The sequence below is a fragment of the Methylocystis rosea SV97 genome (genome assembly GCF_000372845.1).
In the GTDB taxonomy this organism is placed as follows: Bacteria; Pseudomonadota; Alphaproteobacteria; order Rhizobiales; family Beijerinckiaceae; genus Methylocystis; species Methylocystis rosea.
This window is the reverse complement of the sequence record NZ_KB889963.1, coordinates 1401198-1512977: the sequence shown is the minus strand read 5'-3', so window position 1 is coordinate 1512977 and position 111780 is coordinate 1401198. Positions and strand designations below refer to the sequence as shown.

Annotated in this window: 109 protein-coding genes and 1 tRNA gene (1 of these 110 cut by a window edge); 44 read left to right on the top strand and 66 right to left on the bottom strand. The window is 63.3% G+C overall.

Going from position 1 to position 111780, the window contains the following annotated elements:
• A protein-coding gene (locus A3OO_RS0107970) for an indolepyruvate ferredoxin oxidoreductase family protein (RefSeq protein WP_018407308.1) crosses the window boundary here: on the bottom strand, positions 1-2199 show its 5' portion. It extends 1317 nt beyond the left edge of the window; the window shows 2199 of its 3516 coding nt (coding positions 1-2199); its start codon is at positions 2197-2199; its stop codon lies beyond the left edge, outside the window.
• A 204-nt stretch (positions 2200-2403) separates the two neighbouring features.
• Here A3OO_RS0107970 and A3OO_RS0107965 point away from each other — a divergent pair, with 204 nt between their 5' ends.
• The 3 genes from A3OO_RS0107965 to A3OO_RS0107955 all read left to right on the top strand — a co-directional run bounded on the left by A3OO_RS0107965 (position 2404) and on the right by A3OO_RS0107955 (position 6024).
• Positions 2404-3117 carry a DUF1007 family protein gene (locus A3OO_RS0107965; RefSeq protein WP_018407307.1) on the top strand — a complete coding sequence of 238 codons (714 nt, stop codon included), beginning with the start codon at positions 2404-2406 and terminating at the stop codon, positions 3115-3117.
• On the top strand, positions 3114-4118 hold the full coding sequence (locus tag A3OO_RS0107960) for a nickel/cobalt transporter (protein WP_018407306.1): 1005 nt from the start codon (positions 3114-3116) through the stop codon (positions 4116-4118). Before A3OO_RS0107965 ends, A3OO_RS0107960 begins: the two co-directional genes overlap by 4 nt.
• Before the next feature lie 145 nt (positions 4119-4263).
• Entirely contained in the window at positions 4264-6024 is a 1761-nt protein-coding gene (locus A3OO_RS0107955; protein WP_040573728.1) for an AMP-binding protein, read from the top strand.
• Positions 6025-6032: 8 nt separating this feature from the next.
• Here A3OO_RS0107955 and A3OO_RS0107950 read toward each other — a convergent pair whose 3' ends face one another.
• From A3OO_RS0107950 to A3OO_RS0107935, 4 genes are read right to left on the bottom strand one after another with little or no spacing between them, the layout of a single operon-like run.
• A complete protein-coding gene (locus A3OO_RS0107950; protein WP_018407304.1) occupies positions 6033-7304 on the bottom strand; it encodes an adenosylmethionine--8-amino-7-oxononanoate transaminase in 1272 nt (423 codons plus the stop codon).
• Positions 7301-7936 carry a dethiobiotin synthase gene (gene bioD / locus A3OO_RS0107945; protein WP_018407303.1) on the bottom strand — a complete coding sequence of 212 codons (636 nt, stop codon included), beginning with the start codon at positions 7934-7936 and terminating at the stop codon, positions 7301-7303. The genes A3OO_RS0107950 and bioD overlap by 4 nt, the downstream gene beginning before the upstream one ends.
• A complete protein-coding gene (locus tag A3OO_RS0107940) occupies positions 7933-9066 on the bottom strand; it encodes an 8-amino-7-oxononanoate synthase (protein WP_018407302.1) in 1134 nt (377 codons plus the stop codon). The genes bioD and A3OO_RS0107940 overlap by 4 nt, the downstream gene beginning before the upstream one ends.
• Before the next feature lie 17 nt (positions 9067-9083).
• The gene (locus tag A3OO_RS0107935) at positions 9084-9428 is read right to left on the bottom strand and encodes a ClpX C4-type zinc finger protein (protein ID WP_018407301.1); all 345 of its coding nucleotides are present in this window, start codon (positions 9426-9428) and stop codon (positions 9084-9086) included.
• Between the two features lie 151 nt (positions 9429-9579).
• Between A3OO_RS0107935 and A3OO_RS0107930 the strand changes: the two genes are divergently transcribed.
• From A3OO_RS0107930 to A3OO_RS0107920, 3 genes are read left to right on the top strand one after another with little or no spacing between them, the layout of a single operon-like run.
• Positions 9580-10065 (top strand): methyltransferase family protein, encoded by a 486-nt coding sequence (locus A3OO_RS0107930; RefSeq protein WP_026222793.1) that lies wholly within the window; start codon positions 9580-9582, stop codon positions 10063-10065.
• Between the two features lie 37 nt (positions 10066-10102).
• Positions 10103-12856 (top strand): heavy metal translocating P-type ATPase, encoded by a 2754-nt coding sequence (locus A3OO_RS0107925; RefSeq protein WP_026222792.1) that lies wholly within the window; start codon positions 10103-10105, stop codon positions 12854-12856.
• Between the two features lie 43 nt (positions 12857-12899).
• Complete coding sequence (locus A3OO_RS0107920; RefSeq protein ID WP_018407298.1) at positions 12900-13787, top strand: SDR family oxidoreductase; 888 nt, start codon at positions 12900-12902, stop codon at positions 13785-13787.
• 2 nt (positions 13788-13789) lie between these two features.
• Here the strand turns inward: A3OO_RS0107920 and A3OO_RS0107915 are convergent, their stop codons facing one another.
• The 7 genes from A3OO_RS0107915 to A3OO_RS0107885 all read right to left on the bottom strand — a co-directional run bounded on the left by A3OO_RS0107915 (position 13790) and on the right by A3OO_RS0107885 (position 20609).
• The gene (locus A3OO_RS0107915; RefSeq protein WP_018407297.1) at positions 13790-14716 is read right to left on the bottom strand and encodes a nickel/cobalt efflux transporter; all 927 of its coding nucleotides are present in this window, start codon (positions 14714-14716) and stop codon (positions 13790-13792) included.
• A 371-nt stretch (positions 14717-15087) separates the two neighbouring features.
• Positions 15088-16350 (bottom strand): bacterial ammonia monooxygenase, subunit AmoB, encoded by a 1263-nt coding sequence (gene amoB, locus A3OO_RS0107910; RefSeq protein WP_018408664.1) that lies wholly within the window; start codon positions 16348-16350, stop codon positions 15088-15090.
• Between the two features lie 161 nt (positions 16351-16511).
• Entirely contained in the window at positions 16512-17270 is a 759-nt protein-coding gene (amoA, locus tag A3OO_RS0107905; RefSeq protein WP_014892304.1) for a bacterial ammonia monooxygenase, subunit AmoA, read from the bottom strand.
• A gap of 278 nt (positions 17271-17548) precedes the next feature.
• Positions 17549-18319, bottom strand: coding sequence for a bacterial ammonia monooxygenase, subunit AmoC (amoC, locus tag A3OO_RS0107900; RefSeq protein ID WP_026222791.1), 771 nt, complete (start codon positions 18317-18319; stop codon positions 17549-17551).
• Between the two features lie 570 nt (positions 18320-18889).
• Positions 18890-19369: a 2-amino-4-hydroxy-6-hydroxymethyldihydropteridine diphosphokinase gene (gene folK / locus A3OO_RS0107895; protein WP_018407294.1), complete on the bottom strand. Its 480-nt coding sequence runs from the start codon at positions 19367-19369 to the stop codon at positions 18890-18892.
• Between the two features lie 4 nt (positions 19370-19373).
• Positions 19374-20219 (bottom strand): dihydropteroate synthase, encoded by an 846-nt coding sequence (folP, locus tag A3OO_RS0107890; RefSeq protein ID WP_018407293.1) that lies wholly within the window; start codon positions 20217-20219, stop codon positions 19374-19376.
• Between the two features lie 12 nt (positions 20220-20231).
• Complete coding sequence (locus A3OO_RS0107885; RefSeq protein ID WP_018407292.1) at positions 20232-20609, bottom strand: 4a-hydroxytetrahydrobiopterin dehydratase; 378 nt, start codon at positions 20607-20609, stop codon at positions 20232-20234.
• 100 nt (positions 20610-20709) lie between these two features.
• Between A3OO_RS0107885 and A3OO_RS0107880 the strand changes: the two genes are divergently transcribed.
• Together A3OO_RS0107880 and A3OO_RS0107875 are read left to right on the top strand one after the other, a co-directional pair.
• Positions 20710-21678, top strand: coding sequence for a beta-ribofuranosylaminobenzene 5'-phosphate synthase family protein (locus A3OO_RS0107880; protein WP_018407291.1), 969 nt, complete (start codon positions 20710-20712; stop codon positions 21676-21678).
• A gap of 57 nt (positions 21679-21735) precedes the next feature.
• The gene (locus tag A3OO_RS0107875; RefSeq protein ID WP_018407290.1) at positions 21736-22092 is read left to right on the top strand and encodes a hypothetical protein; all 357 of its coding nucleotides are present in this window, start codon (positions 21736-21738) and stop codon (positions 22090-22092) included.
• An 18-nt stretch (positions 22093-22110) separates the two neighbouring features.
• Here A3OO_RS0107875 and A3OO_RS0107870 read toward each other — a convergent pair whose 3' ends face one another.
• Both A3OO_RS0107870 and A3OO_RS0107865 read right to left on the bottom strand, forming a co-directional pair.
• On the bottom strand, positions 22111-22482 hold the full coding sequence (locus A3OO_RS0107870; protein ID WP_018407289.1) for a cupin domain-containing protein: 372 nt from the start codon (positions 22480-22482) through the stop codon (positions 22111-22113).
• Positions 22467-23177: an ABC transporter substrate-binding protein gene (locus A3OO_RS0107865; RefSeq protein ID WP_018407288.1), complete on the bottom strand. Its 711-nt coding sequence runs from the start codon at positions 23175-23177 to the stop codon at positions 22467-22469. Before A3OO_RS0107865 ends, A3OO_RS0107870 begins: the two co-directional genes overlap by 16 nt.
• Positions 23178-23357: 180 nt before the next feature.
• Here A3OO_RS0107865 and A3OO_RS0107860 point away from each other — a divergent pair, with 180 nt between their 5' ends.
• A complete protein-coding gene (locus A3OO_RS0107860) occupies positions 23358-24218 on the top strand; it encodes a tRNA nucleotidyltransferase (protein ID WP_245257131.1) in 861 nt (286 codons plus the stop codon).
• A 194-nt stretch (positions 24219-24412) separates the two neighbouring features.
• Here A3OO_RS0107860 and petA read toward each other — a convergent pair whose 3' ends face one another.
• From petA to A3OO_RS22550, 3 genes are all read right to left on the bottom strand, one after another.
• Positions 24413-25066, bottom strand: a complete 654-nt coding sequence (gene petA / locus A3OO_RS0107855; RefSeq protein ID WP_026222790.1) for a ubiquinol-cytochrome c reductase iron-sulfur subunit — start codon at positions 25064-25066, stop codon at positions 24413-24415.
• A 189-nt stretch (positions 25067-25255) separates the two neighbouring features.
• Positions 25256-25396 carry a hypothetical protein gene (locus tag A3OO_RS23980; protein ID WP_198008774.1) on the bottom strand — a complete coding sequence of 47 codons (141 nt, stop codon included), beginning with the start codon at positions 25394-25396 and terminating at the stop codon, positions 25256-25258.
• Between the two features lie 131 nt (positions 25397-25527).
• Positions 25528-25989, bottom strand: coding sequence for a hypothetical protein (locus tag A3OO_RS22550; protein WP_156824778.1), 462 nt, complete (start codon positions 25987-25989; stop codon positions 25528-25530).
• Positions 25990-26216: 227 nt separating this feature from the next.
• Between A3OO_RS22550 and A3OO_RS0107840 the strand changes: the two genes are divergently transcribed.
• The 3 genes from A3OO_RS0107840 to A3OO_RS0107830 all read left to right on the top strand — a co-directional run bounded on the left by A3OO_RS0107840 (position 26217) and on the right by A3OO_RS0107830 (position 29136).
• Positions 26217-27212, top strand: coding sequence for a L,D-transpeptidase (locus A3OO_RS0107840; RefSeq protein WP_018407283.1), 996 nt, complete (start codon positions 26217-26219; stop codon positions 27210-27212).
• A 204-nt stretch (positions 27213-27416) separates the two neighbouring features.
• A complete protein-coding gene (locus A3OO_RS0107835; RefSeq protein ID WP_018407282.1) occupies positions 27417-28634 on the top strand; it encodes an LL-diaminopimelate aminotransferase in 1218 nt (405 codons plus the stop codon).
• A gap of 46 nt (positions 28635-28680) precedes the next feature.
• The gene (locus A3OO_RS0107830; RefSeq protein WP_245257130.1) at positions 28681-29136 is read left to right on the top strand and encodes a protein tyrosine phosphatase family protein; all 456 of its coding nucleotides are present in this window, start codon (positions 28681-28683) and stop codon (positions 29134-29136) included.
• On the opposite strand, the gene dapE is transcribed toward A3OO_RS0107830, so the two are convergent.
• The 3 genes from dapE to dapD all read right to left on the bottom strand — a co-directional run bounded on the left by dapE (position 29099) and on the right by dapD (position 31791).
• Positions 29099-30280: a succinyl-diaminopimelate desuccinylase gene (dapE, locus tag A3OO_RS0107825; protein ID WP_018407280.1), complete on the bottom strand. Its 1182-nt coding sequence runs from the start codon at positions 30278-30280 to the stop codon at positions 29099-29101. The genes A3OO_RS0107830 and dapE overlap by 38 nt on opposite strands.
• 180 nt (positions 30281-30460) lie before the next feature.
• Entirely contained in the window at positions 30461-30934 is a 474-nt protein-coding gene (locus A3OO_RS0107815; protein WP_018407278.1) for a hypothetical protein, read from the bottom strand.
• A complete protein-coding gene (gene dapD / locus A3OO_RS0107810) occupies positions 30934-31791 on the bottom strand; it encodes a 2,3,4,5-tetrahydropyridine-2,6-dicarboxylate N-succinyltransferase (protein WP_018407277.1) in 858 nt (285 codons plus the stop codon). Before dapD ends, A3OO_RS0107815 begins: the two co-directional genes overlap by 1 nt.
• Positions 31792-32247: 456 nt before the next feature.
• On the opposite strand from dapD, the gene A3OO_RS0107800 reads away from it, so the two are divergent.
• The 3 genes from A3OO_RS0107800 to A3OO_RS0107790 all read left to right on the top strand — a co-directional run bounded on the left by A3OO_RS0107800 (position 32248) and on the right by A3OO_RS0107790 (position 33497).
• Complete coding sequence (locus A3OO_RS0107800) at positions 32248-32490, top strand: AbrB/MazE/SpoVT family DNA-binding domain-containing protein (protein WP_018407275.1); 243 nt, start codon at positions 32248-32250, stop codon at positions 32488-32490.
• A gap of 153 nt (positions 32491-32643) precedes the next feature.
• Complete coding sequence (gene mazF / locus A3OO_RS0107795) at positions 32644-32970, top strand: endoribonuclease MazF (RefSeq protein ID WP_040573725.1); 327 nt, start codon at positions 32644-32646, stop codon at positions 32968-32970.
• Positions 32971-32987: 17 nt separating this feature from the next.
• Positions 32988-33497 carry a DinB family protein gene (locus A3OO_RS0107790; protein ID WP_040573378.1) on the top strand — a complete coding sequence of 170 codons (510 nt, stop codon included), beginning with the start codon at positions 32988-32990 and terminating at the stop codon, positions 33495-33497.
• Here A3OO_RS0107790 and A3OO_RS0107785 read toward each other — a convergent pair.
• The 12 genes from A3OO_RS0107785 to A3OO_RS0107730 all read right to left on the bottom strand — a co-directional run bounded on the left by A3OO_RS0107785 (position 33494) and on the right by A3OO_RS0107730 (position 43559).
• Complete coding sequence (locus A3OO_RS0107785) at positions 33494-34198, bottom strand: pyrimidine 5'-nucleotidase (protein WP_018407272.1); 705 nt, start codon at positions 34196-34198, stop codon at positions 33494-33496. The genes A3OO_RS0107790 and A3OO_RS0107785 overlap by 4 nt on opposite strands.
• Positions 34199-34313: 115 nt before the next feature.
• Positions 34314-35009 carry an NAD-dependent deacylase gene (locus tag A3OO_RS0107780; protein WP_018407271.1) on the bottom strand — a complete coding sequence of 232 codons (696 nt, stop codon included), beginning with the start codon at positions 35007-35009 and terminating at the stop codon, positions 34314-34316.
• A 178-nt stretch (positions 35010-35187) separates the two neighbouring features.
• Complete coding sequence (gene argB, locus A3OO_RS0107775; protein WP_018407270.1) at positions 35188-36054, bottom strand: acetylglutamate kinase; 867 nt, start codon at positions 36052-36054, stop codon at positions 35188-35190.
• A gap of 60 nt (positions 36055-36114) precedes the next feature.
• Positions 36115-36768 (bottom strand): ribosome biogenesis GTP-binding protein YihA/YsxC, encoded by a 654-nt coding sequence (gene yihA / locus A3OO_RS0107770; protein WP_018407269.1) that lies wholly within the window; start codon positions 36766-36768, stop codon positions 36115-36117.
• Complete coding sequence (yidC, locus tag A3OO_RS0107765; protein WP_018407268.1) at positions 36765-38546, bottom strand: membrane protein insertase YidC; 1782 nt, start codon at positions 38544-38546, stop codon at positions 36765-36767. The genes yihA and yidC overlap by 4 nt, the downstream gene beginning before the upstream one ends.
• On the bottom strand, positions 38543-38968 hold the full coding sequence (gene rnpA, locus A3OO_RS0107760) for a ribonuclease P protein component (RefSeq protein WP_018407267.1): 426 nt from the start codon (positions 38966-38968) through the stop codon (positions 38543-38545). Before rnpA ends, yidC begins: the two co-directional genes overlap by 4 nt.
• Before the next feature lie 32 nt (positions 38969-39000).
• On the bottom strand, positions 39001-39135 hold the full coding sequence (rpmH, locus tag A3OO_RS22920) for a 50S ribosomal protein L34 (protein WP_026222788.1): 135 nt from the start codon (positions 39133-39135) through the stop codon (positions 39001-39003).
• 291 nt (positions 39136-39426) lie between these two features.
• On the bottom strand, positions 39427-40362 hold the full coding sequence (locus A3OO_RS0107750) for a cytochrome-c peroxidase (protein WP_245257129.1): 936 nt from the start codon (positions 40360-40362) through the stop codon (positions 39427-39429).
• Between the two features lie 221 nt (positions 40363-40583).
• Positions 40584-41321 (bottom strand): SCO family protein, encoded by a 738-nt coding sequence (locus tag A3OO_RS21330; RefSeq protein WP_051080344.1) that lies wholly within the window; start codon positions 41319-41321, stop codon positions 40584-40586.
• Positions 41318-42601 carry a methanethiol oxidase gene (gene mtoX, locus A3OO_RS0107740; RefSeq protein WP_018407265.1) on the bottom strand — a complete coding sequence of 428 codons (1284 nt, stop codon included), beginning with the start codon at positions 42599-42601 and terminating at the stop codon, positions 41318-41320. The genes A3OO_RS21330 and mtoX overlap by 4 nt, the downstream gene beginning before the upstream one ends.
• Before the next feature lie 33 nt (positions 42602-42634).
• Positions 42635-42904 (bottom strand): DUF4242 domain-containing protein, encoded by a 270-nt coding sequence (locus A3OO_RS0107735; protein WP_018407264.1) that lies wholly within the window; start codon positions 42902-42904, stop codon positions 42635-42637.
• A gap of 61 nt (positions 42905-42965) precedes the next feature.
• Positions 42966-43559 carry a TetR/AcrR family transcriptional regulator gene (locus tag A3OO_RS0107730; RefSeq protein WP_018407263.1) on the bottom strand — a complete coding sequence of 198 codons (594 nt, stop codon included), beginning with the start codon at positions 43557-43559 and terminating at the stop codon, positions 42966-42968.
• A gap of 578 nt (positions 43560-44137) precedes the next feature.
• Between A3OO_RS0107730 and ctrA the strand changes: the two genes are divergently transcribed.
• Both ctrA and A3OO_RS0107710 read left to right on the top strand, forming a co-directional pair.
• Complete coding sequence (ctrA, locus tag A3OO_RS0107720; RefSeq protein WP_018407261.1) at positions 44138-44839, top strand: response regulator transcription factor CtrA; 702 nt, start codon at positions 44138-44140, stop codon at positions 44837-44839.
• Between the two features lie 164 nt (positions 44840-45003).
• Complete coding sequence (locus tag A3OO_RS0107710; RefSeq protein ID WP_083909799.1) at positions 45004-45573, top strand: DUF4142 domain-containing protein; 570 nt, start codon at positions 45004-45006, stop codon at positions 45571-45573.
• A 93-nt stretch (positions 45574-45666) separates the two neighbouring features.
• Here A3OO_RS0107710 and chpT read toward each other — a convergent pair whose 3' ends face one another.
• Positions 45667-46353, bottom strand: a complete 687-nt coding sequence (chpT, locus tag A3OO_RS0107705; protein ID WP_018407258.1) for a histidine phosphotransferase ChpT — start codon at positions 46351-46353, stop codon at positions 45667-45669.
• Positions 46354-46542: 189 nt separating this feature from the next.
• Between chpT and cysQ the strand changes: the two genes are divergently transcribed.
• Together cysQ and A3OO_RS0107690 are read left to right on the top strand one after the other, a co-directional pair.
• Positions 46543-47400: a 3'(2'),5'-bisphosphate nucleotidase CysQ gene (gene cysQ, locus A3OO_RS0107695; protein ID WP_018407256.1), complete on the top strand. Its 858-nt coding sequence runs from the start codon at positions 46543-46545 to the stop codon at positions 47398-47400.
• A 126-nt stretch (positions 47401-47526) separates the two neighbouring features.
• Positions 47527-48123 (top strand): DUF1134 domain-containing protein, encoded by a 597-nt coding sequence (locus tag A3OO_RS0107690; RefSeq protein WP_026222785.1) that lies wholly within the window; start codon positions 47527-47529, stop codon positions 48121-48123.
• 39 nt (positions 48124-48162) lie between these two features.
• On the opposite strand, the gene A3OO_RS0107685 is transcribed toward A3OO_RS0107690, so the two are convergent.
• Entirely contained in the window at positions 48163-48588 is a 426-nt protein-coding gene (locus A3OO_RS0107685; RefSeq protein ID WP_026222784.1) for a hypothetical protein, read from the bottom strand.
• 294 nt (positions 48589-48882) lie between these two features.
• On the opposite strand from A3OO_RS0107685, the gene A3OO_RS0107675 reads away from it, so the two are divergent.
• From A3OO_RS0107675 to A3OO_RS0107665, 3 genes are all read left to right on the top strand, one after another.
• Positions 48883-49926 (top strand): coiled-coil domain-containing protein, encoded by a 1044-nt coding sequence (locus tag A3OO_RS0107675; protein WP_245257128.1) that lies wholly within the window; start codon positions 48883-48885, stop codon positions 49924-49926.
• 152 nt (positions 49927-50078) lie between these two features.
• Positions 50079-50360 carry a YciI family protein gene (locus A3OO_RS0107670; RefSeq protein WP_026222783.1) on the top strand — a complete coding sequence of 94 codons (282 nt, stop codon included), beginning with the start codon at positions 50079-50081 and terminating at the stop codon, positions 50358-50360.
• Complete coding sequence (locus tag A3OO_RS0107665; RefSeq protein WP_018407250.1) at positions 50360-50779, top strand: EVE domain-containing protein; 420 nt, start codon at positions 50360-50362, stop codon at positions 50777-50779. The genes A3OO_RS0107670 and A3OO_RS0107665 overlap by 1 nt, the downstream gene beginning before the upstream one ends.
• Here A3OO_RS0107665 and A3OO_RS0107660 read toward each other — a convergent pair whose 3' ends face one another.
• Both A3OO_RS0107660 and sucC read right to left on the bottom strand, forming a co-directional pair.
• On the bottom strand, positions 50780-52492 hold the full coding sequence (locus A3OO_RS0107660) for a tetratricopeptide repeat protein (RefSeq protein WP_018407249.1): 1713 nt from the start codon (positions 52490-52492) through the stop codon (positions 50780-50782).
• Between the two features lie 242 nt (positions 52493-52734).
• Positions 52735-53931: an ADP-forming succinate--CoA ligase subunit beta gene (gene sucC, locus A3OO_RS0107655; protein WP_018407248.1), complete on the bottom strand. Its 1197-nt coding sequence runs from the start codon at positions 53929-53931 to the stop codon at positions 52735-52737.
• 322 nt (positions 53932-54253) lie between these two features.
• On the opposite strand from sucC, the gene A3OO_RS0107645 reads away from it, so the two are divergent.
• Positions 54254-54874 carry a methyltransferase domain-containing protein gene (locus A3OO_RS0107645; protein WP_018407246.1) on the top strand — a complete coding sequence of 207 codons (621 nt, stop codon included), beginning with the start codon at positions 54254-54256 and terminating at the stop codon, positions 54872-54874.
• Between the two features lie 72 nt (positions 54875-54946).
• On the opposite strand, the gene A3OO_RS0107640 is transcribed toward A3OO_RS0107645, so the two are convergent.
• The 6 genes from A3OO_RS0107640 to ftsY all read right to left on the bottom strand — a co-directional run bounded on the left by A3OO_RS0107640 (position 54947) and on the right by ftsY (position 58713).
• A tRNA-Glu gene (locus tag A3OO_RS0107640) sits at positions 54947-55022 on the bottom strand.
• 62 nt (positions 55023-55084) lie between these two features.
• Positions 55085-55648 (bottom strand): bactofilin family protein, encoded by a 564-nt coding sequence (locus tag A3OO_RS0107635; protein ID WP_018407245.1) that lies wholly within the window; start codon positions 55646-55648, stop codon positions 55085-55087.
• A 96-nt stretch (positions 55649-55744) separates the two neighbouring features.
• A complete protein-coding gene (locus A3OO_RS0107630) occupies positions 55745-56698 on the bottom strand; it encodes a tyrosine recombinase (protein WP_018407244.1) in 954 nt (317 codons plus the stop codon).
• A 50-nt stretch (positions 56699-56748) separates the two neighbouring features.
• Entirely contained in the window at positions 56749-56892 is a 144-nt protein-coding gene (locus tag A3OO_RS0107625; protein WP_018407243.1) for a hypothetical protein, read from the bottom strand.
• Positions 56893-57040: 148 nt separating this feature from the next.
• Positions 57041-57643: a septation protein A gene (locus tag A3OO_RS0107615; RefSeq protein ID WP_018407241.1), complete on the bottom strand. Its 603-nt coding sequence runs from the start codon at positions 57641-57643 to the stop codon at positions 57041-57043.
• A gap of 5 nt (positions 57644-57648) precedes the next feature.
• Positions 57649-58713, bottom strand: a complete 1065-nt coding sequence (gene ftsY, locus A3OO_RS0107610) for a signal recognition particle-docking protein FtsY (protein WP_018407240.1) — start codon at positions 58711-58713, stop codon at positions 57649-57651.
• A 176-nt stretch (positions 58714-58889) separates the two neighbouring features.
• Here ftsY and A3OO_RS0107600 point away from each other — a divergent pair, with 176 nt between their 5' ends.
• Positions 58890-59144 (top strand): hypothetical protein, encoded by a 255-nt coding sequence (locus A3OO_RS0107600; RefSeq protein WP_018407238.1) that lies wholly within the window; start codon positions 58890-58892, stop codon positions 59142-59144.
• A gap of 24 nt (positions 59145-59168) precedes the next feature.
• Here A3OO_RS0107600 and A3OO_RS0107595 read toward each other — a convergent pair whose 3' ends face one another.
• Together A3OO_RS0107595 and A3OO_RS0107590 are read right to left on the bottom strand one after the other, a co-directional pair.
• Positions 59169-61349 carry a family 2A encapsulin nanocompartment cargo protein cysteine desulfurase gene (locus tag A3OO_RS0107595; RefSeq protein ID WP_018407237.1) on the bottom strand — a complete coding sequence of 727 codons (2181 nt, stop codon included), beginning with the start codon at positions 61347-61349 and terminating at the stop codon, positions 59169-59171.
• Positions 61350-61404: 55 nt separating this feature from the next.
• The gene (locus A3OO_RS0107590) at positions 61405-62352 is read right to left on the bottom strand and encodes a family 2A encapsulin nanocompartment shell protein (protein WP_026222781.1); all 948 of its coding nucleotides are present in this window, start codon (positions 62350-62352) and stop codon (positions 61405-61407) included.
• A 140-nt stretch (positions 62353-62492) separates the two neighbouring features.
• Between A3OO_RS0107590 and epsC the strand changes: the two genes are divergently transcribed.
• Entirely contained in the window at positions 62493-63425 is a 933-nt protein-coding gene (epsC, locus tag A3OO_RS0107585; RefSeq protein WP_018407235.1) for a serine O-acetyltransferase EpsC, read from the top strand.
• A 127-nt stretch (positions 63426-63552) separates the two neighbouring features.
• On the opposite strand, the gene A3OO_RS0107580 is transcribed toward epsC, so the two are convergent.
• Positions 63553-64041, bottom strand: coding sequence for a VOC family protein (locus A3OO_RS0107580; protein ID WP_018407234.1), 489 nt, complete (start codon positions 64039-64041; stop codon positions 63553-63555).
• Positions 64038-64514 (bottom strand): MarR family winged helix-turn-helix transcriptional regulator, encoded by a 477-nt coding sequence (locus A3OO_RS0107575; RefSeq protein ID WP_018407233.1) that lies wholly within the window; start codon positions 64512-64514, stop codon positions 64038-64040. The genes A3OO_RS0107580 and A3OO_RS0107575 overlap by 4 nt, the downstream gene beginning before the upstream one ends.
• Positions 64515-64849: 335 nt before the next feature.
• Between A3OO_RS0107575 and A3OO_RS0107570 the strand changes: the two genes are divergently transcribed.
• Positions 64850-65314 (top strand): VOC family protein, encoded by a 465-nt coding sequence (locus A3OO_RS0107570; protein WP_026222779.1) that lies wholly within the window; start codon positions 64850-64852, stop codon positions 65312-65314.
• A gap of 1 nt (position 65315) precedes the next feature.
• On the opposite strand, the gene A3OO_RS0107565 is transcribed toward A3OO_RS0107570, so the two are convergent.
• A complete protein-coding gene (locus A3OO_RS0107565; RefSeq protein WP_018407231.1) occupies positions 65316-65624 on the bottom strand; it encodes a hypothetical protein in 309 nt (102 codons plus the stop codon).
• 110 nt (positions 65625-65734) lie between these two features.
• On the bottom strand, positions 65735-65863 hold the full coding sequence (locus tag A3OO_RS24550) for a hypothetical protein (protein ID WP_018407230.1): 129 nt from the start codon (positions 65861-65863) through the stop codon (positions 65735-65737).
• A gap of 1149 nt (positions 65864-67012) precedes the next feature.
• Here A3OO_RS24550 and A3OO_RS23515 point away from each other — a divergent pair.
• Positions 67013-67894: a hypothetical protein gene (locus A3OO_RS23515; RefSeq protein WP_198008773.1), complete on the top strand. Its 882-nt coding sequence runs from the start codon at positions 67013-67015 to the stop codon at positions 67892-67894.
• A 456-nt stretch (positions 67895-68350) separates the two neighbouring features.
• Here A3OO_RS23515 and A3OO_RS0107550 read toward each other — a convergent pair whose 3' ends face one another.
• Positions 68351-69442 (bottom strand): IS5/IS1182 family transposase, encoded by a 1092-nt coding sequence (locus A3OO_RS0107550; protein ID WP_018407228.1) that lies wholly within the window; start codon positions 69440-69442, stop codon positions 68351-68353.
• Positions 69443-70066: 624 nt separating this feature from the next.
• On the opposite strand from A3OO_RS0107550, the gene A3OO_RS0107540 reads away from it, so the two are divergent.
• Together A3OO_RS0107540 and A3OO_RS0107535 are read left to right on the top strand one after the other, a co-directional pair.
• The gene (locus A3OO_RS0107540) at positions 70067-70972 is read left to right on the top strand and encodes a ferritin family protein (RefSeq protein WP_026222778.1); all 906 of its coding nucleotides are present in this window, start codon (positions 70067-70069) and stop codon (positions 70970-70972) included.
• 91 nt (positions 70973-71063) lie between these two features.
• Entirely contained in the window at positions 71064-71543 is a 480-nt protein-coding gene (locus tag A3OO_RS0107535; RefSeq protein WP_018407225.1) for a ferritin-like domain-containing protein, read from the top strand.
• A gap of 15 nt (positions 71544-71558) precedes the next feature.
• On the opposite strand, the gene A3OO_RS0107530 is transcribed toward A3OO_RS0107535, so the two are convergent.
• The 9 genes from A3OO_RS0107530 to amaB all read right to left on the bottom strand — a co-directional run bounded on the left by A3OO_RS0107530 (position 71559) and on the right by amaB (position 85171).
• Complete coding sequence (locus tag A3OO_RS0107530) at positions 71559-74159, bottom strand: PAS domain S-box protein (protein WP_018407224.1); 2601 nt, start codon at positions 74157-74159, stop codon at positions 71559-71561.
• Between the two features lie 3 nt (positions 74160-74162).
• On the bottom strand, positions 74163-77570 hold the full coding sequence (locus A3OO_RS0107525) for an NAD-glutamate dehydrogenase domain-containing protein (RefSeq protein ID WP_018407223.1): 3408 nt from the start codon (positions 77568-77570) through the stop codon (positions 74163-74165).
• Positions 77571-77583: 13 nt separating this feature from the next.
• Complete coding sequence (locus tag A3OO_RS0107520) at positions 77584-78009, bottom strand: ATP-binding protein (protein ID WP_026222777.1); 426 nt, start codon at positions 78007-78009, stop codon at positions 77584-77586.
• Between the two features lie 29 nt (positions 78010-78038).
• The gene (locus A3OO_RS0107515; RefSeq protein ID WP_026222776.1) at positions 78039-78371 is read right to left on the bottom strand and encodes an STAS domain-containing protein; all 333 of its coding nucleotides are present in this window, start codon (positions 78369-78371) and stop codon (positions 78039-78041) included.
• A gap of 122 nt (positions 78372-78493) precedes the next feature.
• A complete protein-coding gene (locus A3OO_RS0107510) occupies positions 78494-79771 on the bottom strand; it encodes a cystathionine gamma-synthase family protein (RefSeq protein ID WP_018407220.1) in 1278 nt (425 codons plus the stop codon).
• A 63-nt stretch (positions 79772-79834) separates the two neighbouring features.
• Positions 79835-81094, bottom strand: coding sequence for an aminotransferase class I/II-fold pyridoxal phosphate-dependent enzyme (locus A3OO_RS0107505; protein ID WP_026222775.1), 1260 nt, complete (start codon positions 81092-81094; stop codon positions 79835-79837).
• Positions 81072-82064: an NAD-dependent epimerase/dehydratase family protein gene (locus tag A3OO_RS0107500; protein ID WP_018407218.1), complete on the bottom strand. Its 993-nt coding sequence runs from the start codon at positions 82062-82064 to the stop codon at positions 81072-81074. Before A3OO_RS0107500 ends, A3OO_RS0107505 begins: the two co-directional genes overlap by 23 nt.
• 51 nt (positions 82065-82115) lie before the next feature.
• Positions 82116-83561, bottom strand: a complete 1446-nt coding sequence (gene hglS, locus A3OO_RS21320; RefSeq protein WP_018407217.1) for a 2-oxoadipate dioxygenase/decarboxylase HglS — start codon at positions 83559-83561, stop codon at positions 82116-82118.
• Between the two features lie 71 nt (positions 83562-83632).
• Positions 83633-85171 carry an L-piperidine-6-carboxylate dehydrogenase gene (gene amaB / locus A3OO_RS0107490; RefSeq protein ID WP_018407216.1) on the bottom strand — a complete coding sequence of 513 codons (1539 nt, stop codon included), beginning with the start codon at positions 85169-85171 and terminating at the stop codon, positions 83633-83635.
• Positions 85172-85246: 75 nt separating this feature from the next.
• On the opposite strand from amaB, the gene rocD reads away from it, so the two are divergent.
• A complete protein-coding gene (gene rocD, locus A3OO_RS0107485; RefSeq protein ID WP_018407215.1) occupies positions 85247-86542 on the top strand; it encodes an ornithine--oxo-acid transaminase in 1296 nt (431 codons plus the stop codon).
• Between the two features lie 9 nt (positions 86543-86551).
• Here the strand turns inward: rocD and A3OO_RS0107480 are convergent, their stop codons facing one another.
• Positions 86552-88999, bottom strand: coding sequence for a GcvT family protein (locus A3OO_RS0107480; protein ID WP_018407214.1), 2448 nt, complete (start codon positions 88997-88999; stop codon positions 86552-86554).
• Positions 88996-89886 carry a choline kinase family protein gene (locus tag A3OO_RS0107475; RefSeq protein WP_018407213.1) on the bottom strand — a complete coding sequence of 297 codons (891 nt, stop codon included), beginning with the start codon at positions 89884-89886 and terminating at the stop codon, positions 88996-88998. Before A3OO_RS0107475 ends, A3OO_RS0107480 begins: the two co-directional genes overlap by 4 nt.
• 165 nt (positions 89887-90051) lie before the next feature.
• Between A3OO_RS0107475 and A3OO_RS0107470 the strand changes: the two genes are divergently transcribed.
• The 5 genes from A3OO_RS0107470 to A3OO_RS21315 all read left to right on the top strand — a co-directional run bounded on the left by A3OO_RS0107470 (position 90052) and on the right by A3OO_RS21315 (position 95639).
• On the top strand, positions 90052-91431 hold the full coding sequence (locus A3OO_RS0107470) for an ethanolamine ammonia-lyase subunit EutB (protein ID WP_026222774.1): 1380 nt from the start codon (positions 90052-90054) through the stop codon (positions 91429-91431).
• Positions 91432-91433: 2 nt separating this feature from the next.
• Positions 91434-92219, top strand: a complete 786-nt coding sequence (gene eutC / locus A3OO_RS0107465; protein ID WP_018407211.1) for an ethanolamine ammonia-lyase subunit EutC — start codon at positions 91434-91436, stop codon at positions 92217-92219.
• A gap of 118 nt (positions 92220-92337) precedes the next feature.
• A complete protein-coding gene (locus A3OO_RS0107460) occupies positions 92338-93345 on the top strand; it encodes a methyltransferase (protein WP_018407210.1) in 1008 nt (335 codons plus the stop codon).
• 3 nt (positions 93346-93348) lie between these two features.
• The gene (locus A3OO_RS0107455; protein ID WP_018407209.1) at positions 93349-94272 is read left to right on the top strand and encodes an iron-containing redox enzyme family protein; all 924 of its coding nucleotides are present in this window, start codon (positions 93349-93351) and stop codon (positions 94270-94272) included.
• Positions 94273-94280: 8 nt separating this feature from the next.
• A complete protein-coding gene (locus tag A3OO_RS21315; RefSeq protein WP_018407208.1) occupies positions 94281-95639 on the top strand; it encodes a phosphoribosylglycinamide synthetase C domain-containing protein in 1359 nt (452 codons plus the stop codon).
• On the opposite strand, the gene pdeM is transcribed toward A3OO_RS21315, so the two are convergent.
• Genes pdeM through A3OO_RS0107430 form a run of 4 tightly spaced genes read right to left on the bottom strand, consistent with a single transcriptional unit; the run spans position 95636 to position 101560 of the window.
• Entirely contained in the window at positions 95636-96334 is a 699-nt protein-coding gene (gene pdeM, locus A3OO_RS0107445; protein WP_018407207.1) for a ligase-associated DNA damage response endonuclease PdeM, read from the bottom strand. The two genes, A3OO_RS21315 and pdeM, sit on opposite strands and share 4 nt — an antisense overlap.
• The gene (locus tag A3OO_RS0107440) at positions 96328-98808 is read right to left on the bottom strand and encodes a ligase-associated DNA damage response DEXH box helicase (protein WP_018407206.1); all 2481 of its coding nucleotides are present in this window, start codon (positions 98806-98808) and stop codon (positions 96328-96330) included. Before A3OO_RS0107440 ends, pdeM begins: the two co-directional genes overlap by 7 nt.
• Complete coding sequence (locus A3OO_RS0107435) at positions 98805-100535, bottom strand: ATP-dependent DNA ligase (RefSeq protein ID WP_018407205.1); 1731 nt, start codon at positions 100533-100535, stop codon at positions 98805-98807. Before A3OO_RS0107435 ends, A3OO_RS0107440 begins: the two co-directional genes overlap by 4 nt.
• Positions 100532-101560: a ligase-associated DNA damage response exonuclease gene (locus tag A3OO_RS0107430; protein WP_018407204.1), complete on the bottom strand. Its 1029-nt coding sequence runs from the start codon at positions 101558-101560 to the stop codon at positions 100532-100534. Before A3OO_RS0107430 ends, A3OO_RS0107435 begins: the two co-directional genes overlap by 4 nt.
• Before the next feature lie 236 nt (positions 101561-101796).
• On the opposite strand from A3OO_RS0107430, the gene A3OO_RS0107420 reads away from it, so the two are divergent.
• From A3OO_RS0107420 to ligD, 8 genes are all read left to right on the top strand, one after another.
• Complete coding sequence (locus A3OO_RS0107420; RefSeq protein WP_026222771.1) at positions 101797-103521, top strand: thiamine pyrophosphate-binding protein; 1725 nt, start codon at positions 101797-101799, stop codon at positions 103519-103521.
• A 14-nt stretch (positions 103522-103535) separates the two neighbouring features.
• Positions 103536-104093: a carboxymuconolactone decarboxylase family protein gene (locus A3OO_RS0107415; protein WP_018407201.1), complete on the top strand. Its 558-nt coding sequence runs from the start codon at positions 103536-103538 to the stop codon at positions 104091-104093.
• A 165-nt stretch (positions 104094-104258) separates the two neighbouring features.
• Positions 104259-104654 (top strand): CsbD family protein, encoded by a 396-nt coding sequence (locus A3OO_RS23975; RefSeq protein ID WP_198008772.1) that lies wholly within the window; start codon positions 104259-104261, stop codon positions 104652-104654.
• A 101-nt stretch (positions 104655-104755) separates the two neighbouring features.
• Positions 104756-105811: an AI-2E family transporter gene (locus A3OO_RS22545; RefSeq protein ID WP_018407199.1), complete on the top strand. Its 1056-nt coding sequence runs from the start codon at positions 104756-104758 to the stop codon at positions 105809-105811.
• Positions 105812-105900: 89 nt separating this feature from the next.
• Positions 105901-106221 (top strand): hypothetical protein, encoded by a 321-nt coding sequence (locus A3OO_RS0107400; protein WP_018407198.1) that lies wholly within the window; start codon positions 105901-105903, stop codon positions 106219-106221.
• Positions 106222-106240: 19 nt separating this feature from the next.
• On the top strand, positions 106241-106738 hold the full coding sequence (locus A3OO_RS0107395; protein WP_018407197.1) for a hypothetical protein: 498 nt from the start codon (positions 106241-106243) through the stop codon (positions 106736-106738).
• A gap of 46 nt (positions 106739-106784) precedes the next feature.
• Entirely contained in the window at positions 106785-107645 is an 861-nt protein-coding gene (ku, locus tag A3OO_RS0107390; protein ID WP_026222769.1) for a non-homologous end joining protein Ku, read from the top strand.
• 6 nt (positions 107646-107651) lie between these two features.
• Positions 107652-110213, top strand: a complete 2562-nt coding sequence (gene ligD / locus A3OO_RS0107385) for a DNA ligase D (RefSeq protein WP_018407195.1) — start codon at positions 107652-107654, stop codon at positions 110211-110213.
• Here ligD and ku (A3OO_RS0107380) read toward each other — a convergent pair.
• Positions 110210-111016: a non-homologous end joining protein Ku gene (ku, locus tag A3OO_RS0107380; RefSeq protein ID WP_018407194.1), complete on the bottom strand. Its 807-nt coding sequence runs from the start codon at positions 111014-111016 to the stop codon at positions 110210-110212. The genes ligD and ku (A3OO_RS0107380) overlap by 4 nt on opposite strands.
• Positions 111017-111156: 140 nt before the next feature.
• On the opposite strand from ku (A3OO_RS0107380), the gene A3OO_RS0107375 reads away from it, so the two are divergent.
• Positions 111157-111444: a NepR family anti-sigma factor gene (locus A3OO_RS0107375; protein ID WP_018407193.1), complete on the top strand. Its 288-nt coding sequence runs from the start codon at positions 111157-111159 to the stop codon at positions 111442-111444.
• A 134-nt stretch (positions 111445-111578) separates the two neighbouring features.
• Here A3OO_RS0107375 and A3OO_RS23970 read toward each other — a convergent pair whose 3' ends face one another.
• The gene (locus A3OO_RS23970; protein ID WP_198008771.1) at positions 111579-111740 is read right to left on the bottom strand and encodes a hypothetical protein; all 162 of its coding nucleotides are present in this window, start codon (positions 111738-111740) and stop codon (positions 111579-111581) included.
• Positions 111741-111780: the final 40 nt, after the last annotated feature.

Sequence of the window (111780 nt, the reverse complement as noted above, 5' to 3'; positions counted from 1 at the left end):
GAGAACGCCGTAGGGGACGGCGCCGATCTCGGCGATCGCAGGCTCCGGCAACGCCGGCAGTCCGCCGTCGTCCTGCGTCGAGGGCAGCGGCGCCTTCTTCATGCGCCCGCCATGTACGGTGACGAAGCTCGGGCAGAACCCCTCGAGACAGGAAAAGTCCTTGTTGCAGGCGGACTGGTCGATGCGCCGCTTGCGGCCGAATTCGGTTTCGACCGGCTGCACCGCGACGCAGTTCGACGCCGTGCCGCAGTCGCCGCAGCCCTCGCAGACGAGTTCGTTGATGATGACGCGCGAATCCGGATCGTTCATCAGCCCGCGCTTGCGCAGGCGACGCTTTTCGGTCGCGCAGGTCTGATCATAGATGAGGACGGTGACGCCGTCCGTTTGCGCCAGATCGCTCTGCACCTCATTGAGGACATTGCGATGATGGATCGTCAGGCCCGGCGGCCAGCCGATCGTCGGCGCATATTTGCCAGGCTCATCGGAGACGAGCGCGATCTTCTGCACGCCTTCGGCTGCGACCTGCCGCGCGATCGTCTCGACGGTCAGCTCGCCTTCATGCTTCTGGCCGCCAGTCATCGCGACGACGCCGTTGAAGAGAATCTTGAAGGTGATGTTGGTGTTGGTCGCGACCGCAAAGCGGATGGCGAGCGACCCCGAATGATTATAGGTGCCGTCGCCGAGATTTTGGAACATATGTTTGCGCGTCGAGAACGGCGCCTCGCCGATCCAGTTCGCGCCTTCGCCGCCCATATGGGTGTAACCTTCCGTGGAGCGGTCCATCCATTGCGCCATGTAATGGCAGCCGATGCCGGTATAGGCGCGCGAGCCCTCGGGCACATGGGTCGACGTCGAATGCGGACAGCCGGCGCAGAAATGCGGCACGCGGACCGTGACGTCGGTCATCGTCCGGCGTCGATCCTGCAGCTTCTCGAGCCGGCGCACGCGCGCCTCTAGCTCGTCGAGCGAATGATATTTCAACAGCCGCCGGCCGATGGCGATGGCGACGTCATTGGAATCGAGCGCGCCCTTGACCGGGAACAGCCATTCGCCGCGCTCGTCCTTCTTGCCGATGCAGAGCGGCTGATGCGGCGCGCCGTACAGTTCCTCGCGCAGCTGCACTTCAATGAGCGAGCGCTTCTCCTCGACGACGATGATGAGGTCGAGGCCGCGGGCGAATTCACGCAGACCCTGCGGCTCCAGCGGCCAGGGCGCGGCGATCTTGTATAGGCGCAGACCGAGATCGTTCGCCTTCACCTCGTCGAGGCCAAGATCGTCCATCGCTTGGCGCACGTCGAGATAGGACTTGCCGACGGTGATGACGCCGATCTTCGGATTGGCGCCGCCGGAGGTAATGATGCGGTTCAATCGATTGGCGCGGATGAAGGCGAGCATCGCGTCGCGCTTGCTCTCCTGCATGCGCGCTTCCTGCGAAAGGACCGGATCGCCAGGACGGATGTTGAGGCCGCCCGGCGGCATGAAGAAAGATGGGGGGACGATCGGGCGAATGCGGTCGAGCGAGCCGTCGATCGAGGCCGTCGACTCGACCGTATCCTTGAGGAGCTTCAGACCGACCCACACGCCCGCGAAGCGCGACAGGGCGAAGCCGTAAAGCCCGTAATCGAGGATTTCCTGAACGCCGGCCGGCGACAGGATCGGGATCATCACATCGACGAAATGGTAATCCGACTGATGCGCAGTGGTTGAGGATTCCGCGGTGTGATCGTCGCCCATGAGCGCCAGCGCGCCGCCGTAGCGCGACGTGCCGGCGAGATTGACGTGGCGGAAGGCGTCGCCGCTGCGGTCGATGCCGGGACCTTTGCCGTACCAGAGCGAGAAGACGCCGTCATATCTGCCTTCGCCGCGCATCTCGGCCTGCTGCGCGCCCCAGATGGCGGTCGCGGCGAGATCCTCGTTGAGCCCGGGCATGTACAAGATATTATTGGCGTCGAAGAGCGCCTTGGCCTTGTGCATCTGCGCGTCGACGCCGCCGAGCGGCGAGCCGCGGTAGCCGGTGACGAAACCCGCAGTGTTCAGTCCAGCGCGGCGGTCCGCCTCCTTCTGCATCAGGAGCATGCGCACGATCGCCTGGGTGCCGGTGATCAGAACGCGCGACCTGTCGAGATCAAATCGATCGGAGAGCGACGCCTCGGCAAAGGCGGAGCCGGTCTTTGCGTCGCCGGCGGCGATGTCCGCCATTACTGCTCTCCTGCGAGAAATCGGGGCGAAGCGCGCTTGGGACTCTTGCGCTCAGACGCTAAAAGCAAGGATCAACCCGCGAACGAATCCGGTTCAAAGACCCAGCCGGGCGGCCTTCCGCCGCAGAGGCGCCCCACTAGCGCCGATTCTATTCCGCCACCTTATGCCACACGGAAGCGCCTTTTCAAGGACGGATCTGCTAGCATGCACAGGCTCGAAGCGGGAGCCTGCGCCGCGTTTTCGCCGCCTTCGCCGCCTAAGCGCGAGACTCGCATGAAGCTGAAAATAAACTCGATTCTCATTCTTTTGACGACGGCGCTGGGGATCGGCGCGGCTTTCGCGCACCCCCATGTCTGGGTGGCGGTGCGCAGCGAGGTCATATTCGCGCCAGACGGAAAAATCTCGGGCGTTCAACACGCTTGGGAGTTCGACGAAATGTATTCGGCCTATGCCGTACAGGGGCTCGGCAAGGACGGCAAGCCGCCCACCCGGGAAGAACTCGCGCCGCTCGCCAGGACGAACGTCGAGTCGCTGGCCGAATTCGAGTTCTTCACCTTCGCCAAGCAGAACAGCGCCAAGCTTGCGTTCAAGGAGCCGGAGAATGTGACGCTCGAAGCCAATGACAAGAAGATCGTCACGCTGCGCTTCTTCCTGCCGCTGCAGACGCCGGTCGCGGCGAAGAAGCCGTTCTCCTTTCAGGTCTATGACCCGACCTATTTCGTCTCCTTCGGACTGGAAAAGAAGGATCCCGTGACGCTCGCGGGAGCGCCGACCGGATGCTCGCTCAGCCTCGTCGAACCTGCGCCGCTCATGGCGAATGAAAACCAGAAACTGAGCGAAGCGTTCTTTCAGAACATGTCGCCGGGAGCCGATTTCGGCATGAAGCTGGCGACGCGCGCGATCGTGGCCTGTCCGTGAAGATTGGGCAGAGGGCGGTTTGGCTCGGCGTCGCCGCCGCGACGCTGGCCGCGATCGCCGCTTCATCGGCCTGGGGCGCGCCGCGCCATCCGTTTGCGGTCGGCGCGCAGGAGTCGACCGCTGCGGCGACGGGCGTCGCAGGGCTGATCCTGGCTTGGCAAAGCAAGTTCCACGCTGAGCTGCACGCCGCCGTCCGCGCGCTGAAGACCGATCCTTCCGCGTTCTTCGCGCTCGCCGCGGCAAGTTTCGCCTATGGCGCCTTTCACGCCGCCGGTCCCGGCCACGGGAAAGCGGTGCTTGCATCCTACATGCTCGCCAATGAAACGGCGCTGCGCCGCGGTCTGCTGCTTGCGGCGCTGGCCGCGCTGCTGCAGGGACTTGTCGCGATCGCCGTCGTCGGCGCGGCGGCGGTGTTTTTTCGCGCGACCGCGAGTCAAATGAACGACGCGACCCGCTTTATCGAGCTTGCGAGCTATGCGGCGGTCGCGGCGCTAGGCGCGCGGCTCGCCTGGGTGAAAGGCCGCGCGCTCGCGGCGGCCGTCCGCATGCCTGCAATCGGCCCAACGTCGCGCGGCTTCATTTGCGAGGCCATCGACGACCCGACGCATGTGCATGACGCGACCTGCCGCCACGCGCCGGACCCTTCGACATTGGGAGGACCAAAGTTTCGCCTCGCCGACGCGGCCGCGACCGTCGTGGCCGCCGGCCTGCGCCCCTGCTCGGGGGCCATTCTGGTGCTGGTCTTCACCCTGTCGCAGGGGCTTTTCGCCGCCGGGGCCGCGGCGGTCATCGCCATGTCGGCGGGAACGGCGATTACAACGAGCGCCCTCGCCGCGACGGCTGTTTACGCCAAGAGCGCCGCGGTGCGGTTTGGCGCGAAGGATTCACGGCGCGCGGTCATCATCGCCCGCGGCGGCGAGTTCATCGCCGCAATCCTCGTTCTGGCGCTCGGCGTTTCGCTGCTCTTCGGCCTCGGGCTGGCGCCACCCGGGACGGCGTGACGCCGCTCGCGGCGACGCAACATAATGATTGCGGCAGGAGTGGCCTCACTCGACGCGAGACGCGCTATCTTGGATAAAAGCACATAGGCGGAGCAGACGATTCGCACTGCGAGATCGACGCCGCCTCGTGGAGGTCCAGGACGACATGACAAGCGCGGAACAACAACGAGAGGACCCCTACGTCAAGCGGCCCTGGCTCTCGTCCTACCCCGCTGGCGTCCCGGCGGACATCGACGAATCTTCCTATTCGACGCTGGTCAATATTTTCAACGCGAGCGTTGCGAAATTCGCCGAGCGGCCGGCGATGGAGAGTTTCGGCGCAACGCTCACCTTCGAGGAACTCGGCCGCGCGGCGGTCGCCGTCGCCGCCTGGCTGCAGACGCGCGGATTAAGAAAAGGCGATCGGGTCGCGATCATGTCGCCCAACGTCCTTGCCTATCCGGCGACGCTCTTTGGCGTCCTCCTCGCTGGCGGCGTCGTTGTGAACGTCAATCCGCTGTACACGCCGCATGAGCTCGAGCACCAGCTGAACGACTCCGGCGCGCGCTTCTTGTTCGTGTTCGAAAACTTCGCGCATACGGCGGCCGCCGCCTGGCCGCACATGAAAGTCGAACGTGCGGTGATCATGAAGCCCGGAGACCTGATGGGTCTGCGCGGACTGATCGTCAATTTCGTCTCGCGCTGGATCAAACGCATGGTCCCCGCCTATCGGCTGCCCGGCTGCGTCGGCTTCGCGCATGTGTTGCAGGCGGGCGGCGAGGAGACGCTTAAGCCGCCGCCAATCGGGCCGGACGACATCGCCTTTCTGCAATACACCGGCGGCACCACCGGCGTCGCCAAGGGCGCCATGCTGCTGCATCGCAATGTCGCCGCCAATGTCGAGCAATCCTGGGCCTGGCTGAAGCCTTATCTCGGAAACAAGCCGCTGATCATGGTGACGGCGCTGCCGCTCTACCATATTTTCGGACTGACCGCCTGCCTGCTGCTTGTGGTGAAGACCGGCGGTTGCTGCCTGCTGATCGCCAATCCGCGCGACATCAAGGGCCTGATCGCGACGCTACGCAAATCGACGTTCACGCTGTTCTCCGGCGTCAACACGCTTTACGCGGCGATCGCCGACCATTCCACCGCCCGCTCGGTCGACTATTCCAAACTTCTTCTGACCATCTCCGGCGGCATGTCGACTCAAGAGGTGGTGGCGAAAAAGTGGAAGGCGTTGACGGGAAAGCCGATCGTCGAAGGCTATGGGCTGACGGAAACATCGCCGATCGTCACGATCAACAAGCCGACAATCGCAGAATTCACCGGCGGGATCGGCTACCCCGTGCCATCGACGGAGATCTCGGTGCGCTCGCCCGATGGCGAGCCCGTTCCCCTTGGCGAGCGCGGCGAACTTTGCATCAAGGGGCCGCAGTTGATGGGCGGCTATTGGCGCCGGCCGGATGAAACCGCGCAAGCCCTGACCGCCGATGGATTTCTCAAAACTGGCGACATTGCGGTGATGGCGCCGGACGGGCTCATCAAGATCGTCGATCGACTGAAGGACATGATCCTCGTCTCGGGCTTCAACGTCTATCCGAACGAAGTCGAATCCGTCCTGGCCGAACACCCCAAGGTGAAGGAAGCGGCTGTCATCGGCGTGCCGAACGAACATTCCGGCGAAGCGCCGATGGCGTTCATCGTGGCGCGCGATCCGAGCCTCACGCGCGAAGAGTTGCGCGCTTTCGCGCATGAGCAACTGACAAGCTACAAGGTTCCGCGCTATTACGAATTTCGCGAGAGCCTGCCCAAGAGCAACGTCGGCAAAATTTTGCGGCGCGCGCTCAAGGACGAATTTCTCGCGCGCAAGAAGACCGTCGCCGATGAGGGGCGCGGCACGAGCGTGCGCACCGAACTCAAAGGCTAACGATCGCTTTACGTAGAGCCGCCGAAGCAATCCACCGCCTCGCTGATCGCGTCATAGACGAGATCGAGTTCGGCCGCCTCGACGCAGTATGGCGGAAACACATAGATCGTCGGCCCGAGCGGACGCATCAGAAGTCCGCGCGCGTTGAAGAAGCGCATCAGATCGAGCGCGATCGTCGCCAGATAGCCGCCCTGCACGATATTGAGATCGAGCGCCGCGATGATTCCGAGCTGGCGGACGTTGGAGAAGCGCGCATCGGACGCAAAGCGCGCAAGCCGCGTCGCCTGCATGTCGCACAGCGCCGCGACGCGGGCGGCGGGTTCGCCCGTCGCCCAGACGTCGAGATTGGCGAGCGCCGCGGCGCAGGCGATCGGATTGGCGGTGTAGGAGCTCGAATGAAAAAAGGCGCGCGCGCGCTCCGGCGATAGATGCGCCTCGAAAATTTCGCGCTTGCACATGGTGACGGCGAGCGGCAGCGCGCCGCCGGTGAGGCCCTTGGCGTAGCAGGCGATGTCCGGAACGACGCCCGCCTGCTCGGAGGCGAAGAGCGTTCCCGTGCGGCCGAAGCCGGTCATCACCTCATCGGCGATGAACAGCACGCTGTGTTGCGCGCAGATGCGCTGCATCTCCGCAAGCGTATCGGCGCCGTAGAAGAGCATGCCGCCCGCGCCAAGAATGAGCGGCTCGACCAGCAGGGCGGCGGGTCGGTCGCGGCAGGCGCGCTCCAGCGCGTCGAGCGTCTCCTGCTCGCGCCCGCGCGAGGGGAAGGGAATGCGCGAGACCTCATAGAGCAGCGGCTCGTAAGGCGCATTGAAGGGCGATCGCGCGCCGACGGACATCGTGCCGATCGTATCGCCGTGATAGCCGTGTTCGAGCGCGACGATGCGCGTGCGCGCTTCGCCGCGATTGCGCCAGAAGCCGAGCGCCATCTTGATCGCCACTTCGACGCAGGTGGAGCCGCTGTCGGAATAGAACACGTAGTCGAGTCCCGGCGGCGTCAGCGCCACAAGGCGCCGCGCCAGCGCTTCCGCAGGCTCATGGGTGAAGCCGGCGAAGATGATCTGATCGAGCCGCTCGGTTTCTTCGCGGATCGCCTGCATGATGGCTGGGTGGCGGTGGCCGTGCGTAATGACCCACCAGGACGAAATGGCGTCGAGAAAGCGCGTGCCGTCTTCGGCTTCGAGCCAGGCGCCTTCGGCGCGCGCGATCTTGAAGGCGCCGGGCTGCAGCGCATGCTGCGTGAACGGCCGCCAGACCGGAGAGTCAGTGACGATGCTCATGCGCAGCTCCCGAAAGCGTCGCGCGCGATCGCGGCGCTAAACGCCGCGCCGAGCGTCTTTTTATTCAGAGGATCGAGCTTCGGCAGACGGCCGAGAATGCGCGCGCCGCCGATCGTCTCGATCGAATGTTGCGCATCGGCGTCGGCGTCGCCGACGAAAATGATTCCGGCGATCGAGATTCCGCGTCTGCGCAAGGCTTCGAGCGTGAGCAGGCTGTGATTGATCGTGCCAAGGCGCGTGCGCGCGACGAGTATGACCGGCAAGCGCCAGCGTTCGAGCACGTCGATGGTCAGCGCGCGGTCGCTGAGCGGCGTCAGCACCCCGCCGGCCGTCTCTATGATCAGAGGACCGTCGCATGGCGGCGGGTTTAGCGCGGCGGCGTCGATTTCGACGCCCTCGTCGCGCGCGGCAAGATGCGGCGAGGCCGGTCGACGCAGCCGCCAGGCTTCTGGGAAAATATGCGCGGCCGGCGCGCCCGAAAGCCGCGCGACGATCTGCGAGTCCGTCTCGCCATCGAGGCCCGACTGCACCGGCTTCCAGTAACAGGCGTTGAGTGCGCCGACGAGCGCGGCGGAGACGACAGTCTTGCCGACGTCCGTATCGGTTCCCACGATCACGAAGCGGCGGTTCATGGTTCGAGCCTCGCGAGTTCTGCGCCAAGATGCGCGACCATGCGCGCGACGTCATCTTTGCTCGTATTGAGCGTCAGCGCGATGCGCAAGCGAGCGGAGCCGTCCGGCACGGTCGGCGGACGAATGGCGCGAATGTCATAGCCATGCGCCTGCATGCGCGACGCCAACGTCGTTGCGCGGATATCGTCCCCGACGACGATCGGTTGAATCTGGGAGCCTGAGGGTTCGATCGCGCAGAGGCGCCGCAGCTCGGCGCCGGCGAAATCGATGCGCGACATCAGCTCGGCGCGCCGATCGTCGGCCGCTTCGATGATCTTGAGCGCCGCGCGCACGCAAGCGGCCATAACAGGCGAAGGCGCAGTCGCGAAAATGAACGGGCGACAGCGGTTGACCATGAAGTCCCGCAAAATGCGCGGCAGACAAAGGAGACCGCCCGCGACTCCCAGCGCCTTGCCACACGTATGCAGCGTGACGACGTTCTCCGCGCCTTCAAAACGCGCGGCGAGTCCACGCCCGCCCGGTCCATAAACCCCCGTCGCATGCGCCTCGTCGATCAGGAGAAAGGCGTCGTTCTTCACGGCGAGCGCATAGAGATCATCGAGCGGCGCCTTGTCGCCGTCCATGCTGTAAAGGCTTTCCACGACGATCCAAATCTGCCCGGTTCCGCCCTTTCCGCGCCAGGCGCGGATCGCGTCCTCGGCGGCGTCGACGTCATTATGAGGGAATTTCGCATTCGGCGCGCGCGACAGTCGCATGCCCTCATGGGCGCTGGCGTGCGCGAGCGCGTCATAGAGAATGAGATCGTCACGCTGCGGCGCCGTGGAGAGCAGCGCTTCATTGGCGGTAAAGCCGCCACTGAAATACAGCGCGCTTTCCGCGCCAAAAAAACGCGCCGCTTCCTCTTCCAGCGCTTCATGCTCCAAATGATTGCCGCGCAACAGCCGCGAACCGCCAGCGCCAACGGGAACGCCGCGCGCGAGCGCCGCCGTCACGGCCGCGGCGAGTTCCGGCGACTCGGCGAAAGCCAGATAGTCATTCGACGCGAAATCCAGTCCGGCGCGCGAAGCGAGCGCGCGCAGCCTGCCGCGCGCGGCGAGGCTCGCAAGATCTTGCGCGTAGCGCTCAAGCATGGAGGATCGATGCTCGATCAGGAGAAACGCTCCCAGGCGGCCTGACGGGAAACGCCCAGGACCTTGCCGATCGCGGTCCAGCTCACCTCGCGTTTGCGAAGCGCCGCGACTTGCGCGTGGATGAGTGAATGCAGCGCCGCCACGCTGGCCTCGCTCGCCTTGATCGAGATCAACAGCTGCTCGTCGGTGAGGTCGTCCCAGCTCTTGAACGGCGAAGGCGCGGCGTCAAGAATCGTGTTGCAGACTCCGACGCAATCTTCGCAAATATAGCCCCCGGCGGCGCCGCCGATGAGCCGCGCGACCTGCGTCTCGGACTTCTTGCAGAATGAGCAACGCAGTTTACGTTTAGGCAAAGCCAGCATGCAGCTCTCGCATGTCCAGGGCGATCGGATGTCAAGCCGATCTTGACAGCCCGCAGGACCGCCGTCAAGCTGCCCTTGACAAGGGCGCACTTGAAACGAGCGCCCGCAACCGCGATCTAAAGAGAAGCGTTTTCCACCGATAGGAGCCGCGATGAATGCGCAGATCGGCGCAAACGCGCCCCCCTCCCGTATGCCATGGCCGCCGATCCTGATGGCGATGACCTTGGCGGCCGGGCTGACGCTCGACGCCGCGACAGGCGCTTCGCTCCTCGATCGCGCCTCCTCCTCTATCACCCAGGTCGCCGGCGCAGCGATCGTCGTCCTCGCGCTGGCCAATGACGTCTGGTGCTTTCGCATCCTCTCGCGCCATCAAACAACGATCATGCCGCATCGCGCCGCGTCCTTTCTCGTCACCGAGGGGCCGTTCCGCTTTTCGCGCAATCCGATCTATATCTCGCATGTCGCCTTGATCTTTGGACTTGGTCTCTTCCTCGGCTCGCCCTTCACGCTGTTATTAACGCCAGTTCTCGCTTTTGGGCTGACGAAGCTGGCGATCGAGCCCGAAGAGCGGCATCTTCTTGGCAAATTTGGCGACGACTATCGGTCCTATATGGCGCGCACGCGGCGGTGGCTTTAAGCTGCTGCGCGTGGGCGTTGTGAACGAGGCGGCAAGTATGAACGCTCAAACTCCGTTACCGGGCGGCGAACGCCTAGACTTCATCGTCCGAGGCATGACCTGCGCCTCCTGCGTGTCGCATGTCGAGAAGGCGCTTGCGCATACGCCGGGCGTTAACGCCGCCAGCGTCAATCTCGCCACTGAACGGGCGGAAGTTTCGCTGGCGCCGGACGCAAATCTGACGCAACTGGTAAAGTCGGTCTCGGATGCGGGCTACGAAGCCGTCGTCGAGACGATTGAGATCGGCGTCGGCGGCATGACCTGCGCCTCCTGCGTCTCGCATGTCGAAAAAGCGCTCAGCGCCGTTCCAGGCGTGATGGAAGCGAAAGTCAATCTCGCGACCGAACGCGCGACCGTGCGCGCGCTCGCCGGGCCCGGCCTGACAGACCACCTGCGCCGCGCGATTTCACAGGCCGGCTATGAGCCTCGCGCGATCGAAACCGATTCCGGCGGCGCCGATCGCGAGAGGCTGCGGCGTGAGGAGGAGATGCGCGCGCTGCGCTTCCGCCTCATCGTCGCCGCGACTCTGACGGCGCCGGTCTTCGTGGTCGAAATGGGCGGGCATCTGATCCCCGCCGTCCATCACTGGACGATGGGCGTGATCGGTGAGGCGAGGATCCGCGAGATTTCCTTCCTGCTCGCCAGCGTCGTGCTGTTTGGACCGGGCCTGGTTTTCTTCCTCAAGGGGATTCCGTCGCTGTTGCGGCGCCAGCCCGACATGAACGCCCTCGTCGCCACGGGCACGCTCAGCGCCTATCTCTATTCCGTCGTCGCGACCTTTGCGCCCCAGGTGCTGCCGGCCGGCTCGGTGCATGTCTATTACGAGGCCGCGGTCGTCATCGTCACGCTGATCCTGTTTGGCCGCTATCTCGAGGCGCGCGCCAAAGGCCGCACGTCGGAGGCGATCCGCGCGCTGGCGCGGCTGCAGCCGAAAACCGCCCGCGTCGAGCGCGACGGCGCGACCGTCGACGTCGATATCGACGACGTGCGCGTCGGCGACATCGTGCTGGTGCGGCCGGGCGAACGCATTCCGACGGACGGCGTGGTCACGCAGGGCTCGTCGCATGTCGATGAGTCGATGGTCACAGGCGAGCCGACGCCGGTGGCAAAGAGGACGGGCGCCGCCGTCACCGGCGCGACCGTAAACGGCTCCGGCGCGTTCTCGTTTCGCGCCACCCGCATCGGCGCCGATACGACGCTCGCCGGCATCATCCGCATGGTCGAGCAGGCGCAGGGGGCCAAGCTGCCGATTCAGGCGATGGTCGACCGCGTCACCGCCGTCTTCGTTCCCGCTGTTTTCGCCGTCGCGGCGCTGACCTTCGTCGTCTGGATGCTGATCGGCCCGGAGCCGCGACTGACCTACGCGCTGGTCAATGCGGTCGCCGTGCTCATCATCGCCTGCCCCTGCGCCATGGGGCTGGCGACGCCGGCGGCGATCATGACCGGCACCGGCCGGGCGGCGGAGCTCGGCGTGCTGTTTCGCAAGGGCGAAGCCCTGCAGACGCTGCGCGACGTGACCCTCATCGCCTTCGACAAGACCGGCACGCTGACGTATGGCAAGCCGCGCCTGACCGATCTCGTCGCGACGCCCGGCAAGAACGAGAACGAGCTTTTGCGGCTTGCCGCGAGCGTCGAAGCGCAGTCCGAACATCCCGTGGGCGCGGCGCTGGTCGTCGCCGCCAAGGCCGCGGATCTGGCGCTTTCCCCCTGCGCCGACTTCAAATCGATCGCCGGCATGGGCGTCACGGGGATCGTCGACCGCAAGACCGTCGCCATTGGCGCCGAGCGCTTCATGGCGTCCCTCGGCCTCGACGCTTCGCCCTTCGCGCAGGACGCCCAGAGGCTCGCCGAGGAAGGCAAGACGCCGCTTTACGTCGCGGTCGACGGGAAGCTTGGCGCCATACTCTCCGTCGCCGACGATCTGAAGCCGACGAGCCGCGCTGCGATTGATGCGATCCATTTGCTCGGCGTTAAGACCGCGATGATCACGGGCGACGACGCGCGCACGGCGAAGGCTATCGCCGCGAGACTCGGAATTGACGAGGTCGTCGCCGGCGTACTTCCTGACGGGAAAGTCGCGGCGCTCGAGCGGCTGCGCGAGACCAACAGCATCGCCTTCGTTGGCGACGGGGTGAACGACGCGCCTGCGCTCGCTGCCGCCGACGCCGGGATCGCCATCGGCACGGGAACCGACATCGCGATCGAAGCCGCCGACGTGGTGCTGATGTCGGGCGATCTCGCCAAGGTGCCCGCGGCGCTCGCGATCTCGCGCGCGACGATGCGCAACATCCAGCAGAATCTGTTCTGGGCGTTCGGCTATAACGTCGTGCTCATACCGGTCGCGGCGGGCGCGCTCTATCCCGTCAACGGCATGCTGCTCTCGCCGATGTTTGGCGCGGCGGCCATGGCGCTGTCGAGCGTTTTCGTGCTGACCAATGCGTTGCGACTGCGTCGCTTCAAGGCTCCGGTCATCGCAAGCGCCGATTCCGGCGCGGAAGCGGCGCCTGTCGAAACGGAAGCGGCGGAAAAAGACAACAAGGAGGAAGCAATGACAACATTCAATGTGCAAGACATGACCTGCAATATGTGCGTGAAACATGTCACCAAGGCAGTGCAAGCCGTGGAGCCGAACGCCGACGTCAAGGTCGATCTCGCCACGGGCAAGGTCGATGTCACGCCCGCGCCCAAGGACGCCCAGGCGCTCGCCAAGGCGATCAGCGAAGCGGGCTATCCGGCGCAGGTCGCCGCGTGAGGCGGCGCGCGCTTTCCATGACGAATGACTGCGGGAGCGCGCGATGACGCCGACAACGACGCGCTCGCTCGCCGGCAAGACGCTCTTCGTCACCGGCGCGAGCCGAGGAATCGGCCTCGCGATCGCCATGCGCGCCGCGCGCGACGGCGCGAATGTCGTGGTCGTGGCGAAGAGCGTGACCGAAAACCCGAGAATTCCCGGCACGATCTACACCGCCGCAGCCGAGATCGAAGCGGCGGGCGGACAAGCGCTCGCCATTCCTTGTGACATTCGCTTCGAGGATCAGGTGGAAGCGGCGGTCGGTCAGGCCGTCTCATGCTTTGGCGGGATCGACATCCTGGTCAACAACGCCAGCGCCATAGATCTGCGCGGGATCGACACGCTCGAGATGAAGCGCTTCGATCTGATGCATCAGATCAATGCGCGTGGGACATATCTTTGCTGCAAGGCGGCGCTGCCGCATCTGCGCAAATCCGCCAATCCGCACATCCTGACGCTGTCGCCGCCGCTGGATCTGAACCCGAAGTGGTTTTCCCCCAACCTCGCCTACACAATGTCGAAATATGGGATGAGCCTCGTGACGCTCGGCCTCGCAAAGGATCTCGCGGCCGATGGCGTCGCCGTGAATTCGCTGTGGCCGGAGACGGCGATCGCGACGGCGGCCGTCGGCAATCTCTTGGGCGGCGACGAACTGCTCCGCCGTTCCCGAAAGCCCGAGATCGTCGCGGACGCCGCGCATGCCATTCTGGTTCGTCCCGCAAAGAGTTGCAGCGGCAATTTCTTCATCGACGTCAGCGTTCTGGCGGAAGAAGGCATGACCGACTTCTCGACCTACGCCGTCGAACCCCGGGTTGACGCCGTGCTCGACTTTTTTCTCGACGCGCCGATCACCGCAAAGGTGACGAAGTCGGCGTTTCACCTGGGGAAATAGCCTTACGCCAGCGCGGCTGCGCCCACGGCGATCGTATAGGCGCCGACGGCGGCGACGATCGCGCCTGAAACATAGGGCGCCCGGGCCGCCAACGCTTCCAATCCTGGCCAGCGCGACGCGGCGTGACGCATGCCGAGCGCCGCCGCCACCCCGACAAGCACGAGCGTCAGCGCGAGACCGACGCTGAAGCAGAGCACGAGCAGCGCGCCGAGTCCGATGCGCCCGACCTGCAGGCAAAGCAGCAGCACGGTGATCGATGCGGGACAGGGGATGAGTCCGCCCGTCAGGCCGAAGAGAATGATCTGTCCCGTCGTCACGCGGCGACTGGCGAAGCGACGCTCGATATCCAACGCATGTTCGCGCTCATGCGCGTCAGCATAGACGGTGGGATCAACGTCCAGGAGTTCGCTCTCGAATTCCTCTTCCTGATGGCTATGCGGAACGCCGCCGTCATGGACGTGAACATGCTCGTGCACATGCCCGTGAACATGCGCGCCGTCGTGCGGGTGGCCATGCGCGGCGCTGGCGCCGGCCGGAAGCAGCCCGCTTTCGCGCGCAGACGCCGTCACGGCGCCTTTGGCGGCGATATCGCGCCAGCTTCGCCACATCATCCAAAGAGCGACGGCGATGATCAACACGCCGGAGACAATCTGCAGATAAGGTTCGTTCGCTTCGACGTTCAGTTGCGCGCCTAGATAAAGCCCGGTCAGCGCCACGGCCCAGACGATCGCCGTATGGGAAATGGTCGCCGCGAGGCCGAGCAGCACCGCTTGCGCCACCGTGCCACGAACCGCGACGATGAAGGCAGCCATCATCGTCTTCGAGTGACCCGGTTCGAGCCCGTGCAACGCGCCCAACGCCACAGCGCTCGGCGCAAAAATCCAGGCGTTCGCCGCGCCGGCGCGGAAGACTTCGGAGAGGTCGGACATCGTGTTCGCCGTGGGCTCCTCAGCGCAATGCCGAGGCGATGGAAGGGGCGCCGCCTCTGAGCGACGCTCGAATGCGCCGCCGGCTAGAGGCAGCCTCAACCCCCGTATTTTATAGTGAGCGTCGCTTGATGAAACAAGCGCCAGTAGAAACAGAGCAATAGAAGCAGCGAGCGCCAACGGCGCGAAGGCGGTCGTTTCGTTTCATTTAGCCGCGAAGGCGCCAACTCTGTGCGCAGCCGTTTGCTACGCATGGCGCTTTGCTGCGCGACCGCCGCGCATCCGGCGAACCGTAAGGCTTGGCGGCGCCGCCACAAAAGAAAACCCCCGGCTTTATGGGCCGGGGGCTTTTTATTTCAATTCGTCAGTATCGCTTAGGGCATATCGCCCGCGACGAACTTCGGAATGACCGGACCGCCGATTTCGGCCGCGAAGCGGCGACCCGTCGGCGAGAAGAACATCAAGAGGCCGCCGATCTGGCTGTCGGTGTCGTAAGCCAGGTCAGACAGACGCTCGATGTCCCAACGCGCGTCCTGCACCTTCACGGCGATTTCCTTCGTCTCGCCCGGCGCGATCGGCGTCGGGTCCGTCGACAGACCGCGGTCGGCCAACAGATAGTCCGGGAAGTCGGGCTTCGTCGTGAACACGTCAGGGTTCAGGAAGCGCAGGCCAGCCGCCGTATATTCGCCAAGGCGAAGCGGCTCGGAGGTCGTGTTCGTGACCTTGACGTTGATCGTCAGCTCACGGCCAGGAACCTTGTAGACGCCGCCGTTCAGATCGGCCGTCACGCGCTCCTTGCCGACGCCCGCCGTGCCGTCCGTAACGAGCGGCGTCAGAGGCTTCTGCAAGCCCGCCTGAAGCGGGATCGTGCGCGGGAAGGTCGAGTTCGTCACAGCGTAGCCGACGATCGTCGCCAGAATGGTCAACGCCAGGACAATCGCGCCAATCCGCTTGTCGTCGTCAGTCACCTGCTCATCAACCTTGCCGGTGGCGACACGGAGATAAGAAGCGATGACGCCCTTACGGACGAACCAGAACAGGATCCACGCCGCGCCAACCGCAAGCCACGGCAGATGCCACGCGTAAACGCGGCTGATGCCGTAGGTCTCGAGGTCGACCGTCGAGCCATCAAGCAACGTCACCGGATCGGTGAAGTCCTTCATGTCGCCCTTGATCTCGATCCACTGGCCGGGGCCGATGATCGGACCGCCGCCCTCGACGTTGACCTGCGCATGAACGTGCCAACGGCCCGCGCGACGACCGCGAAGGTTGATGGAGAAGGCGTAGTCGTTGCCAGGAACAAGCGACACCGAACGCGGCGCAAACTGATCGCCGATGAACTGCGCCGTACGAACCAGAACCGGACCGGGCTCGCCGGCGTTCAGGAACGACACGCGCGGATTGGCGACCGCCTGCGGCCAGGCGGAGAACACATGGATCTTGCCCGACAGCACCATCTCTTCATTGACGTTCACCGTCGTCTTCGACCACTGAACGTCATACCAGTTCAACGTGCGCATCCGAAGAAACGCCTGCTGAGACTTTTCGCCGTGCGCCGACGCAGGAGCAACAGCTCCCAGGGTCGCCGCCACAGCCGCCGCCGCGCCAATCGCGGCGAGCTTGACGAACTTTTTCATCGATAAACCTCCCAGGTTCCTCTTCCCGGCCGCCGCCTCGCGCGCCAACCGGTCTTGTCTCTCGCAGCGGACCTTCGCTCTTAAAAAAGCTTCCAGTCCGCCGCTCTTCTTTCTTGCAGGCCGCCGCGGCGCCCGTTCAGCGCCGCAGCACGCGACGTGGCTTAGATCGTGTCGATGATCTTGGTCGTCGAATACCAACGACCCATGAACCACCACAGGAAGTACACCATCATCGAGACGAAGCCCGAGAAGAACGCCGCAACCGGCACAACGTCCTTACCGAAGGTGCGCAGCGTGCCGCGCTCGACCATGCGGATATATTCCGGCATCGAGGTGCGGACGAAGTGGAAGCCGATCAGATCCGCAAGCGTCATCAGCTGACCATGCTGCTCCGTCGCCTGGTGGAACGCCGCAATCGCCGGCCAGTTGTTCGGGTAGAACAACAGACCCCAGCCGAGCGAACCAACAATCGCCGTGATCACATAGGAGCCCGACAGAAGCAGGATCACGTCAAGCCAGATCGCCGGAACGATCAGAGCAGACGGGAACACAAGGCTGATCGGGAAGTAGGTCCAGCCCCAGAAGTTGACGTAGCGGTTGATCCACTCGCCAATCAGCAGGCCAAGAGCCGCGAACACCGCGCCGAACGGCAGACGGAAGTTCACCCACCAGAACGCCTGCGCCGCGGCGCAGAAGGTCACGCCGAGAATCGGCACGACCGTCGGCCACATACGACGATCCTTCCAGTCAACCCAGAAGTCCCAGTCGCCCGCCGTCAACATGAAGTGGACGTGGTAGCCGCCAAGAACGGCGAAGAACAGAAGAACAAGAAGCATCCAGTCGACCGTCTGAACGCAACCCGCCGCCTCGGCGACGGAGTTGAACGGACCGACCGCCCCCCCGCTTTTCGATTGTGACATCACTCTTCTCCTTGGTGTTTCTCGAACCCGTAAAGCCCGAGTTCTTTCCTTATGGCCTCCGGCAGGCCTTCCCGCCGCCGGCGCCCGGACGGCGGAGATCCCGCCGGCCGCATCGCTTAAAAGCCCTTCGCGCCCGATCGCCCCCAGAGCCCGAAGACCCCTTCTCGACCGCAACAAGCCACCCCATTCGCCAAAGCGACAGGCAAAAGCTCTCTGGTTTTCGCGAAAAGCCCGGAGCCCGTCGCCGCCCGCCTTAGAGCGGGCGGCGAAGTCTCGGATTACTCGGTCAGGAGGGCGACGCCTTCCTTGCCGATCAGGCGCTGAATGTTCATCAGCAGCTGAAGCACGACGCCGAACACGCCGAGCGCCATCCAGCCGAAGAACACGAAGCCCCAATGCAGCGGCGCAACGAACAGTTCTTCCATGAACCAGAACGTGTGGCCCCACTCATTCAGGCCGACGTTCGGGATGATCATGAACGGGCCAATCGCCACGATCAGATAGGCGACCGAATAGCCCTTGGAGAAATACGGAAGACGCGTCTTCGCATAGAAGAAGCCGCCGACCGCGATCACCGAGTAAATCGGGTAGCTCATGTAGAACTCGATGATGTGCGACGGCGTGAAGTCCGTGTCGCGAATCACCGTCATGTGCCAGGTGCCGTCCTGCTCGGTGAAGAACGACGCGCCCCAGTAGATGGCCGCGGCGTAAACAACCAGCCATTGCACTTCGACAACCAGGCGGCGCATCTCTTCGCGCGGCGCCAGGTTCGAGAAGTCGCGCGTGCGCGTCTTCCAAAGAAAGCCCGCAAGGCCAATGCCGGAGATCAGCTCAAGCGGAATCTCGGTCCAAAGGATCGACATCCAATATGTCTGAAACTCCGGAGCGAACGAATCAAGGCCGGCGCGCCAGCCAAAAACCTGCTCGTAAATCCGGACGACCAGATAGAACCCGTTCAGAACGGCCAAGCCGATCCACATGCCCTTCAGGTCTACTACAGCTTCCGTGCCAGCAGCAGCGCGGGCTGCTGTGTCAGTCGTTGAGCTCATACCCTTCTCCTCCAATGTGCTCCCAGGGAATTGCGCGTGACCGGTATCGCTCCGCCTCCCACAACGGAGCCGCTTCGTCCTCGTTTCGTAAAGCAAAGCGAAAGCGCGTCTTCTTCTAAAAACACGCAAAACCGCCCTTGTCTGCCGCAGCCTTCCCGAAAACCCCGGAACCCCCCGCCCAAAGGCGAGCAATCCCCAAAATCCCCAGAACCCGGCTGCTTGTTGTTATCGGACGAAAACCGACGTCGCCGCCTAAGCCAAAATCCTAAATCCGCCCCTTGAAAGAGCAGACCGTAGACCCAGCTCAGCGTGCCGCAACATTCCAATAACCCCCGATAATCACAATACCCGTTAGTATAGAGTAAAACAATCTATCGAATAGCCAATACAACCCTAGTGGATGGTTAAAAACCTACCCTAGCGAGGCTCCAAGCGCAACCATGGCGCGGCGCACAATTCTTCATAAATCATTGTAATATATAATTATTTGCGATTACATCGTTTGCTCTCGACGCCAGAGCAACAGCGAATGCTGCGCCGCGAAGATAGGCAACCATCCGGGGTGGGCCGCTATTCGTCCGACCACGGACGCACGCCGCTCGCGTCAGCGCCGTCCAGCGCCGCGCGCATGGTAACGCCGTCCAGTTCAAGTTCAGGGGCAATTTCGGCAAGCGGCGCGAGAACGAAGCCGCGGCGAAAAAGCTCCTTATGCGGCAAGGTCAGCTCCGGATCGTCGATCGCGTGGTCGCCGAGGAACAGAATATCGACGTCGATCAGTCGCGGCCCCCAGCGCCGTGTCGGCGCGCGGCCCATGTCCGCCTCGATCTTCTTGACCGCGGCGAGCAGTTCATAGGGCGCGAGCGCGGTGTCGCCGATGGCGCAGGCGTTGGCGAAATCCCCCTGGTCGAGATCGCCCCAGGGCGGCGTGCGGTAAAGTCGTGAGATCCGATCGAGCCGCGCCAATCCGCGCGCTTCGATCAACCGCAGCGCCTCACGAATATTGGCCGGCTTGTCGCCGAGATTGCTGCCAAGCCCAAATCCAACCCGCATCGTCTCAACCTCCCGGGCGCGCAGCGAGAATGCGCATCACGTCGAACGCCGCGCGATGCTCCGCAGCGTCATGCACGCGAAACACCTGCGCGCCGTCGCGCGCGGCGAGAAGATTGGCCGCCAGCGTGCCGACGAGCCGTCCCTCGAGAACGCCGTCGCCCAGGCCCTTGAAAATGGATTTTCGGGAGACGCCGATGAGCAGCGGAAAGCCGAGCGCCAACAGCTCCGGCGTCGCGCGCAACGCGTCATAGTTCTGCTCGCGGCTCTTGCCGAAGCCGATCCCCGGATCGAGCAGAATATGCCGCTCCGGCACGCCGGCGCGCCGGGCGATCTCGAGCGAGCGGGCGAAGAACCGCTTCATGTCGGCGACGATGTCGATCTGTGGCTCCGTCGTCTCCCGATTATGCATGATCACGACGGCGGCGCCGGCTTGGGCGATCGTTGGCGCCATCAAAGGATCGCGCTGCAGGCCCCAGATATCATTCACGAGACAGACGCCGAGCGCGAGCGCCCGCCGCGCCGTCTCGGCTTTGTAGGTGTCGATCGACACCGGCGCGCCCGCCTGCGCCACCAGCGCGGCGAGCAGCGGCTCAAGCCGCGCCCACTCCTCCTCCGCGGTGAGCGGCGTGTGGCCAGGACGCGTCGACTCGGCGCCGACGTCGACGATGTCGGCGCCATTGCTGACGAGCGCCTGCGCCTGCGCCAGCGCGGCGTCACGCGTCGCGAACAGCCCCCCGTCCGAGAAGGAATCGGGCGTGACGTTGACGATCCCCATGATGATGGGGCGCGTTCCGATCAGCGAAAGGAAGCGATCGCGCGCCGTCGCGATCGCCTGAACGTCGAAAGCCAAGCGCGCGTTCCGTCAGTCGTCGTATTTCACATAGGCGAAGCGCTGGTCGCTCTCGGGCGTGCCTTCGAGCGCGCCGCCGGCCTTGCCGGGGCGCCAGGAGACGACCTCCTCGATTTTCTTGGCGAGTTCGAAATCCTTGTCGGTGATTCCCTTCGCCGTATGGGTCTGAAGCTTCACTTCGACCCAGGCGTAGGACGCGGCGATGTCGGGGTGGTGCCAGGCGGCTTCGGCAAGATGGCCGACCGTATTGACGACCATCAGCGTGCCCTTCCAGCCATGCGTCTTGAACTTGCGCCGGATCCAGCCGTTTTCGTAGCGCCAATGCGGCAGTTCGCTCTTCAGCCGCGCGGCGATCTCGTCCTCGGAATACGCGCGCTCTTCCTTCGCCATCTCAGGCTCCCCTCTTGCGCTTTGCGCCGCAACATTCTTTCGCTGAGACGCGTTATAGCCTAAACCGACCCAAAGTCTTCAGTTGCACCAAAGAGGCGGCATGCCGGCAAAGGTAAGCGTCGCGGCCAGCGCCCGGCTGCATCTGGGTTTTCTCGACATGAACGGCGGGCTTGGACGCAAGTTCGGCGGCGTCGGCCTTGCGCTCGACGCGCCGGCGACCCGGCTGACCCTGACCCGCGCCGACAAAAATCGCGTCGAGGGCCCCGAAGGCGGGCGCGCCGCCGCGCTGCTGGCGCGCGCGCAGGAGGCGCTTGGCCTGACGCAGCGCCACAGGCTGACGCTGGAAGAAGCGATTCCCGCCCATGCGGGCCTGGGCTCCGGCACCCAGCTGGCGCTCGCGGTCAGCGCGGCGCTGCGCCGTCTCGAGGACCTGCCGAATGACCCGGCCGCCGACGCGGCGCTGATGGCGCGCGGCGCGCGCTCCGGGCTCGGCGCCGGCCTCTTCCAGCTCGGCGGCGTCGTAGTTGACGGCGGACGCGGCCCGCAGACGACGACGCCGCCGGTCGTCGCGCGCGCCGAATTTCCGGATGCGTGGCGCGTGCTGCTGGTCTGCGATCCGGGCGATGTCGGCCTGCATGGCGCGGATGAGCGCGACGCCTTCGCCGAACTGCCGCCATTCGGCGCCGAAACAAGCGGCGAAGTCTGCCGGCTGGTGCTGATGCAGATCCTGCCGGCGCTCGCCGAACGTGAGCTTGCCCCGTTCGGCGCCGCGGTGACCCGCATCCAGGAGATCGTCGGCGATCATTTCGCTCCGGCGCAGGGCGGGCGCCGCTTCACCAGCGGCAAGGTCGAGGCGATCGTCGCGCGGCTGCTCGCCGACGGCGCGACCGGCGGCGGCCAGACGTCCTGGGGCCCGACCGGCTTCGCCTTCGTCGAGAGCGACGCGGCGGCGCGCCGCCTCCTCGGGCGTCACGGCGCGCAGGCGCGCGAAGACGGGCTCGACATTTCGATCCACCGGGGCCTCAACCGGGGCGCGAAAATCGACGCGGTCTACGCGCAGATCGCGTAGAGCGCTTCCCGACTGCTCAGACCTACTCGCGCCGCATTTTTATGGCCTGCTCGAAAGATGATGTTCGCGCGCCTCGCCCTCGTTCTGACATGCGGCCTTCTGACATTTAGCCTCGCCGCCGGCGCCGCTCTCGCGCAGGAGGCGCCGTCGAGCGGCGGCGCCTTCATCGGGCGGATCTTCGACGCGACCGGGCTGCGCACCCCGCCGCCGCCGGCGCAGGATTTCGTGCGCGACTCGCGGTCCGAGCAGTTGCAATATCGCGCCTTCGACCCGACGGTCGCCAAAGACCCCAAGCGCAAGTCGGCGGCCGATCTGCGCGCCATGGGCGCGGGGCTGGAAGCGGCGGCGGCCGAGAACCGGCGCCGGGCGGGCCGCGTCGCCGCGCCCGACGCGCCGGCGAAGCCCGCCCGCTAAGCGGTCTGCAGCAGCGCTCTACGTGCTCGCGCTCCCCGCCGCCGGAGCGGACTCGGCAAGCTCGATGTATACGCGTCGCCACGGCTGATCGTCGATGAGTCGCCAGCGATGTCCCGTTCCGGTCGTATCGGCGGCGAGCAGAATATCCCCTGGGCGCAATATAAAGGTCTCGCCGTCGCGCGTGGTGAACTCCAGCGTGCCGGTGAGCGTAATGACGAATTGCGCGCATGGCGCAGTGTGCCAGTCGAGCGCGGAGCCCGCCGCGGTCTCCTCGAAGCGCGCCAATTTGGCGTGACGCGCGACGCCGAGCTCAATGTCCGTGTGTTCCACATGCGAGCGGCCGTCAGCCCCCGTGAAGAGACGGATGCAGCCGATTACGCTTCGAGCCATTTCTTCACCAATCGCGCAAGCGCGCCGCGCTCCTGCAATTGCGCCTGCGCGCCGTTCACCGCCGCGCGCAGCGCTTCGTCGCCAAGGCGAACGGCGACGCCGAGCGCTTCCTCGGTGATCCGCTCCTGCACCACCCGGAGCCGGGGCCGGTGTCTGATCATCCAGCGCATGACGGGCGCGAGCTTCATCACGCCGCCGATTTTTCCAGCGGCAAGATCGTCCAGCATCACGCCGATGTCGTGATAGGCGTAGGTCCGCACCTCGGCGATCCGCCCCTCATCCTTGAGACGATGCGCCACCGGCTCGGATGTGTTGCCCTGCTGCACCCCGAGGGTCATCCCGCGCAGATCGTCGATCGAGCCCACATGCGGCGTCGCCTCGATATTGCAGACGAGGCTTTGTCCGGAGCGGATGTAGGGCGCGCAGAACGACGCCAGCCGCTCGCGCTCGGGCGTGATAGTCGCGCCCGATGCGACGCAGTCGCAAGTTCCCTTGGTCAGACCCGCAAAGACGCCGTTGAAATCCGCGCCGTCATAGGGAACAAGCCGCCAGGCGAGACCGAGCTCCGCGGCGATCGCCTGCATCAGCTCGACGTCAAAACCGCGCGCTTGATCGCCGTCCATGAATTCAAACGGCGGATCGGGCAAGGCGGAGCCGACGGAGAGGACGCCGGGTAGGATTGTGCTGACGCCCATGGAATGACCTGCCCGATCGGCTCGTGTCACGCGTAACAAACGCCTCCGCGGCGCACAAGCCGTCGCCGGCGGCGCCGCGACGCCCCAAGGGGACGTGACGCCCCGAGGGGACGCGACGCCCAGGGGAGATGCGCGGCAAGAGCTTTGCATATCGTCACAAGACTTGTGATGATGGGCGCCATGGCTTCAAAATCTGCTTCCCCGTCGTTCGACTACGGACAAACCGACCCCGGCCTTTCCGTGCTGCGCATGGCGGCGCTGCTCGCCGAGGCGGAGGACGGCCCGGACGAGGAAACGCTCGATCTGTTGTTTGAACAGGTCGAGGCCGGCCATCTCGTCGACGCCGACCCCGCGCAGATGTGGCCGGAGCTGGTGCGCGGGTTGATGAGCCCGGCGCCGTCGAAAATGATCGGGACGCTGCGCGACTGCGGCGCGCTCTTTGAGATCCTCCCCGAAGTCGCGGCGCTGTTTGGCGTGCCGCAGATTTCCGATGGCGAGGACGAGGTCGATCTCGGCGAACATCTGATGCGATCGCTCGATACGGCGGCAAAACGCGGCGCGTCCTTGCCCACGCGTTTCGCGCTGCTGGTGATGAATGTCGGCAAGTCGGATTCGCCGCGCGAACATCTTCCTGTGCATTACCGACATGTCGAGCGCGGGCGCCCGCGCATCGAAGAGATCTGCGCGCGCTTTCGCGCGCCGGCGGAATGCAAGGCTCTCGCGCTGCTGGCGCTCGCTGAGTGCGAACGCGTGCATCGCGTCTCGAAAATGCGCGCCGGTCCCGTCGCCTTGATGCTTGAACGCTTGGGGGCGTTCGACGCGCCGGAGCGGTTTCAGGAGCTGATGATGGTCTGCGCCAGCGATTTTTGCGCCCATGAAGGCCGCGAGGGAAAGCCTTACCCCAAGGCGGCGCTGCTGGAGATCGCGCTCAAGGCCTGCGCCGACATTGCGGAGAACGACCTGGAGGCGCGCCAAAGCGCCCGCGCCGAGGCGATCGCGCGGGCGTTTCGCTCGGAGCGCTGGGCGAGCGAGGTGGGGTAGGGGTGCCTTAGAGTAAACGTCTGCATTGCGCCAGAAGCGGTCGTTCAAAACAGACGGGGATAATTTATGCGCGGTCGCGAACAACTATTCATTTGCGGGACAGAGGCGCGCATATCCTGGAGTCGACCGTGGCATTTGGCACGGTTGAGAACAGTGTGGCCACCAGCGGCAGGCGCGCCACCGGCTGATCATCTTCACATTTGTCGGATCGTTGAAAAGTCGAAGTCCTCGTTCGGCGGATTTTCCCCGACTCGAATTGTCGTATCGCCCGTGAAGCGATATGGCGGAACCGGTAAATTATAGGGAGCGGGAACGTCACGAAATACGCGCCCCGCAAGATCGTATTTTGAGCCATGGCATGCGCAAAAATATCCGCCCAACCAGTTTGGGGCCGGGTCGGAAGCGTTAGGAAGCGGATCAAATTGCGGGATGCATCCCAAATGCGTGCATATCCCCACAAATACTCCGATTTCCGGCGTCAACGAGCGGTGCCAGTTTTTGGCGTAGGGAGGTTGCTGAAGATATTTCGAATCCGGATCAGCTAGCTCAATCAACAATTGGCGACTTTGAAGAACCTGCAGATTTTCCTGAGTTCGAAACACCACAAAGATCGGTTTTTTTCGCCATAGAATGACAACCTGTCCGCCCGGTTCCACCTGGCCGAGATCGATGTCTACCGGACCGCCGGCTGCGAGAGTTGAAGCATCGGGATTCATCTGGTCGATTAACGGCACTAAGGAGGCCGCTGCCCCCGCAACCCCTGTTACGGCCGTCGCGATATAAAGGAGATCGCGGCGCGTCGGCTTATCTACCCTGACGTTGGAAGGCGGTGGAGACGCATTGACCATTTCAAACCCCTAAGCTTTGAGGCCTCGGCCACCCAATCCTTTGGACAATAGGGCTCAAAGCGACTTGTGGGGAGTTCCTCGCGCCAGTGAACGGAGGTGCAAGGGACTTGCGAAACTCGCCAAAACGCCGCGCTCAAAACATAGCGCGGCGCTTATTGTCTTCATGACAGCGACAGCGTCGCCTCTCGATTACAGAAACGATCCGATAAAGGCGCCGCCAATTCCCGCGAGCACCGCCGTGGCGAGGACCCCCGGCATCCCAAAGAGCGCGCCGCCTAGTCCAGCGCCGATGGCCGCGCCGACGATCGCGCCGACAGCCGCCATTGTCATGTGTTCCTTGGCAGATATCATCGTCTCCTCCATGACCTACGCGCCTCATTGATAGAGGCCTAACATGGAGTTAGAGCCTGCTTTGCAGGGGGCAAGGGCTCTGCCTCTTTTGCCCGCCGGCCATCAAAATCTCACAGCTTTCCTTCATCCGTCAGCGACATCACGTCGGCGACGATTCCGCGCTTGACGAGACAGCGCCAGGGCGCGCGGTTCGGCCCGACGCCGATCGTCACACTGTTGTTCGCCTCCGACGTTTCGACGCTGAGCACGACGACCTTGGGATTATTGGTCTTCCGCTTCACCGCCAGCAGGCAGGCGGTCTTGTCGCCGCGCAATCCGCCGTCGGCGGGCTTCGTCGCGGCGCCGGCCCCGGCCCCTGCCCCTGCCCCTGCCCCCGTCCCGGCGCGCTGATCCTCGGCGGCGCGGCAGCCGTTCTTATAGGATTCGCCATGCTGGTTCTCGTCCCAGCGGCCCGCCTTGCAATCGGCGTAGCCGCGTTTGTATTCGCGCTGCGAGGCGGTCGAGGCCGACGCGCCGACGGCGATCATCGTCAGGGCGATGACGCTGATCACGGCGACAATGTTGTTTTTCATATGCGCGTCTCCGAGCGAAGAGATAATCCCGAAGAATAACGCTGGCGCGCCCGACCGCGCCAAGCGATTCTCATGTTCAAACTGCGACACTTCCCCGCTGTGGACGCGCTTTCCAATCGCCTCGCTCGCATCGGATGTGCCCCGCCGCACTTTGTTAACCTAACTGTTCATGCTACCCGCGGTTCGTTACGCGTGGACCTTGGGGGCCATGTTTCGGGGGGCATGTCATGACCATCATTGCAGCGAACCGCCGTAAATTTTTGGGCGCGATGCTTCTGGCGAGCGCCGTCATCACCGGGCGCCGCGCGTTCGGCGACGAGAAGATGGCGGAGATCGGCCGGCTCAAGCCGGGCGAATACATCTGGCGCCCCGAGCTCGCCTTGAAGGGACCCGTCTCCGTCGTCGTGTCGCTTCCCCAGCAGCGCGTGCATGTCTATCGCAACGGCATCCGCATCGCCGCCTCCACCTGCTCGACCGGCAAGCCCGGACATACGACGCCGACCGGCGTCTTCGTCGTGCTGGAGAAAGACCGGAATCATCACTCGTCGCTTTACGACGACGCGCCGATGCCGAACATGAACCGCCTCACCTGGTCGGGCGTCGCGCTGCATGCCGGCAACCTGCCCGGCTATCCGGCGTCGCATGGCTGCGTGCGGCTGCCGGCGAAATTCTCGGAATTGCTGTTCGGCGTCACCCATATCGGCACGCCGGTCATCATCGCCGGCGCCCATACCGACCCCTGGGAGCTGACCCATCCGGGCATGGTGCTGAGCGGCTATGCCGAACAGGAGTTCGAGCAGGTGCTCTCCGGCCTCGAAGGCAAGAAGCACCCCTCCGACTGGACGGAAGCCGAGAATTTCCCCGTCACCAGCGTCGTCGCCTCGTCGGCCGACCATGTGATCGAGCTGATCGAGAACGACCATGTGGTCGCGCGATCTGTGCTTGGCTTGGAGGGCGCCGACAAGCTCGGCTCGCATGTGTTCGTGCTGAACGGCGCCGACCAGACTTCGCGCGGCATGCATTGGAGCGCGATCACGCATCATCAAGAGGATGCGACGCTCGCGCCGAACCAGGATGTGATCCAGCGGCTTCGCGCCGACCCGTCCTTCAACGCGGCCATGCAGGAGCGCATGCATCCCGGCATGACCATGGTGCTGACCGACGCGCCGCTGTCGCCCGACAGCCGCTCGGGCAAGGATTTCGTCATCGTCACCACCGAGTGATCGGGGCGCCGGACGTCGGCGAAGGACGAGGGTGAGGAAAAATACGCGAACGGGCTTCCTCGCCCTTCGAGCGCGTGCTGCGCATGCTCCTCGGGATGAGGGAGGCCCTTCACCCGATCGCCCTGGAGCCTCGCCCCCCGCCCCTGACGCCCGCGCCAAAATGCGCTAGACTTGCCGCTTCGCGCCTTCCGGAACAAACACAGAATGTCGGATTTCTATCGCATCAAGCGTCTGCCGCCTTACGTCTTCGAGCAGGTGAACCGCCTCAAGGCGCGCGCCCGCGCCGGCGGCGCCGACATCATCGACCTCGGCATGGGCAATCCCGACCTGCCCGCCCCCAAGCACGTCATCGACAAGCTGGTCGAGACCGCCGGCAAGCCGCGCACCGACCGCTATTCGGCCAGCAAGGGCATCGCCGGGCTGCGCCGCGCCCAGGCCGGCTATTACGCGCGCCGCTTCGGCGTCACGCTCGACCCCGAGTCGCAGGTCGTCGCGACGCTCGGCTCCAAGGAGGGCTTCGCCAATATGGCGCAGGCGATCACCGCGCCGGGCGACGTGGTGCTGGTGCCAAACCCCTCCTACCCGATCCACGCCTTCGGCTTTCTGATGGCCGGCGGCGTCATCCGCTCCGTGCCCTCGGCGCCGACGCCGGACTATTTCGTGGCGCTGGAGCGCGCGATCATCCACTCGATCCCCAAACCCATCGCGGTGGTCGTCTGCTATCCGTCCAATCCGACGGCGGAAGTGGCATCCCTCGACTTCTATAAGGATCTCGTCGCCTTCGCGAAGAAGCACGAGATCTTCGTGCTCTCCGACCTCGCCTACGCCGAAGTCTATTTCGATGACAATCCGCCGCCCTCTATGCTGCAGGTGCCGGGCGCGATGGATGTGACGGTGGAATTCACCTCGATGTCGAAGACCTTCTCGATGGCCGGCTGGCGCATCGGCTTCGCCGTCGGCAATGAGCGGCTGCTCTCGGCGCTAGCGCGGGTGAAGAGCTATCTCGATTACGGCGCCTTCACGCCGGTGCAGGTCGCGGCGGTCGCGGCGCTCAACGGCTCCGACGATTGCGTCAGGGAGATGCGCGCGATCTACAAACGGCGGCGCGACGTGATGGTCGAGAGCTTCGCGCAGGCCGGCTGGCCGATCCCGGCGCCGCGCGCCTCGATGTTCGCCTGGGCGCCGGCGCCCGAGCGCTTCCGTAACATCTCGACGCTCGAATTTTCGAAGCTGCTGATCGAGAAGGCCGACGTCGCCGTTGCGCCGGGCGAGGGCTTCGGCGAGCATGGCGAGGGGTTCGTGCGCCTTGCGCTTGTCGAGAACGAGCAGCGGATTCGTCAGGCGGCGCGTAATCTGCGCCGCTTCTTCGAGACGGCGGATGCGCAGCTGCATAATGTCGTGCCGCTCGCCGCGCGCGGGTGACGCGCAGGCGTCTGCTTCGCATGAAACGCAATGCGTGAGAGCGCCAGTGGCCGATCCCGTCGACATCTACAATTGGCTGCGCCTCGATGAGCGGACCACGACGTCCGGCCAGCCGACGCAAGCGCAGTTCGATGAGATCGCCGCGCTTGGCGTGCGCGAGGTGATCAATCTCGCGCCCGCGACGAGTGAGAAGGCGCTCAAGAACGAAGCGGAGATTCTGGCGACGCTGGGCCTGCGCTACACGCATATTCCGGTCGATTTTCAAAATCCCACGCAAGCCGACTTCGATCGCTTCTGTGAGGCTTTTGAAGGCGCCAGCGAAGCTGCGACGCATGTCCACTGCATCGCGAACTACCGGGTCTCGGCCTTTCTCTATCTCTACCGGATCAGCGCAGGCATGGAAGAGGCCCGCGCCCGCGCCGACCTCGATAGAATATGGACGCCCGACCCGGTTTGGGCCGCCTTCATCGAGCGGATGCAGGCTCGAAATAGCGCTCGATGATTCGCGTATAGACCGCGCAGAGCCCGTCGATATCGGCGACGCGGGCGTTCTCGTCGACCGCGTGAATCGTCTCATTGGTGAGGCCGAGCTCCAGCACCGGACAATAATTGACGATGAAGCGCGCGTCCGACGTGCCGCCGGTCGTCGAGAGTTCCGGCGTCAGGCCCGTCACCTGCCGCACGGCGTCAACCACGAGTTCTGTGAAGGCGCCAGGCTTGGTGATGAAGGACCTCGCGTTCGACGGCGGGAATTCGACTTCGACATTCGCGTTCGGCGCCGCTTCCTTGATGACCTGCAGAATGCGCTCTTTCAGCGACTCATGCGTCCAGACGTCGTTGAAGCGGACATTGAACTGCGCGCGCGCTTCGCCGGGGATGACATTGACCGCCGGATTGCCGATGTCGATCGTGGAAAATTCGAGATTGGAGCGCTCGAAATGCGTCGTGCCCTTATCGAGTTCGTGCCCCGAGAGCGCAGAGACGATGCGCGCGATGATCGGCGCCGGATTTTCCGCGCGCTGCGGATAGGCGACATGGCCCTGCTTGCCGATGACGCGAATGCGTCCGCTGAGCGAACCGCGCCGGCCGATCTTGATCATGTCGCCGAGCGTCGACGCATTGCTGGGCTCGCCGACGATGCAATGATCGAAGCGCTCGCCGCGCGCTCGCGCCCATTCGAGCAGCTTCACCGTGCCGTTGATCGACACGCCTTCCTCATCGCCGGTGATGAGCAGCGAGAGCGTTCCCCAAGATTTTACATTCTGCGCCCTATGCCGCTCGACATAGGCGATCGCGGCGGCGGCGAATGCGGCGATGGCGCCCTTCATGTCCGAGGCGCCGCGACCGTAGACGCGGCCATCGGAGACTTCCGCGGCGAAGGGTTCGAAGCGCCAGCGCGCCGGATCGCCGGGCGGCACGACGTCGGTGTGCCCAGCGAAAGCGAGATGCGGCGCGCCCGAGCCGATCTTGGCGAAGAGATTGTCGATGTCGGGCGTGCCCGGCGCGGAGAAGACGATTCGATGCGTCTCGAAGCCGACCGCCTTCAGCGCCTTCTCGACGACGTCGAGCGCGCCGGCGTCGGCCGGCGTCACGGACGGACAGCGGATGAGTTCGCGGGTAAGCGCGACAGCGCGGGATTGGGTCATCGTCAATTCGCTTTGTTACTTCGAGCAGGCAGCATCGTTGACGGTTTCAGAAGCTCACCCTCCCCTCGACGGGGAGGGTCGCCTTGCGCAGCAAGGCGGGGTGGGGTGAATACTGTATCTCACCCCCTCCCGGCAGGCTCCGCCTGCCGACCTCCCCCATCAAGGAGGAGGTAAAGCGCACTACGACAGCGACTCCTCGCGCCAACCCAATTCATAGATGGTCCACAGAGCAGCGGCGACAAAGAGCGCGTCGACGCCCCAGACATACCAGCGCGACATGACTTCGGCGACGCGCGGCTGCAGAAAGTGCGCCGCGCCGGCAAGCAGCGCCAGGAGCGGCGCGAGGCTCGCAAGGCCGAGCGGCGGCGTAAGGCCGCGGTCGCGACAGCGCTTGGCCGAAAGATTGATGAAGCTCACCACGATCAGCATCACGGCGAAGGCGTAAAAGATGACATAGAAGTAGGCGAGAATCGTCATCGGCGCGAAGAAGGGCGTCGTCGCCAGATCGTGGACCGAATAGGGCGCAAGCGCGAACCAGATCAGCGTCAGCGGCAAAAGCACCGCGATGAGCGCGCCCGCGCCGCGCCGCCAGGTCGCGCGATCAATGCGGCCCTGATCGGTTCGGTAGAGAAAACGCAGGCGCTCGGCGTCCATCAATCCCTCAGCAGCTCGTTGATGCCGGTCTTGCTGCGCGTCTGCGCATCGACCGTCTTGACGATCACCGCGCAATAGAGCGACGGGCCGGGCGTTCCGTCCGGCAAGGGCTTGCCCGGCAGACTGCCGGAGACGACCACCGAATAGGGCGGCACATAGCCCATGTGGATCTTGCCGGTGGCGCGGTCGATGACCTTGGTCGAGGCGCCGATGAAGACGCCCATCGACAGCACCGAGCCCTTGCCAACGACGACGCCTTCGACGACCTCGGAACGCGCGCCGATAAAGCAGTCGTCCTCGACGATGGTGGGATTGGCCTGCAAGGGCTCGAGCACGCCGCCGATGCCGACGCCGCCAGACAAGTGAACATTTTTGCCGATCTGCGCGCAGGAGCCGACGGTGACCCAGGTGTCGACCATCGTGCCGCTGTCGACATAAGCGCCGAGATTGACGAAGGAGGGCATCAGGATCGCGCCCGGCGCCACATAGGCCGAATGGCGCACAATCGCGCCCGGCACGGAGCGGAAGCCCGCCGCGCTATGTTCGGACGCGCCCCAGCCGACGAATTTCGAGGGGACCTTGTCCCACCAGGTCGCGCCGCCCGGCCCGCCCGCAATGACGGACATATCATTCAAGCGGAACGACAGCAGCACGGCCTTCTTCAGCCACTGATTGACCGTCCAGCTTTCCGGGCCTTCCTGGCCTTCGATCTTTTCGGCGACGCGCAGCTTGCCGGCGTCGAGCAGACGCAGTGCGCTGTCGACGGCGCGGCGAACGTCGCCCTGCGTCTCGGCGGTGATATTGGCGCGATCCTCGAAAGCGGCGGTGATGAGCGTCTCAAGTCCCGTGTGCGGCATGAATATCCCGAAAATGATGCGGTGAAGCTGGCGCGGTTGTAAGGCTATGGCGAGGGGAGTTCAACAAGCGAGGAAGAGCGCCCTTCTTCCTCACCCTCAGCTGAGGAGCCGCCGCAAGTCGGGTGACGCGACTTGTGAAAAAAATCATGCGGTAACCTCTCCGCGTCATGCCCGGCCTTGTGCCGGGCATCCACGCGTCGACGTGACGCGAGTCCCGCAGCTTGGCGCAACGTCCCGGCGTGGATGGCCGGGACAAGCCCGGCCATGACGCGGAAACCATTGGCAAGCGCTGCGGCGCGAATGTTGACGCGCCGACCGCCGTCGCCTATGTTTCTACCCTGTAGATACACTGCGCTCATCGCGAGGAACGCAAGCGACGAAGCAATCCCGAGAGCGCTGCGTCATGACGGGTCGCTTCGCTGCGCTCGCAGTGAGTGCGGAATCAGGAGGAAGGCCATGCGCGCGACCATAAGAAAATGGGGAAATTCTGCCGCCGTGCGCATGTCGGCCGCGGTGATGGAGGAAGCCCGGCTCGAAATCGACCAGCCGGTCGACGTTCGCGTCGAAGAAGGGCGCGTGGTGATCGAGCCGCTTGTGGCGCCAGAATTCACGCTCGACGCGCTGCTCGCAGGCGTCACACGCGACAATATGCATGAAGAGGAAGACTTCGGCGCGCCCGTCGGCCGCGAGGCGCTTTAATCGATCAATGACGTGTCGACGACGCGTGTCATTCCCGACAGGCCGCAGGCCTGATCGGGAATCCAGAGCAACCGCAAGCATTCTGAATTTGCCCCTGGATTCCCGATCGCGCTCCGCGCGTCGGGAATGACATGCGCGAAATGGATTATTGAAATGCCTTACGTCCCGGAACGCGGCGACATCGTCTGGCTCAGTTTCGATCCGCAGGCGGGACATGAACAGAAGGGCCATCGTCCGGCGCTGGTGCTCAGTCCGAAAGCCTATAACGGTAAAACCGGGTTGATGCTGTGCTGCCCGATGACGACGAAGATCAAAGGCTATCCATTCGAAGTCCCGCTCGCGGACGCGAAACCTTCCGCCGCGCTGGCGGATCAGGTGAAGAGCCTCGATTGGCGCGCGCGTAAGGCGAAGAGGAAAGGCGCCGCGACGAAGGCGGAAGTGGCGCAAGCCTTGGCGAAGGCAAGGGCGTTGCTGCAATAAACAGACAAGAAAATCACATGATATGCTCCACATTTGTACAGACCATGGCGCGCTACAATCGCTGGCAAAACGCCAGCCTTTACGCCGCCGCCGACAGCCTGTCGGACGAAGCGCGGCGCAAGGACCGCGGCGCTTTCTTCAAATCCATTCATGCGAGCCTCAACCATCTTCTCTGGGCGGACCATATGTGGCTGAGCCGCATTTCCGACGCCCCGAGGCCCTCCACGCCGCTGAGCGAATCAGCTTCGTATCGCGACGATTGGGACGGCTTGAAACGGGACCGCCTCGCCTGCGACGACAGGCTGATCGCCTGGGCGGACGCCGTCACCGACGACTGGCTCGCCGGCGATCTCCTCTGGCGTTCAAGCCTAATGCAATCGGATATGATCAAGCCGAAGTGGCTCGTCGTCAGCCACATCTTCAATCACCAGACCCATCACCGGGGCCAGATTCATGCGATGTTGACGGCCGCCGGCGCCAAGCCGAAAGACACCGATCTGATCTTGATGGAACAACGCGCGACTTAATCGCCGATCAATCCCTCCAAAAACGCCACGAGATCGTCCGTCACGAAATCCACATGCGGCTCGTCGCCGGTGGCGATTTCCCAAAGCTCCCGCTCGGGGCCCTCATCATGCGCCGGCAGCACCAGCACCGTCGTCATGCCGCGCGCATGCGGAACGACGAGATTGCGGTCGATGTCCTCGAAGATCACGGAACGTTTGGGCTCGATCTTCAGCTTCTCGAAAAAGCGCATATAGGCGCCTTCCTCGGGCTTGTTGATGAAGTCCGCGGCGATGATGTCGAAGATGTCCTCGAAGCAATGGTCGATGCCAAGTTGCTTCGCTGTCTCGACCGCGTGATGGCGCGAGGCGTTGGTGAGGATGAGCTTGCGGCCGGGCAACGCGGCGATCGCCTCAGCCAGCGAATGATTATGCGCCAGCGACGAGCGATCGATGTCGTGCACAAAGGCCAGATAGGCCTGCGCGTCGATCCCATGTTCGGTCATCAGCCCGCGCAGCGTCGTGCCGTATTGACGATAATAATGTTTCTGCAACGCGCGCAGCGAAATGGCGTCGAGGCCGAACAGCCGCATCATGAACAGCGTGATGCGCGCGTCGATCTTGGGCCAGAGATCGGCGGTCTGCGGATAGAGCGTATTGTCTAGATCGAACACCCAGGTGTCGATCGCGGCGAAGCGCGATCTGTCGGGCAAAAGTTTGGTCATCGCATCGGTCGCCGCATGTCATTCCCGCGAAAGTGGGAATCCAGAGCAACGCCAGCGGTTGTTGTGGTTGCTCTGGATTCCCGATCGCGCTTTGCGCGTCGGGAATGACACTGATTCATCGCGCCAATATCTCCTCGACCCATGACGGCGTGATCTCGCTCGCGCGGCCATAGCGTCTGTCGTCGAATTGCGTTGCGTTTTCCGACGCCTCCAGGTTGATCTCGCAGCAGCGCAGACCACGGGCTCGCGCCTCGCGCACGAAGCCGGCCGCCGGATAGACCGCGCCCGACGTGCCGATGGCGACGAAAAGATCCGCCGCACCGAGCGCCGCATAGATATCTTCCATATAGAGCGGCGTCTCGCCGAACCAAACGACATGCGGCCGCAATGCGCCATCGCATCCGCAACGCGAATCCGTCGAAAGGTCATCGCGGCAATCGCTCACCGCACCGCATGAGGCGCAGCGCGCTTTGAGCAATTCGCCGTGCATATGAATGACGCGCGTCGAACCGGCGCGCTCATGCAGATCGTCGATGTTCTGCGTCACGAGAGTCAATGCGCCGCCGCGCCGCGCGATTCCGGCTTCGAGCCGCGCCAGCGCGGCATGGGCGGCGTTGGGCGACGCGGCGAGCAGATTGCGCCGACGCGCATTATAGAACGCATGCACCAGGGCCGGATCGCGCATGAAGGCCTCGGGCGTCGCGAGTTGCATGGGATCGTAGCGCTTCCACAGCGCCGCGCCCGGTCCGCGAAAGACGCCAAGGCCGCTTTCGGCGGAGACGCCCGCGCCGGTGAGGATAAAGAGGTTCATCGGCGATACTCCGTCATGCCCGCGCTTGTCGCGGGCATCCACGCCGTGACATCGCAGGCGGCGGAAGCATCAAGCTGGATCGTGCAGCATCTCCATAACGGCTGCGCAGCTCTTCGGCGTGGATGGCCGGCACAAGGCCGGCCATGACGCGCCGAAGAGGAACCTCGGCAGCTTCCTTTCACCGCGTGATCAGCGTGCCGGCGCCATGATCTGTGAGCAATTCGATCAGCACGGCGTGCGGCAGTTTCCCGTCGAGAATGACGACGCCCTCGACGCCGCGCTCGATGGCGTACATGCAGGTCTCGACCTTCGGAATCATGCCGCCGGTGATCACGCCCTCGGCGATAAGGCCGGGAATATCCCCGACCTTCAGTTCTTGGATAATCTGCTTGTCCTTGTCGAGCACGCCCGGCACGTCGGTGAGGAAGATCAGGCGCTTGGCGTGAAGCGCGCCGGCGATCGCGCCGGCGAACGTATCGGCGTTGACGTTATAGCTTTCGCCGCGCGGACCTTCGGCGACAGGCGCCAACACCGGAATGAGTTCGCGGCCCAGCACCTGATCGAGCACGGTCGTGTCGACCTTGTCGGGTTCGCCGACAAAGCCGAGGTCGACGCCGTCGGGGCGTTCGATCTTTTTGGCGGTGACCATGCGTCCGTCCTTGCCGGTCAGCCCAATCGCGCGCCCGCCTTCCGAATTGATGTAGCCGACGATCTGCTTATTGATGGAGCCGGCGAGCACCATCTCGACGACGTCCATCGTCTCTTCGTCGGTGATGCGCAGGCCGTCGGCGAAGCGCGACTCGACGCCGAGCCGCTTCAGCATCGCGCCGATCTGCGGCCCGCCGCCATGCACGACGACCGGATTCACCCCAGACTGTTCGAGCAGCACCATGTCGCGGGAAAAATCGCGCGCCACCTGATCATCGCCCATGGCGTGGCCGCCGTATTTCACCACGACGATGGCGTCGTCGTAGCGCAGCATATGCGGCAGCGCCTGCATGAGAATGCGGGCTTGCTGGAGCGCGGTGTCGACGGCGTCGGTCATGGCGGTTCCTTACGACATGCGAAAGAATGCGGCCCAACTAGCCCGCCGCTACTGTCGCTTTCAAGCGTTTCGTTCGGCGAGGAGCTTCGCGATCGCGGCGCGAAGTTCGGGGATTCCCTCGCCGCCGTGCGCCGAGGTGAAAATCACTTCAGGAAAGGCGGCGGGGCGCTTCTCCAGCGCCTTCATCGTCGCGGCGAGGACCTCGTCGCGCTCGGCGATCTTCAATTCGTCATGCTTGGTCAGAATGACCTGATAGGAGACGGCCGACTGATCGAGGAGATCGAACATCTCTTCGTCAAGCGGCTTCACGCCGCGGCGCCCGTCGACGAGCACGAAGACGCGGGCGAGGCTGGCCCTCCCCTTCAGATAGTCGCGCATCAGCTGCGACCAGTTCGCCACCTTCTCCTTGCCGACGGCCGCGTAGCCATAGCCGGGCATGTCGACGAGGCGCAGCCGCTCGGCGCCTGGCGCGCCGCCAAGCGCGAAGAAATTCAGCTGTTGCGTCCGCCCCGGCGTGTTGGAAACGCGCGCGAGCGTCTTACGGTTCGTCAAGGCGTTGAGGAGCGAGGATTTGCCGACATTGGAGCGCCCTGCGAAGGCGATCTCCGGCGGGCCGATGACCGGCAGATCGCTCGCCTTGGCGCTCGCGAAGATGAAGTCGCATGGGCCGGCAAAGAGCAGCCGGCCCGGTTCGCTGAAGTCGGTTTCGGTCACGCTCTCTGGAACGTCTTGCGCAGATTATCCCAGAATTCGAACCTCACGCCGGCGCGCTTCATGATGACCCCCTGCTGGACGATGGACAGGAGATTGTTCCACGTCCAGTAGATCAGCAGGCCGGAGGCGAAGCCACCCATGGTGAATGTGAAGATCACCGGCATCCAGGCGAACATCGTCTTCTGAATCTCGTCGGCGGGCTCCGGATTCATCTTCATCTGCAGCCACATCGAGACGCCCATCAGCAGCGGCCAGACGCCGAGCGCGAGATAGGGGCCGAAGATCGCCACATGGGTGGGATCGAACGGCAGCAGCCCGAACAGGTTGAAGACATTGGTCGGGTCGGGCGCCGAGAGATCCCTGATCCAGCCGAAGAACGGCGCGTGACGCATTTCGATCGTGACGACCAGCACCTTGTAGAGCGAGAAGAACACCGGGATTTGCACGATCACCGGCAGACAGCCGCTCGCGGGGTTAACCTTCTCCCGCTTGAAGAGCTCCATCTGCTCCATGTTGAACTTGTGCTTGTCGTCGCCGTATTTTTCCTTCAGCTCTTTGATTCTTGGCTGAATCGCCTTCATTTTGGCGATCGACTGATAGCTTTTGTTGGCGAGCGGCAGGAAGGCGAGCTTGACGATAACCGTCACCGCCAGAATGGCGAGGCCGAAATTCCCCAGGAGCTTGTAAAGGAAGTCGATCAGCCGGAACATCGGCCGGGTGATGAAGTAGAACCATCCCCAGTCGATCAGAAGATCGAAGCGCTTCAGGCCAGGATTGGCTTTATAGGCGTCGAGCACGTCGACGACCTTGGCGCCGGCGAAGACATAGGTCGTCGCCTCCGCCGACTTGCCGGGCTCGATCGTCTTCTGGTCGCTGACCGTATCGGCCTGATAGGTTTTCACCGCGCCGCCCATCGAGGCGAAGCGCGCCTCCATGGGCAGATTTTGGTCGGGAGCGACCACGGCCGCCCAATATTTGTCCGTCAGCCCAACCCAGCCGCCGACCCCCTTGTAGGTCTTGACCGCGTTGTCCTCTTTCTCAATCTTGTCGTAGGTGACTTCCTCTCCCGTCTCGCCGACGACGCCGACGAAGCCTTCGTGCAACGCCGCATAGCCCGCGGATGGCGGGTGGCCGAAGCGGCTCACGCGCGCGTAGTTAAAAAGCGTGACGGGGGCGCCCGCTTTGTTCTCGACGCTGTCCTTGACGGTGAAGAGATATTCGTCGTCGACCGAGATGACGCGCTTGAAAACGAGGCCGTGGCCATTGTCCCAGGTCAGCGTCACCGGCTTTGCCGTCGTCAGCCCGTCGGCATCCGTGGTCCACAGCGTCTCGGTGGTCGGCAGCACCGGCGCGTTTTCCGTTTCGGCGGTCAGATAGCCGAGTTCAGCGTAATAGGGGCTGGGGCCGTCCTCGGGCGAGAGCAGCGTGATGATCGGGCTCGAGGGATCGACGGTCTCGCGATAATTCTTCAAGGAGACGTCGTCGATACGCCCGCCTTTCAGCGCGATCGAGCCGGAGATTGATCTTGTGTCGATGCCGATCCGGGGGCTGAGCGCCAGCGCTTCAGCGCGTGTCTTGGGCGCGGCCTTTACCGGCGGCTGGCCGGCAGTGACCCGCTCGGGCGCGCCGAGCTGAGGAACCTTGGCAATCTGCTCCTGCTGCGTCTGCGCCCGGCGCTGCTTGTCGATCTCCGGGAAGGCGTAAAAATAGTCCCACAGGCCAATGAAGACCAGCGACAACGCCGCGGCGAGGATCATGTTCTTAACGTTTTCACTCATGGCCGCGTAAGCCTGTCTTCCTGTTTGCGTCTCGGGCGCGCCGCGCCGCGATCGTTCAACCTGGCGAGTCCTTCAGTCATCTGCGCGAGCAGTTCGGCGAATGGCGCGGAAAGGGACACGGGCCGCGCGACGAAGACGTAATCGCGACCAGGCTTCGCGCCAAGGGCGCCGCCGAGCCGCAGCGCCTCGCGGAGCCTGCGGCGAATGCGGTTACGACCCACCGCGCCCGCGACCTTCCGCGTGACGGTGAGGCCGAAACGGGCCGGCGCATGCGAGTCCGTGAGCTCCCGCGGCGCCATCTGCACCGTAAAGGCTGGCAGTGCGACCCGCGCGCCGCGCGCCGCGCGCACGAAATCTCCGCGCCGGCGCAGAGTCTCCGGGCGCGGGGATTTTTCATCTTCGGCGGGGACTTGCGCCTTCATGCAGTCATCCGCCTCGTCCGCATTGAGCCGGATCAGGCCGAGAGGCGCTTGCGTCCGCGGGCGCGCCGCGCGGCGATGACGTTACGTCCGCCGACCGTGGCCATGCGGGCGCGAAAGCCGTGACGGCGCTTGCGCACAATGTTGCTGGGCTGAAATGTCCGTTTCACCGTTCTTCTCCGCTGGCGAAAGGGGCTTGCGCCCGGCTCCCGCGCTCGTCTTGCCTGTCGCCGTCGACGGCCGCGCCGCAGACAGCTCAAAAAAGTTTCGGCGCCCGCGACGACGCACAGCCGTCACAAAACATTCGCCGCCCCTTTTGGAGCGGCGCCGATCGCAGGCATATAGGAGAAAGCGCAGGTTCAAGTCAATGTTCGTCCCGCCGGTTTTGCGCCGGAGCCTCGCGAAAATGGCCGAACGCGACGCGACCGATCGTCGGCGAGTTCCCATCCGCCGGTCTCGGGTCAAAGCGCCCCGAGGAAGACGACGATCGCGGCTTTTTCGTCTGGGGTCAGACCCAGCGGACGGATTTTCGGGTCGAGCGACGGATTGGCTCCCCCGCCGCCATCGTAGAACTCGATGACCTCGGCAAGCGTCCTCAAGCTTCCGTCGTGCATGTAGGGCGAACTCTCGCTGACGCCGCGCAGCATCGGCGTCGTATAGGCCCATCGGTCCGTGGGCGCATTGGTGATCTCGAAACGGCCGACGTCATTCGGCGCGCCGGTCTGAGCAAGGCCGATCGCCGCAATGTCGACATTTTGGAGAACCCCGGGCGCGAGCTGCACCAGCCTTTTGCCGCCCGTCGCCCCCGAGCGAAACGCGACGCCTGTGTTATGCCAGGACTGATCCGTGAAAAGCGCCGTCTCAGGTCCAAGCACATGGCAGGCGGCGCAGCCGGCCTTGCCGATGAAAAGCTCATAGCCCTTCCACTCCTGAGGCGTCAGCGCCGCGCGTTCGCCGCCATAGACCGCGCGATCGAAACGCCCGCCGCCGCGCAGCAGCGCAGCTTCATAGGCGGCGATGGCGCGCCCGAGCGTCATCATCGTCGCGCCCTCGCCCGGAAAAGACGCCTCGAACAACGGCCCATATTCAACGTCGGCGCGAAGCCGGGCGATGAGCGGACCGATCCCGGAATTGCCCATCTCGTCGGCCGCGAGCAACGGCCCCCAGACCTGCGCGGCGAGATCGGTCTCGCGGCCGTCGTGAAACAGGAATTTCTTGAAGGCGACATTATAGAGCGAGGGCGCGTTGCGCCGCAGCGACCGCCCCTCCATGCCGATCGAGAGCGCGCTCTGATTGGAGGCGAAGCCCTGCGCGGGAATGTGGCACATGGCGCAGGACAAGGTGCCGTTCGCCGAAAGGCTGCGGTCGAAGAACAGTTTCTCGCCGAGCCTGCGCATCGCAGGCGTTCCCGCGACCATTGCGGGAACGGGTGGAAGCCCCAGCGGCGATTGGATGTCCTCCGCTGCGGCGTGGCCGACGCAAAACAATAGCGCCAGCGCTTGCAGAACGCGCGCAATGCCTCCCCCTTGCGGGGAGGTCGCGACACGCAGTGTCGCGGGTGGGGGACTCCGGGATGGTTTCGTCGCCGCGCTCCTACGAATGGCGAACGGCAGGACGCTCACCTCGCGGCGCCCGCATTGTTCGCCTCCGGAAACTCCATGGCGAGCGTGCGCGCGTCATTGAGCAGATTTTCGGGCGTGAGGAAGGCGGCGCTATAGATCTCGCGCACCCAGCCATCGGGATCGATCAGAAAGATCTTGAGCATATGATTGATCGCGCCCGAACGCCGCCCAGTTGGGTCGGCTTCGAAAGCGATGTCCTGACCCATTTGCGCGATCAGCGGCGAGAGGTCGCTCAGCGAACGGCTGGTGACAAACGCCCAGGGAACTTTGTCGGCTTCGTTCTCGCTGCTTTGCAGCAGGCGCATGACGTTGGGCGTATCGTGCTCGGGATCGAGACTCGCGAAGACGAGCCGCAATCTCGATTTGAGCAGCGGATCGTCATTGGCGTCCCGCGCGACCGTCTCGAAGGTCGACCACGCGAGAGGACAGCCTGCCGGATCGACGCAATGTGCGTAGAAGAAGGCGAGAGCCGTCACCGCGCCGCGCGTATAGGCGGAGAGCTGCGCCGCCCTGCCCTCGGCGTCGAGCAGTTGCGCCTCGGGGGCGCGCTGAATGCGCTGAAGAACATAAGCGCCGGGTCGCGGAAGATTAGCGGCCTCGGCCTTCGCAGCCTGCGCGCGAGTCTCGGCCGCGCGCAACGGCGCGGCCAACAGCGCTGCAGAAACCAGCGCTAGACCGACGAACGCGGCGAAAGGCGCGCGTGCGCCCTCCGTCTGTCGCGCTTTGCCCGTCACGGCGCCTCGGCCTTCTGGGCGCGCGCGGTGAATTTCATATGATGCGCGCGGCCGAGGCCTTCCTTATGGAAGTCGACGACGAAATCTTCCCTAAGCTCCTTCCCGTCCCATGAGTAGCCCTTGAGGAACTGCTCGTTGTCGGCGTTCTTCTTGTCCCAGTTGGCGAGCAGCGAGGTGGTGAAATAGACGCGCTTCCCGTCCCAGCTTTGCGAGACCATGTTCACTTGCGCGCCGATCTTTTTTGCATAGACCTGTTTGGGCGCTTCGGGATTGGAAAGATCGAAGAGCCGCGCCGTTCCGTCCATGAAGGTGTTGACCCAGAGCGACGATGCGTCGGACGAAATCGAGATGTCCACGGGCAAGGGAATTTTCGATGGATCGCCGACGTCGGCGACGGCCTTCGCCTGCCACTCGTTCTTGTCGTCCTGCTTGATCAGGTAGAGTTTCGAGGTGAGCGCGCCGGCGGTGATCGCCCAATTGGCGCCGGGCTTCAGCGCCCAGCGAATTTCGAGCGGCGCGCCGGGAACGGAAAACACCTTGAGAGGCTTCATCGCCTTCAAGTCCCACATCACCATCGTGTTCCCGAAATTCTTCATCGCGGAATCGTCTTGGATGAGCTGGGAAAGATCCATCATGTAGTTGGTCCAGCCGGTGAAGCTCGACGTCAGCATGCGGTTCTGGGCGGGATTGATGGCGATGTCGTAGCCATAGCCGTCGCCGCCGTCATTGAGCGGCATCGGCGTCGTCGTCACGAGTTCGCCAGCGTTGTTGTAGGTGATCAGCCCGGTGACGCCGCCGTGATCCTTCTTGTTCGAAAGCGCCTGCACCAGCATGCGGCCGGGCAGCGCGTAGAAGGTGTGCGGGCCGACATAGCCCGTGCTCTCGGCAAGATTATCGACGGTTTTGACGAGCTTCGGCGTCGAGGGATCGGAGCCGACGTCGAAGATGAAAATCTTGCTGTCGTCGAGACGGCCCGCCCAGAGATATTTGCGATCGTCGGTGAATCCCATGTGATGCGCTTCGCCGCGCCCGCCGACGGCAATCGTGTGAATCACCTTTCCGTAGGTCGCGGAGCCGGGAACGACATCGATCGTGACGAGCTTGTCGGATCCATCGCCGACGCCCTTCTCGCCGAGCGTCCAGACGTGGAGATACTGTTCCTGTCCCTTGATCAGCCCGCTCATGAAGGGCGAGTTGCAGGTTTCATCCGCGATGGCGGGCGCAAACGCGCCCCCCAAAAGAAGCGCGCAGAGAACTGCGCGTGACGGCAAGCTTTTCATTCGAACCACTCTCCCTTGTTGGTCAGTCCCCGGTCACGCCGTCGCAGGGTCTATGATCGCCCTGATTTCGCTGATCCGGTTGGCCGGAAAGCCTCCTTGCTCCGCATGTTCTTTGATCGCCGCCGCGTTCTCGGCGATGTAGACGCAGTAGACCTTATCGTCGGTGACATAGCTTTCGACCCATTGCGTCTGCGGGCCAAGCGCGCGCAGGACGGCGCAGGAGCGCCGCGAGATCGCCTGGAGATCGGTCTGCGTCATCTTCCCGGCGCCGGGGATGTCCCGTTCGATGATGAATTTCGGCATCGTCTTTCCCTACTTAGAGCCAAACTGATATGACCGGTCGTCTCATTAGGGCGCAAATCGATCACGCCTTGAAGTAGCCGTTGAGCAGCATGTCGCAGAATTGCGTCAGCGGACGCACCGAGCGCTCGATCTTCATGCGCAGCAACGCGCCCTGCCAGAAATTGACGAGAAGGTCCGCCATTTCCTTCGCGTCCATGTCCGTGCGGAAACTGCCTTCCCGCTGAGCTCGGGCGATTCCCTCGCGCAGCTTGTCGCGATAGCGGTGCACGGCCTCGCGCAGCGAAGTCTGGCAGAGATCGCTCGTGTCGCCGATCTCGCCGATGAGATTGCCGAGCAGGCATCCGCCCCGAAAATCCAGGCGTTCCGTCTCTTCGATCAGCCCATCGAAGTAGGCGCGCAGCGCCGTCGCGGCCCCAAGATCCTTTCGCTGAAGCTGTGCGTCGAGCCGTTTGATGAACGGTTCGATGTAATGTGCGACGACCTCGGCGCTGAAGGCCTCTTTGCTCTCGAAATAATTGTAGAAGGAACCCTTCGGCACGCCGACGCTCTGCACTAGCTCCTGCAGACCGGTGCCGTGATAGCCCTGCTCCATCAGCAGGGCGACTCCCCGGTCCAGAAGCTTCTCCTTCAGCTCTTTGGCGTCGCGTCGGCTCATGGCGTCATAATATGACCAGTCGTCTTATTTTGGCAAGAGCGCTCGGACTACGCCGGCGCGAAACGACTGGATCAGAAGCGCGAAGCGTTTTGCGCACGGCATCGGCTGCGCTCTCTTCGCAAGCGTGTCGTCGCAAGCGTGTCGTCGCCCCGCCTCATTGACGCCGCGCATTGGGCGAGGCGATGGCGCTCGTGAGGCCATGAGCGCCCGGTGAGCGCCCGACGAGCGCCCTATGACCGCCCTGCCCGCATGCGCGCCGCGCGCTGCGCAATTCGTTACGCGCCGCGTATTTTGTCTTTGCCCACCGGACTCGCGGCGGCGTATAGATTGGAAATGACGCGTGATTCGCGCGTCGCTGTCCGTGTCCTTCCAGACGTAGCGTGACGCGTCCGCCTTGCTTACCGCCCAAGATTAAGATTTAGGGCAGCGTTTGAGGCGTAAGTGAAGGTTTATTAACCAATTCCGCTTACCTTCGCTGGAAGGTCGGTCAGGTCGCTGAGGCGAGGACTCTCGCCGGCCGCCGGCGCGCGTCCTTCGCGCGATCGGTCGCGGACGATGGAGCTCGGTGGGGAACCAACATGCGCGTTTTATTGATCGAAGACGACAGCGCGACGGCTCAAAGTATTGAGCTCATGCTCAAATCCGAGAACTTCAACGTCTATACGACCGATCTCGGCGAAGAGGGCATCGACCTCGGCAAGCTCTATGACTACGACATTATTCTTCTCGACCTTAACCTGCCCGACATGTCCGGCTACGAGGTGCTGCGCACGTTGCGCGTCGCCAAGGTGAAGACCCCGATCCTCATTCTCTCCGGACTCGCCGGCATCGAAGACAAGGTGAAGGGCCTAGGCTTCGGCGCCGATGACTATCTGACGAAGCCCTTTCACAAGGACGAACTCGTCGCGCGCATTCACGCCATCGTTCGCCGCTCGAAGGGCCACGCCCAATCGATCATCATCACCGGCGACCTCATCGTCAATCTCGACCAGAAGACGGTGGAAGTCAGCGGCGCCAGGGTGCATCTGACCGGCAAGGAATATCAGATGCTGGAGTTGCTCTCGCTGCGCAAGGGCACCACGCTGACGAAGGAGATGTTCCTCAATCATCTCTATGGCGGGATGGACGAGCCCGAATTGAAGATCATCGACGTGTTCATTTGCAAATTGCGCAAGAAGCTCGCCAACGCTAGCGAAGGCCGCAACTACATCGAGACCGTTTGGGGCCGCGGCTATGTGCTGCGAGAGCCCAGCGAAGCGGAAGAACGCATCACCGCCTGATACGGCGCCATCGCCAACGCTGAAGCAAAAGCGCGATCACGAGCGAATCGCAAAACGCCGCGTCCGAGGATGCGGCGTTTTCTTTTGCCAACTGAAGCATCTCGCGGAACAGGCGTGTGCGCGATTGGTTTACGGTGCGGGGGCGGAACGTCGAGGAGACGAAGATGAGGAAACCCCTGCTGGTCGGAGTCATTGCGCTTTCGCTTATGGCGCCCAGTTACGCGCTTGCCGCGTCGTGGTCGAAATCCGGCTCAACGGCCACGATGACCCGATCAAACCGAGTGGACGCCACGACCCAGAACTTCGTGGACAAGGCCTGGAACATCGGCAATTTTGAAATCCAGGCCGGACGCGAAGCTCAGAACAAGGCGAACACTCAGGACTTCCTCGACTATGCCCGTAGGATCGTAAGAGATCACACGAACATGGACGACGAACTGAAGCCGATCCTGCAGCAAGGCGGGATTAACGCTCCGAACGCGCTCGACAAGGAACACCAGAATCTTCTGCAGCAATTGACGTCAGCGACTGGCGCGCGCTTCGAAGAGCGCTTCCGGACACAGCAGATCGACGGACACGAGAAGGCTGTGAAGCTTTTCGAAAGCTACGCCAGGAACGGTCAGAACGCCGATCTGAAGCGATGGGCGCAGAGCGCCATTCCGATGCTGGAGAATCACCTGCGCGACGCCAAGGCGCTGCCGCGCGCGACTCAGCGAAGCACCAGCGCCGAATAACACGGCTCCGCTTAGCTGATACGCTTCATCGAAAACGGCAGGATCCGCGCGGGTCTCGCGCGGGTCCCGCAAGGCTCGCCCCGGAGCTTGGCTTCAGGCGACGGCGCTCTCTGCAGGAGCATCCATCCCCGCCGCCGCTTGGACAGGGATCGCCTCGATCGTCACGAGTTCAGGCTCGCTGGAAACAACAACCTGCATGCCGCAGGAATTGGCCACGAGACCGGCGTAATAGGCCTGAATGGCGCGGGCGTCGATCGCGCCCTCTTCCGATTCGCCTTCGAGCAAGCGAGGAACGTTCGACGCGACGCGCGCATTGACGCCTTTCGCCTCGATTCTGAACGTCACCCGATCGTCTTCACCCGCCGAGCTAACGGAAATCACGCCGCCACGCGGGATCGCCGCGTCGGCCAAGACGCAGAGGTTCAGCAGCAGCTTGACCTTGTTCTTGGACATCAGCACACGCGGAACGCTCCAAAAGAGTTGCGTGCGATCGTCGGCGATCAGCTGGCGCGTCACCAGTTCGGCGTCGCCCGTGTCGATCGACGCGCCCTTCGAACCTGCGGCGCCGAAGGCGAGCCGGCAAAACTGCAACCGCGCCGAAGCCTCATTGGCGCTCGATTTGATCAGCGCCAGCGCATGGCCGCGCATCTCGGCGTCCTTCTCCTCCTCGAGCACTTCAAGACCATTGACGATCGCGCCCACCGGCGAAATGACGTCGTGACAGACCCGCGAGGACAGGAGCGCGGCAAGATCGAGTGGGTCGAGCGAGAATTTGGTCATGATGCCATCCAAAGCGGGTGAAGGCGGCGACGTCTCAAGAAAGCTTGATCCCGTCTTCCTGTATGATGCGCGGCGGACTGACGCGGCGCGCGAATCACTGCGTTCAGGCTAAAACGAAACTAGCGGGCGCCGCGCGGATTGCAAATGACATGCGCCTGAATCGTAAACAGACGTTGGGGGAATCGAACGATGGCGGCGGAGAGATTTGTTCAGTCGGCGAGCGCGTCTGGCGACATCGAAGACCTCGCCCGCCTTTTCGCGAATATGGCGATTGCGGCGGGCGCGCTGGCGATGGAGACGCTGGCCCATGCAAACATCGAGTCACGACTCAAGGGCGATACGTCGCCCGTGACCGAGGCGGACGAGCGGATCGAGGCCTATCTGCTCCGCGAACTCGAAGCGGCGCTGCCCGGCGTGCCCTTTTTGGCCGAGGAGAGCGTCGCGCGCGGCAAGACGCTCGGCGCCGGCGACGCCTTTTTGTTGATCGATCCGATTGACGGCACGCGCGAGTTTCTCGCCCGCAGCTCCGATTTCACCATCAATGTGGCGCTCGCGGAGAAGAACGCGCCGCGCGTTGGCGCGGTTTACGCGCCGGCGCAAGGCCGCGTCTGGTTCGCCGGCGCGCAGGGCTATGAGGCGCAGGCGGTCCCTGGCGGGCCCTTGCCGCCGATGCAGGACTGGCGTCCGCTGCGCGCGCGGCCGCGTCCCCCGGAAGGGTTGGTCGCGTTGATTTCGAAGTCTCATCTCGACGAGGCGACGAAGGCGTTTCTCTCGCGACAGCATATCGCGCGCAGCGCGCCCGTCGGCTCCTCGATTAAATTCTGCCTACTCGCCAATGGCGAGGCGGACGTCTACCCGCGTTTCGGACCGACGATGGAATGGGACACCGCTGCGGGCGACGCCGTGTTGCGCGCGGCCGGCGGCGTCACGCTCGATCCGGATGGCGCGCCGCTGCGCTATGGCAAGAAGGCCGACGATTATCGCAATGGTCCATTCGTCGCCTGGGCCGACGCGGCCGCGCTCGAAGCCGCTGCAACGCTTCCTTAACTACGGCGCGCGACTTTGACGGGCGCAAACCCGCCTGTCGCCTTTGCGACGCAACTGCGCCGCGGGTCGGCCATCGTTGACGCCGACGCATGGCGCTTGAACACGTTCGTCCTGGAGTTCGTCGTCATGAGCAAATCTTCGTTCAACGCCGCCTCGCGCCGCGACCTGTTTCGCCTCGCCGCCGCCTCGGCCTGCGCTTGGGCGGCTCCTGGTTCTTTCGCCCGCGCGGCGCAGCGGCCCGAAACCTATTCCAGCGGAGAGATCGTCGAGAACGGCCACCGCTTTTTCGGCTCTATTTCTCGCGGCCTCGCCGAAGGCGTCGAGCGCGCATCGCGGCAGTGGGGCAGTCCGAACGCTTACATTCTCGGCGAGGAAGCGAGCGGCGCTTTCGTTGGCGGGCTCCGCTACGGCCAGGGCAGGATGTATACGCGCAACGCCGGCCAGCAGCGCGTGTTTTGGCAGGGCCCATCGATTGGCCTCGACGCCGGCGCCGACGGCGATCGGACGATGATGCTCGTTTATAATCTGCCGTCGGTCGACTCGATCTATCGGCGGTTCTCCGGCGCCGCCGGATCAGCCTATCTCGTCGGCGGCCTCGGATTCACCGCGCTCAACAGTGACGAGGTCGTCGTCATGCCGGTGCGCTCGGGACTTGGCGCGCGGCTCGGCCTCAATCTCGGCTATCTGAAATTCACGCCGGAATCGACCTGGAACCCGTTCTGATCCGATCCGATGCGCCGACTTAAGGCGCAAAAGCCCCGTTCAAAGGACCGGGTGGCGGCGCGCGCCCGCGCGCGGCGGAGACGGATCGAGCGGCTCCCTGGCGACGAATCCGCAGAAGCCGCAGGCCTCGTCGCCGCGCTGCCCGCGCCAGCGGCAATCATGACGAATGCTGCAGTCGTAGGCGGGACTCGGCTTCACTGGCGCACCCGCCTCAGCGAGCAGTTGCGCGATGCGGCCGAGCACGGCGCATCCGCCGCCGCTCCAATGCGCGCAGTCGTTTTCAACGCAAATCGGCGCGAATCGGATGCGCGCAGCCGGCGCGGCCTGCGTTTGCGCCGCGGCGAGAACGCTTTCATCCGCCGCGAGCGTGGTGGCGAAACCTCGCTCATTGGCGCCTTGCGGGCTTCTTTCGGCCGGATCGCCGACAAGAAGCGCGGGAGCCCCGGGACAGCGCATGGCGCTCATCGGCGAGCCTGCCCGAATCGCGGCGCGCCGCGCGCGCCGCCACCGCAAAAAACGCCAGCGGATAACGTCATTTGGCTTCTCCTGCTTTCAGCGAGCGACGCCAGCGGCCGTTGCTTCCGCCGTTCTGCAGCCCGCTAGGGGGAAAGTCGTCATCCAAATGGACGACGCGGCGCGCCGCGGTCGTATTGCATCGCGCGCGCCGACGAACCATAGCTCGTGCTTTGCGTTCCGCGTCATTACGTGGCAAAATCCGCAGCGCCGTCCGCCTTGAGACGGATCAAGGATTGCTGCGTCTTGATCGAACAAGCGATGTATTTCGCGCTCGGCTTCCTCGTCGCCGGGCTTTTCGCCTTGATGTTCCTCCCCGCTTTCTGGCGGCGCGCGCTTCGTCTTTCGATGCGACGGCTGCAGATGCTTGCGCCGATGTCGATGGAGGAAGTCGTCGCCGAGCGCGATCTGCTGCGCGCCGAGTTCGCCGTGCGCGAGCGGCGGCTCGAACAAGCGATGGAGGCGACGCAAGCCACGCGGGCGCACGATCTCGCGACGGTCGGCCGCCATGTCGCGCGGATCGCCGAACTTGAAACGCAGCTCAATCGCGCCGAAGCCGACAATCGCGACATGAACATGCGCGCCAATGAGGCGGAGAAGGTTTTGGGCGAGCGCACCGAGCTTCTGAAGGCCACCGAGAGAGCGCTGCATGAAATGACCGACCGCGCCGAAGGCCGCGTCGCGCAGCTGCGCCTGATTCGAACCGAGACGGCGGCGCAGGACGAAGGCGCCGGGGCGCAGCTGGACGGTTTCGTCGCCGCCTATGAGTCGCGCGTCGCGGCGCTGCATCAGCACAATAGCGAGATGCAGCGCGAACTGCAGGTCTTGCGCGACGAGCACGCGCGCGCCGCGCAGTCGGGCGCGCGGGCCACGGAGCTTGAAGATCTGCTGACGCGCATGTCGGGCGAACTTGCCGCGACCCGCACGCTGGGCGAGACGCTCGCCGCTGAACTCGACGCGGCGCGGGCGCAGCTCAAAGCCGCCGAAGAACGCCAAAAGAGCGACGGCGACCAATTGGAAGGGGCGCTGCGCGTGGCGCGCGCCGAAGCGAACGACGCCGCCGGAAAGCTCGAATCGGCGCGCGCCGACAACGCCATGCTGCAAGGCGCCGTCGAGGCGCTGCGCGCGGAGCGGGCCAATCTGCGCCGCGCCGTCAACGGGTCCAAGGGTTTGTCCGTTGTTCCCGTCGCGGCGAGCGACGCCGAAATCGCCGCCCTGCGCGAAGCGATCATCGATTTTGGCGACCGCGTCGTCGCGCAGGAGCTCGAGGCGCCGGCGACGCGCGCCTAAAGCGCGCCTTCCACACCCGATCGCCTGGCGCCTTCCCCTTCCCGAAGGCCTCGGCACGAATACGAAATCGTCATTTCGTCGACGGCGCTGTTGACCCGCGGCGCGCGCTTTGGAACAAGTTGCGCCTTCGTCACGCTTACGCGAGGCCGCTTGTGTTCTTCGTCGCCCTTTGCCTGGATAAGCCCGATCACGTCGAGCTGCGCATGTCGACCCGCGCCGCGCATCTCGCCTTCCTCGACAAGCACGCCGCGCGCGTGAAGCTCGGCGGCCCTTTTCTGGACGGCGAGACGCCGGTCGGCTCCCTGCTCATTCTCGACTGCGAGAATGAGGCGGCGGCGCGCGCGCTGCTCAGCGAAGACCCTTACGCCGCGGCCGGCCTCTTCGCCTCGGTGGAGCTGAAACCCTGGAAACGCGTGGTGGGAGCGCAGCTCTAGTGGCGCATTGGCTGTTAAAAAGCGAGCCGTCGAGCTGGTCCTGGGATCAGCAGGTCGAGGCCGGCGCCAAGGGCACGTTCTGGAACAGCGTGCGCAACCACTCGGCCAAACTCAATCTGATGGCGATGAAGAAGGGCGAAAAGGGCTTCTTCTATCATTCGAACGAGGACAAGGCGGTGGTCGGCATCGTCGAGATCATCAAGACCTATTATCCCGACCACACCGACGAGAGCGGCAAATTCGGCATGGTCGATGTGAAGGCCGTGAAGGCTTTGAAAAAGCCGGTGACGCTTGCCGAGATCAAAGCCGAACCGCGCCTCAAGGACATGGTCCTCGTCAACAATTCGCGCCTCTCCGTGCAGCCGGTGAGCGACGAAGAGTGGCGCGTCGTGCTGGAGATGGCGGGAGAGAAGGCGTAATCACCCGCCGTTCTGCGCCGCCTTGTCATGGGCGAGCGTCGGCGCGTCCGACATGCCGTGGTTGATCTTGTCGAGGATCTTCGGCAGTTCGTCGGCCTCCGGATTGAGGTCGCGCGCATGGTTCCACTGGAAATGCGCTTCGAGCTTACGGCCGACGCGCCAATAGGCGTCGCCGAGATGGTCGTTGATCACTGGGTCTGACGGCTTCAGATCGATCGCCTTCTCCAATTCGCGCACGGCGTCGTCATAGCGCCCGAGGCGGTAATAGGCCCAGCCGAGGCTGTCGACGACATAGCCGTCGCGCTGCCGCAGATCGACGGCGCGGCGCAGCATCTTGAAGGCTTCGTCGAGGTTAGAGCCCTTGTCGACCCACGAATAGCCGAGATAGTTCAACACCAGCGGCTGGTCGGGGTTGAGATCCAGCGCCTTCTTGAGATCGGCTTCCGCCGCCGGCCAATCCTTGCGCCGTTCATTGGCGATGCCGCGATAATAGTAGAGCAGCCACAGACTCTTGTCCGCCTTGGACCGCAGATCGAGCACGCGCGTATAGGTCACGGCGGCGTCGGCGAAGGCCTTGCGCGAGCGCTGAAGATTGCCGAGCGCCGTCAACGCCTCCTGATTCTTGGGGTTAGCGGCGACGATCGCGGAGAGATTTTCGCTGGCCTCTTTGGTTTTGCCGAGCGTCTCCAGCAGAAGCGCCGCCTGCACGTCGGCGTTGACGCGCAGCGGACTGTCTTTCGGCACGCTTTGATAAAGATCGATGGCGGCCTCTTCCTGCTTCATGCGCTCATAGACGTCGCCGAGCGTGACGATGGCGAGAGCGTTCTCCGGCGCAAGATGCAGCGCGAGGCGCAGATAGATGAGCGAGGCGAGTTCGTCGCCCTGGCGGCCGCCGACGGCGCCCAGCCCGTAAAGCACTTCACCCGCGCCTTCGTCGGCGTTGCGCACGAAGGCCGGCAGCGGCTTGCCCTCCTCGAGCGCGGCGAGGCCAGCGACGACAATCGGGTGACTGGGCGCGACCTCGTCGAAGGCGAGGTAGAGTTGCTTCGCCTCGTCGCGCCGTCCGTGCGTCGCGAGAAAGCGCGCATAGGCGTCGACAAGCCGCAGCGTGTTCTTCTCGGCGGTATAGGCGGACTTGAAGCGCTTTTCAGCCTCCGCCTTGTCGCCGCCGAGATCGGCGATCAGGCCCGCATGATAGTCGCGAAACACCACGAAGGCGTCATCGGTGAGCGTATCGAGCGTTGCGAGGGCGCGACGCGTGTCCTTGGCGCCGGCGTAACTCCATGCGGAGAGCAGCGTCGAGGTGATGTCGCGGCGCCGATCCCCGCCGCCCTTTGCGAGTTCGGCGCGCGCGGCGGCGTATTTGCGAGTCTTGATCAGATCGACCCCGCGGGCGAGATGCGCGAGCCCGTTCGTGCGGTCATGCGCGATCACGCGGCCGGTCAGCGAGAGGGCCTCCGACATATTGCCGTTGGCGAGCGCCGCGACGAAGGCGCGGTCGGCGAGATCGGTGTTCTTGGGATCGTCGCGCAAGGCCTCGCGGAAGAAGGTCGAGGCGGCGAGCGTGTCGCGCTGCGCGCCGGCGACGATCGCGGCGAGATAATTGCCCGACAGGCTGGAGCCGACCTCGAAAGGCCGGGCGACGATGATATTTTCCCGCGCCGCGAGGCTGCTGTCGCAGGAGAGCCCGAAGGCGCCGGATCCCGCAAGCAAGATGCACGATAGGCGCGCCAGAGCGCGTCTCGCGCGGCTGGCCGGAGACGCAAACAGAAGAGCTGAATTGGGCACTGGCGCTTCCCTAAAAGGCGACGATCGCGCGCAAAGGCCGCCCCACGCGGAACAGCGGCCTAAAAGTCCAAGGTCGCGCCTAAAGATGGCCCTTTTGGGCCGATGACGCAAGGCGGAAGAAATCCCGGCAGGGCTTCTCCCATTTGCGGAGAAGCCCAAAGGAAAGCTCAAGCCTGTCGGATCGCGGCGACGATTTTTTGCGCCGCGTCGTCGAGATCGTCGGCGGGAATGACGTTCAGGCCCGACTCATTGATGATCTTCTTGCCAAGATCGACATTGGTGCCCTCGAGCCGCACGACCAGCGGCACTTTCAGGCCCACTTCCTTCACGGCCGCGATCACGCCTTCGGCGATGGTGTCGCAGCGCATGATGCCGCCGAAAATATTGACGAGAATGCCCTTCACGTTCGGATCGGCGGTGATGATCTTGAACGCGGCCGTGACCTTCTCGGTCGTGGCGCCGCCGCCGACGTCGAGGAAGTTCGCCGGAAACTCGCCGTAGAGCTTGATGATGTCCATCGTCGCCATGGCGAGGCCGGCGCCATTGACCATGCAGCCGATATTGCCCGGGAGCGAGATGTAGGCGAGGTCGTATTTCGACGCCTCGATCTCCTTCTCGTCCTCCTCGCTCTTGTCGCGCAGCTCGACCATGTCCGGATGGCGGTAGAGCGCATTGTTCTCAAAACTGACCTTGGCGTCGAGGCAGCGCAGCTTGCCGTCCTTGGTGACGATCAGCGGATTGATCTCCAGGAGCTCCATGTCCTTGGCCACAAAGGCGGCGTAGAGCTTTTCGGTAAGCGCGCCCGCCTGCTTGGCGAGATCGCCGGTGAGGCCGAGCGCCGCGGCGACCTGGCGGCCGTGATGCGGCATTAGCCCCGTCGCCGGATCGACCGAGAAGGTCACGATCTTCTCGGGCGTGTCATGCGCCACCTTCTCGATGTCCATGCCGCCTTCGGTCGAGACCACATAGGCGATGCGCGACGTCGCGCGGTCGATCAGCATCGACAGGTAGAATTCCTTGTCAATCGCGGCGCCGTCTTCGATATAGAGGCGATTGACCTGCTTGCCGGCCTCGCCGGTCTGCTGCGTGACGAGCGTCGCGCCCAGCATCTCTTTGGCGAAGGCTTCCGCCTCGTCGATGGACTTGGCGATGCGCACGCCGCCCTTGTCGCCCGCAGATGCTTCCTTGAACTTGCCCTTGCCGCGCCCTCCGGCGTGGATCTGCGCCTTCACCACATAGACCGGACCGGGGAGCTTTTCGGCCGCCGCGCGCGAATCTTCGGCGCGCAGCACGGCGAAGCCTTCAGCGACGGGCGCGCCGAACTCGCGCAGAACGGCCTTGGCCTGATATTCGTGGATGTTCATGGGCTATGTCTCCCTGGCGCAATGGCGCGCCGGCGCGGCGAAAAATCGCGCTCAATGGGCATAGGCGGAGCCGTTTCGTCAAGGCGGCGCCGGGTCGCGGCGACGCGCGCATTCCGACAACGCGCCGCTTGGAACAATTCTGAGCGCCGGCGGTTCAATGACACGGAGCTCCCCTCTCCCCTCTTCGACTGCGCTCGGCCAACCTGGCCGGGCGCTTTTTCTTGAGCCGAGGCGTTTGGCGATTGGCGTGAGGGCTTCCCTCCCTTGCCTGGGATCAATCCCTATGATCGAGTGCGAAAGCTCAGCCTCATGCACTCTCGTGATGACCAGCATCGATAATCCATTCGGCGCACGCGCCCAAAAATACTGGGATCGTCGCTACGATCTGTTTTCGAAATGGGATGAGGGCGTCGAAACCGATGAGGTGGGGCTGTTCTCCGTCAAGCCGGAGCGCTTTGCTCTGGAGATCGGCAATCTCCTGAACGGCGCCGTCGTGTTAGACGCCTTTTGCGGCATCGGCGGCTCGGCGATCGGATTCGCCAGATGCGGCAAGCGCGTCATCGCCGTCGACGTCGATCGCGACAGGCTGTCCATGGCGAAGCATAACGCCGAGATCTATGGCGTCTCAGCGCGCATCGAATTCATTCATGACGACGTGATGGAAGTCTATCCCAAGCTCTCATTCGATGCGCTGAATATCGACCCGCCCTGGGGCGGACCGGACTACTTCACGAAAACGCACTTCGGCTGGCAGGATTTTTTACCGAATCCGCTGCCTCTTATTCGCAAGGCGATCCATTCGGGGATTGCCGTCGCCGTCGGACTGCCGGCGAATTTTTCACCTGACGAACTGCGCGAACTGCCGCCAGAAACCGTTTTACGGGAGTCCCGGGACGCCACGCGCGTTCTGTTCCGGACGGCTTATTATCCGCCGGTGGAGTGAGCGCGGCTTGGCCGAAGCGAAATTTGAAATACGAGCTACCGCACATAGGCGGCTTCGCCAATGCTTATCTGTTGGCGCTCCCTAGGGGACTCGAACCCCTGTTTTCGCCGTGAGAGGGCGACGTCCTAGACCGCTAGACGAAGGGAGCGGGAAGGAGCGTTCTATAGACCGCCGCCGCCCGCCGGGCAAGCTGTCGCGCAACGATCAGCCTCAACCGCCCGCCGAAGTTTTGCGGCCGAGCAGCGTGCGCGTCGCGACGCGCTTCGCCTCGCCCTCGGCGGCGAGATAGAGCGCGCCCTTACCGCCCTTGGCGCCGCGCACCGCCTCATTGATGCGATCGATCGAAGAGGGTTTGGGCGGCGCGCCCGCGATCTCCACGCGTTCGGCGGCGGACTTCGCCGCCTGCGCCGGCTTCGCGGCGCGATAATCATCGATCGCGGTCAGTTCGCCGGCGATGACGGCGCCCTTTTCCAGCTCGATCTCGCCATAGGTGATCTTGCCCTCGACGCGTCCGGTGGCGCGCACGACGAGCAGCTGCTTGATCTCGATATGATCGGAGATCCAGCCGCTGACGTCGGCTTCCGTGGCGCTGACCTTGCCGCGGATGACGCCGCCCTGCCCCACCTGAATGACGCGCGCGGAGACGTCGCCCTCGATCGCGCCGTCGACGATGATGAGATCCGAGGCGGAGATCTCGCCCTTGAGCGTCACGCCGGCGCCGATATAGGCGACATTCTCTTCCTCGGGCCGAAAGTCCATCGCGTTCTTCGCCATCGCCAAGCTCCTCGGTCGTTCAAATGCGCGGAAAAGCTTACGTTGAGCGCGTCTCAACATTCAACGGAAAAAGCGCCAAAGGCGGCTCAAGGCGGCTTAACCCGGCTTGTCCGTCGTCTCCGACAGCGGATGCAGATCGCGCACCATCGCCCGCATGCGCTCGTCGAGCACATGCGTATAGATCTGCGTCGTCGAGATGTCCGCATGGCCGAGCAGTTCCTGCACCACGCGCAGATCGGCGCCGTTCTGCAGCAGATGGCTCGCAAAGGCGTGGCGCAGCGCATGCGGATGCATCGCGGCGGCCGGCAGGCCGGCGGCGCTCGCCAGCGCCTTGAGATCACGCGCGAAGGCCTGGCGGGTCAGGTGACCGCTGTCGCTGTCGGCGGGGAACAGAAAGCTCGAGCCGGCGCGCTCTAGCGCCATCTCCTCAAGCAGCTTGCGGTAGGAAAGAAGCGCGCGGCGCGCCCGATCGGTCAGCGGCGCCAGGCGCTCGCGCCCGCCCTTGCCGCGAATGGCGATGAAAGGATCGCGCGAATGCGCGGCGGTTTTTGGCAGCGAGACAAGTTCGGAGACGCGCAGGCCGGTGGCGTACAGCGTTTCGAGCAGCGCATAGAGCCGCGTCGCCCGCAGCCGCTCGCCGGCAGGCCGCGTTTCGTCATCGAGTCCTTCACTCGCGATCGTGAGCAGCCGATCGATCTCCGCGGTGGAGAATACGCCGGGCGCGCTGCGCCGCATCCGCGGTCCGTCGAGCGCCGAGGCAGGGTCGTCGGCGCGATGGCGGTCGACGTAGAGAAATTTGTGGAACTGGCGAATCGCCGAAATGCGCCGCGCCACCGTCGCCGCCGACATGCCGCGCGGCTCCAATGAGGCGAGATAGGCGCGAATGTCTTCCGTCGTCGCGGCGCCGGGATCGCGGCCATTCGCGGTAAGATGCGCGATGTAATCGGAAAGATCGCGCCGATAGGCGTCCTGCGTGTTGCGCGCCGCGCCACGCTCCGCGGCCAGCATGTCGAGAAAGGCGTCGAGCTGGCGCGCTGCGCCGGCTTTCATGCGCTTAACTCCCCAGCGTCATTCCGCACAGGCGTCACGAATGACAGCCTTCACTTGTTCAACCGCTGCGCCGGGATCGTATAGGTCATCTGGCGCGGTTGCGGCGTCACATAAGCGACGAGGGCGACCATGACGCCATAGGCGATCGCGACGATGGCGCCGACGACGATCAGAAAGCGGATGAGACTCGGCAAGGATTCGACTCAGCCCCCATAAACCCGAAGACTCTCTTCGCCCGAACGCGCGTCGATTGCAACCCGCGCGATGGTCGGCGCGCATGCGCTTGAAATGTTCGGCGCGGGACGCCGCCGATCGCGTTCAAAAGGCGCGCGACGCCAAGCCTTAGAAATGCGTTTCGGGGTCTTCGTCCTCGGGGCGAATTTCGTGGCGCATGATCAGCGGCGCCTGCGACAGCGCGAAGACGAGCGTCAGCGGCAATATGCCGAAGACCTTGAAATTCACCCAGTCGTCGGTCGTCAGAATGCGGCGCAGGACTTCATTGAGCCCGGCAAGCGCGAAAAAGAACAGGCCCCAGCGTATAGTGAGCTTGCGCCAGCCCGCGTCGTCAATGTGGATCGCCATGTCGAAGACGATCGGCAGCAGCAGCTTGCCGAAATAGAGCGCGCCGATGAGGCCGGCGCCAAACAGCGTGTAAAGGATCGTCACCTTCAGCTTGATGAAGGTTTCGTCATGCAGAAAATAGGTGAGCGAGCCGAAAACCAGCACCAGCACGGCGGTGACGACGGGCATCGCCGGCAGATGTCGGGTGATCGCCCATGAGACGGCGAGCGTAACGACAACGCCGGCCATCAGCACGCCGGTCGCGGCGAAAATGCCGTATTTGGAATTGATGACGAAGAACAGCAGCAGCGGTCCCAGTTCCAGTGCGAGCTTCAGCCAGGGATTGAGCTTTCTTTTTGCCGCGATGGCCGTTTCCTGCGTCATCTCTCTTAGCTTTCCGCCTCTGACGTTTCTTCAAGCCCTGCAATCGCCCGTGCGAAGTCGCGCGCCGCAAACGGCTCCAGATCGTCGGCGCTTTCGCCCACGCCGATAAAGTGGATCGGCAAGCCGTAAGTCTCGGCGATTGCGACCAGAATGCCGCCTCGCGCGGTGCCGTCGAGCTTGGTCATCACGAGGCCCGTGACGCCGGCGACCCGCTCGAAAACATCCACCTGCTGCAGCGCGTTCTGTCCGACGGTGGCGTCGAGCACGAGCAGCACCGCATGCGGCGCCTCGGCGTCGGCTTTTTTCATCACGCGAACGATTTTTTCAAGCTCGGCCATCAACTCGGCGCGATTTTGCAGTCGGCCGGCCGTGTCCATGAGCAAAATGTCGGCGCCCTGCTCTTTCGCGCGCTTGATCGCGTCGAAGGCGAGCGCCGCCGCATCGGCGCCTTCCGCGCCCGATACGACTTCGGCGCCAAGCCGCGCGCCCCAGACCTCGAGCTGCTGGACCGCCGCGGCGCGGAAGGTGTCGCCCGCCGCAAGCAAGATCGTTTTGCCCTCGCCGGTCCATTTCGCGGTGAGCTTGGCGATGGTCGTCGTCTTGCCCGAGCCGTTGACGCCGACGACGAGAATGATGAAGGGCTTCTTGGCGTCGTCGACGACGAGTTCCTCGGCGACCGGCGCCAGCACGCGCTCGACTTCGCGCGCAAGGATTTCGCGCACTTCCTCGGGCTCGATGTCGCGCTCGTAGCGCGCCTTGCCGACCGCCTCGGTGATGCGCGTCGCGGCGCCCACGCCAAGATCGGCCCGCAGCAGCACGTCTTCGAGCTCCTCGAGCGTCAGCGCGTCGAGCTTGCGCTTGGTGAAAACGTCGGCGACGCCCTGGGTGATCGCCTGCGAGGTGCGCGAGAGGCCGCCGGACAGGCGCGACCACCAGGAGCGCTTTTCCTCCTCAGGCGCCTCTTGCTCAGGCGCCGGCTGGGGCGCCGCTTCGGGCGCGGGCTCGCTCTGGCCGCCGCCAAACAGGCGGGAGAACATGCCGCGCTTTTTACCTTCGGTGTCCTGGCTCATTCACGGGATGGACTACACGAGTTGCGCCGAAAGGGCCAGCGGTCGAAGTCCCTTGCCGCGCGCGTGGCGCCAATGCAAGAGACGCTCCCAAAAATGGCGGCGCTCGCCATGGCGCCGGAACATCCCATGAAACGCCGGGTTGTTCTCCCGTCTAACGGTTCGACGGGAGGCGCGCAATGCAAGCCAGGACGCGACAGCTCTTCGCCGGCGCATTCGCCTTGACGCTGATCACCGCCACGGCGGGCTCGGCCTTTGCTCAGTCCCCGGGATATCATCCAGGCCAGCCCGGCTGGTATGGAAGGGCCCGGCCGCCCGCCTACGCGGGAGATTGTAAATTCCCCTATCCGCCGGGTTACCGCCACGATCTGAAAGACTGGCGCACCGGCTTCACCGATCGCGATTTTTCCTGCTACAGGCTCGATAATGACTAAGCAGCCACGGCTCGAAATCGCTGGCTAAAAAGCTCTCCCCGTCTGCAGCCGCAGCAGCGCGCTGACAAGCGCGTCGATGTCCGCGCATGTGTTGTAGAAGGCCAGCGACGGGCGCACGGTGGCTTCGAGGCCGAAGCGGCGCAGAATCGGTTGCGCGCAGTGATGACCGGCGCGAACGGCGATCCCCTCGCGATCGAGCGCTTTGCCGACCTCTTGCGAATCGTGTCCATCGAGCGTGAAGGAGAGCACCGAGGCTTTCTCCGGCGCCGTGCCGATGAGGGTCAGACCCGGAACGGTCGTCATCTTTTCGGTCGCATAGACGAGAAGATCGTGCTCGTAACGGGCGATCACCTCCATGCCGATGGCTTCGACATAGTCGAGCGCCGCGCCGAGCCCCACGGCGTCGGCGATATTGCCCGTGCCGGCCTCGAAGCGCTCCGGCGGGCCTTGGTAGATCGTCTTTTCGAACGTGACGTCGGCGATCATATTGCCGCCGCCCTGCCACGGATCGAGATGTTCGAGCACGGCGTCCTTGCCGTAAACGACGCCAATGCCGGTCGGGCCGAACACCTTATGGCCGGAGAAGACGAAGAAGTCGCAGCCGATCGACTGGACGTCGACAGGCATATGCGAAACCGATTGCGCGCCATCGACGAGCACGCAGGCGCCGTAACGATGCGCGATCGCCGTGATCTCCTGGACGGGCGTAACCGTGCCGAGCGCGTTCGAGACCTGCGAGACCGCGACGATCCGCGTCTTCGGGCCCAGGAGCTTCTCATACTCTTGGAGAATGAGCGCGCCGCGGTCGTCGACGGGCGCGACGCGCAGCTTCGCGCCCTTCTCGGAACACAGCATTTGCCACGGCACGATATTGGCGTGATGTTCAAGGTGTGAGACGACGATCTCGTCGCCCTCACGCACATTGCGCCGGCCCCAGCTCTGCGCGACGAGATTGACGCCCTCCGTCGCGCCGCGCACGAAGATAATATCCTTGACGTTGGGCGCCTTCAAAAAGCGGCGGACTTTCTCGCGCGCTTCCTCATAGGCGTCGGTCGCGCGCGCCGCGAGCGTATGCGCGGCGCGATGGATGTTGGAATTTTCATATTCATAGAAATGCGCCAGCCGGTCGATCACCGATTGCGGCTTTTGCGTCGTCGCGGCGTTGTCGAGCCAGATAAGCTGACGTCCGTTGACGCTCTGGTTGAGGATGGGGAAGTCGCGCTTGACGCGATAGGGATCGAAGAGATGCCGCGTGGCGACGGTTTTCTCGGGTTGGCGTCCCTGCCGAGGCGCCGCGTAGACGCCATCGCCGCCATAGGGCGCCGCGCCAGGGGTCGCGCCGGGGGGCGCGCCATGGATCTCGCGACCGCCGGCGCCCGGCGAGTGTGGCGCGCTATGCGCATAATCGGACGCGCCGCCGCCTTGCGCGAATTCGCCGGGATGCAGCGGATAGGCTCCCTGCGTCGCGCCGCCTTGCGAGTGACGCGAGACGATTTCGTCGCCACGCATCGCTCCGCTCGTCTGCTGCGGCGAGAAGGGGTCGGGATGGCCATAGCCCGCGCCGGTTGACGGCGCGCGCGTTTCATAGCGTAAGGGCTCTCCGCGTCCAGGCGTCAGCGCGGTTGTAAGAAAATAATAGTCGCTTGCCGGTCGTGCGACCGCGTCAGTCTCGACGAGCGAGAACTCCTGCGCAAGGCGGCGCGTCGGCTCGCTGTAATCCAATTCGCCGGGGACCGATGATGTCGCGCCGCCGAGCGAAGCGCCGGGCTGCGGAATATCTGCGAGCCCCAACGGCCGCGTCGAGGAATGCAAGGTCTGCGGCGCCGAGGGCGCCGGGACATTCGGAGTCGGGACAACGGAAGGGATCGTCGTCGGCGGAAAGTCCATGGGACCGAAAGGCGCGCGCGCAGGCGCATGCGGCGCGATGCTCGTCACGACCGATGGCGCCGGAATATCGGTCAGACTGGGCGTCACGGCGGGGAAGAACGGCAACGCGCCGGCAAGGGCCGGCGCGCCGGATTGCTGCGTCACGGCGCCGGTCGCCGGTAGCGTCGCATGGGGCAGCGCGCCAAAGAAGGCGTTGGCCATGTGCGCGATGATCTGCGCGTCGGGCGCGGCGGCGTCATGATGCGTGAACGCCTCCTTAGACGGCAGGCCATCGATGGGGAAGTCGATTAATTGCGGCGTCTGCGGCGCAGTCGGCATATGTGCACACCTCAGCAGGGAAGAATCGGCGCGCTCAGCGCCGATCCCATAGGGTTCACGCATATTCGTCGGGATATTTGTGATATTTGCCGACATCGACATCTTCGAGCACGCCCAGCGCGTCATGCGTCAGCACGGCCGCCGAGCAATAGAGCGAGATCAGATACGAGGCGATCGCCTTGCGATTAATTCCCATGAAGCGCACCGACAGGCTCGGCGCGACTTCTCCGGGGACGCCCGGCTGGAACAGGCCGACGACGCCCTGTTTCTTCTCGCCGGTGCGCAGCAGCAGAATATTCGTCTTTCCCGCTTCATCGACGTAGAGCTTGTCGCTTGGGATCAGCGGCAGGCCGCGCCAGGTGACGAAGGGCGAGCCGAACAGCGTCACGGTTGGCGGCGGCACGCCGCGGCGCGTGCATTCGCGCCCGAATGCCGCGATGGCGCGCGGATGAGCGAGGAAGAAGGCGGGCTCCTTCCAGACTTTCGCAATGAGTTCGTCGAGATCGTCGGGCTGCGGCGCGCCGGTGCGCGCGCTGAGCTTCATCGACGGATGCGCATTGGCGAGGAAGCCATATTCGGCATTGTTGATGAGTTCGGCTTCCTGTTTCTCCTTCACCTTTTCGGTGAGGAGCCGCACCTGCTCCTGAATCTGGTCGTAAGGATGATTGTAGAGATCCGAGACGCGCGTCTGCACGTCGAGGATCGTGGTCACCGCGTTCATCGAATATTCGCGCGGCGCATCCTCGTAATCAACGAAGGTCTCCGGCAGGTCGGCGTCGCGGTCGCGCGCCGGACTGCATTGGACGTCGGCGTCGCTGAGCGCCGTCGCCTCCTTGACCCGGTTGAGACGATAGATGCCCGCTTCGACCGGCACCCAGGGCAGGAACGACACCAGCCAGCGCGGCGTGATGCCCGACCATTGCGGACGCGTCTTCGTCGCATTGGCGAGCTGGCGGGCGGCCGATTCGCTTAACGTTCGGCGAACTTCAGGTTCTGCGGTCATCAATCCTTTTCCCTCGACAAGATAGCTCCACGCGGCCCGCGCCATTCGACGCCGCTACTCGCTTACTATAGCTTGTCGATAGACTATACCAGTTATATGGTCAAGCCAGGGGTCGGGCCCCATCGGCGAGCGAAAGCAATATGACGATGCTGCGAGAGTTTTTTTCGAATGACCGCGACATCGACGCGATCGTTTCCGCCTTGAGCGCGCTGCGCCGAGCGTCGCAGGCGCAGCGTTACGGAAACGCCGCGCCGCCGCAGCTCCCGTCGAAATTCGTCATGGCGTCGATCGTCGAGGGGATCACTGCAGCTCTTTATCCCCGGCATTATGGACCGCCCGAACTGCCCTTCGACAGCACCGACGAATTCATCGCGACGACGCTAAAGACGTGCCTTGGGGGTCTGCACGAACAGGTCCGGCGCGAGTTCGCGCTTTTCCCGAGCGATGCGTCGGACGAACAGACGCGGCTGCGCCCAACGGACATCGTCGACGCCTTCGCGCGTGCGATTCCGCGCGTGCGCATGCTGCTCGACGCCGACATCCGTGCGGCTTATGCCGGCGATCCGGCCGCGAAAAGCCTCGATGAGATTATTTTCTGCTATCCCGGCGTCGCCGCCTTGATCAAACACCGGCTGGCGCATGAACTCTATCGACTCGGCGTTCCGATGCTGGCGCGCATCGTCGCGGAAATCGCGCATTCACAGACAGGCATCGACATTCATCCGGGCGCCGAAATCGACCAGGGCTTCTTCATCGATCACGGCACCGGCGTCGTCATCGGCGAAACGGCGCGCATCGGCAAGAATGTGCGGCTCTATCAGGCGGTGACGCTTGGCGCCAAGCGCTTCGATGTCGATGAAAACGGCGCGCTCGAGAAAGGCAAGCCGCGACATCCGATTCTCGAAGACGACGTCGTGATCTATGCCGGCGCGACGGTGCTCGGCCGCATCACCATCGGCCGCGGATCGACGATCGGCGGCAACGTCTGGCTCACGCACTCCATTCCGCCCGGCAGCAACATCACGCAGGCGAAAGCGCGGATCGAGCTCTTCGATCACGGCGCGGGAATTTGATTGTGCTGAAACCAAGCGGGCCGACGCCCCGGCCCGCTTCCCCGTCAGAAGGGCGATCGGGTGAAGGGCTTCCTCGTCCTGAGGAGCGTGCGCAGCACGCGTCTCGAAGGACGAGGACGCCCGTTTCTCAGGCCGTCGCCTCGGCGCAGCCCTGCGCCATCGCCGCGCGTCCCGCCTCGAGCATCTCTTCCGTCGTCATGTCGCGCACATGCGTCGCGATCGACCAGTCATGGCCGAAGGGGTCGACCACCTTCCCATAGCGATCGCCCCAGAACATGTCGGCGACCGGCATTTTCGCCGTTGCGCCGGCCGCGACCGCGCGCGCGTACACCTCGTCGACATTGTCGACCATGAGATGGATGGTGACCGGCGAACCTTTGAGCGCCTTCGGTCCCAGCGCGCCCCATTCCGGCATCTCGTCGACAAGCATCACCACGGAGTCGCCGATCTTCACCGCCGCATGCATCAACCTTCCGTCAGGTCCGGGCATGCGCATCATCTCTTCGGCGCCGAAGGCCTTCTTGTAAAATTCGATCGCGTCGGCCGCGCCGGCGCAAATGAGATGCGGCGTGATCGATCGCATGCAGGAGGGATTTTTCTCGACATTGGCGTTCATGCTTTGACGTCCTTTCCTTCGGTTTGAATTTCAGCCCCTAATGTGCGCAGCGCTTTGCGCAGCCTTTGTCCTTCGCTTTGCGAAAACCCGGCGTCGAGCGCGGCATGTTCGCGACGCCAGATCGGCAGCGCGGCGGCGAGCAGATCGCCGCCGGCGTTGGTCAAAAACAGTCTGCGCGCGCGGCGGTCCTTCTCATCGAGACGCGTTTCGACGAGACCGCGCCGCTCCAGGGATTTCAGCGCGGCGGTGAGCGTCGTGCGATCCATGGCGAGCGCCTGCGCGAGTCGCCCCAGCGTCGGCGCCTGCGGCGCATTGAGCATCATCATCAGCGAGAACTGGCCATTGGTGAGTCCAAGCGGCGCGAAGGCGCGATCGAAGCGCCGCGCGAGCGTGCGCGCTGCGCGCTGCGTCGCAAGGCAGAGACAGGCGTCGCGAACCTCATGAACGACCTCGATCGGCAGCTTCTTTGACATGGCGTCATTATGTTGATATCAACGTTTATTGCGTTTGTCGAGTCGCGCGCTCCAGTAAACCGTTGCCTCATCCTGAGGAGCGGCCGAAGGCCGCGTCTCGAAGGACGAGGAAACGGTTTCCCCTAGGGGGGTGGCGCGCAAGCCGCGTCTCGAAGCACGAGGGCCAGTTCACGAAGGCGACGCATGAACATTTCCTCGTCCTTCGAGACGCGTGCTCCGCACGCTCCTCAGGATGAGGAAATGTTCGAGACGCGTGCGCCGCACGCTCCTTTAGGATGAGGAAACCTTCACACGATCGCGCGTTGGAAATGGCAGACACGAAGCAAGGAGCAGCCATGCAGTCGAAAGTCAGAACCTGTATCGCCTTCAAGGATCAGGCGGAGGAAGCGGCCCGCTTCTATGTCTCGATCATTCCGGACTCGGCGTTCGAAGGCGTGTTCCGCCTCCAGCCGGACGGGCCGGCGCTGCTCGTCTCCTTCACCCTCGCCGGCGCGCCCTATCAGGCGCTGAACATGGGCCGCGAGCCGAGCCACAATGAAGCCTTTTCGATCTCGGTGATGACCAAGGATCAGCGCGAGACCGACGCGCTTTGGGACAAGCTGCTCGCCGGCGGCGGCGCCGAGATCGAATGCAGCTGGCTCAAAGACCGCTACGGCATCCACTGGCAGATTGTGCCGGAAGCCTTGCCGCGCATGTTCACGGATGACGACCGCGCCGCGGCGGGCCGCGCCTTTCAGGCGATGCTTGGCATGCGCAAGATCGACCTCGCCGCGGTCGAAGCGGCGTTTCGCGGCCCGTGATTTAAGCCGAGCGCGCGATCGGCGCGGCGTCGCTTTTGGCGGCGACGGCGTTCCACTCCTGCTCCCAGAAGTCGGCGACGCCGAAGCGCGCGATGACCGCGCCCTTTTCGTCGAGAACGATCACCTCGTCGAAATCGACGACATCGAGCGCTTTGGGACTGGAGAGCTCCATCTCGAAGAATCGGCTCACTTCGGCGATGACGCTCGCCGGATCGGAGGATTCCCGCTCATATTCACGCAGCGGCTTCAGCTTCACATGGCCGCCCTCGGTCTCAATGAATTTGACTTCACGAACACGATAAATCGCCATTGTCTTACCCTCGCCAGCGCGGGCACATGTGTGTGAAATTGGTTGCGCAAGCGGCGCGTCAAGAGGACAGCAAGAGCTACGCTGTCCTTTGGAACGCGCGAGCCCACCTGTCATTCCCGACGCGCGCGCTTGGGCACATGCAGCGAGGTCATTCCCGACGCGCGCTTTTGGTGATAGGCCATGGTGTCATTCTCGACGCGCGCATCGTGCGCGATCGGGAATCCAGAAAAGCCGAACATTCACGAATTTGCTCTGGATTCCCGATCAGGCCTTCGGCCTGTCGGGAATGACACTAGAGAGCGCCATCCTGGTCGCCCTCATGCTGAGGAGGCGCCGAAGGCGCCGTCTCGAAGCATGGGGGCTACCCTTCGGCAGCACGGGACGGACATTGACGCGACCACACACCATAAGCAAACTGCCCGTCGCTTCCTGGACGGGAGGAAAGCGAAATGGTTAGGCGGCGTTACAGGAAAGAGCTCGAAGAGCTAGCTAACATAGGACGGGGTAGGACACCGGCGAGGGCTTTGATCGAACGGATTTAATCCCTGGGGAGTGCTAGATTGCGGTGGTCTTACATTTCCAGACTTGTTCTCGCGCTGATCGCGTACTGGATCACCACCTTAAGTCTAATGGCACAAGACTTTCCTAATCCCACGTATGAATGTGTCGACGCGCCTGGACACGCAAAGTGTGACGGTCAATCCGGCGGCGGCAACGACAACGGCTATTCAACTCCTACCTATCGACGATCGCCCAAAACTCTTCCTCCTGGATCAGTCGTATGCGGCTTCTCTTATGGCGGAACCCCCCATTATTGCGGTCCAGGCAAAGTATGCATGAGGAGCTGGCGTTGCATGCCTCGCGGGTCAGTGGACTGCGGTGCTTATTATTGCGGTCCAGGCAAAGTATGCATGAGGGGCGGGCGTTGCGGGCCTCGCGGGTCAGTGGACTGTGGGGGCTATTTTTGCCTGCATGGCGAAGAATGCGTGAGGGGCGGGCGTTGCATGCCTCGCGGTGCTACTAATTGTGGCGATGGTGGATATTGCCCTCCGGCCCAAGTATGCAAGCGAGGCGGCGGCTGCATGCCTCGGGGTCATGTCGAGTGCGGTGCAATCTCTTGCCGTCCGGGCTACGTATGCGCGCGCGGTGTAGGCTGCATGCCTCGCGGCGCTACTTATTGTGGCGGAACGCAATATTGCCCTCCGGGCCAAGTATGCAAGCGAGGTGGCGGCTGCATGCCCCGAGGCGCTGTCGAATGTGGCGATGACTATTGCCATCCGGGCTGGGTATGCATGCGGGGCGGCGGCTGCATGCCTCGGGGCAATGTCGACTGCGGCGGTGGTCGAAATTGCAGCCCGGGCTACGTATGCAAGCGAGGCGGCGGCTGCATGCCCCGAGGCGCAGTCGAATGTGGCGATAGCTATTGCAGGGCGAGCGAATTCTGCGGTCAGGATCGCGAGTGTCTGCCGCTCACATCCGAAACAACGCCTCAAATCGCCGAGCTGGTGGCTACCACAAATCGTTTAATGGAATGGGTTCCACCACCTATTCCCGAGAAAGATCTTTCCTTAGAGTGGACAACGCTGCTTGGCAAAAAAGACCAAGAACGACTGATCTTGGCGCTTGACCTCCTTGTTTTAAGTTGGGAGTTGAGGGGAACAATCGGCGGAAAAATCCTGCCAAACGCCCAACTGTTTCTTGTAATTCCTGCCAAAAGTTTAATTGCCGGCGCGGATGCTGCTCAGGTGTATGTATCTGAACGCAATACGCTAGCGGACAAGGCCTTACAATATTTAAAGGAACCGGAAACTGCACGCCGATTTGCATATCTCCTACAAAATCTAAAGGAAGGAAATCCAATATCATCGCAAGACGCCGACATGCTCCCAGCCGCTCGCGCGCTCCTCGCTGGGAATACAACTATTTTTTGGGACGCCATGCTGTCCTCGCAAGCAAGAGCAGCTATGGTGCGCGCTGCGGCTATCGAGGCAGGTCTCGCAATGGTGAGCGAGGGAACGGGAGGCATACTAAAGGATTTGACCTGGGGAAGGAACGCCCGGGAGTTATTTGAAGAAGCCCTAAATGAACGGAAAAAAGCGAAGGCGTTATTAAAGGGGGCGAATGCCGCTGACAGCGAGGCTATCCGGGACGTAATCACGAAGAATAATGAGTTTATTTCGAAGCTTTATTGGTACGAGACGCCGGACGTTGCTACATTTTTACAGGAGATTGCTCTACCGGACCTGCTGTTGAAAGAGATCGAACAATGACGCTGCGAAGCAAATTGACAGCCAATTTCTCGACTGCGATGCGCCGCTGTTCCTTTGTTCCAAGTGAAAGCGCACGTCGGCGCGGGCGGCGGGGCGGTAATTTTTACTTCATTGTCCGTTGCCCGCGCACCTCTTGACATTCCTGGAATAAATTCCTATCCTCTGCTCGCCTTCGTCAAGCGAGGGCGCGGCTCAGGGTCGAGCGGCGCCGGCGAAGGACGGATCCGGCGGGACGAACGACCCTCGTTCCCTGATCCGGCGGCGCGTCGCCGGTCTGGGCTTCTCTCCTTTGCGCGGAGACGCATGAGCCCTTCGATAAGCGCAAGCTGGACGCCTCCAATAACCCTGTTTTCTTGGGTCGATAGCGCGGCATGACGCGGATCGACGTCTTCGCGCAGGGTGACATTTGGCCTTGCTGCGTCCCGTGCGTCGTTGAGCGGCGGCCATTCCCGTCGCTCATATTCCTGACGCGGGCGCCCCTCGCTCGTGCAGCCATACGAAGCGGCGCATGTTGTAGGCGAGATTGGCGAGCCCGATCTTGAGCCGCGCCCGCGCCAGGCCGATGGTTCGAACGAACAGGCCCATCAGCCCCTTCTGATGCGCGAACACATGCTCGACGGCGCTACGCACTTTCGACTTCTGCGCATTGGCGAAGCGCGTGCGCTCCGGCATCGCCTTGCCCTTGGGCTTCTTGCGATGAATGCGCGAGACGAAGCCGCGCCGCAACAGCATCGCTTCATTCTTCGCCGAGCGATACGCCGTATCTGCATAGACCTCGCTCGCTGTGTTGGCGCGGTCGAGAACATCCTCGAGCCTTGCGCCGTCATGCGCGGCGGCGTGTGTCGCCGTCCATTTGCGGATCAGCCCATGCGCCCGGTCGATCGACACATGGTTCTTGTATCCGAAGGCGGGGATGGCGAGATCGACCGGCGGAACCGAGCCGTCCTCCCGCACTTTGGCTTTCGTGTATTTGACCGTCCAGCGCGCATCGCGATCTTTCTGCGCGAGCTTCGCCGGCTTGTCCTTCCAGCCCTCTGGAATGCGGCCGTCCTTGATCGCCTGCTTCTCGCCGTTCGTATTGCGCTGCTTGGGCGCGGCGACAATCGTGGCGTCGACGATCTGGCCCGACATCGCGAGAAAGCCGGCCTCGCGCAGCGCTGCGTCAAACTGCTCGAACAAGACGTCGGCCGCATTCGCCTTCTTCAGCGCCTCGCGGAATGTCCAGATCGTATTGGCGTCGGGAACGGCGTCGGCTAAACCCAATCCGAGAAAGCGCATGAACGACAGACGGTCCTTGATCAGATATTCGCAGCGCTCGTCCGACAACGAATGCATGGCTTGCAGGATCAGCACCTTGAACATGAACACATGATCGAACGGCGGACGCCCACCCTTGGAGCGATCGGCGCGCGGCACTGCCGCCTCCAGCGCCGCCCGGAACATCTCAAAATCGACCAGCGCCTTCACGCGCTCAAGATCGTCGCCTTTGGCCGACAGCTCCGCCAGCCGTTCGTCGACGTCGAAAAATCCGGGCGTTCCCTTCGCCATGGCCGCGATCCCCTTGCGACATGACCAAGTGAATCAACTCAACGCCGATTTGGCCAGAGGTTTTTGGAGGCGTCCAGCTTACTGAACCTCATGTGCAGGCTTTGAAAGCCCGGACCACAATATCCGAGGTTGGCGCAGGCGTCGGTTACCCGAACGATGGGGAGCGGCTCCCTCAGCCCGGAGGCGGCGAGACGACGCGATCCGTGTCCGGGAGAAACCGGCCGTCGAAGCAATTTTTTGCGCTGCGGCCAGCGATGGCCGGGGCGTCCCGGACCGCTCGCCCCCTGCGCCTTACGGCGGCGGGAAATCTTCGCGCGCCCGATGCTCGCCCGATTCTTGACGCGCCTTGTCCGCGCACTTTCAGCGCCGCCTTGGCGAGTCGCCATGCGGCGACGATCGGATTCACGTCAGCCTCGTCGCCATCCCATCAGTAATACCGCACGCGTGCGACAATGCGTCCTCCAGCGCGTCGTATTGCGTGGCGAGATTTCTGCTTTGCAAAGTCTCTGGCAAGATAACGGGCCGGGCTGCCGCTTAGAATAACTCCGGTGAGCTTACATTTAGACCCGGATTGCCCCTTAAACGCCAAAACATGTCTGAGTTCAGACAAAAGGAGCAAAAACAGTGGCTAATGTGACATTCTCATCCCCCGTCCTTGCACGCGACGTTACTGTCTATGCGATCGCCGGAGACCGGGGCACGATCCTGGCGGTGGCCAAGGCGCACAAAATTCCCATTCCCTTCGACTGTCAGGACGGCGAATGCGGCTCCTGCCTCGTCGAGGTCACGCATCTCAGCCGCAACCAGAAATACGGCATCGCGCTGACCGAGAAGGAAAAGGAGATGCTGCGCCAGCTCGGCAAGATCAGCAAAGCCGAGATCGAAGCCGCGGAAGTCAACGACATGCCGCCGCGCTATCGCCTGGCGTGCCAATGTTTCGTCCGTAACGAGGACATCCTCGTCAAGTTCGAAGGCGATCAAACGCTGCCGGCGCAAGGCGCCCATATCACCCATGCCGCGAAGCGCTTCACGGGCGGCATCGAGATTTCCACGGTGGATGAGTTCATGGGATACGCCGTCAAGGTCGAAGAAGACGCGGCGATACATTTCGATGAACTCGCCGGCATGATGGAAAGCTGCGGCAACGCGGAAGTCGCCAAACTGTTTCGACAGCTCGCCGGCTTTTCACGCCTGCATCTCGCCGAGGCCAAGAAGCGCGCGGGATCGATCGACCTCGCGGCGGTCATTCCGCCCGATTACGTCTGGCCAAACCATGCGACCCCGGAACGCACGGAAATCTGGGCCGCCGATCCAACGCTGTCGCGGCTCGACGGCCTGAAGGCCGCCCTGCAGGGCGAACGCCGAGGCTATGAGTTCTATCGGGCCGTGGCCGCCAAAACCAAATCGCCGGAGATCGAAGCGATGGCGAAGGAATTCGTCAAGGAAGAGGCCGAGCACGTCAAAATTCTCGAAGCCTGGATCACGCGCGAAGAATGGACCATAAAGAACCCGCCAAGCGCCAATGCTTGAGCGAGGAGCCTGACAATCGGCTTGAGGCGGGGGCGGCCTTTTTTGGCCGCCGCTCGCTGACAAATCTGAGCTCGGCGAGCGAGGGGGAGACATGGAATCGGTCGAGGAATTTCTCGCTTATGCAATCCATCTCGAATTCGAAGCGGCGACCCGCTACGGGCAATTGGCCGACGCCATGGAGTCAGGCGGCAATCGCGAAGTCGGCAAACTGTTTCGTCGATTGGCGGATTATTCCAGACTGCATCTGGCCGAGGCGCAGGCCCGCGGCGGCTTTCGCGAACTGCCAAAAATGAAACCGGACGAGTTCGTGTGGCCCGGATTGGAGAGCCCCGAGACGGCGGCGATCTGGGCCGCCGATCCGTTTATCGGACGCGAACAGGCTCTTGAGATTGCGCTCGACGCCGAGACCGCGGGCCTCAAATATTACCAGCATGTTCTCGACACGACGTCCGACCCCGAGATCAAGATCCTCGCCAAGGAATTTGTCGCGGAAGAGCTTAGTCACGTCACTGAACTGAATAAGTGGATCGCCGCGAACAAGGCGGGGAAAGTTCTGACCGTCGATCCTTGAGATCATCTTTCGACGTCAGCACACTTGCGCCACCACCATGGCGACGTCGTCCGACGCCGGGGCCTCGCCGCGGAAGGTGCGCACGTCGGCGAGCACCGCCTTGATGAGGTCTCGCGGCGAGAGGCTGCGATGCTGCATGAACGCGGCGGACAGGCGCTCGAGCCCAAAGAAGTCGCCCTGGCGGTTTTGCGCCTCGGTGATTCCATCGGTGTAGAACAGCAGCTTGTCGCCCGCGGCGAGTTCGATGCTCCCCTCCTTGAATTCGACCGCGCGCATGACGCCGAGCACCAGGCCGTCGGCGTCGAGCTGCACGCACACGGCGCCCTTCGCGCGCAGCAGCAACGGCGGATTTTGGCCGGCGTTGGCGTATTGCAAGGTGCGCGTGCGCGGCAGGAAGCGGCAATAGAACATGGTGATGAAGAGGTCCGCGGCGGTCAGGTCCTCGTGCAGGAGCTCATTGAGGTCGTGCAACAGCTCCGCCGGCCCGGTTAACGCGTTCGTCGCCTTTCGCGTTTCGGCGCGCAGCGTGCTGCGCACTTCGGTCATGATCAGCGCGGCGCCGACGCTATGGCCGGAAACATCGGCGATGACGATGTCGATCACGCCGGAATTTTCGAAATAGTCGAAATAATCGCCGCCGACATGGGTCGCCGGCACGCAGATTCCGGCGATCTCCATATGCGGGGTGCGCAGCGGCGCATTCGGCAGCAGCGACAGCTGGATCTGCTTGGCGATTTCGAGTTCGTGGCGATTCTCTTCGACGCGCCGCCGGTCGGAAATATCGGCGTGAACGCTGACGAAATGGGTGATGCGCCCCGCCTCATTGGCGACCGGCGAGATGGAGAGTTCGTCCCAGAAGGAGACGCCGTCCTTGCGGTAGAATTTCACCACCACCTGGCAGCTCGTGCGATGCACGATGGCGTTGCGGATTTCCTCGAGCGCCGCAGGGTCCGTCTCCGGCCCGCGCAACAGATGCAGGCTGTGCCCGAGCAGCTCTTCGCGGGTGAAGCCGGTGATCCGGCTCAGCGCCGGATTGACGTAGATGTTCGGAACGCGGGGCGCCTGCGCGTCCCAGACCGCAATGCCGATCGGGACGGATTCGATGGCGCGATTGCGCACGCGCAGCGCGTCTTCGAATTTCTTGCGCGCGGTGATGTCGTGATCAACGCCCCGCCATTTTACCAGTCGGCCGCCTTCGTCGAAGATCGGCGCGCCGGTCGACTCGGTGAAGACGTCGCCGTCGTTCTTGTGCCGGTAGTGGTTGACGACGCGATGGAAGGCCCGGCGCAGCGCGATCGGGCTCGGGGAAGACTTGAGAGCGGCGTCTTCTGCGCTCTCCTTCGCGAAGAGATCGACATAGGTCTTGCCGAGAACCTCTTCGGGCGTCATGCCGAGCACGTCCTCGACGGCGCTGCTGCTATAAGTGTAGCGGCCGTCCTGATCCTGCTCCCACAGCCAATCGCCGGCCATGTCGGCGATCTGCCGAAAGCGCTGTTCGCTCTCGAACAGCGCCTCCTTGTCGCGCTTCTGTTCGGTGATATCCTGCTGCATGGCGAGATAATGGGTGATCTCGCCATTCGCGTCGCGCAGGGGCGTGACGATTTCGGAAGCCCAATAGAGCTCGCCGTCCTTTCTTTTGTCCTGGATCTGTCCGCGCCATTCAACGCCGGCGCGAATGCTCTCCCAAAGCCGCCGATATTGATCGCCCTCGGTCCGCTTCGATTGAAGCATCCGCGGGTTCCGGCCGATGAGCTCATGCGGCGGGTAGCCGGTCAGGCTGGCGAAGCGGCTGTTCACATATTCGATTTCACCGTGCTTATTGGTGATCATCACCGCGATCGGACTTTGCTCGACGGCGGCGGAAAGCGTCAGCAGCCTATCCTCGGCGCGCTTGAGCCGTGTCAGATCATGCGTGACGCCGACGAAGTAGCGCGTTCCTTCGAGCCAGATTTCGCCAATCGACAGATACATCGGGAAGGTGGTGCCGTCCTTGCGTCGCCCGACGACCTCTTGGCCAACGCCAATGATCTTCTTGACGCCGGTTCGCCTGTAGGCGGCAAGATAACTGTCATGCGCCTCGCGATAGGGCGAAGGCATCAACAGCTTGACGTTCCGTCCAAGCGCTTCCTCGGCGCGGTAGCCGAACAGCTTCTCCGCGCCTCTGCTGAAGAGCAATATGTCGCCGGCCTCATTGATCACAACCAGACCATCGACCATGCCGCCGAAGATGGTTTCGAGCTTTTTCGTCGTCTCGTCGAGCGCATCGGGCTCATTCGGCCCGTCGAGCGAACGAAGTTTGAGCAACGATCCGCCATCGCCGTTGCCGGAAAGTGGGTCGATCTCGCAGCGAACGTCAAGCGTTGGTCCATCCTTGCGCCGAATGCGCAGAGACAGCCGCTGGCGCCCGCGCAGCGAGGGCGACGAAGGCTCGAAATCATCGGCGTCTGGCGCGAGAACCTGCGGAAAGAAAGGCTGGCCGCGAAGCTCCCCTTCGCGATAGCCCGTGAGACGTTCGGCGGCTCGGTTCATCGATCGCAGGGCGCCCGACGATTCGACGATGCAAAGAGCTTCATCAAAAGCGTCGAGAATGGCGCGATCGGCCGCGACCGTTTCCATGCGCTACGAAGCTCCTGCTTCCGAGGACGCGCGCCTTCGCTTTCGCGCCCTCTCCGCGCCCTCAGCCGAGCGGCTGCGATAAGCGGCGTCGCACGCGTCGACCAGGGCGTTCAGCTCGGCGACGAACGCTGCGAAGGGCGTCAGCGTCGTTAAGAGAGACGCCTCGAGTTTGAACGCCAGCCGCTCAAGCCCGGCGAGACGAAACTCCAGGCCGACATTTCGAAACAAAGCCCGCGCGTCGGCGATTCCGCTCAGCAATTGCATGGACGCGATGCGCGCGGACGCGTCCCGCATTCGCGCGTCGAGCGCGGCCTGCAACTGCTGCTCCCAGAGGTCTCTTGGCTTCACGTCCGCAAGAAGGGCGGTAAGCTTTTGCAATCCAAACAGATTGGCGGCCTTATCAAAATACGCGCCGGCGACCCGCATGTCCTCTCCCGATTCGCGGGTGAGCGCGACAAGGAAAGGGAAATTCCGCAGGCGATCGAAATAGGGCGCCGCCACAGACTGGTCGCCCTGCGCTTCGCTCACACCCACGCGTTCACGATAGGCGCGCAGATCGGAACGCCAGCGCTCGATGTCTTCGTCGTCGGGGCTCAGCCGATGTCCACGTCGCATCGACCAATGGCACATGTAAGCCAGTGCGTCTTCGAGTTGGAGAAGCAGCGCATACTGGCATGCGGCGTCCAATTCGCGGCTTTCGCGAAAACTGGCGCGCCATCGATCGCCCTCGAAGATTCGATCGAAGGAAAGATAGAGCTTGACGGCATAGCTGAGCAGAGTTGGGACCAGCCCCTCGCCCAGCAGCAGGAAGCAAACTCCCGCCTGATCGACGACCTTGTTGCAGATCACCGTGACGGCGATTTCCCGCGCGAGTGAATGACTCCTGATCCGCTCCGAAAAATGAGACCGCAAATATTCTGGAAAATAGCTCGCCAGAAATTCATACGACCACGAACCCTGCAGAAACGCCTCATCTTCCAGCAGCCTCTGCTTCAGCGCCAGCTTCGAACTGGCCATCAGCAAGGCGAGCTCCGGTCGCGTCAGCTCTTTCGTCTCGCGCGCCGAGACATCCTTTCGTGTCGGGAAGGCTTCGGCCGCAGGATTGATATAGCCGGCGTTTTCAAGTTGCTCCGCGAGGTCCATGAATTGATCGAGATTGATCCGGCACCGCGCGCGGTCCAGTGACAGGCAAAGACTCTGTCGGTCGTTGTCCTGCAATACGGACGCGCAAACCTCTTCGGTGAGGGATTGGAGCAAGCGATCGGGATCTTCGACGTCTGGCGTGTGTTGGTCCGGCCGCGTTTGCAGCAGAGTCTTCAAATTGACTTCGTGATCGGAGAGATCAACGCCCGCCGAATTGTCGACCGCGTCGGTATTAATCCGTCCGCCTCTCAGGGCGTATTCAATGCGCGCCCGCTGCGTAAAGGCGAGGTTGGCGCCCTCGCCAACGACCTTGGCGCGAAGCTGTAGCGCATCGACGCGCGCGCCGTCGTTGACGCGATCGCCAACGCTCTCATTCGTCTCCGAGCTCGCCTTGACATAAGTGCCGACGCCGCCCATCCACAACAGATCCACGGGCGCGATCAAGAGCCAGCGGACCAGCGATTCGCCATCGATCGCGCTATGCCTAACGCCGAGCCACGCGCGCACTTCCGGGCTCAGCGGGATATCCTTGGCGTCGCGCCGATAGACGCCTCCGCCTTGTGAAAGCAGCGCCGGGTTGTAGTCGCGCCACGTCGACCGTGGCAGTTGGAACAGACGGCGTCGCTCGGCGAAGGAAATGAGCGGATCGGGGTCTGGGTCGATGAAGATGTACTGGCCGTCGAACGCGCCAAGCAGCCGAATGTTCGGCGTGTGCAGCATGCCATTGCCGAAGACGTCGCCATCCATGGAGCCGACTCCGACAACTGTAATCGGCTCCGCATCGACGTTGTGACCGAGTTCATGGAAGTGCCGTCTTACACAGACCCAGGCGCCACGCGCAGTAATGCCCAAACGCTTGTGGTGATAGCCATGCGCGCCGCCGCTCGCGAAGGCGTCGCCGAGCCAGAAGCCATAGGAGTGCGAAATTTCATTGGCGACATCGGCCCAGGAGGCGGTGCCCTTGTCGGCCGCGACGACGAGATAAGGATCGGGGCCGTCATAAGCGACAAGCGCCGGCGGCCTGACGATCTGTGAATCCTTCAGATTGTCCGTGAGATCGAGAAGGCCGCGCAGGAACTGCGAGTATGCCTCCCTCCCGAGACGCTGCCGCTGCGATGCGTCGTCAAAGGGAAGCTTCAGAACAAATCCGCCCTTAGCGCCCTGCGGCACGATGAGGGCGTTCTTGATCATCTGAGTCTGCATCAGCGCCAGGACTTCGCCGCGAAAGTCCTCGGGCCGGTCCGACCAGCGGATGCCGCCGCGCGCGACTTTGGCGCCCCGCAAATGCACGCCTTCCATTGAAGGGGAGTGAACGTAGATCTCCGCCATCGGCTTTGGAGACGGCATATTGAACACGCCCAGACTGCTGATCTTTAGCGAAATGAACTTTCGCGCCCAATCGCCGCAAAAATAGAAGTTGGTGCGCACCGTCGCGTCGATGAGATTGAAGAGGTCGCGAAGAATGCGATCGTCGCCACCGTCAGCGACCTTGTCCAATACGTCGACAAGCTGAGCCCTGATCGGCGTGAGCAACTCCAACTCGATCTCAAAGGAGTCGCGTCCGCCGCCATCCGGCTCGAACCGCGCTTGGAAGTAACGATAGAGGAGTTGGGCGACCGCCGGACTGTGCAAAAGCGCGCGATAGATGCGCGTGCGCTCGATCCGCAGACCGAGCTGTTGATAGTAGTTGCTATAGGCGCGAAACAGATCGATCTGCCGCCAGTCAAGTTCCGTGACCAGGACCAGGCCGTTCAAGGCGTCGCTCTCAACCTCGGCTGAAAGCACGGCTTTGAGCGCCGCCAACAATCGACCGTGCGATCGTGCGACGCTCGCGCCGCTGCCCATGGAGGGCTCGACGATGAAACTTCGAATGAACCGCGGCCCGATGCTGAGATTGAGCGCGAACTGAATTTGATCTGCGACGCGCAGTCCGAGGTTCTGCAGCATCGGTAGAAGTTCATCGAGCGCATGGTCTTTGGCGCCGATCAGCCGAACCTCATATCGGGCGTCGCCTACTCCCGGGCCGCGCAGCGGACGCAACTCGACGATCTCGCTCTCGTTTTGGTTGGCCGCAATCAGCGCGAGATCGCGCGCGGCGCGCCGCGCGGGGACGAGATAGCGATAGGCTTTGGGCAGCGCGTCAAGCGCCTCGCCGGAAAGATTCAGCCCAGAACGGCGACCGGCGCGGCGGAGGAAATCCCGCACCACGGAATCCCAGTCCGCGACGCGGGGCGTCTCAAACGTCAATGTGTCCGGAGAGCGAAGCACGTGAAACCATCAGCTAGGCGATCTTCTTGCGCATTTCGAGAACATTGCCTGAATCCGTCTTGTGATATTGAACAGAGTCCATCACAGAGCGAATGAAGAATATGCCGCGGCCGCGTTCGCGAAGTTCATCGAACTCGGGCATCGGCAGGGCAGCAAGGTCGAAGCCCCCTCCATGATCGTAAACGCGGACGGAAAGATAAGCGTCCTCTACCGAAAAACAGATCCGGACGGAGTCGGTCGAATTTGCTGCGGAGCTATATTGAATGGCGTTGGCGACCGCCTCGGTCAGCGCAAGATTGAGGTGAAAAGCCAGGGTGTCGCGTGTGTCCTCCTGAACGTCCAGCTCTTTCGCCAGCTGCTCGGCGATCGCGCCAACGAGACGCAGATATCGCGTTTGATTGGGAACGACGATGTCCAGATTGACGAATGTCTCGCACATCTCGATCACCGCCCACCCCATTCGCGGACTTACGCGCTCAGCGCCAACTGCAAGCTTGGATAGATGTCGAAAACGCGGTGCAGTCGCGTCAGTTCGAACATCGACCTGACACGCGGCTGTAGACCCGCCAAAGCGAACCCGCTGGAGCGCAAAGTCGCATTCTTGTAGCCAGAGAGCAGCGCCCCGAGCCCTGAGCTGTCGATGAACTGAACTCTCGCCAAGTCGATGACGACGTTTTTAGTGCCGCCTTCGAGCGTCTTGAGCACCAAGTCCTTGAGCTCGCCGGAGTTGTGCGCATCGATGCGATCCTCCTGGATGCTCAGAACGGTTCGGTCGTCTCGCACTTCCTTCGCTACTCTCATTGTCTAGTCTCAGCTCGATTATGACCACGAAAGTCTCTTGCAAATAGATATGTCTGCGGCGAGCGATTAACAGGCCCCAGCGCGCAGTCTCCGCTAAGCCGACCGCGACGGTTAACTGCGCGTTAAGCGAAGGCCTGCGCCAAATCGGCGATAAGATCGTCCGGATGTTCGATGCCGATCGAAGCGCGAACGAGCGAAGGCGTAATGCCGATCTCACGGCGGGCTTCTTCGGTGAGTCCCGAGTGCACGGTGGTCGTCGGATGACAAATCAACGATTCGGTGCCGCCGAGGCTGACGGCGAGCTTGAAAATCTGTAGCCGATTGAGGAAGGCGAAGGCTTCGGCTTGTCCGCCCACGACCTCAAAAGAAAAGGTGGAGCCGGCGGAACTCGACTGTCGCGCCATCAACAACCTTTCGGGATGATCGGCCGGCAGCAGCGGCGGGTAGTGAACGCGGGTCACCTTGGGATGACCCGCGAGAAAGTCCGCGACGATCGCCGCGTTCTCCGCCGCCCGGTTCATGCGCAAAGACAAAGTCTCGAGCGAGCGGCCAAGCATCCAGCAGGAATGCGCGTCAAGCTGCGTGCCGATGGCGCTGCGCATCGTGCGAATAGTCTTCAGATGCGCGCAGGACCCGACGACCGCGCCGCCGATGAGATCGCTGTGCCCGCCGACATATTTCGTCAGCGAATAGAGCGACAAATCGGCGCCGTGTCGGAGCGGCGATTGGAAAACGGGGCCGAGCAGCGTGTTGTCGCAGCAAATGACCGGCCTCGAGCCCTGTTTTTCCGCGACGTCTTCGGCGATACGTCGCACCAGCGCGATATCAACGAGGCTGTTCATGGGATTGGACGGCGTCTCGATGAAGATCATCGCGATGCGTCCGACGTCCATCGCGCGCGCGGCCGCGGCGCGGATATTGTCTTCGTCGAGCCCGTTGGTGAAGCCGACGCCAGTCAATCCGAACGGTGCCAGCGTCTTGTCGATGAGAACTTCCGTCCCGCCATAGAGCGGGCGGCTGCGCAGGATCGTTTCTCCCGGGCGCGCGAAGGCGAGAATCGTGGTGACGATCGCCGACATGCCGGAGGAAAAGACGAGACCGCATTCGGCGTGCTCGTAGATCGCCAAGCGGTCCTCGACGATCTCGAGATTGGGATGGTTAAACCGTGAATAGACGAGTCCGGATTCTTCGCCTTCCGGCGGCGCACGACGTCCGGCCATATAGTCGAAGAAGTCGCGCCCCTCTTCGGCCGTTCGAAACACGAAGGTCGACGTTAGAAATACCGGCGGCTTAACTGCGCCTTCCGACAGCGTCGGATCGTAGCCGTAGCCCAGCATGAGCGTTTCCGGCTGAAGCAAGCGGTTTCCGATGCTCGCCTTGTGGTAGCGCGCGCTGTCCATGGATGCTTCCTCGGCTGTCGCCGCGCTCGAAAGTCAGGCGGCGCCGCCAAAGTAAATAGCGCGCTAAAGCTGCTTCGCCCGCGCCAGCGGAACATTCGCCTCCGCCATTTCGGCCAGCGCCGCCAACGCCGCGTCGATGTCGGCGGCCGTGTGATCCGCGCTGATCTGAAAGCGGATCTCCTCGTCGCCCCTCGGCACGACCGGATAGGTCAGCCCAGTAACCAATATGCCTCGCCGCCGCAGATGCTCGACGAGCGCCACGGTGCGGGCGCTGTCGCGGGTCACGAGCGGCGCGACCGGATGTTCCCCGGGCAGCGTCTCGAAACCAAGCCTGACAAGCCCCGCCTTGAAGCGTGCGGTCATGGCGCGCAGATGCTCGAGCAACGACAGGCCGTCCGGACTGTCCAGCATGTCGATGGCCTTATGCGCGGCGGCGGCTTCCGCCGGCGTGATGGGATTCGAGTAAACGTAGAAGGGCGAGCGTTCGCGCAGGTAGCGGATGAGGATTTCATCGCCGACCACATAGCCGCCATTGACGCCGAAGGCCTTGCCGAGCGTCGCCACCAGAATGTCGACCGGAACTGACCGCGTATATTCCTCCGCACCGCGCCCGGTCGCGCCAAGCGCGCCGACGCCATGTGAATCATCGACGACGACGATCGCACCCTCCGCGAAGGCATTATCGCGGCTGCGCGCCAGCGTCATGATGCGGTCGAGCGGCGCGTGATCGCCGCGCATGCTGAACACGCCGTCGGTCACGATGATCGCGCGGGTGCATGATTTCGCCGTCTCGTCGAGACAGCGCTCGAGTTCGCCCATGTCGAGATGTTTGTAGATCCGCTTCTCCGCAGGCGCCGCAAGTGAGATCGCATTGATGATGCAGCTGTGGTTGAGCTCGTCGCTGATGACGGCGGTCTTCTTGCTGACGAGCTGCGGAATGAGGCCCATGATCGCCGCATAGGCCGACGAAAAGATGATCGCCGACGGCCGCGAGTGAAAGGCGGCGAGCCGACGCTCCAAGGCGACATGAGGCGACCAGGTGCCGCTGATGAAGCGCACCGCGCCGGGCCCTGCGCCATAGTTCGTCGCCGCCGCATCTTCGGCGTCAATCACCTCTTCGCGCAGCGACATGCCAAGATAATTGTTGGCGTTCATGCGCAGGAACGGCCTGTCGCCTTCGCCTTCGATGAGAAAGCGCGGACCGTGGCCGCCACGCGGGGCAATGACGCCACAGAGCACGTTTTCCGCGCCCTTGAGCAGCCCCGCCTGCGAGAGTTCGCCGAGCTGCGCGGCGAGCGCCTTAGCCAAACCCTGCATTGGCATTGGGGACCTCGTCAGAATTTGGATCGTCAAACGGATCTGTCGCCGCGCCAAGACGCGCGAGCATATCTCGCGTCATGGCGGCGAGATCGAAGCGCGGCGCAAAGCCCCAATCTTCCCGCGCCGCACTGGCGTCAAGCGACTGCGGCCAGGAATCGGCGATCGCCTGGCGTAGCGGGTCGATGCGGTAGTCCACCGCGAAAGATGGCGCGTGTTGGCGAATTTCCGCGGCGATTTCGCGCGGCGTGACGCTCATGCCGGTGACGTTATACGCATTGCGAAACCGCAGGCGCTCGGGCTCAGCCTCCATGAGCTCCATGATCGCGCGCGTCGCATCCGGCATATACATCATGTCGAGACGGGTCTCTGCGGCGAGGAAGCAGGAATAGCGCTTGCGCCGAACAGCCGCGCGAAACATTTCGACGGCGTAGTCGGTCGTGCCGCCGCCCGGCGGCGCCGCGGAAGAAACGAGACCCGGCAGGCGCAATCCACGCGCGTCGACGCCAAAGCGGGTCGCGTAATAATCGCACAGCAATTCGCCCGCGACTTTGGTGACGCCGTAGATGGTCGTTGGCCGCTGGATCGTGATCTGCGGCGTGCCGCGGCGCGGCGTCGACGGGCCGAACGCCGCAATCGAGCTTGGGAAAAACACCTGGCAACCGAAGCGGCGGGCCGCCTCCAGCACATTGTAGAGGCCGCTCATATTGACGCTCCAGGCGTCTTGCGGCCTATCCTCAGCGACCGCCGAGAGCAGCGCTGCGAGGTGGTAGACGACGCCGACGTCGTATCGAGCGATCAGATCGGCGACCGCTTCCGCCTGCGTACAGTCGAGACGTTCATAATGATCGTCAGATGGCCGCGCCTCTTCGAGGTCCGAGGCCATGACGCGCGCCGCGCCATATCGCTTTCGCAGCGCCGGCGTCAGTTCGGCGCCGATTTGGCCGAGGGCGCCCGTAACCAGGATGCGTCGCATGCGCCTTCCAATACCGCGGCGCCTCCGCCCATGCGTCGAGCGCCCTACTCCTCAGTTATGGCTGCTTTCCGCCGCGCCAATATGCGCGGCGCCCGTTTTTGCGAATTGCACAGAACCGGCGTGATCGACGCCAAGCGCCTGCAGGCTGGCCCCTAAGGAGCGCGTCTCCGCTTCCTCATAGAGCGCGAGTTCATCCAAAACCGGCGCGCCGAGCGCGGCCTCGAAGGCGCGTCGGTCGGCGCGCTCGATCAATTCCTCTTCACCCTGCTCCCCAAGATTCGAGCGAAAGATTCCTGCGGCGCTGACCGGCAGGAAATCCTCGTAAACGATCGGTTCGGCGTGCAGAACTCCCGTCCGCAGAAGATCATCCACTGAGCCAGCATATGTCGGCTCCGGTCCCCTCGCGCTTGGATCGAACGAATAATGGAAGAAGGCGAGCTTTTCGCGCCGCAGCGCCTCATCATCGTCGGGAAACGCCGCGAAGCGCCGCGCCAGCTCCTCGTTGTAGGCGAGCGCATTGGCGCCGTCTGTCGTGAGCGGAACCGCGGCCTGAGCTTCGCCGAGAAGTCTGTCGTAAAGCGCGCGGCCCTTCGCGGTCAGCGCCGCGCCTCTCTGCTCGATCTCGCCAAAACGCGCGGCATGGCCGCCCGTCACGCGCCGGCCGTCATCTTCAATGAATTCGACAGGCTCGGGGCGCGCCTTGAAGCTCGTCTGGCGCAACAGGATCGGGCAACGGCGACGCGGGGGCCCCTCCACGATCGCTTTCGGATTCATACCGCGCGCCGCCATGGCGCTGTGCGCGGCGTCGATATCGAGCGCATGCAAGGTGAGATGATTGATGTGCGGTCCTTTGAAACAGACGATGTCGGCGAGCAGCGGATGCGTCGCATGCAGAGTCCGATACACCGCCGATGAAACCGTCGCCTGCCCGTTCCAGCGAAAGATCTTCGCCGCTTCCAGGACAAATTCGCGCGCCTCTACGTCGTCGAACCCGCGTCTTTCGAAGAGATCGATCAGGGCTCGGCAGCGGGGCGTAAAAATGTCGCGCTGCGCAAGAACCTTGGCGGCGATCGCGCGCGCCTGCGGATCGGTGATGAGATCCAGTCGGAGAAGAGAAGTGAAAATGCGAAAGGGATTGGCCCGCAATGCGCGCTCGCCGATCGGACGGAATGCCGTCGAATGCACTGGAATTCCGGCGATCGACAGATCGTAATAGCCGACCGGCGCCATTCCCATGATTGCGAAAAGCCGGCGCAGCATCGACAGTTCCTCGGCGGTTCCGACGCGAATCGCGCCATGGCGCTCAACGTCGAGCCGCTCGAGTTCATTGTTTTCCGCCAGGCGCCGCTTGAGTTGCGGCTTTTCGGCGAGCGTTTGCCGGTTTACGTCGGCGACGAGCGCCTTCATCGCGCGATACTGCGGCGCTTCGGCCTGATACATGTCCGAGACCGCCGATGCGAACATCGTCCGAATCGAGTCAGCGGAAGCGTCGTTCATTTTTTGTGACCTTCGCTATCATCGCGTATTTAATCCATCAGCTGCGGAAATCATGAGCGTAGCGTCATGCGCTAAACGTCCAGATCGAATTTGACGCCCTGCGCCAGCGGCAGTTCGCCCGAATAGTTAATCGTGTTCGTGGCGCGGCGCATATAGAACTTCCAGCAGTCCGACCCCGCTTCGCGGCCGCCGCCCGTGTCCTTCTCGCCGCCGAAGGCTCCGCCGATTTCGGCGCCGGAAGGTCCGATGTTCACATTGACGATGCCGCAATCCGATCCGTCGGCGGCCAAGAATCGCTCGGCTTCGTCCAGACGCGCGGTGAAGATCGACGACGCAAGGCCATGTGCGACATCGTTATTCAGCGCTATCGCTTCGTCGAGGCTGCGGAACTTCATCACATAAAGGATGGGCGCGAATGTCTCCCGCCGAACGACGTTCGTCTGCCCCCGCATTTCGACGAGCGCCGGGCGGACGTAGAACGCGTCGGGGAATGTCTCCGTTAGCACGCGTTCTCCGCCGAGGATGACGCCCCCTGCTGCGCGCGCTTCGTCGAGCGCGGCGCGCATCGCCGCATAGGCGTTCTGATCGATGAGCGGGCCGACAAGCGCGGCGCCGTCTCGTGGATCGCCGACCGAAACTGATGCGTAGGCGCGCCGCAAGCGACCGAGAAGTTCGTCATAGACGTCTTCATGCACGATCAGCCGCCGCAGCGTCGTGCAGCGCTGGCCCGCCGTGCCCATGGCCGCGAAGGCGATCGCTCGCACAGTGAGATCGAGGGGCGCGGAAGCGCAAACGACAGCGGCGTTGTTGCCGCCAAGCTCCAGAATCGATTTTGCGAAACGACCCGCGAGGCGCGGCGCGATGGCGCGCCCCATCGCCGTCGAACCCGTCGCGGATACGAGTTGAACCCGCGCGTCTTCGACAAGCATTTCGCCGACGTCGCGCCCGCCGACGAGCACGGTTGAAAGCCCCTCCGGCGCGTCGCCGAAACGCGCGGCCGCGCGCTCGAACAGCGCTTGGGTCGCCAGCGCCACAAGCGGCGTCTTTTCCGAAGGCTTCCAAATCAGCGTATTCCCGCAGACCAGCGCAAGCGCCGCGTTCCAGGCCCAGACGGCGACAGGAAAGTTGAAGCTGGTGATCACGCCGACGACGCCGAGCGGGCGCCAAGTCTCCATCATCCGGTGGCCTCGGCGCTCGGTGGCGATGGTCAAGCCGTGGAGCTGACGCGAGAGGCCGACGGCGAAGTCGCAGATGTCGATCATCTCCTGGACTTCACCGAGGCCCTCCGTCGTGTTCTTGCCCGCCTCGATCGTGACAAGATGGGCCAACTCGGTCTTGGCCGCCCGAAGCTCCTCGCCCAGCAGGCGCACGAACTCGCCCCGGCGCGGCGCCGGGACGCTGCGCCAGATGCGAAACGCATTCGCGGCGCGGGCGACAGCATCTTGCACAGCAGGAGAATCCACGCTCTCGACGCGCGCGATGATCTCCCCACTGATCGGCGAGCGGGTCGCCACCGAGCCGCGCTCAAACGTCTGTGGTTGGACCCCGAGCTTGCGCAGGAGGGCCGCAGCTTCCCCGGCGAGGCCACGATCTAAAGCGCGCGCCTCCATTTCAACTCCCGATGTTCGCGGCTGATGCGCGGCTGGCGCCGCGCCCCGCATGTGCCCATGTAATGTAGTCAGTAGATGATCATTCGCACGCATTTATCCAATGCGAATGCGCGCCAAAAGCTCTCGGATATGGACAATACGGAGTTCAGTAACCCGCACGTCGCCAGAAACTACGATCCCTTGCCCGTCATGCTCACGCGGGGCGAGGGCGCATACCTGTGGGATGTGGAAGGCCGGCGCTACATCGACATGATGAGCGCCTATTCGGCTGTGAGCCTCGGTCACGCGCATCCTCGAATTCTTGCAAAGCTCGCGGAGCAGGCGCAGCGGCTCGCTGTCCCCTCTCGCGCCTTTTACAATGATCGGCTCGCGCCGTTTCTCGAAGCGCTCTGCAAACTGACAGGACTCGACGTCGCTCTGCCGATGAATACCGGCGCGGAGGCAGTTGAGACGGCGATCAAAGCGGCGCGCCGCTGGGCCAATCGCGTAAAGGGCGTCGCCGACCCAGAGATTATCGTCGCCGCAGGCAATTTCCATGGTCGCACCACCGCGATCATCAGCTTCTCCTCGGAGCGCGAGTATCGGGACGGGTTTGGCCCCTTCATGCCGGGCTTTCGCGCCGCCCCGTTTGGCGATCTCGCGGCCTTCGAAGCCGCCATCACTCCGCAGACCGCCGCCATTCTCGTCGAGCCGATCCAGGGAGAGGCGGGGGTGATCGTGCCGCCGGACGGCTGGCTCGCGGGTCTACGCCGACTGTGCGACGAACGCGGCGTTTTGTTGCTGCTGGACGAAATCCAATCAGGTTTGGGGCGCAGCGGCGCCTGGTTCGCCTTTGAGCATGAGAATGTTCTTCCCGACGGCGTGATGCTGGGAAAGGCGCTCGGCGGCGGCGTTCTGCCCGTTTCCGCCTTCGTGGCGAAACGCGAAGTGATGGATGTTTTCACGCCGGGCTCGCACGGATCGACCTTCGGCGGCAACGCTCTCGCCGCCGCCGTCGGTTTGGAGGCGCTGCATGTCATTCGCGACGAACGGTTGGTCGAACGCAGCCAAGCGCTTGGCGCGAGAATGCTGCAACGGCTGCACGCGATGCGCGCTCCGGCGATCAGCGAAGTTCGCGGGCGCGGCCTGTGGGCCGGCGTCGACATAGACCCGGGTTATGCGAGCGCGCGAGAAATCTGCGAAAGCCTGCTCGCGAAAGGCGTGCTGACGACCGCGACGCATCACACGGTCGTGCGCTTGGCGCCGCCCTTCGTCATTTCTCAAGAGGATCTCGATCTCGCGCTCGACGCCGTCGAGGAAACGATCTCGAAATTTCACGCGCCGCGCAATCTCCGTGGCGCCGCCGACGTCGGCCATTCACTTGAAGCATAGCCGCAGCGGCTATGCCCGAATGCGTTCGCCTTTCGGATCGTAGAACGGCGAAAGAGAAACGGTCGCCGGCCGGCGCTCGCCGGCGATTTCAAGTTGATATTCGCCAGAGAGCACAAAAGTCGGATCGACTCCGTCGGAGTTGCGGACATAGCCATAGCCGATCGCCTTGCCGATCGAATAGCCGTAGCCGCCGCTTGACAGCCATCCGACGCGGACGCCGTTACGATAGATCGTTTCGCGCCCGAGCAGCACGATCTCAGGATCGTCGACGACGAAGCCGGCGAGAAGTCGCGGCAAGGGCAAGCCCGCAGCTTGAACGAGCGCGTCTCTTCCCTGAAAAGGCGCGCCGGACTTCATCTTGACGGCCCAGCCGAGACCCGCGATCGGCGGCGTGTGATCCGGACCGATATCCGAGCCCCACGCGCGGTAGCCCTTCTCCAAACGCAGAGACTCGATCGCTCGATAGCCCGCGTCGACAAGGCCAACCGGCGCGCCCTCCTCGAGTAGCGCGTCATAGACAGAGACGGCGAAGTCGACGGGAACATGAAGCTCCCAGCCGAGTTCGCCCACATAAGTGACGCGGATCGCCAGCACCGGCGCGCCGGCCAAGCGATTTTCACGGGCGCTCATAAAAGGGAACGCCGCATTCGAAAGATCATCGTCGCAGCACGATTGCAGAATCTCTCGCGCGCGCGGACCCATCAGCGCCAGCACGGAATTCGCCGAGGTGACGTCGATCACTCGCGCGTCCATGCCTTCGGGAATCGATCGCCTGATCCAGTCGAAGTCGTGCGTTCCGAAGGCGGTCCCCGTCACGACATAGAAGCGGTCCTTCGCCAATCGCGTGATCGTCAGATCGCATTCGATGCCGCCCTTGTGGTTCAACAACTGCGTATAGGTGACGGCGCCCGGCGGCTTGGCCACATTGTTGGCGGCGATCCAGGACAGCGCCGCTTCGGCGTCTTTGCCGACAATGAGCGCCTTGGCGAAGCTTGTCTGATCGAAAAGCGCCGCCGCCTCCCGGCATGCGCGATGCTCTCGTCCGACCGCATCGAACCAGCCCGACCTGCCGAAGGAATAGCGATCCTTCGGCTCTTCGCCCGCCGTCACATCCGCGAACCAATTGGGCCGTTCAAAGCCCATCTTTTCGCCGAAGCACGCGCCTTTCGCTTTGAGGCGGTCATAGAGCGGCGAGCGCCGCAGCGGCCGACCCGACGTAAATTCTTCGAAGGGCCAGGCGATGCTGTAGTGGCGCGCATAGGCTTCGAGCGTTCGCACCCGCACCCAATTCGGGTCCCTGTGCGGCGCGCCGAAGCGGCGGATGTCGACCGGCCAGAGATCGAACGGCTGTTCGCCGTCCGCCGCCCATTCCGCCAGCGCCATGCCGGCGCCGCCCGCCGACGCGATGCCGAAGGCGTTAAAACCCGCGCCGACGAAGAAATTGCGCACCTCCGGCGCTTCGCCGATCATCCAATTGCCGTCGGGCGTGAAGCTTTCGAGGCCGTTGATCATCTGCTTGACGCCGGCCTCGGCGAGCGCCGGCACGCGGCCAAGCGCCAGATTCATGATCGGCTCGAAATGATCCCAATCGTCTTCGAGAAGCCGAAAGGCGAAATCCTCCGGCACGGCGCCGGATGACCAAGGCACGGGGTTGGGCTCATAGCCGCCCATGACGAGACCGCCGACCTCCTCCTTGTAATAGGTGAGCCGATCCGGATCGCGCAGCGTCGGCAGATCGCTCGTCACGCCGTGGATCTTTTCGGTCACGAGATATTGGTGATGCACCGCCGAGAGCGGAACGGCGACGCCGGCGCGCGCCGCGAGGCGCTGGGTCCAGAGGCCGGCGCAGAGCACGAGCTTCTCGCAGGCGACGGCGCCGCGATTCGTGACGACGCCGCGCACGCGATCGTTCTCGATGATGAAATCCGTGACGACGACGCCCTCGACAAGCTTGGCGCCCGCAAGCCGCGCGCCCTTCGCCAGCGCCTGAGTGATGTCCGAAGGGTTCGCTTGTCCGTCGGTCGGCAGGAAGGCCGCGCCGATGACGTCATCGACATTCATCAGCGGCCAGAGCGCCTGCGCCTCCTTGGCGCTCAGCAGCTGCATCTCCAGACCGAAGCTCCGCGCGGACGTCGCCTGCCGCTTGACTTCGATCCATCGGTCGGCGTTGCAGGCGAGACGAAGACCGCCATTGCGCCGCCAGCCGGTCGCATAGCCCGTCTCTGCTTCGAGCCGATCGTAGAGCTCCACCGAATAGCCGAGGAGCTTGGTGATATTGGCGTTGGTCCGCAATTGACCGATCAGTCCCGCCGCATGCCAGGTCGAACCAGAGGACAGTTGATGTCGTTCAAGCAGCAGCGTCTCCACGCCACGCTTGGCGAGGTGGTAAGCGACGGAGCAGCCAACGATGCCGCCGCCGATGATGACGATCTGGGCGCTTCGCGGGAGATCCGTCATGCTCTTTCCATCTGCTGGAACGCCGCCCAGGCGTCATCGAAGCGCGTCAGATTTTGTTCTGAGTAAGCGACGTAATCGAAATCAATCGACGACCGACTCTCTGAGACAAGGCTCCACAACGCTTCGCGCAACAGCGAGGCGCAAAGCATCGCTTTGAAGTGGCGCCGCAACGCATCGGATGGCGCCGCTTCGAAATAGTCCTCGAGCATCGCGTCGTCGTCCGCGGCGTAATAACCATTGTTCGAGGAGAGTCCGCCAAGATCGAACAGCGGCGTATTCCATCCGGCATAGTCCCAGTCGACCAGCCAAAGCCGACGCCCGTCGTCGATGAAATTGGCGGCAAGGAGATCATTATGACCGAAGACGAGGTCGATCGGGCCCATCGCTTTTTCCAAATTCTCGCTCGCCGCGAGCAAGCGCGGCAAATTCGCCGACATCCGGCTTTTGTCCTCGATCAGCGTATGGGCGTAGTCGCGAATGATATGGAAGACGTTGAACGCCAGGGTCGGCCCGCGCAAATGCGGCGCAACCTCACGATGAACGCGCTTGATGAGATCGACGCAGCGTCTGCGGTTCGCCCGCATGTCTTCCGGCTCATAGGTGCGGCCCGAGATAAATTCGAGCGCCATCGCCATCGGCGCGGCATGCAGAACTTTCGGCGATATGCCGGCGGCGCCCGCGGCCCTGCTCGCCGCCAATTCGTTAAAGCGCATGACGCCATGAACCGGAATGTCACCGCCAAGGCGAACGACGACGGATCGATCGCCATCCTTGACGATATAATTTTTGTTGGTGATGCCGCCGAGCAACGGCGCGATCTCGATCTGGCCGCGCCAGAGCGGAAGCGCGCGTATCAGGGCTTCTGGATCTGCGGTATGGGCTGACATCGGCTCCGGCGGGGCAATGTAACAAACTCTGACTGAGCTAATATATGCGGCTGGCGCGCAAAGGCCATGGGCTACGAAGGGCCTTGGGGAAAACCTTACGCGCGGACAGTGACATGTCCGCTGGGGCGCCATAGCCTGTGAGAAGGTCTTTCGAGGTCTGGCCCCATGTATGCAACGACGATACGTGGAACGAGCTACAGGTTTCCAGACCTTAAAACGCTGATGGCGAAGGCGACCCCCTTGCGTTCCGGGGATTGCCTCGCCGGCATTGCGGCGACGAGCGCCGCGGAGCGCGTCGCTGCGCAGATGACCCTCGCCGATCTGCCCTTGAGCGTGTTCTTGAACGAAGCGCTTGTCCCCTACGAAGAGGACGAGGTCACGCGACTGATCCTCGACGGCCACGACCGAAACGCCTTTGCGCCGATCGCCTCGCTGACCGTCGGAGAATTTCGCGACTGGCTTCTCTCCGACGCCGTCGATGAGGACAAGCTCGCCGCCTTGACCTTCGGCCTGACGCCGGAAATGGCCGCGGCGGTCTCGAAGATCTGCCGCAACCAGGACCTGATCCTGATCGCCGCCAAGCGGCGCGTCGTCACGAAATTTCGCAATACGCTCGGCCTGCGCGGACGACTGTCATCGCGCATTCAGCCCAACCATCCGACCGATGATGCGCGCGGCGTCCTCGCAAGCGCCATCGACGGGCTTCTGCTCGGCAATGGCGACGCAGTCATCGGCGTCAATCCCGCGTCCGACAGTCCGGAGCAGTGCTACGAACTCCTGAGCCTTCTCGATGAGCTGCGCGAGACGCTCAGCATCCCGACGCAATCCTGCGTGCTCGCCCATGTCACGACGACGCTGCAGCTGATGGAGCGACGTGCGCCCGTCGATTTGGTGTTTCAATCGATCGGCGGCACGCAGGCCGCCAATACCAGCTTTGGGATCGACCTCGCGGTGTTGCGCGAGTCGCGCGAGGCGGCGCTTGCGCTCAGACGCGGAACGATCGGCGACAATGTCATGTATTTTGAGACTGGCCAGGGCAGCGCGCTTTCGGCCAGTGCCCACTGGAATTGCGATCAACAGACGCTGGAAGCCCGCGCCTATGGCGTGGCGCGGATGTTCGATCCTCTGCTGGTCAACACCGTCGTCGGGTTCATCGGCCCTGAATATCTGTTCGACGGCAAGCAGATTACGCGGGCGGCGCTCGAAGACCACTTCTGCGGCAAGCTGCTTGGACTGCCGATGGGCTGCGACGTGTGTTACACGAACCACGCCGAAGCCGACCAGAATGATATGGATGATCTGCTGACGCTGCTCGCCGTCGCCGGCGTTAATTACGTCATGGGCGTCCCCGGCGCGGACGACATCATGCTGAATTACCAGAGCACCTCCTATCATGACGTGGTTGCCGTTCGGCGCATGCTGAACCTGGCGCCCGCTCCCGAATTTGCGCAATGGCTCGCTGACGTCGGTTTGACGGACGCGCGTGGCGAATTGCAGCCGCTGGCGCTGCCTGCATCCTTTGCGCCGCTTCTCGAAAGAGCCTGAGGATGGCCGATGATCGCCCGACGCCTCTCGACAAGATTTCGATGCTGCGTTCGGCGACGCCGGCAAGAATTTTCCTGCCACGCGCCGGGCCGGCGCTGACGACGCGCGCTACTCTCGATTTCCAGCTGGCGCATGCCGAAGCGCGGGATGCGGTGGAAGAGCGGCTCGACGCCGACCGGCTCTTCAACGCGCTGACCTCGCGCGGGCTGACGGCCGTCCGCGTGAAGAGCGCCGCCCGCGATCGGCGAAGCTTTCTGCTGCGTCCCGACCTTGGTCGAAAACTGGACGACGATTCCCGCGAGCATCTCAAGCCCTTGGCAGGCGACTACGATCTTGTGTTCGTCATCGCCGAAGGACTTTCCGCCCGCGCGATCGCCCGGCACGCACTTCCGGTGCTCGAAAGAGCGCTGCAATCTCTCGGCCAAACATCGTGGAAAATCGCGCCGATCGTTCTCGCCGAACAGGGGCGCGTGGCGCTCGGCGACGATATCGGCGAAACGCTTGGGGCAAGGCTTGTGGCGGTTTTCATCGGCGAACGACCCGGACTCTCCTCGCCGGACAGCATGGGCGTCTATCTCACATTTGCGCCGCGCGTCGGCCGCACCGACGCCGAGCGCAACTGCCTCTCGAATATCCGCCCGCAAGGTCTTTCCTACGCCGACGCCGCGCACAAGCTGCTTTATCTTTGCAACGAAGCGCGTCGACGCCAGCTGACCGGCGTCGATCTCAAAGACGAAGCCGATACGCTTCCATCGGGAGAACTGCGCGCGATCGACGCCAAGAGTTAGCTATCCGCTCTCGCCGCTTGCCGCAGGCTTTACGATCCAACTTTGGCGCAAGCACAAACGTATCGGAACTATCGTCATCGCCGTGAGTTGAGACCTCTCTTGGCGCTTGGGGCGATGGATGCAACTGGATCTCTGCTCTGACGAGACGGCTACCGGGCCGTCGACGGCTACTCACCAAGGTCTGAGCGTCGCGGACGAGGCGCTGCTACGGCTGGGCGCGTTCCTTCGGGACCAGAACTACCGCTTCACGACGACGACGCCGCTGACGCATAACCGCGTCGTGCAACGTCCGGCGGTGGATGGATCGAATTTGGCGCGCGCATTCGGATGGAGTCTGCCATTTTCTGCGAGCGATCTGCCGGCGCCGGTGCTGCGCGCACTCGCGGAGGCTAAGGCGCTGGCGCATTGCAACGGACTCTTGCGCAGCAAGGTCCGCTTCTCGACTCTTAAGAACCAGCTCTTTGCGCACTCGGCCTTTCCCACGGACGCCGCCGATTCAGTTTTTTTCGGACCTGACACGTACCGTTTCGCGCGCTGCGTCGAATCTGTCCTCAATTCGCAGCCTCTCTCAGCCTCGGCGCCCGGCCGTTTCGTCGACATCGGGTGCGGCAGCGGCGCGGGCGGGATTTTCGCGGCGAGCCTGATGAGACCCGGCGTCGGGCTGCTGCTCGCCGACATCAATCCCCAAGCGGTGCGATATGCGCGAGTCAACGCTGCGTTGAACGGATTAAAACGCACACAGGCGATTCACAGCGATCTCTTCCAGAACGCTGGCGGCCTGTTCGACTATATCATCGCCAATCCGCCCTATCTCGTCGATGACTACCAACGTCTCTATCGCCATGGGGGCGGCGAGTTCGGCATAGCCCTATCCGTCGACATTGTACGGGAGGGCATCCCGCGTCTGACGGAAAGCGGAAGACTGCTGCTCTATACCGGCTCGCCGATCGTTGGCGGCGTCGATCAGTTTTTTGCAGCCGTGACGCCAATCCTGGACGCCTCGCCGGTAACCTTCGATTACGACGAGGTCGACCCCGACGTCTTCGGCGAAGAGCTGAAGCGCTCTGCCTACGACAATGTTGACCGCATCGCCGCAGTCTTCCTCAACATCAAGAAAGAAGGCTGACATATGCGTGATCCCGATTGGATCGACCTGGCTCCGGCGCTAGACGGCGCGGCCTTTGAGCGCTTCCAGAGAGAGCTTTGCCGACGCAATGGCGTTCGGCTAGAGCCTCTGACTCCGTCCGGCGACTGGCGTGAAGACGTGCAAGAGCGCGCCGCGCTCGCGGAGGCTGAAATCGCCTATGTGGAGAGCGCTCGCGCGGCGATCGCGCCCTTTGTCGCCGATATTCCAAGCGACGCCGACGCCTTCCTGGCCTGGTATGAGCGCCTTGCCGAGAAGGGGCCAGGCCAGAAAGATCCGCTGTTCCCCTGGCTCGAGCGACGGGCGAGCTTCGAGGACATGAAATGGTTTCTTGAGCAGGAAGTGTCCGGCGAAGCAGGGTTCGACGATCTCGTCGCGCTCACCCAGATCAAGATGCCGCAGACGCCCAAGCTCGAAATGGCGCGAAATTACTGGGACGAAATGGGCCGGGGCAATGCGCAGGGCATGCACGGACCGATGCTGACGCGGCTCGCCGCCTTTTTCGGCATCGACGCGCGGCCGGAGCGCGTCTGCCCCGAGTCGCTCGCGCTCGGCAATACGATGGTGGCGCTCGCCAGCAATCGTCGCTACGCCTTCCATTCGATCGGCGCGCTTGGCGCCATCGAGATGACGGCGCCGGGACGCGCGATCCATGTCGAATGCGGGCTGCGGCGGCTCAAAGTTCCCGGCAAACAGCGCCAGTATTTTTCGCTGCACGCGATTCTCGACGTCAAACACTCCGAGGCGTGGAATCGCGAAGTTCTGCGCCCTCTCGTTGAGGAAGATCCGCGACGCGCGCAGGCGATCGGTGAGGGCGCGGTTCTTCGGCTCTGGCACGGCGCGCGATGCTTCGAGCGCTACCGACGTCACTTCCGGCTGCGAATGGAGCCGCCGCGAGAAGCGGCCTAGGAGCGTCCATGCGGGTTCTGGGGATTGGGAACTACTGCGACCTCGCCGCGCTCTATCTTCGACTTTCCGCGCAAGGACATGAGGTCAAAGTCTTCATCGACGCGCCGCTTTGTCAGAACATTCTGAACGGGATGATCCCCAAGACGGATGACTGGCGTTCGCAACTGCATTGGGTGAAAAGCGCCGGCAGCGAGGGAATCATCCTATTCGAAAACGTCTCGTGCGGCGGCTTGCAGGACGAGTTGCGAAAGGATGGATTCAATGTCATCGGCGGGAGCGCCTTCGGCGACCGGCTCGAAATCGACCGCGCCTATGCGCAGAGCCTTCTTGCTGAACTCGGCCTCTCAACCGCGGATACCCGCCATTTTTCGAAAAGGCAGGAGGGCTTAAGCTTCCTTCGCGAGCGCCCCGGACGCTATGTCCTAAAATTCAACTCGCCCGATTTGGCGCATCGCAACTTCGCCGGCGGTCTCGCCGACGGACGCGACATTTCCGCGCTGCTGCAAAATCTGCCGGACACTCCGGCGGACGAAGCCGGCTTCGTCCTGATGGATTTCATAGATGGCGTCGAGATGGGCGTCGGCGCTTATTTCGACGGCGAGAAGTTTTTGCGGCCTGCCTGTCTCGACTGGGAGCACAAGCGCTTCTTCCCGGGCGACCTTGGCGAGCTGACAGGAGAAATGGGCACCGTCGCTACATTCGAGAACTCGACCCTCTTCTTTGAGAAAACTTTGGCGAGGATCGAGCCTTTGCTCAGGCGACACGGCCATTGCGGCTATGTGAACCTCAACACCATCGTCAATGAGCAGGGCATTTGGCCGCTCGAATTCACCTGCAGGTTCGGCTATCCGGGCTTCGCCATTCTGTCGCCGTTACAGCGAACGTCCTGGGCGGAATTGTTTGAGGCGATGGTCCGCCGCGACAGGGATCATCTGGACGTCGATGAGGGGTTCTCGGTCGGCGTTGTCCTAACGGTCCCGCCTTTCCCCTATTCGCGACGACAGGCGGAAGAGCCAATCGGCATGCCGATCCTCTTTGACGGCGCATTGTCCCGCAGGGACCAGGAACATCTGCACTATTGCGAAGTGGCTCTCGACAACGGCCAGCTGGTCACCGAGGGCGCCTATGGCTGGACGATGGTGGCGACGGGCTGCGGGCGAACGATCCAGAGCGCGCGCCGCGACACTTATCGGCTGATTGAGCGCGTGCATATCCCCAACATGCGTTACCGGCGCGACATCGGAGAACAATTGATCGCGGCGCATTACGCCAAAGTGAAAGCGCTTGGCCTGCTGGGAGACGAAATCAAATTGCACGGTCATCCGCCCTCGCCACCTGTCACCACGCTTCATGCAACGCGCAGCTAGCCGGCAACGAGCCATCGTTCATCGACGATCGCACAGGTTCGAATATCGCGCCCACGCACCAGCGCGCCGCCCGTGAACGCGCCGAAGGCGGGCAGCACGACCTGTCGCTCTTGCAGCACAAAGCAGGGAAGACGAACGCTGTCGCGCGCCGCCCCCCTCAGCCGGACACATGGGTGAAGATGCCCCGCAAGAATGGTCGCCCCCTGCCCTTCGCATTCGTCGGACGCAAGCGGGTGGTGACGTAGGACAATCCCTTCTGCGTCGTAGGGCTCGTCGACAAGCTCGATCCCCAACTGTTCCGACGGATCGCCTGCGCGCCGATCATGATTGCCGCGCACGAGCGTGAGGCGCAACGCGGCGTGACGCCTGCGCCAGTCGAGAAAGGAGGCCGCCACCCTCGGCGCATGCGCCTGCCGCGCGTGAAACAAATCGCCCAAGAAAACGAGCCGGGTGGGATTGAATCGATCTATGAGCGCGTCGAGCCGGTCGAGATTGTCGCGCGTCGTTCCCTTCGGCGCCGGTTGTCCGAGCGTACGAAATGTCGCCGCCTTGCCAAGATGCGCGTCGGCGACAAACAGCGTGCGAGTCTCAACGCGCCACACGGCGCGCTGCGGCAGCAAAACCAGGCCGCGATGCTCGTGAGAGGAGACGAGGCCGGCACCTTCTCTCTGCAACGTCTTTTCAGGCTCTAACATTTGTCCGCGGCGCGCTCCAGCTGCGAAATCATGCGCTCGATGCGCGCCGCGAGCGTCTCATTGCTGAGGCGCTCGCGCATTCTCTCGACCATCAGCGGAAAGGCGAGCGGCGAGCAGCGCTGCAGCGCGACATGGACAATCTCTCTATTTTGCAGCCGCTCGAAGCTTTCGGCAAGACGCGCGATGTCGAGCGCGTCTTCCAGGACCTCGCGCTCAGCCTGGCGCAACAACCCGTTTTCCGGATCGAATTTGCGAAAGACGTCGTAGAACAGGCTCGAAGAGGCCTGCAACTGGCGCATGCTCTTATGTTGTCCGGGATAGGTCGTCACGACGAGACCGGCGATCTGCGCAATGTCACGAAAACGTCGGCGCGCCAGCTCCGCAGCGTTCAGGCTCGCGAGCGTTTCATGCGTCAGGTCATCAATGGCGCGCGGCGCAATCAGTTCCGGCAGCATGGCGTCCCAGTCGCGCGGGTCGGCGCTCAAAAGCTCGAAGCCGTAATCATTCACGGCGATCGAGAACGTGCTCGCAGTCTCCTGCGCCGCCCGCCAGGCGATGAGGCTCGCCATGCCGATATGCGCATTCCGGCCCGCAAAGGGATAGAGGAACAAATGCCAGCCGTCGCGGCTTTTCAATGTTTCGGCAAGCAGCGTCGTCGGCGTCGGCAGGTGCGACCAGCGCGCTTGCAATCTCAGCATTTTCTCAGCCGCCCGCAGCTCCGGCGTGTCATAACGCCCCTCGGCCGCGCGCTGCAATTGCTCGACCATGGCGTCGGCCAGAGTCGTCGAAAGCGGCATTCGCCCGCCGTCCCAGCGCGGAACCGCGCCGCTTCGCGCCTTCGCCGGCCGCACATAGGCGACAAGGTCGCGCAAGCGCACGAATTCGAGAATCCGACCCGCAAACCAAAAGCTGTCGCCTGGCTTGAGCCGCGCGATAAAGCTTTCCTCCACGACGCCGAGCTTTTGACCCGGCGGCGCGGGTCCGTATTGAACGAGAACGCTCGCGTCCGCGGTGATCGTCCCGATGTTGAGTCGATGGCGCAGAGCGATCTGCTTGCTCACGACGCGCCACACGCCGCCCGCGTCAGGACCGCAGCGGCGATATTCGGGATAGGCGGAAAGGCTCGGTCCGCCGCCGCTCACGAAGTCGAGACACCAGCGCCAATTCTCTTCGGGAAGATATTCATAGGACGCCGTCGAACGAATTTCCTCGAGCAATTCGTCAGGCCTGAAGCCGCCGCCCAGTCCGATGGTGACAAGATGTTGCACCAGCACGTCGAGCGGCGCGATCGGCGTGCGGCGGCTTTCGATGCGGCCCTCCCGCACCGCCTGCTGCACGGCCGACGATTCGACAAGCTCGAGTGCATGGCTCGGCACAAGCGTGATGCGCGACGTGCGCCCGGGAGCATGGCCGCTGCGGCCGGCACGCTGCAGAAGGCGCGCGACGCCCTTGGGCGAGCCGACCTGCAGGATGCGTTCGACGGGAAGAAAATCCACGCCAAGATCGAGGCTGGACGTGCAGACGACGGCTTTAAGCTTGCCGAGCTTAAGTCCATCCTCAACCCAGTCGCGCGACTCGCGCGCCAGCGAGCCGTGATGAACTGCGATGAGTCCCGCCCAGTCCGGCCGGGCGCGCAAGAGATTGTGATACCAGATTTCCGCCTGGGAGCGCGTGTTGGTGAAAATGAGCGACGTCGGAGATTGCTCGATCTCCGCGACCACCTGCGGCGCCATTCTAATTCCAAGATGCCCGGCCCAGGGAAAGCGCGCGAAATCTTCCGGCAACAGCGTGTCGATGACGATATCTTTGCGCAAGCCGCCCGCGACGATCGCACCGCGCGGCGCATCGGTTGGACCGAGCAGGACGCGCTTTGCTTCTTCAAGATCGCCAAGCGTCGCCGACATGCCCCAAATCAACAGATCCGGTCGCCAGCGCTTCAACCGCGCGAGCGCAAGCTGCGTCTGCACGCCGCGCTTATTGCCGAGGAGTTCGTGCCACTCGTCGACGACAACGCATCTGATCGCGCCGAGATAGTCGCGAGCGTCGGCGCGCGAGAGCATGAGCGACAGGCTCTCCGGCGTCGTGATCAACACGCTGGGCGGACGACGCGCCTGCCGGGCGCGCTCGGCTGGGGGCGTATCACCGCTGCGAACGCCGACCGTCCATCGCTGGCCATGCGCGGAGAGACCGTCGAACGCCTCGTTGAGCGCCTTGGCGGTATCCGCGGCGAGGGCGCGCATCGGCGTGATCCAGAGAACACAGAGTCGTGGCGGCTCTTCCGCGTCATCCGCGAGGGCCTTCCAGGCGCCGAGCGCAACGGCCAGAGTTTTGCCGGCGCCAGTCGTCGCGTGCAGCAGGCCGCTGCGTCCCTCCGCCATTTCGCGCCACACTTCTTGCTGGAAGCGAAACGCCTTCCAGCCGCGCTCCGCGAGTAAGCTCTTCACGGCGGAATGTTTCGCGCGTCGTCCGCTCATGCGCCGCCGCCAGGCAACAGCGCGCGTAGCGCCTCGATCGTGTCGGCGTCCTCCACGGGCTTGTCCTGTCGCCAGCGCAACATGCGCGGAAATCGCACGGCGATGCCGCTTTTGTGACGGTTGCTGGCGCCAATTCCCTCAAAGCCGAGTTCGAAAACCATCGTCGGACGCACGCTGCGCACTGGCCCGAAATTCTCGATCGTCGTCCTTCTGATCGTCGCGTCGACCTTGCGCATCTCCTCGTCGGAAAGTCCGGAATAGGCCTTGGCGAAGGGCAGCAGCGTGCGGTCCGTCTGCTCCGGCGGGCCGCTCCACACCCCGAATGTGTAGTCGCTGTAAACTCCCGAACGGCGCCCATGACCCCGCGCGGCGTAGATCAGCACCGCGTCGACGCTCATCGGATCGAGCTTCCATTTCCACCACAGATTGGCGCCGCTCTTCTGGCGGCCGACGCCATAAGGCGCGTTCATCGCCTTCAGCATCATGCCTTCGGCGCCGCGCGCCCGGGCCTCCTCGCGCTGTCTTGCAAAGGACTCCCAATCGGGTTGCGTCAGCGCCGGGCTGAGCCGCAGGGGCAAATCGGCGCCGACCTGCATCGCGCAGGAATGCGCGCGCGACACGACCTCTTCGAGGAGCACGCGACGCTCCCTCTGCGGCTTTTCGCGAAGATCGTGGCCGTCTTTCTCGAGAAGGTCATAAGCGATCAGCGCCACTGGCCTGTCGCGCAACATTTTTGGCGTGAGAACCTTGCGTCCGAGACGCTGCTGCAATTCTGAAAAGGGACGCAGATCGCTAAGATCGTCCACCGCGGAACGCGCGTCCGAACGGGGCGCGACGACGATGAGCTCGCCATCGAGAACAATATCGTCGGGGAGAAAATCGACGAGCGCGGCGAGCTCCGGAAAGCTGTCGCTGACAAGCTCTTCGCCGCGAGACCACAGCCACCACTCTCCGGCGCGATGAATGAACTGCGCGCGTATGCCATCGAATTTCCATTCAACGAGCCAGTCATCGACGGGGCCGAGCAGTTCTGGAAAGGCCGAAAGCGGCGCCTGAAGCGGGTGCGCGAGAAAGAACGGATAAGGCTGACCACGCAGAGGGCGGCCGTCTTCGCCCGCTTCGGCTGGCGCAACGAGCGCGACGAAATCCTGCGCCTGAGGCGCGCGATTCGCCTGCGTGTAGCCCATCATCCGCTGCGCGACGAGCTTGGCGTCAAGCTCGGTCGCCTGGGCGATCGCCTGAGTCATTTGCAGCTTCGAGACGCCGATGCGCATTTCGCCGGTGACGAGCTTGAAAAACGGCAAGCGGTCGTCGGATGGCATAGCGTCGAGCCAGCCGCGTAGCGCCGCGAGCCGCTCAGCGTCATCGCGCTCGCGCAAGGGCAGTAGCCGTTCGTTCATCCAAAGATCGAGCGGCGCGTCTTCCACCCGGGTCGGCGGCGGCAGCAAAAGCGCCAAAGTCTCGGCGAGATCGCCGACGCTGTGATAGCACTCGTCGAGGAGCCACTCGGGCAGATCCGTCGCCTCCAAGGCGAGCTGGCGCAGGAGCTTGGTCGAGATCATCTGGCGCGGCTTGCCGCCGGCGAGAAAATAGACTGTCCAGGCGGCGCTGGCGTATTGCTCCGGATCGCCGACCGCAAGGCGCAGATAGTCGATCAGCGCCTGTCTCTTATGCTGCGTCGACGTGGCGGCGTCGATGCGCCGGTAGAGCGTGGCGAAGGTCTTCATGCGCCGTCTGTGTCGGCGTCGACGTTCGGCTCCGCCTCGCCCTCTTCGTCGCCATATTCGGTCGCCATCGGCCGCGCGTCATATCCTTTTTCGCGCAGATAGCGCGAAAGCGCCTCCCCGCTTCCATGCGTGACAAGGATACGCTCCGCGCCGGTTGCGGCGATCGCCTGCAACAGACCCGGCCAGTCGGCGTGATCCGAAAGCGCGAAGCCTTGATCGACGCCGCGGCGTCGCCGATTGCCGCGCAGCCGCATCCATCCGCTGGCGAAGGCGTCCGAATGATCGCCAAAGCGTCTAATCCACCCGCTTTGCACGGCGTGGGGCGGCGCCAGCGCAAAGCAGCGCGAAAGCCCCGGCTTGTCGAGCGCGCCGACGTTGAAGGTGGGTGGCAGCGCTATGCCGAGATCGCGATGAATCTGATTGAGCGGTTCGATCGCGCCATGGCAGACGATCGGGCCGATATTCGCGTCGAGATGTTTGAGCAGGCGCTGCGCTTTGCCAAGCCCGTAGGCCTGCATGACGCTGGCCCGTCCCGCGCGCGCATTTTCCGCCCACCATGAATTGATGTCGGCCATCACTTCGGCTTGCGGGCGCCAGCGATAGATCGGCAGACCGAAGGTCGATTCGGTGATGAAGACGTCGCACGGGACGGGCTCAAAAGGTGCACTGACGCCGTCCGTTTCGAGCTTGTAGTCGCCGGAGGCGACCCAGACCTCGCCGCGATGCTCGATGCGCACCTGCGCCGAGCCGATGACATGGCCGGCGGGATGCAGCGAGAGCCGCACCTCGCCGATGTCTCGGCTCTCGCCATAACGCAGCGTCTCGATGCGAACGTCGCCGAGTCGTCTGCGCAGGATCGGCGCGCAATCCTCGTGACAGAGATAGGCGCCGCTGCCCCATCGCGCGTGATCAGAATGGCCGTGCGTAATCACCGCCAGAGCCGCCGGGCGCCACGGGTCGATGTGGAAATTTCCAGGAGGGCAGTAGAGGCCCTCTGCGACGGGAACGATCAGATCCTTGGTCATCTAGCCGAAGATGTGAAAAGCGCCTCGGCGCGTCTTGGAACAGCGCCGACAGCATAAATAGGAACTCGGTCGCACGGATTCACTTCCGGCGACGGCCGAGTTCGCGACGGCGCTTGCTCCCGCCGCGCCTGTCGCGGTCAAAATCCTCCATTGATCCTCAAGCTTGCGCTCGACTATATGAAGTGCTGGCGAATGCGCTTTTTTCATGCGCGCCTGACGCGTCAATGGAGCTTGGAATGCATCTAGGGGTCGACTTCATCCTCGAAGCGCTGGCGCGCGAAGGACTCGACCATGTGTTCATGGTCCCGGGCGGCCTCGTTGATCCCTTTCTCCCCGCCTTGGGAAGACAGAAGGCGCTGACGCCGATCGTGGCGGCGCAAGAGGGCGGCGCCGCCTATATGGCGGACGGCTACGCACGCGCGAGCGGAAATTTTGGCGCCGCGCTTTGCATCGGCGGCCCCGGACTCACCAATACGGTCACCGCAGTGGCGACCGCGCAATCCGATGGCTCGCCGCTTCTTCTGATGAGCGGCGAAGTGGCGACTGTCCTCGAGGGCTTGGGCGTATTTCAGGACGCAAGCCCCCAGACGCTGGATGACGTCGCGATCATGAAGCCGCTGACGCGCTATTCTTCTTCCGTCGACAATCCGAAGAATATGCCGCATCTGTTTGAGCACGCCCTGCTACATCTTCGTACCCGTCCTGCTGCGCCCGTACATCTCTCCTTGCCAGGCGACTGCCTGGCCGCCGAGATTTCCGTCAGCCATACGCCGATTGATCGGGCCTTGGTCGATTACAACGCGCTGTCTATGGCGGCCGCCGAGTCGTCGCTCGAACATTTTCATGGCGGTCCTGGCGGCAAGCCGCCTGTCAAGATCGCCATATTGGCCGGCGCGGGCGTTGAGCACTCGAAAGCCGCCCATGCGCTGAAGGAATTCGCCGAGACCTGGCGCATTCCCGTCGCGACGACGCTGCGCGGAAAGGGCGTCTTCCCGGAGGACCATCCGCTTTCGCTCGGCGTGTTCGGCTATGCGGGGACGCACCACTCCCGCGCCGCGCTGATGGACCCTTCGCTCGATCTGCTGATCATTTTGGGGTCGGGACTGAACGAGCGCGACACGATGCATTGGGCGCTGCAAGTCAAACCCAATAAAACGATCTGCGTGAATTTGCTGCCCTCCGCAATCGGGACGCATGTCCAAGACGGCGGGATCGTTGGCAGCTGCGGCGCCTATCTTGGCTATCTGCTCGACCAAGGTGATAAATTGCGCGCGGCTCTCGAACCGACGCTCTCCGCACGCGCGGCTTGGGTGTCCGAGATCCGCTCCCAACCCCGCCTGCAGGATCCGGAAAACTGCGAGAGCGATGCGGCTCCGATTCATCCGGCGCGCGTCATCAGCGAACTCAGAAAGGCATTCCCGCGCGACGGCGTTCTTGTGGTGGATTCCGGCGCGCATCGCGCTTTCGCCGGCCATTACTGGGAGGCTTACGAACCCAAGACCTATGTATCCGCCACCAATCTGGGCCCGATGGGCTGGGCGATCAGCGCTGCGATCGGCGTCCAATGCGCGCAGCCGCACCGCCGCGTGGCGGTCGTCACGGGCGATGGATGCATGCGCATGGGCGGCATGGAAATCGCGACCGCGGCGCGCTACCAGCTGCCGGTGATCTATGTCGTCATCAACAATGCCGCGCTTGGCAATGTCTGGTTGCGCGCGCATGGACTCGGTCCAACGCCCGACGAATTGACGCGATTGCCGGATCACGACTGGGCAGGGTTCGCACGGGCCCTGGGCTCTCGCGCCGAAACCGTGCGTTCTCCGGGCGATCTCGCCGCCGCTTTCGAAAGAGCCTTACAGGGCGTGGGCCCCTGCCTCATCGACGTTAAAGCCGACAAGGCCTTCACGACGCCCGTCAAGGACTGGGCCGAGGCCATTGCGGCCTATTCCTACCACGAGTGACAAGGGACGCGCCGATGGCTCAGTTGCCTTTTGATCCTTCAACGCTGTCGCCGGCCGATCGTGCGCGCTACGACCGCATGGTCGAACGGCGGAAGGCGCAAGGCGCAGGCTTCGGCGGCCCGTACGCCGCCCTGATGAACCATCCGCAGCTTTGCGAAAAAATCGAGGACCTCGGCTATTATTTGAAGTTCCAGGGCCATCTGCCCCGTGAGGTCTATCAGTTCATTGTGCTGTTCGTCGCGCGTCGGACCGGAGCCGCCTTCGAATGGGCTGATCATGTTCAGCACGCCGAAGCGGCGGGCGTTCCATCCTCGCTGATCAGCGCCCTGGAAAGAGACGAAGACTTAGGCGCCGTCGCTTCATCGCCCTATGATCTCGTCACTGAGGTGCTGGCGTCGACATTGTCCTGGCGAAATATTCCGCAGAGCGTTCAGGACGAAGCCATCAAGGCGTTCGGCGTCGAAGGGTTTATCGAACTCGTCGTCCTGTCGGGTTTTTATCAGATGTTTTCGGCGATCAACCAGGGGTTCCACGTCGCATTGCCGCCAGGCGTCGAGAAGCCGTTCAAGTAAATTACGCATCGCCATTTCGTTACGCCGCTTTTTATTTAGCAGCCGCTCCGAGCCTCGAGCTGCGCAATACGCGACTGCGCGAACCCTCGGAACATAGAACCCTTCAAATCAGTTTTCATCCTGGCGGGCGGCATTGGCCGAACCCAGGGATTGAGATTTGGGAGCATGGAATCGATGGATGCGTTAACTGAAAATGGCGGGTCCCCCATTATCTGTGCCGATGAAGAACGCCGTTCTGGCGATGCATCGAATCCACCAGCGAGCGCGGAGGAAAATTCTGTCGATCTGGAGCGCTCAACTCGGGCGCGCTACTCGGTCGCCCAAGTGAAGGATTCGATGTGGGAGGCGCTCGACAACCTTGTGCAATCGGGCGCGACCGATCAAATGCGCGGCTATGCCAACGAGGCCATGGGCAAGACCAAGTTGACTCTTGGACTCGCGACGCAGTCGACCCATCTCACGCTGACCGGACTGGCGCAGATCGTCGTTGGTGAATTTCAAAAATCGATAGGCGAAGCGAAGCTTGCCGAAGACGGCAAGGACATCTTCCCGGGACTGTAAAAAGCGATTGCCCGCAAGCTGGCGCGTGGGCGCAGTGGAACATTGGCGTGCGCCGTTGAGTTACGTCTCCGCCGAATTGTCGCGCTTTCCCGGGGCTCAACTTGCCGACGAAGACGGTCCAAGACCAGCCGCTGGAATCCTCGCTCGATCTCCAGAGAATCTCATCCTGGGCGCTCATTGGCATGTTCGTGCTGATGCTCGCCGTCGCGATGAGCCTGGCTCAGACCCTGTTGGTGCCGCTCGTTTCGGCAGGCGTGCTCGCTTTCATGCTCGGGCCGTGGGTGACCACTCTGCGAAAATGGGGCTTGCCGCCCAGCGTTTTTGCAGCTGCTGTCGTCTTTGGCGCGTTATTGATTATTCATGCAGCGATTGTTCAGGGCTCGACGATCGCCGTCGACTGGGTTGGTCGCGCACCCGAACTGTTGACCTCGTTCAGCGATAAGCTGCGATCGGCGTTTGGCCCGGCGTTTTCGCTGGAGCGGCTGCAAAGCACATTCGCACGAACCGGGGGCGGCTCCCTTGACGCGGCGGCAGTCCTGCAATCAACGATGAATTTTCTTACTCCGACCATTGGCGAGTTGATTGTATTTCTCGCGGCCTTGTTCTTCTCCTTGTCCGGACGAGAGGAGCTGCGCCGCTACCTTGTCTTCGTCTTCGATGACAAGGAAACGCGACTGCGCACGCTGCGGCTTCTGAACAACATCGAACGAGATCTCAAGAGCTATATGGCGGTGGTCGCCGCCATCAACCTCGTTCTGGCGCTGATCGTCGCCGTGACCGCTTTTGCTGTCGGCCTTCCAAATCCGCTGCTATGGGGCATCGTCGCCTTCGCTCTCGAATTTATCCCTTATGTCGGCCCGATCGCGATCTACGTCGCATTGTTTCTGGTCGGCTTCGCTACGTTCGGATCACTTTCGCAGGCGTTCGTCGCCCCGCTCATTCTTCTCGTCGCAGATACGTTAGAGGCCAATGTCGTATCGCCGAGCGTCATCGGCCGCCGACTGACTTTGAATCCCGGACTAGTCTTCCTGGGACTCGTGTTCTGGACATGGCTCTGGGGGCCGGTCGGCGCAATTCTCGCGACGCCTCTGCTCATCGCCGGAACAGTGACCTTCAGCCACCTGTTCCCTCAGCACGAGATCAATCTTCCCGAGTAGCGTGCCCCAGTGGGACGCGGCGAGGAACAATCAACCGATCTGGAAGTTCAGTCTTCGCCCAGCGGGGCAGTACCAGCGGAGAAGAGGGCATGAGCATAACATCGCAAGTCACGAACAAGGTCCAGGAGGCCCAAGACGCCGTGACCAAGGCGTCGGCGAACGCCGCCGCGAAGGCGGCCTCGATGGCTGACGACGTCAGCGCAAAGGTTGATGAAACCATGGAGAGGGCTGACGCCGCTTTGACGACAGTGGGCGAGCAGTCCCGGGAAATCGCGGAGAAGGCCAGGTCGGCAGGCGAAGGGCTCAAGACAACGGTCGAAGGCGCGGTGCGCGAACAGCCGGTGACGGCGCTGTTGCTTGCCGTCGCGGGAGGATTTCTCATCGGGGCCATGTGGAAGGGCCGCAGCTAATCTCTGGCGGGGCAAGATCATGATGCTGGATCCGCTATTCCATCGGGTTGACGAGAGTATCGCGAACGCGACGCGAGGCGCGTCGCGCCTCGCCATCGTCGCGACCCTCGCGCTGCTCGCGCTCGGCTTCGCAACGGCCGCCGCCCATGCTTACGCCATGAGGACGTGGGGAGAGATCGCCGGCAACCTCGTCATTGCCGGAGCCTTTCTCTTCGCGGCGCTCGTTGTCTATCTGGCGACAAAGGAATCAGTCTCACTGGAGACTCAAGCTCCAGCACCCGAAGTCGAACAGAGCAGCTTTTCGCAGCTCCCCTTCCTTGATCAGCTGCTCAAGCCGGATGGAAATCTGGTGCGCTCGATCAGCTCCTCCATCGGCTCGATGGCTCCTGTCGCGGCGAAAGCAGTGGCCGAACGCGTTGCGCCAAACCTCCATCTGATCATCGGCGCCGCCGTCGGACTGATGCTTGCGTCAAAACTCTCCGAAAAGCTTGACAATATGAAGTCTCCGGAAGCGTAATCAGCGGGCGAGCGTTCAGCTCGCCCGCGAGCGTAAGAGGTTTGCGTTGGCGCCAAGAGCGAACTGGAAGGGCTCTCTGAAGATAGCGGAGCTTACCTGTCCGGTGGCGCTCTACTCCGCGACCTCAACGTCTGACAGGATCGCGTTCCACACGATCAACCGATCCACCGGTCACCGCGTGCGGCGGACCTTTGTCGATAGCGACACCGGCGAACCTGTGGAATCCGGCGATCAAGTCAAAGGCTATGAAGTCGGTAAGAACGAATATGTCGTTCTCGAACCCGAGGAAGTCGCGCAGGCGACGCCGAAAAGCGACAAAACTCTCGCCATCGAGACATTTGTGGATTGCGGCGAGATCGACGCCGTCTATTTCGACAAGCCCTACTATCTCTCCCCCGCGCAAAGCGACGCGAACGAACTTTTCGTTCTGATACGCGAAGGCATGCGCAAGAACAGAGTCGCAGCCCTCGCGAAGACGGTGCTCTTCAGGCGCGCGCGCACCGTTCTGATCAGCGCTTATGGCGACGGGCTTCTCGCGACGACTCTGAACTTCGATTATGAGGTGCGCTCGGCGCAACAGGCGTTCGACGAAGTGCCCGAGGTTAAAGTTCAAGGCGAAATGTTTCAGCTGGCCAAGCACATTATTGACACCAAGCGGGGCGCCTTCGACCCATCTACGTTCGAAGACCGCTATGAGTCCGCCCTCGCCGAGTTTGTAAAAGCGAAGCTGGAAGGCACGCCAGTCGCGCCGCCGCGTAAGGCTCGCGAAGCCAAGGTCGTTAATCTGCTCGAGGCGCTGCGCGAGAGCGCGGCGCTTTCCGAGCAGAGCGACAAAGCTGCAACCAAGAAGCGAGCCGCCCAGCCTCGCAAGACCCGAACAGCCGCGACACGCCGGAAAGCGAGCTGACCGCGCATGTCGCTTGCCGACTACCGCAAGAAGCGCGATTTTGGGGCGACGCGCGAGCCGAAGGGGCGAGGCGCTCGAAAGACCGGCAGCAGCTTCGTCGTCCAGAAACATGCCGCGAGGCGACTTCACTACGATCTTCGCCTGGAGATGGACGGCGTTCTGAAAAGCTGGGCTGTGACCAGAGGCCCAAGTCTCGTGCCCGGCGAAAAGCGGCTCGCCGTTCACGTCGAGGACCACCCTCTCGACTATCGCAATTTCGAAGGCGTCATTCCGGAAGGCCAATATGGCGCCGGCGAAGTGATCGTATGGGACAAGGGCGTCTGGATTCCCGAAGGCGATCCGCACAAGGGCTATGCCAAGGGGCATCTCGATTTCGAGCTGCGCGGCGAGAAGCTCGGCGGCCGTTGGCATCTCGTGCGCATGGCGCGAAAGCCGCGCGAGAAGCACGACAATTGGCTTCTCATCAAAAGCGAAGACGTATTTGCGCGAACGCCTAAGGATGAAGACATACTCGACGAGATGCCGCGTTCGGTAGACACCGGGCGCACGATCGGCGATGTCGCAGAAGGCAAGCCGGCGCGGCGCTCGAAAAAGGCCGCCGCGCCAAAGCAGGCCGCGGCGCCCCGGTCAATCAAGACAAGCGCCATCACGCCAACGCAAGCGCCTGCGGTCGACATCGACCCGTCGCGTCTCGAGGGCGCAAAGAAAGCGCCGCTGCCGACATTCGTTGCGCCGATGCAGGCCAGTGCCGGCGCCGCGCCATCGAGCAAGGAATGGATACACGAAATCAAATTCGACGGTTATCGCGTGCAGGCGCGCATCGAGGCGGGACGCGTACGGCTGCTCTCACGCAGCGGTCTCGATTGGACGAAGAAATTTGGCGATGAGGTTGCGTCGGCGCTGCGCGCCCTGCCTCTCGGCGCCGGGCTCATCGACGGCGAAATCGTCGTCGAGACAAGTTCAGGCGCATCGGATTTCTCCGGGCTGCAGGCCGATCTGAGCGCAGGGCGGACCGATCGCTTCGTCTATTGGGTCTTCGATCTTCTTTACCTCGACGGCTATGATCTGCGCGGCGCGACCTTGCTGGAACGCAAACGGTTTCTGGGAGCGCTCTTAGGCGCTGAGAACGGCGACAGGGTTCGTCTGAGCCTTCACTTTGAGGACAGCGGCGCGGTCGTGCTGTCGCACGCGTGTCGGCTCGGTCTCGAAGGCGTAGTGTCGAAGCTGCGGGATTCGCCCTATCGCTCCGGCCGCGTGAAGAGCTGGATAAAGGCCAAATGCTTCGCCCGGCAGGAATTCGTCGTCGCAGGCTATACGCCATCGACGGTGTCGCGCCGGGCGATCGGCGCCCTCGTGCTTGGCGTCTACCAGAACGGCGTCCTTTGCCATGTTGGCCGCGTCGGGACGGGATTTACGGCGGATATGGCGAATGAGCTTTTCACGAAACTCGATCCCATGCGCACGCCCTCGAGCCCTTTCGGCGCGCGCCTCAGTACGGAGGCCGCGCGCAATGTACGCTACGCTCGGCCCGAACTGGTCGCTGAGGTGGAGTTTCGCGGCTGGACAGCCGAGCAGGTTCTTCGGCACGCCTCCTTTCGCGGTCTGCGCGAAGATAAGGACGCGCGCGACGTCGTTCGCGAAAAGGCGCCGCCCCTTGAGCGGGCGACAGCGGCGAGAGCGGAGCAAAGCACCGTGAGGCTCACCCATCCCGATCGGCTCTATTGGCCGGATCAAGGCGTCACCAAACAGGGCCTAGCGGATTACTACGCCGAAATCTGGCGCTATATCGCGCCCTTCATCGTCAATCGCCCGCTGGCGCTGCTGCGCTGCCCCAACGGCGTCGAGGGAGAGAAATTCTTCCAGAAGCATGCCTGGAAGGGCATCGATCCGAACATCGTGCTCATCGACGACCCGAAAGGCGAAGAAGAGCCCTTGCTCAGCATCAAGGACCTCAACGGCCTGATCGCGCTCGTTCAATCCGGGGCCCTGGAAATTCATCCATGGGGCTCGACGGCGTCGGACTGGGAGCGTCCTGACGTCATCATCATGGATCTCGATCCCGGCGAACAGGTTACGTGGGAGTCCGTCATTGCCGCAGCGGAAGAAACGCGGGAGCGACTTCAAGACCTTGGGCTCGCCGCCTTCGTGAAAACATCCGGAGGAAAGGGCCTTCATGTGGTGGCGCCCGTGAAGCCCAAAGCGGAATGGCCAGAGGTGAAGGCTTTCACCAAAAGAATCGCCGATGCGATGACGCATGACAGCCCGAGCAAATATGTTGCAACGATCACGAAATCGAAGCGCCGCGGAAAGATACTCGTCGACTATCTGCGCAATCAGCGCGGCGCGACGGCTGTCGCGCCCTATTCCACGCGCGCCCGGCCCGGCGCCGCCGTGTCGATGCCGCTTGCCTGGGACGAACTTAGTCCCGCGATCGGACCTGACTATTTCACGATCGTGAAGACCCTTGCGCGCCTCGAGTCGCTGCAGAGCGATCCGTGGGGGGACTTTCGTCAAGCGGCGGCGCCGATCGAAACGCCGAAGACGACGCGGAGGAAGAGAAAAGCCTAGCGACGTTTGGAGCCGCGCTTTTCCGCATCGATGCTCTTGCGGAGCGCATCCATGATATTGACGACATTGCTCGGAGCCGCCGGCGCTTGTTTTGCGCCGCGAGCGGGTTTGTGCTCCTTCTTCTTTCCGGAAATGATGTCCAGCAACTGCGCTTGAACGGGATCATGGGTCATCGCCGGGTCCCAGTGACTCTTGCGCTCATCGATCAATTTGGAAATCAGGGTGAGAGCTTTCGCGTTCGGCGGTTCGGCGCCGATCTTGTCGAGGTAGTCCTTCGGATTGCGCACTTCGTCGGCGAAGCGCAGCGTCCATAAGACAAGCCCCTTGTCGCGCGGCTCGACCATCACGGCGCGCTCGCGTCGATACATCACCAGCCGCGACAGGCCGACTGTGCCGGTCGCCTTCATCGCGTCGCGAATGACGGAAAAGGCCTCGACGCCGATCGGATCGTCGGGCACGAGATAGTGGGGCTTATCGAACCAGATCCAGTCGAGGCTCGCGGCCGGAGCAAAGGTCTCGATATCGATCGTTCGCGTGCTTTCGAGGCTTAAGGCGTCAAGCTCTTCATCTTCAAGCAGCACGTAATCGTCTTCGCTGCGGGGATAACCTTTCGCCGCGTCGTCTTCGCCAATCGGCGCGCCGGAGACCGCGTCGACATATTGACTGACGACGCGGTTGCCAGTGTTCCGATTGAGGATGTGGAAGCGAACTTTTTCACCTTCAGTCGTGGCGGGCGTCATCGCGACCGGACAGGTCACAAGCGAAAGCTTCAAATAGCCTTTCCAGAATGACCGCGGCGCCATCTAAACCCTCCGAGGGCCCGGAACTTCTCCAATAACGCTCCGTCGAATGCATCGTTCCGCTTCCGCCCAAATCGCCACGATAAAAGATGGTTAGCGCTCCAAAAGGGAACTTTGGCGCTCGATCATTGTTGAATTCAATCATGACCCTTCACCTGCCCGTATTCATTGGAGTCGACGGCTCCGATATCCAGAGCGCCGCCCAAGGGCTCTTCGACATGAATAAGAAAGCTGAAAAGCAAATCTCGAAGGGCCGCCGGGGCGCGCCGGGGGCGCAGCGATGTGACGCTGCCCACCAGCTCTCGTTCCTTGGCATCGATGGGGAATTGACCTCCGGGCTGCGCGACATATACGCGACGAGCCTCTTAGAACCGATGCCTGACAAGTTTCTCGACTTACTGGTGCGACTTTCAACGTCGGTCGCCAAATAGGCTGTAGCGGTTGTTGCTCCCGTTCTCGGAAAGCGCACTGGCGCCTTGAGTTGAGACGCTAAGTGACGAGAAATGAAAAAAAATGATTGCCTGTCGTTCAACAGGCAATCATCAAGGGTTTATGGTCGAGGGAATCATTTTCGGCTGCGCAGCCACTGCTCGATCTCCGCCTGTCGCGGTTCGCGAACATGGATGAAACGCTTTCGCGGCGCTTCGACTTGCGGCAAAAGCAGCATCTTGCGGACAACTTCCACAGTGCGCAGCCAGTCTACACCAAGTTTCGGCTTCGAACTCATTTCGGCTCTCCTTTCAACGGAGACGGGTATGAAAACAACT

Excerpts from the sequence above, each read along its gene's own strand:
- hglS (WP_018407217.1), bottom strand. The coding sequence starts at position 83,561 with ATGAACGACGCTTCCGCTGACTCGATTCGGACGATGTTCGCATCGGCG.
- A3OO_RS0107510 (WP_018407220.1), bottom strand. The coding sequence starts at position 79,771 with ATGGACAGCGCGCGCTACCACAAGGCGAGCATCGGAAACCGCTTGCTT.
- A3OO_RS0107925 (WP_026222792.1), top strand. The coding sequence starts at position 10,103 with ATGAACGCTCAAACTCCGTTACCGGGCGGCGAACGCCTAGACTTCATC.
- A3OO_RS0107915 (WP_018407297.1), bottom strand. The coding sequence starts at position 14,716 with ATGTCCGACCTCTCCGAAGTCTTCCGCGCCGGCGCGGCGAACGCCTGG.
- A3OO_RS0107375 (WP_018407193.1), top strand. The coding sequence starts at position 111,157 with ATGACCCTTCACCTGCCCGTATTCATTGGAGTCGACGGCTCCGATATC.
- A3OO_RS0107815 (WP_018407278.1), bottom strand. The coding sequence starts at position 30,934 with ATGGACGCCGAGCGCCTGCGTTTTCTCTACCGAACCGATCAGGGCCGC.
- A3OO_RS0107420 (WP_026222771.1), top strand. The coding sequence starts at position 101,797 with ATGCATCTAGGGGTCGACTTCATCCTCGAAGCGCTGGCGCGCGAAGGA.
- amoA (WP_014892304.1), bottom strand. The coding sequence starts at position 17,270 with ATGTCACAATCGAAAAGCGGGGGGGCGGTCGGTCCGTTCAACTCCGTC.
- A3OO_RS0107615 (WP_018407241.1), bottom strand. The coding sequence starts at position 57,643 with ATGACGCAGGAAACGGCCATCGCGGCAAAAAGAAAGCTCAATCCCTGG.
- A3OO_RS0107395 (WP_018407197.1), top strand. The coding sequence starts at position 106,241 with ATGATGCTGGATCCGCTATTCCATCGGGTTGACGAGAGTATCGCGAAC.
- A3OO_RS0107780 (WP_018407271.1), bottom strand. The coding sequence starts at position 35,009 with ATGAACCTCTTTATCCTCACCGGCGCGGGCGTCTCCGCCGAAAGCGGC.
- A3OO_RS0107515 (WP_026222776.1), bottom strand. The coding sequence starts at position 78,371 with ATGAGAGTAGCGAAGGAAGTGCGAGACGACCGAACCGTTCTGAGCATC.
- A3OO_RS0107470 (WP_026222774.1), top strand. The coding sequence starts at position 90,052 with ATGTATGCAACGACGATACGTGGAACGAGCTACAGGTTTCCAGACCTT.
- A3OO_RS0107520 (WP_026222777.1), bottom strand. The coding sequence starts at position 78,009 with ATGTGCGAGACATTCGTCAATCTGGACATCGTCGTTCCCAATCAAACG.
- A3OO_RS0107435 (WP_018407205.1), bottom strand. The coding sequence starts at position 100,535 with ATGAAGACCTTCGCCACGCTCTACCGGCGCATCGACGCCGCCACGTCG.
- A3OO_RS0107690 (WP_026222785.1), top strand. The coding sequence starts at position 47,527 with ATGAGCAAATCTTCGTTCAACGCCGCCTCGCGCCGCGACCTGTTTCGC.
- A3OO_RS0107750 (WP_245257129.1), bottom strand. The coding sequence starts at position 40,362 with ATGCGCAGGCTCGGCGAGAAACTGTTCTTCGACCGCAGCCTTTCGGCG.
- A3OO_RS0107500 (WP_018407218.1), bottom strand. The coding sequence starts at position 82,064 with ATGCGACGCATCCTGGTTACGGGCGCCCTCGGCCAAATCGGCGCCGAA.
- A3OO_RS0107600 (WP_018407238.1), top strand. The coding sequence starts at position 58,890 with ATGCAAGCCAGGACGCGACAGCTCTTCGCCGGCGCATTCGCCTTGACG.
- ftsY (WP_018407240.1), bottom strand. The coding sequence starts at position 58,713 with ATGAGCCAGGACACCGAAGGTAAAAAGCGCGGCATGTTCTCCCGCCTG.
- A3OO_RS0107840 (WP_018407283.1), top strand. The coding sequence starts at position 26,217 with ATGACCATCATTGCAGCGAACCGCCGTAAATTTTTGGGCGCGATGCTT.
- A3OO_RS0107460 (WP_018407210.1), top strand. The coding sequence starts at position 92,338 with ATGCAACTGGATCTCTGCTCTGACGAGACGGCTACCGGGCCGTCGACG.
- A3OO_RS0107940 (WP_018407302.1), bottom strand. The coding sequence starts at position 9,066 with ATGCTTGAGCGCTACGCGCAAGATCTTGCGAGCCTCGCCGCGCGCGGC.
- dapE (WP_018407280.1), bottom strand. The coding sequence starts at position 30,280 with ATGACCCAATCCCGCGCTGTCGCGCTTACCCGCGAACTCATCCGCTGT.
- eutC (WP_018407211.1), top strand. The coding sequence starts at position 91,434 with ATGGCCGATGATCGCCCGACGCCTCTCGACAAGATTTCGATGCTGCGT.
- A3OO_RS0107870 (WP_018407289.1), bottom strand. The coding sequence starts at position 22,482 with ATGGCTCGAAGCGTAATCGGCTGCATCCGTCTCTTCACGGGGGCTGAC.
- A3OO_RS0107880 (WP_018407291.1), top strand. The coding sequence starts at position 20,710 with ATGCCGGCAAAGGTAAGCGTCGCGGCCAGCGCCCGGCTGCATCTGGGT.
- A3OO_RS0107455 (WP_018407209.1), top strand. The coding sequence starts at position 93,349 with ATGCGTGATCCCGATTGGATCGACCTGGCTCCGGCGCTAGACGGCGCG.
- dapD (WP_018407277.1), bottom strand. The coding sequence starts at position 31,791 with ATGCCGCACACGGGACTTGAGACGCTCATCACCGCCGCTTTCGAGGAT.
- A3OO_RS0107565 (WP_018407231.1), bottom strand. The coding sequence starts at position 65,624 with ATGGCGATTTATCGTGTTCGTGAAGTCAAATTCATTGAGACCGAGGGC.
- ctrA (WP_018407261.1), top strand. The coding sequence starts at position 44,138 with ATGCGCGTTTTATTGATCGAAGACGACAGCGCGACGGCTCAAAGTATT.
- A3OO_RS0107790 (WP_040573378.1), top strand. The coding sequence starts at position 32,988 with ATGATATGCTCCACATTTGTACAGACCATGGCGCGCTACAATCGCTGG.
- yidC (WP_018407268.1), bottom strand. The coding sequence starts at position 38,546 with ATGAGTGAAAACGTTAAGAACATGATCCTCGCCGCGGCGTTGTCGCTG.
- A3OO_RS23980 (WP_198008774.1), bottom strand. The coding sequence starts at position 25,396 with ATGACAATGGCGGCTGTCGGCGCGATCGTCGGCGCGGCCATCGGCGCT.
- A3OO_RS24550 (WP_018407230.1), bottom strand. The coding sequence starts at position 65,863 with ATGTTCGGCTTTTCTGGATTCCCGATCGCGCACGATGCGCGCGTCGAG.
- A3OO_RS0107965 (WP_018407307.1), top strand. The coding sequence starts at position 2,404 with ATGCACAGGCTCGAAGCGGGAGCCTGCGCCGCGTTTTCGCCGCCTTCG.
- chpT (WP_018407258.1), bottom strand. The coding sequence starts at position 46,353 with ATGACCAAATTCTCGCTCGACCCACTCGATCTTGCCGCGCTCCTGTCC.
- A3OO_RS0107730 (WP_018407263.1), bottom strand. The coding sequence starts at position 43,559 with ATGAGCCGACGCGACGCCAAAGAGCTGAAGGAGAAGCTTCTGGACCGG.
- A3OO_RS23975 (WP_198008772.1), top strand. The coding sequence starts at position 104,259 with ATGGAATCGATGGATGCGTTAACTGAAAATGGCGGGTCCCCCATTATC.
- folK (WP_018407294.1), bottom strand. The coding sequence starts at position 19,369 with ATGCGGGTTGGATTTGGGCTTGGCAGCAATCTCGGCGACAAGCCGGCC.
- A3OO_RS0107480 (WP_018407214.1), bottom strand. The coding sequence starts at position 88,999 with ATGACGGATCTCCCGCGAAGCGCCCAGATCGTCATCATCGGCGGCGGC.
- A3OO_RS0107785 (WP_018407272.1), bottom strand. The coding sequence starts at position 34,198 with ATGACCAAACTTTTGCCCGACAGATCGCGCTTCGCCGCGATCGACACC.
- A3OO_RS0107685 (WP_026222784.1), bottom strand. The coding sequence starts at position 48,588 with ATGAGCGCCATGCGCTGTCCCGGGGCTCCCGCGCTTCTTGTCGGCGAT.
- A3OO_RS0107645 (WP_018407246.1), top strand. The coding sequence starts at position 54,254 with ATGACCAGCATCGATAATCCATTCGGCGCACGCGCCCAAAAATACTGG.
- amoB (WP_018408664.1), bottom strand. The coding sequence starts at position 16,350 with ATGAAAAAGTTCGTCAAGCTCGCCGCGATTGGCGCGGCGGCGGCTGTG.
- mazF (WP_040573725.1), top strand. The coding sequence starts at position 32,644 with ATGCCTTACGTCCCGGAACGCGGCGACATCGTCTGGCTCAGTTTCGAT.
- A3OO_RS0107415 (WP_018407201.1), top strand. The coding sequence starts at position 103,536 with ATGGCTCAGTTGCCTTTTGATCCTTCAACGCTGTCGCCGGCCGATCGT.
- A3OO_RS0107595 (WP_018407237.1), bottom strand. The coding sequence starts at position 61,349 with ATGCCGACTGCGCCGCAGACGCCGCAATTAATCGACTTCCCCATCGAT.
- rocD (WP_018407215.1), top strand. The coding sequence starts at position 85,247 with ATGATCATTCGCACGCATTTATCCAATGCGAATGCGCGCCAAAAGCTC.
- A3OO_RS22550 (WP_156824778.1), bottom strand. The coding sequence starts at position 25,989 with ATGAAAAACAACATTGTCGCCGTGATCAGCGTCATCGCCCTGACGATG.
- A3OO_RS0107950 (WP_018407304.1), bottom strand. The coding sequence starts at position 7,304 with ATGAGCATCGTCACTGACTCTCCGGTCTGGCGGCCGTTCACGCAGCAT.
- A3OO_RS0107630 (WP_018407244.1), bottom strand. The coding sequence starts at position 56,698 with ATGAAAGCCGGCGCAGCGCGCCAGCTCGACGCCTTTCTCGACATGCTG.
- A3OO_RS0107575 (WP_018407233.1), bottom strand. The coding sequence starts at position 64,514 with ATGTCAAAGAAGCTGCCGATCGAGGTCGTTCATGAGGTTCGCGACGCC.
- A3OO_RS0107920 (WP_018407298.1), top strand. The coding sequence starts at position 12,900 with ATGACGCCGACAACGACGCGCTCGCTCGCCGGCAAGACGCTCTTCGTC.
- A3OO_RS0107710 (WP_083909799.1), top strand. The coding sequence starts at position 45,004 with ATGAGGAAACCCCTGCTGGTCGGAGTCATTGCGCTTTCGCTTATGGCG.
- A3OO_RS0107860 (WP_245257131.1), top strand. The coding sequence starts at position 23,358 with ATGGCTTCAAAATCTGCTTCCCCGTCGTTCGACTACGGACAAACCGAC.
- A3OO_RS23515 (WP_198008773.1), top strand. The coding sequence starts at position 67,013 with ATGCCCCGAGGCGCAGTCGAATGTGGCGATAGCTATTGCAGGGCGAGC.
- A3OO_RS0107735 (WP_018407264.1), bottom strand. The coding sequence starts at position 42,904 with ATGCCGAAATTCATCATCGAACGGGACATCCCCGGCGCCGGGAAGATG.
- petA (WP_026222790.1), bottom strand. The coding sequence starts at position 25,066 with ATGGTCAATGCGTCTCCACCGCCTTCCAACGTCAGGGTAGATAAGCCG.
- bioD (WP_018407303.1), bottom strand. The coding sequence starts at position 7,936 with ATGAACCGCCGCTTCGTGATCGTGGGAACCGATACGGACGTCGGCAAG.
- ligD (WP_018407195.1), top strand. The coding sequence starts at position 107,652 with ATGTCGCTTGCCGACTACCGCAAGAAGCGCGATTTTGGGGCGACGCGC.
- pdeM (WP_018407207.1), bottom strand. The coding sequence starts at position 96,334 with ATGTTAGAGCCTGAAAAGACGTTGCAGAGAGAAGGTGCCGGCCTCGTC.
- epsC (WP_018407235.1), top strand. The coding sequence starts at position 62,493 with ATGACGATGCTGCGAGAGTTTTTTTCGAATGACCGCGACATCGACGCG.
- A3OO_RS0107400 (WP_018407198.1), top strand. The coding sequence starts at position 105,901 with ATGAGCATAACATCGCAAGTCACGAACAAGGTCCAGGAGGCCCAAGAC.
- A3OO_RS0107570 (WP_026222779.1), top strand. The coding sequence starts at position 64,850 with ATGCAGTCGAAAGTCAGAACCTGTATCGCCTTCAAGGATCAGGCGGAG.
- amoC (WP_026222791.1), bottom strand. The coding sequence starts at position 18,319 with ATGAGCTCAACGACTGACACAGCAGCCCGCGCTGCTGCTGGCACGGAA.
- amaB (WP_018407216.1), bottom strand. The coding sequence starts at position 85,171 with ATGGAGGCGCGCGCTTTAGATCGTGGCCTCGCCGGGGAAGCTGCGGCC.
- A3OO_RS0107800 (WP_018407275.1), top strand. The coding sequence starts at position 32,248 with ATGCGCGCGACCATAAGAAAATGGGGAAATTCTGCCGCCGTGCGCATG.
- A3OO_RS21315 (WP_018407208.1), top strand. The coding sequence starts at position 94,281 with ATGCGGGTTCTGGGGATTGGGAACTACTGCGACCTCGCCGCGCTCTAT.
- A3OO_RS0107885 (WP_018407292.1), bottom strand. The coding sequence starts at position 20,609 with ATGGCGAAGGAAGAGCGCGCGTATTCCGAGGACGAGATCGCCGCGCGG.
- A3OO_RS0107580 (WP_018407234.1), bottom strand. The coding sequence starts at position 64,041 with ATGAACGCCAATGTCGAGAAAAATCCCTCCTGCATGCGATCGATCACG.
- ku (WP_018407194.1), bottom strand. The coding sequence starts at position 111,016 with ATGGCGCCGCGGTCATTCTGGAAAGGCTATTTGAAGCTTTCGCTTGTG.
- A3OO_RS0107635 (WP_018407245.1), bottom strand. The coding sequence starts at position 55,648 with ATGGCGAAGAACGCGATGGACTTTCGGCCCGAGGAAGAGAATGTCGCC.
- A3OO_RS0107505 (WP_026222775.1), bottom strand. The coding sequence starts at position 81,094 with ATGCCAATGCAGGGTTTGGCTAAGGCGCTCGCCGCGCAGCTCGGCGAA.
- cysQ (WP_018407256.1), top strand. The coding sequence starts at position 46,543 with ATGGCGGCGGAGAGATTTGTTCAGTCGGCGAGCGCGTCTGGCGACATC.
- mtoX (WP_018407265.1), bottom strand. The coding sequence starts at position 42,601 with ATGAAAAGCTTGCCGTCACGCGCAGTTCTCTGCGCGCTTCTTTTGGGG.
- argB (WP_018407270.1), bottom strand. The coding sequence starts at position 36,054 with ATGACCGACGCCGTCGACACCGCGCTCCAGCAAGCCCGCATTCTCATG.
- A3OO_RS0107530 (WP_018407224.1), bottom strand. The coding sequence starts at position 74,159 with ATGGAAACGGTCGCGGCCGATCGCGCCATTCTCGACGCTTTTGATGAA.
- A3OO_RS0107440 (WP_018407206.1), bottom strand. The coding sequence starts at position 98,808 with ATGAGCGGACGACGCGCGAAACATTCCGCCGTGAAGAGCTTACTCGCG.
- A3OO_RS23970 (WP_198008771.1), bottom strand. The coding sequence starts at position 111,740 with ATGAGTTCGAAGCCGAAACTTGGTGTAGACTGGCTGCGCACTGTGGAA.
- A3OO_RS0107535 (WP_018407225.1), top strand. The coding sequence starts at position 71,064 with ATGGAATCGGTCGAGGAATTTCTCGCTTATGCAATCCATCTCGAATTC.
- A3OO_RS0107835 (WP_018407282.1), top strand. The coding sequence starts at position 27,417 with ATGTCGGATTTCTATCGCATCAAGCGTCTGCCGCCTTACGTCTTCGAG.
- A3OO_RS0107865 (WP_018407288.1), bottom strand. The coding sequence starts at position 23,177 with ATGGGCGTCAGCACAATCCTACCCGGCGTCCTCTCCGTCGGCTCCGCC.
- A3OO_RS0107875 (WP_018407290.1), top strand. The coding sequence starts at position 21,736 with ATGATGTTCGCGCGCCTCGCCCTCGTTCTGACATGCGGCCTTCTGACA.
- A3OO_RS0107930 (WP_026222793.1), top strand. The coding sequence starts at position 9,580 with ATGAATGCGCAGATCGGCGCAAACGCGCCCCCCTCCCGTATGCCATGG.
- A3OO_RS0107935 (WP_018407301.1), bottom strand. The coding sequence starts at position 9,428 with ATGCTGGCTTTGCCTAAACGTAAACTGCGTTGCTCATTCTGCAAGAAG.
- A3OO_RS0107590 (WP_026222781.1), bottom strand. The coding sequence starts at position 62,352 with ATGACCGCAGAACCTGAAGTTCGCCGAACGTTAAGCGAATCGGCCGCC.
- A3OO_RS0107475 (WP_018407213.1), bottom strand. The coding sequence starts at position 89,886 with ATGTCAGCCCATACCGCAGATCCAGAAGCCCTGATACGCGCGCTTCCG.
- A3OO_RS0107955 (WP_040573728.1), top strand. The coding sequence starts at position 4,264 with ATGACAAGCGCGGAACAACAACGAGAGGACCCCTACGTCAAGCGGCCC.
- sucC (WP_018407248.1), bottom strand. The coding sequence starts at position 53,931 with ATGAACATCCACGAATATCAGGCCAAGGCCGTTCTGCGCGAGTTCGGC.
- rnpA (WP_018407267.1), bottom strand. The coding sequence starts at position 38,968 with ATGAAGGCGCAAGTCCCCGCCGAAGATGAAAAATCCCCGCGCCCGGAG.
- A3OO_RS0107550 (WP_018407228.1), bottom strand. The coding sequence starts at position 69,442 with ATGGCGAAGGGAACGCCCGGATTTTTCGACGTCGACGAACGGCTGGCG.
- A3OO_RS0107430 (WP_018407204.1), bottom strand. The coding sequence starts at position 101,560 with ATGACCAAGGATCTGATCGTTCCCGTCGCAGAGGGCCTCTACTGCCCT.